This is a genomic window from Bacteroides sp. 3_1_23, assembly GCF_000162555.1.
Taxonomy (GTDB): Bacteria; Bacteroidota; Bacteroidia; order Bacteroidales; family Bacteroidaceae; genus Bacteroides; species Bacteroides ovatus.
This window is the reverse complement of record NZ_GG774950.1, coordinates 1-88,220: the sequence shown is the minus strand read 5'-3', so window position 1 is coordinate 88,220 and position 88,220 is coordinate 1. Positions and strand designations below refer to the sequence as shown.

58 protein-coding genes are annotated in these 88,220 nt (G+C 42.1%); 26 read left to right on the top strand and 32 right to left on the bottom strand.

Annotation, left to right across the window (positions count from 1 at the left end; translation table 11 throughout):
* Positions 1–52 precede the first annotated feature (52 nt).
* From HMPREF9010_RS12165 to HMPREF9010_RS12180, 4 genes are all read right to left on the bottom strand, one after another.
* Positions 53–433 (bottom strand): hypothetical protein, encoded by a 381-nt coding sequence (locus HMPREF9010_RS12165; protein ID WP_004304438.1) that lies wholly within the window; start codon positions 431–433, stop codon positions 53–55.
* A 69-nt stretch (positions 434–502) separates the two neighbouring features.
* Positions 503–3,574, bottom strand: a complete 3,072-nt coding sequence (locus HMPREF9010_RS12170; protein WP_008649010.1) for a chondroitinase family polysaccharide lyase — start codon at positions 3,572–3,574, stop codon at positions 503–505.
* A 35-nt stretch (positions 3,575–3,609) separates the two neighbouring features.
* Positions 3,610–4,302, bottom strand: a complete 693-nt coding sequence (locus HMPREF9010_RS12175; protein ID WP_004307492.1) for a DUF6250 domain-containing protein — start codon at positions 4,300–4,302, stop codon at positions 3,610–3,612.
* A 115-nt stretch (positions 4,303–4,417) separates the two neighbouring features.
* Positions 4,418–5,782, bottom strand: coding sequence for an LruC domain-containing protein (locus HMPREF9010_RS12180; RefSeq protein WP_008649009.1), 1,365 nt, complete (start codon positions 5,780–5,782; stop codon positions 4,418–4,420).
* A gap of 325 nt (positions 5,783–6,107) precedes the next feature.
* Here HMPREF9010_RS12180 and HMPREF9010_RS12185 point away from each other — a divergent pair, with 325 nt between their 5' ends.
* Genes HMPREF9010_RS12185 through HMPREF9010_RS12205 form a run of 5 tightly spaced genes read left to right on the top strand, consistent with a single transcriptional unit; the run spans position 6,108 to position 14,443 of the window.
* A complete protein-coding gene (locus tag HMPREF9010_RS12185) occupies positions 6,108–7,274 on the top strand; it encodes a HEAT repeat domain-containing protein (protein WP_008649008.1) in 1,167 nt (388 codons plus the stop codon).
* An 11-nt stretch (positions 7,275–7,285) separates the two neighbouring features.
* Positions 7,286–8,761: a glycosyltransferase family 2 protein gene (locus HMPREF9010_RS12190; RefSeq protein ID WP_008649005.1), complete on the top strand. Its 1,476-nt coding sequence runs from the start codon at positions 7,286–7,288 to the stop codon at positions 8,759–8,761.
* 30 nt (positions 8,762–8,791) lie between these two features.
* Complete coding sequence (locus HMPREF9010_RS12195) at positions 8,792–11,761, top strand: hypothetical protein (protein ID WP_008649004.1); 2,970 nt, start codon at positions 8,792–8,794, stop codon at positions 11,759–11,761.
* Entirely contained in the window at positions 11,736–13,889 is a 2,154-nt protein-coding gene (locus HMPREF9010_RS12200; RefSeq protein ID WP_032852683.1) for a DUF4838 domain-containing protein, read from the top strand. The genes HMPREF9010_RS12195 and HMPREF9010_RS12200 overlap by 26 nt, the downstream gene beginning before the upstream one ends.
* 38 nt (positions 13,890–13,927) lie before the next feature.
* Positions 13,928–14,443, top strand: a complete 516-nt coding sequence (locus HMPREF9010_RS12205) for a DUF1573 domain-containing protein (protein WP_004324271.1) — start codon at positions 13,928–13,930, stop codon at positions 14,441–14,443.
* 82 nt (positions 14,444–14,525) lie between these two features.
* Here HMPREF9010_RS12205 and HMPREF9010_RS12210 read toward each other — a convergent pair whose 3' ends face one another.
* Both HMPREF9010_RS12210 and HMPREF9010_RS12215 read right to left on the bottom strand, forming a co-directional pair.
* Positions 14,526–15,086 (bottom strand): hypothetical protein, encoded by a 561-nt coding sequence (locus tag HMPREF9010_RS12210; RefSeq protein ID WP_008649001.1) that lies wholly within the window; start codon positions 15,084–15,086, stop codon positions 14,526–14,528.
* Between the two features lie 75 nt (positions 15,087–15,161).
* Positions 15,162–16,451, bottom strand: coding sequence for a DUF2851 family protein (locus HMPREF9010_RS12215; RefSeq protein ID WP_008648999.1), 1,290 nt, complete (start codon positions 16,449–16,451; stop codon positions 15,162–15,164).
* Between the two features lie 83 nt (positions 16,452–16,534).
* Between HMPREF9010_RS12215 and dapB the strand changes: the two genes are divergently transcribed.
* From dapB to HMPREF9010_RS12235, 4 genes are all read left to right on the top strand, one after another.
* The gene (dapB, locus tag HMPREF9010_RS12220) at positions 16,535–17,299 is read left to right on the top strand and encodes a 4-hydroxy-tetrahydrodipicolinate reductase (protein ID WP_004307500.1); all 765 of its coding nucleotides are present in this window, start codon (positions 16,535–16,537) and stop codon (positions 17,297–17,299) included.
* Between the two features lie 35 nt (positions 17,300–17,334).
* On the top strand, positions 17,335–18,819 hold the full coding sequence (lepB, locus tag HMPREF9010_RS12225; protein WP_004307501.1) for a signal peptidase I: 1,485 nt from the start codon (positions 17,335–17,337) through the stop codon (positions 18,817–18,819).
* Positions 18,820–18,861: 42 nt separating this feature from the next.
* The gene (lepB, locus tag HMPREF9010_RS12230; RefSeq protein ID WP_004313835.1) at positions 18,862–19,803 is read left to right on the top strand and encodes a signal peptidase I; all 942 of its coding nucleotides are present in this window, start codon (positions 18,862–18,864) and stop codon (positions 19,801–19,803) included.
* 82 nt (positions 19,804–19,885) lie between these two features.
* The gene (locus tag HMPREF9010_RS12235) at positions 19,886–20,521 is read left to right on the top strand and encodes a WbqC family protein (RefSeq protein ID WP_008648993.1); all 636 of its coding nucleotides are present in this window, start codon (positions 19,886–19,888) and stop codon (positions 20,519–20,521) included.
* 54 nt (positions 20,522–20,575) lie between these two features.
* Here the strand turns inward: HMPREF9010_RS12235 and HMPREF9010_RS12240 are convergent, their stop codons facing one another.
* The 19 genes from HMPREF9010_RS12240 to HMPREF9010_RS12335 form a co-directional block, all read right to left on the bottom strand.
* The gene (locus tag HMPREF9010_RS12240; RefSeq protein WP_050428280.1) at positions 20,576–22,285 is read right to left on the bottom strand and encodes a DUF5597 domain-containing protein; all 1,710 of its coding nucleotides are present in this window, start codon (positions 22,283–22,285) and stop codon (positions 20,576–20,578) included.
* Between the two features lie 195 nt (positions 22,286–22,480).
* Positions 22,481–22,969, bottom strand: coding sequence for a hypothetical protein (locus HMPREF9010_RS12245; RefSeq protein ID WP_008648987.1), 489 nt, complete (start codon positions 22,967–22,969; stop codon positions 22,481–22,483).
* Positions 22,970–24,132: 1,163 nt separating this feature from the next.
* Positions 24,133–24,942, bottom strand: a complete 810-nt coding sequence (locus HMPREF9010_RS12255; protein ID WP_008648985.1) for a Fic family protein — start codon at positions 24,940–24,942, stop codon at positions 24,133–24,135.
* Between the two features lie 212 nt (positions 24,943–25,154).
* Entirely contained in the window at positions 25,155–27,407 is a 2,253-nt protein-coding gene (locus tag HMPREF9010_RS12260; RefSeq protein WP_008648984.1) for a glycoside hydrolase family 3 C-terminal domain-containing protein, read from the bottom strand.
* 130 nt (positions 27,408–27,537) lie between these two features.
* Positions 27,538–30,114, bottom strand: coding sequence for a GDSL-type esterase/lipase family protein (locus HMPREF9010_RS12265; RefSeq protein ID WP_008648983.1), 2,577 nt, complete (start codon positions 30,112–30,114; stop codon positions 27,538–27,540).
* Between the two features lie 36 nt (positions 30,115–30,150).
* Positions 30,151–32,184, bottom strand: a complete 2,034-nt coding sequence (locus HMPREF9010_RS12270; protein WP_032852681.1) for a DUF5016 domain-containing protein — start codon at positions 32,182–32,184, stop codon at positions 30,151–30,153.
* Between the two features lie 22 nt (positions 32,185–32,206).
* Positions 32,207–33,697: a glycoside hydrolase family 30 protein gene (locus HMPREF9010_RS12275; protein ID WP_008648979.1), complete on the bottom strand. Its 1,491-nt coding sequence runs from the start codon at positions 33,695–33,697 to the stop codon at positions 32,207–32,209.
* A gap of 30 nt (positions 33,698–33,727) precedes the next feature.
* Entirely contained in the window at positions 33,728–35,263 is a 1,536-nt protein-coding gene (locus HMPREF9010_RS12280; protein ID WP_008648977.1) for a RagB/SusD family nutrient uptake outer membrane protein, read from the bottom strand.
* Positions 35,263–38,268, bottom strand: coding sequence for a SusC/RagA family TonB-linked outer membrane protein (locus HMPREF9010_RS12285; protein WP_008648975.1), 3,006 nt, complete (start codon positions 38,266–38,268; stop codon positions 35,263–35,265). Before HMPREF9010_RS12285 ends, HMPREF9010_RS12280 begins: the two co-directional genes overlap by 1 nt.
* 208 nt (positions 38,269–38,476) lie before the next feature.
* Positions 38,477–40,123 (bottom strand): DUF6377 domain-containing protein, encoded by a 1,647-nt coding sequence (locus tag HMPREF9010_RS12290; protein ID WP_008648973.1) that lies wholly within the window; start codon positions 40,121–40,123, stop codon positions 38,477–38,479.
* A 123-nt stretch (positions 40,124–40,246) separates the two neighbouring features.
* Complete coding sequence (locus HMPREF9010_RS12295; RefSeq protein ID WP_008648972.1) at positions 40,247–42,754, bottom strand: family 20 glycosylhydrolase; 2,508 nt, start codon at positions 42,752–42,754, stop codon at positions 40,247–40,249.
* Positions 42,755–42,771: 17 nt separating this feature from the next.
* Complete coding sequence (locus HMPREF9010_RS12300) at positions 42,772–43,674, bottom strand: glycerophosphodiester phosphodiesterase family protein (protein WP_032852706.1); 903 nt, start codon at positions 43,672–43,674, stop codon at positions 42,772–42,774.
* A 61-nt stretch (positions 43,675–43,735) separates the two neighbouring features.
* Positions 43,736–45,886, bottom strand: a complete 2,151-nt coding sequence (locus tag HMPREF9010_RS12305) for a fimbrillin family protein (RefSeq protein WP_008648970.1) — start codon at positions 45,884–45,886, stop codon at positions 43,736–43,738.
* A gap of 18 nt (positions 45,887–45,904) precedes the next feature.
* Complete coding sequence (locus tag HMPREF9010_RS12310; protein WP_008648967.1) at positions 45,905–46,798, bottom strand: fimbrillin family protein; 894 nt, start codon at positions 46,796–46,798, stop codon at positions 45,905–45,907.
* A gap of 19 nt (positions 46,799–46,817) precedes the next feature.
* Positions 46,818–48,269, bottom strand: a complete 1,452-nt coding sequence (locus HMPREF9010_RS12315; protein WP_032852680.1) for a right-handed parallel beta-helix repeat-containing protein — start codon at positions 48,267–48,269, stop codon at positions 46,818–46,820.
* Positions 48,270–48,324: 55 nt separating this feature from the next.
* Complete coding sequence (locus tag HMPREF9010_RS12320) at positions 48,325–50,100, bottom strand: RagB/SusD family nutrient uptake outer membrane protein (RefSeq protein WP_008648963.1); 1,776 nt, start codon at positions 50,098–50,100, stop codon at positions 48,325–48,327.
* Positions 50,101–50,113: 13 nt separating this feature from the next.
* Positions 50,114–53,110, bottom strand: a complete 2,997-nt coding sequence (locus HMPREF9010_RS12325; protein WP_032852679.1) for a SusC/RagA family TonB-linked outer membrane protein — start codon at positions 53,108–53,110, stop codon at positions 50,114–50,116.
* Between the two features lie 31 nt (positions 53,111–53,141).
* Positions 53,142–54,314, bottom strand: a complete 1,173-nt coding sequence (locus HMPREF9010_RS12330) for a glycerophosphodiester phosphodiesterase family protein (RefSeq protein WP_032852678.1) — start codon at positions 54,312–54,314, stop codon at positions 53,142–53,144.
* A 223-nt stretch (positions 54,315–54,537) separates the two neighbouring features.
* The gene (locus HMPREF9010_RS12335; RefSeq protein WP_032852677.1) at positions 54,538–56,187 is read right to left on the bottom strand and encodes a DUF6377 domain-containing protein; all 1,650 of its coding nucleotides are present in this window, start codon (positions 56,185–56,187) and stop codon (positions 54,538–54,540) included.
* A gap of 278 nt (positions 56,188–56,465) precedes the next feature.
* Between HMPREF9010_RS12335 and HMPREF9010_RS12340 the strand changes: the two genes are divergently transcribed.
* On the top strand, positions 56,466–57,254 hold the full coding sequence (locus HMPREF9010_RS12340; RefSeq protein ID WP_008648960.1) for an aspartate dehydrogenase domain-containing protein: 789 nt from the start codon (positions 56,466–56,468) through the stop codon (positions 57,252–57,254).
* Here HMPREF9010_RS12340 and HMPREF9010_RS12345 read toward each other — a convergent pair.
* The 4 genes from HMPREF9010_RS12345 to HMPREF9010_RS12360 all read right to left on the bottom strand — a co-directional run bounded on the left by HMPREF9010_RS12345 (position 57,237) and on the right by HMPREF9010_RS12360 (position 62,501).
* A complete protein-coding gene (locus HMPREF9010_RS12345) occupies positions 57,237–58,121 on the bottom strand; it encodes an NAD(P)-dependent oxidoreductase (protein ID WP_008648958.1) in 885 nt (294 codons plus the stop codon). The genes HMPREF9010_RS12340 and HMPREF9010_RS12345 overlap by 18 nt on opposite strands.
* A 508-nt stretch (positions 58,122–58,629) precedes the next feature.
* Complete coding sequence (locus tag HMPREF9010_RS12350) at positions 58,630–60,309, bottom strand: leucine-rich repeat domain-containing protein (protein WP_008648956.1); 1,680 nt, start codon at positions 60,307–60,309, stop codon at positions 58,630–58,632.
* A gap of 210 nt (positions 60,310–60,519) precedes the next feature.
* Positions 60,520–61,620, bottom strand: a complete 1,101-nt coding sequence (locus tag HMPREF9010_RS12355; protein WP_008648954.1) for an AraC family transcriptional regulator — start codon at positions 61,618–61,620, stop codon at positions 60,520–60,522.
* Between the two features lie 257 nt (positions 61,621–61,877).
* Positions 61,878–62,501 carry an HU family DNA-binding protein gene (locus HMPREF9010_RS12360; RefSeq protein WP_008648950.1) on the bottom strand — a complete coding sequence of 208 codons (624 nt, stop codon included), beginning with the start codon at positions 62,499–62,501 and terminating at the stop codon, positions 61,878–61,880.
* Between the two features lie 394 nt (positions 62,502–62,895).
* On the opposite strand from HMPREF9010_RS12360, the gene HMPREF9010_RS12365 reads away from it, so the two are divergent.
* From HMPREF9010_RS12365 to HMPREF9010_RS12390, 7 genes are all read left to right on the top strand, one after another.
* Entirely contained in the window at positions 62,896–63,462 is a 567-nt protein-coding gene (locus HMPREF9010_RS12365) for an RNA polymerase sigma factor (RefSeq protein ID WP_004298079.1), read from the top strand.
* 149 nt (positions 63,463–63,611) lie between these two features.
* Entirely contained in the window at positions 63,612–64,553 is a 942-nt protein-coding gene (locus tag HMPREF9010_RS0124425; protein ID WP_004311897.1) for a FecR family protein, read from the top strand.
* 294 nt (positions 64,554–64,847) lie between these two features.
* Entirely contained in the window at positions 64,848–68,093 is a 3,246-nt protein-coding gene (locus tag HMPREF9010_RS12370) for a TonB-dependent receptor (protein WP_008648949.1), read from the top strand.
* Between the two features lie 10 nt (positions 68,094–68,103).
* On the top strand, positions 68,104–69,498 hold the full coding sequence (locus tag HMPREF9010_RS12375; protein WP_004322543.1) for a RagB/SusD family nutrient uptake outer membrane protein: 1,395 nt from the start codon (positions 68,104–68,106) through the stop codon (positions 69,496–69,498).
* 29 nt (positions 69,499–69,527) lie between these two features.
* Positions 69,528–71,198 carry a PQQ-binding-like beta-propeller repeat protein gene (locus HMPREF9010_RS12380; protein WP_232284343.1) on the top strand — a complete coding sequence of 557 codons (1,671 nt, stop codon included), beginning with the start codon at positions 69,528–69,530 and terminating at the stop codon, positions 71,196–71,198.
* Between the two features lie 70 nt (positions 71,199–71,268).
* Positions 71,269–72,234 (top strand): glycerophosphodiester phosphodiesterase family protein, encoded by a 966-nt coding sequence (locus HMPREF9010_RS12385; RefSeq protein WP_004311901.1) that lies wholly within the window; start codon positions 71,269–71,271, stop codon positions 72,232–72,234.
* Between the two features lie 66 nt (positions 72,235–72,300).
* A complete protein-coding gene (locus tag HMPREF9010_RS12390; protein ID WP_004298066.1) occupies positions 72,301–73,200 on the top strand; it encodes a glycerophosphodiester phosphodiesterase family protein in 900 nt (299 codons plus the stop codon).
* Positions 73,201–73,306: 106 nt separating this feature from the next.
* On the opposite strand, the gene HMPREF9010_RS12395 is transcribed toward HMPREF9010_RS12390, so the two are convergent.
* The 3 genes from HMPREF9010_RS12395 to HMPREF9010_RS12405 form a co-directional block, all read right to left on the bottom strand.
* Positions 73,307–74,404: an SGNH/GDSL hydrolase family protein gene (locus HMPREF9010_RS12395; protein WP_004298064.1), complete on the bottom strand. Its 1,098-nt coding sequence runs from the start codon at positions 74,402–74,404 to the stop codon at positions 73,307–73,309.
* A 13-nt stretch (positions 74,405–74,417) separates the two neighbouring features.
* Complete coding sequence (locus HMPREF9010_RS12400) at positions 74,418–75,986, bottom strand: ATP-binding protein (protein ID WP_008648946.1); 1,569 nt, start codon at positions 75,984–75,986, stop codon at positions 74,418–74,420.
* Positions 75,987–76,071: 85 nt separating this feature from the next.
* Positions 76,072–77,292, bottom strand: a complete 1,221-nt coding sequence (locus HMPREF9010_RS12405) for a M16 family metallopeptidase (RefSeq protein ID WP_004298062.1) — start codon at positions 77,290–77,292, stop codon at positions 76,072–76,074.
* A gap of 105 nt (positions 77,293–77,397) precedes the next feature.
* Here HMPREF9010_RS12405 and HMPREF9010_RS12410 point away from each other — a divergent pair, with 105 nt between their 5' ends.
* From HMPREF9010_RS12410 to HMPREF9010_RS12450, 9 genes are all read left to right on the top strand, one after another.
* Entirely contained in the window at positions 77,398–77,931 is a 534-nt protein-coding gene (locus HMPREF9010_RS12410; RefSeq protein ID WP_004298061.1) for a TIGR00730 family Rossman fold protein, read from the top strand.
* A 6-nt stretch (positions 77,932–77,937) separates the two neighbouring features.
* The gene (locus HMPREF9010_RS12415) at positions 77,938–78,543 is read left to right on the top strand and encodes an SIS domain-containing protein (protein WP_004298060.1); all 606 of its coding nucleotides are present in this window, start codon (positions 77,938–77,940) and stop codon (positions 78,541–78,543) included.
* Entirely contained in the window at positions 78,531–79,451 is a 921-nt protein-coding gene (locus HMPREF9010_RS12420; protein WP_004302990.1) for a carbohydrate kinase family protein, read from the top strand. The genes HMPREF9010_RS12415 and HMPREF9010_RS12420 overlap by 13 nt, the downstream gene beginning before the upstream one ends.
* A gap of 152 nt (positions 79,452–79,603) precedes the next feature.
* The gene (locus HMPREF9010_RS12425) at positions 79,604–81,220 is read left to right on the top strand and encodes a DUF6377 domain-containing protein (RefSeq protein ID WP_008648941.1); all 1,617 of its coding nucleotides are present in this window, start codon (positions 79,604–79,606) and stop codon (positions 81,218–81,220) included.
* Between the two features lie 214 nt (positions 81,221–81,434).
* The gene (locus tag HMPREF9010_RS12430) at positions 81,435–82,598 is read left to right on the top strand and encodes a glycoside hydrolase family 76 protein (protein WP_008648939.1); all 1,164 of its coding nucleotides are present in this window, start codon (positions 81,435–81,437) and stop codon (positions 82,596–82,598) included.
* A gap of 34 nt (positions 82,599–82,632) precedes the next feature.
* Complete coding sequence (locus HMPREF9010_RS12435) at positions 82,633–84,099, top strand: glycoside hydrolase family 125 protein (protein WP_008648938.1); 1,467 nt, start codon at positions 82,633–82,635, stop codon at positions 84,097–84,099.
* Between the two features lie 165 nt (positions 84,100–84,264).
* Entirely contained in the window at positions 84,265–85,332 is a 1,068-nt protein-coding gene (locus HMPREF9010_RS12440; protein WP_004322548.1) for a tyrosine-protein phosphatase, read from the top strand.
* 115 nt (positions 85,333–85,447) lie between these two features.
* Entirely contained in the window at positions 85,448–87,382 is a 1,935-nt protein-coding gene (locus HMPREF9010_RS12445; protein WP_008648935.1) for a DEAD/DEAH box helicase, read from the top strand.
* 405 nt (positions 87,383–87,787) lie between these two features.
* Positions 87,788–88,192: a hypothetical protein gene (locus HMPREF9010_RS12450; RefSeq protein ID WP_008648933.1), complete on the top strand. Its 405-nt coding sequence runs from the start codon at positions 87,788–87,790 to the stop codon at positions 88,190–88,192.
* The last annotated feature ends 28 nt before the right edge of the window (positions 88,193–88,220 follow it).

Below are 88,220 nucleotides of genomic sequence, written 5' to 3'. Positions count from 1 at the left end.
TGCAGACTGCCGCGCATATGACGGGCACAGTTCCCCTGTGACAAGGTGTCGATTACTTGGCATCGGAGTTTTTTCGAACCTTGATGTGATAGGTTGACTCCGCAAGATTAATCAATTCCTCACAAGCTTCATGACGAAGACTTTCCTCCTGAAGAGCACGTTGAAGCTTGCGATTTTCGGCACGCAATGCAGCGAGTTCTTTCTCCAGTTCATTGAGAGACTCATCAGAGTCTTTTCTTAAAGAGGGTTGTTCTGTACTCATAACTTTATCATTTATATGATACTTATCAAGCCAAAGAATCAGCAAACGACGGCAAATACCCGTACGCTTGGCAAACTGATATTTCGTTTCGGAAGTCGATAAATACTCACGAATATACGACATTCGTTCAGATTCTGTGTAAGGAGTGTACTTCTTTTTTAATTCTTCCATGTGAATTTCGAATTTAAGAAGTGTCAACTTATTCAGTACACTACAAAATGTACTCCTATTGTCTGACTTTTATCTCCTTAACTCCACTTCAAAGCTAGCACCATCTTTACAACTGAACTGCAAAACTGTTTGCTTCTTATCAGAAGAAATCACCTTGCAAAACGGAGTTTCTTCTACATTCCATTGCCCTTTTATCGTTACAGTCACAGGTATTTCACTACTGGCATTTTCAATCCATGGTCGTGAATAGATACTACGTTCGATGCGTTTCCCATCTTTATCAAACGCTTCATCGCTTGGACCGCGATACAAAGCTAAATCCGGTTGTGCCACCGTCAACTTAATCTTATCAGCAGATCCTTTATGAATCATAACCAGACAGGAAGTATCCACACGTTGTAATAAACCACCCGGCAATGTCGTTTCAGGAGTTTCAAACAACACATAAGAAATGATCTGTTCGGAAACGGACTCTACAATATGTGCATTCCGGTCTTGCTGTAATACCTTATAAGTGGGCTTCTTTGCAAATTTCTTCATCAGAGTTTCATTCGTCTGAGGCAGAACAGCGTATTCATAACTTCCGTTTTTCGGTGCCTTTCCATGATCTACAACCAAAGAAACCCAATCACCCTTTGTTTCCTTTCCTGTATTTTGCATTCGCGAGTATTGAGGAAAGTTCTTCTCAAACCGGATGGGAGTTGGAACATAATAACCCGTTCCCAAATGGTCCACCCATACTTTCTTATCTCCTTGATAATTTTTCCAATAATCATGCCCTGCTTTATCAGTAACTGCCAATTGGAAGATAGTCGTTTCTGTCGGGAACTCCGTATTTGTATTTTCAATATCCGAACCAAGACAGACAATCATTCCATCGATGAAATGGTAAGATTTACGTGCCCGATGTGATCCGTTGTACTTATCATGCTCATGTAACTTCATTCCGAAATTACCATTCATCTTCTGTTGAGACAAACCACCGGCAAAAGCCTCGTCGGAGTAAAGCATCTCTTCCATTCCAGAGTAACTATCCACATTGAGCACCTTAGCCTGCAATTGCTCCAATGGCAAATGAATAGATGTCACTCCCGGAATACGGTTCCAGTCAAAACCTTCCTGCTGCCAGCCGCTAGTGGCGGGAGTTACTGTCTGTCCCGGTGCAGCAGTCAATATTTGCAAACTGCCGTGTGCCAGGTAGCGACCGTATAGATTTGCTCCCAGATAATGTTCTGCCGCCCATAGATAACGGGAATGTCCACGTGCCACAGCCGACCAATTGCTACGACGTTGAACAGAGACGCAACCATATCCCATCGCTATATTTCCCTGCGGGTCCGGTTCCAGACGGAAACCTTTCTCTATAAGAAGTTTTGCCACCTTACGTTCTTCAGCATTTGAAACCTTAGGCATATATTCGGGAGAGTCATTTGCAATACTTGGGTCTGAAATCAGACGGAGGTAAGAAGAAGCCATTTCACTATCATATTCCTCCTTTCCATCGGGAGAACCGGCTAAAGCCATCATAGCAAAATGCATAGGAACCAGTTTACCTTTTCCATCCGGATGACGACCGGACATGGAAAGAGGGAAGTTCAGCTTATTGCAATAGAAACGCATGGTCAACAGTACATTTTTCACTGTTTCATGAGCTAACTCGGAAACAGCAAATTCCGTCCGGCTGAAAAGATAAATCATATTGGTTGCTCCATCGAGTCCGCCCACAGCATAAGCCGGATAGTTATTTCGATGATGGAAAGCACCTCCGTCTACTTTAAACGAACCGGATAATCCCAATGCAGGACGGCAACCAAAATCAATCCAACGGGAGAAAGACCGGAGATATTGTAGTTTTTCCGGTGTATCTTCCATCATTAAAATGCTGGCAATGCGTCCGGTGGTCTGTGTATTGAAAGAGTCCATATCAATTCCATTGACTTCCGGTTTAGGGTATACTTCGTTAGTAATCGCATACCAGCGTAATGTCCGTTCGGCTTCCTGAAGTTTCCCGGTTTCCCTAAGCACATCTTTCATCAGAAAATATGCCAGGTACAGACCGCGAACACTATAGCCATAATGATGGATATTTCCCCAACAACTACCATAAGCTACCCCCTGATCGGTTATGTGATCGTACATTGCTAAGAACTTCTTCTTCATTTCTTCCCGAATCACCGGATTTGCCGCATTATTATATGCAACGGCAATTCTTTTCATCAGGTCGAAATAAGCACGCATTTCCACTCCCATTTTAGTCAGCATATCTTTATCCCAGTTCGGTATGATCCGTTCATAAGCTTCTGAAGCACGTACCATGTAGATAGGTACTCCCGATACTTGGCCGTTCTTGTAAGTTATCTGATAGAAATCATATTTCTTGCGGATGGTTTCTACTTCTTTATCTGCCGTTTTCCCTTTCGTGTAGATCATATCACGAAAACGCTTTTCCAACAGTTGCATTTCTGCTCTTTGCTTATCGTCTACAGGAGTCAATTCAATATCAGGTTTCAAAAGCGAGTGTTGATAGACAACCAGCCAATGGTTGGTGGTCCCGGCATTGACAAAAGGAACTTGCAGATCGGCCGTCTGTTGACGTGCATCAACCTTAGTAGCCGTAATCAAATGATCGATGAAAAGGCTTCCTTTTGAATTTGGAGCAATAATCCGGAGTTCATTCATGCCTTCTTCCGGTGTGCCTTGCATATCACGTTCATAGCAAACCCATGCGGCACGCCAACCACTGAAATTAATACCAAAAGGGAAAGATGTGCATCGTTTGCCGTCTTTCAGAAACTGAAACTCAATGGTCGCATCTTGGGGAACTTCATTATAAACCCACACAATAAAAGCCGAAAGATATAAATCCTTGCCGGTCGGATCTTTCTTCTCAAACTTCAGGTCTTTCTTGAGTTCCAATATTCCACCCGGTTCAAATGTCCATTCCAACGAATGTTTTCCATCTTTATAATGCAGATCAGATACCGACAGGCGGGAATGAGTAGCGGTGATACAATCCGGTATTTGCGGTTCTTCAAAAGAAAACATCCGTTCATCTGTTACAACTTGCGCATGAAAGAATGCTGAACACAAAAGAGAAAACAGAGTTGTCACTCCAAATTTAGTAAAAGGTTGTTTCATCATGGAAATATAGTCTTATTAGGTTTTCAGTATATAAGTCAAAGTATAGTCGCTTTAAAATCTGTAAAGAGTACGTGATTCTGCAAAAGACGTAAACCGAAGTGTCCGTCACCTTCACTACCCGCAAGGGTATAGCGGAACAACTCTTCATCATTCACAGAATAAGTTGTGATTCCCTTTTCCACTCGAATCCGAATCTCATACCACTGATTGGGGACGAGTAAATGAGAGGCATCGGTATATTCTTTCAATAAAGGTTTCACCTTGTCATCTGCCACTCCATAATATTCTCCTTTGTATCGACGGAAACGGGTCGTTGAATTATCATTTCCTCCGTATCCAACGTAGAAAAGGTTTAATGTGTTATAGTTTTTAAAGATGCCGTCACGCCACTGACTACGAGCAAAAAGATCATCAGGGTATTTAGGATCATTGGCAGCCCAGAAGCAGTTCAGATCACTCAAGCGGTCATACTTTCCACCTTGCATCACCATACAAATACGATAACTTATTTCATAATCGCCCGTCAATCGTTGCCGATACCACATAGTCAGTCCGTCCGGAACTATCAATTCTAATGTATCTGCACGTTCTATTATCTGCAAAGCATGGGATGCATCTTCTATTTTCCATTGCTGCACAAAGGAAGCTTTGTGTTGTGCCAAAAGCACCACACTATTTAAGAGAAAAAAAGTAATCAAACTGTAGCCTATAAAAAATCGCTTCGTCATTACGGTATTAGTTTAAAGATTATTCTTCCGAATACAAAGAAACCCCTCTTTTCGAAAAAAGAGGGGTTCAAATTGTACAAAATATCTCAAATAACGTATTGACTGATAATTTGCATTACCAATATCTTATAGTTTTTTCATCAACAAAATTCTCATACCATTTCTGGTTTGAAGCACCCTTACTATCTACCCATTTAGTAAAATCAGGATATGCTTCTCTAAATGGTACACGTTCATAAGCATGACGTGTGCCAACCGGAAGTTTAACTCCCCAAGTGGAACCTTTGGTATTTGAATAATAAACATTTGCATCCAGTGTAGTGTCACCCGCAACCAATGCTTCATATTCTGCTTTGTAAGCAGAAGTCGGTGCATAACCCCTCATGTGTATTTCTTTACCACCGTTCACCTTAATAAAGAAATTCTGTCTATTAGTATCTAAAATCAACTCTCTAAATGCTGCAAGCTGAGCATCTCTTTCAGCTCCAGTTAATCCTTCTTTACCAATCAGTCTAACTTCAGCACGCAACATAGGTAGTCCTTCTCTTACTTTTCCTTGTGTTACCTGAAACATATCCTGATTATTATCCATCAAAGAAGTTAAACCATCCAGTGTAATAACAGTTCCTTGTGCTTTATCCACTGTCAATATTGCGAAACGCGGTTCTTTGCGAGTATCATTACTCCAATTCCAATTTTTATTTTCAACTTTCACTATATTTTTTGTAGAAAGTTCCTCTTTAGCTAAGTCTGTCATTGTTCCCTGACCACCTTTTAGTACAAGGCTTGCAGTAATCCGATCAACATACTCGCTTTTCAAACCATCCAGTACAACACCTAACACAGTCGGGTATATACCACCTACAGCACGAACATCCAAAGTCAACAACAATTCTTCTTTACCTCCTACAGTCTCCATCATCTGTTGACTATGACATTCAGTCACCTTCAAGTCATACTCGAATACAACATCGTTGAAATCTTCATCATACCATGAATCCAGTTGAATAGGCCAACCATCTTCGAACATCACCACACCTGTGTTATGATAGAAAAGATAGCCTTGGTCCGTTTCATTTGTCGGCTGCACTGCATCTTCAGGAAGCGCAAGAGTTACCGATGCCAGACGGTTTGTTTCAAAATTGAAACCAGTACTCTGATCTACACCACGACTAACAGGAGACAAAGCAAATTCTTTTGTAGCTTCTGTTCCCGAAACTGTATTGTATTTCATATACACTTTCTCGCAAGCAGCAGGAACATTCAACGTAAGAGTACGGGAATCTTTCACTAATACATCTCCCACAAGCAGACTCGCTTCAGAACCACTTTTATCGGAATATACATTCACAAGTGCAGAAGCATTTACCGGGTCAACAGTTCCCGAACCATCGTTACCTTTTTCCAACTCATTATCAGAGCAGGAAGTAGTAACCAACATTGTCCCCATAAGGACATACACCAAACTTTTAATTTTCATCTTAATTTAATTTTTAAATTTATTGTTTGTTTTTGTTTCGCATGAGAACCTGGCTTATCACACTTATTTCCAGGCTCCATTTGTTAACTTATCAAAAATATATTTAACTCCTAATAGCTTTTTGCTTGCTTTTATTTGTAATTTCAATCCTTTCCATCGAGAATAATCACAAGAGCTAAAATAGGGCTCAAAAAGCCTGTTCATGAACAATGGATAATATATACAAGTTATTTCGTATATTTGCATTAGACAGAACATTCAATACAACAAATATAGAGCTTTTATTCCGAATATACAAGTTCTATATATAAATATATCAAGGGAAATGGATCAAGTACTGTATGGTATAGATTACATAGAATATTATTTCTATTGGATATATTACAAGTTTATTGGCTATCCTTTAATCATAAGAATATGCTCAATTGCTGTAATGTTTTGTATTATTGCGTACTTATTTCTCCTATTCCATATTATATATGGTATATTTAAAAGGCGAAAAGAGAAACGGAAATACAATAAAGCATTTGATAAGTATTATGAAGAAATGAAATCTATCTCACTAGATTCCAACACATTGAGTGAAGAAGAGATAGCTGACAGATTAGAATATGATACGAAAAAGCGCCCGAAACCTAACGAGTTACGCATTATCACTCAACTATTAACAGAAATCAAGAGTGTGCATGAAGATGAGATCAATGAACTAAACTATCAAACGATTCAAACCGTATTCCAAATCACACGTTTCCTTGAACGCGAACTTCAATTCGGTTCCAAAAGATCAAAGATACAAGCTCTGAAACTTATTCAGTCCATCAATGGCTATGCCTCTGAAGCGGTATTGGTGCGTTTCCTCTATCATCGTGAACTAGAACTAAGAAACTCGGCACGCTATACTTATATGTGGTTAAGCCAGGGTGACCCGTTCCGCTTCTTCGACGAAGACATCGGCATGAAGTTAAGGCAATGGGACATGATGGAGTTACACGCTATCTTGGAGCACCGTAAGAAAGTGGGATATAACACACCCACCTTTATTAAATGGGTGAATACTTCAGCTGAAGAAAACGTTAAGATATTCTTTATCAACGAAATCCGGCTATATAATGAAACCGAAAGTGCCCCAATTCTCGCGAAGCAACTCAATGCTCGTTCTGTGGAAATACGAGGTGAAGCGATCAAGACTTTAGGTAAACTAAAATACAAAGAGGTTGAACCTAAGCTGATTGAAATGTATAATGTACAACCGGAAGAAGTCAAACGACAAATCATTTCGGCTATTGCGGATCTAAAGACCGATAAGGCTTTAGGATTTCTTTACAATGCTTATGATGAAGCAGATAACTGGGGAACCAAGAGAGTCATACTCAAAGCCCTCTATGAGTATAGTGCAATGGGAAGGAAAACATTCGATCAATTGGAAAGAAAAGCAGATTCCCACACAGCTATATTGTTTGCCCACACCAAGCATCCGTTAATCAACCAGTAAAACTAGAGAACATGAGAGATATAATATTTACATTCTTCAATTATTTCGTATTCTTTTATACGAGCATGCTGGCGATATTCTTCGTCACATTCGCCTTCCTCTCTTTCATTTCTCTAAAACGGAGAAAGGATTACTATGTGGAAAGCTATATACGGAAAACAATCAAGGAATCCCCCTATACACCGGGCATTTCGGTAATTGCTCCTGCCTTCAATGAAGAAAAGACAATCATTGATAATGTGAACTCCATGCTTGCATTGGAATATCCGCTTTTCGAGGTGGTTATTGTAAATGATGGAAGTACGGACAGTACATTGGAAAAGATGACCGAATATTATGAACTGGTAGAAGTGCCCTATGCTTATATCGAGCGAATCAAAACCAGACCGTTCCGAAGACTCCTCAAATCCTCCAACCCGAAATACAGCCGACTCATCGTTGTAGACAAAGAAAATGGAGGAACTAAAGCGGATGCATCCAATGCGGGTATCAACGTTGCTTCTCATCCTTATTTTATCTGCACGGATGTGGATTGCATTTTGGAAAAGTATGCTCTTTATCGTTGTATCTCGCCCATTATATCTTCAGAAAAACAAGTAATTGCAGTCAGCGGAACGATGTTGATGGCTAACGGATGCGTCGTGAAAGACGGACAAATCATAGACGTTAGAACTCCCCGTACACCGATTCCACTTTTCCAGAATCTGGAATATATGCGCTCTTATCTGATTGGTAAGATGGGATGGTCCGCTATCAATGGTATGCCGAATGTTTCCGGTGGATTCGGTCTTTTCGATCGTTCGGTAGCGATTGCAGCCGGAGGATACGATGCTCCCTCTTTTGCCGAAGACATGGACCTCATCACCCGCATGGTAGGATATATGTGCGACTTCTCCCGTCCTTATAAGATCGTACAGATTCCTGATACTTGTTGTTGGACGGAAGGACCTCCCAACCTGGCAATGCTTTACCGGCAACGTACCCGTTGGGCACGGGGATTGTTCCAGACACTTAATATCCATCGTAAGATGATTTTCAAAAAGACGTATAAACAGATGGGACTGTTAACTCTGCCTTATATGTTCGTTTTTGAGTTTCTGGCGCCGATCATCGAGCTCGTCGGTTTGATAGTATTTATCTATCTGGCCTTTACAGGAGCAGTCAACTGGAACACGGCATGGATGATTTACCTGACGATCTATACGTTCTGCCAGTTCCTTTCCATCGTTGTTATTACCTACGACTACTATGTCGGGATGCTATATAAAAGAGGATATGAATATCTGTGGATTATCATTGCGTCCATATTAGAGCCTATCTTCTATCATCCCATCATCACTTTCTGTTCATTGAGAGGATACCTCAGTTATCTGACCAATAGAGACTTCAAGTGGAAAAACATGGAACGTAAGGGATTCAAGCAGAAAGAAGAAAGTGCAGACGGTACTGATATAACGGCAATGAAGCCCGAACCTGCTACGATTTAAACAAGAAAGAAAGATTAAAGACAAGATAGAATGAACAGAGAATTTCTCCATAAGATCACCATATTAGGTTGTCTGTTTTTACTGATAACCTCTTCCTCCGGGACCGACAACGGATTCCAGACACCGGAGCAATATGCCCAGATTGTACAGGAGCATTTTGCGAACGAGGAATGGGAAGCAGGGAAAGAGCTGTTGGAGGAGGGCCTTCAGAAATACCCGAATGTTTCTGACCTTGAATGGCTCATGGGAAAATACTGGTTCCACGAAAAGAACTATGATCAGTCGCGTTATCATCTTGTCAAAGCGATAGATGACAATTACAACAACGTCAATGCCAAACATCTGCTGGTAGACGTAGAAGATATCACCGAAAATTACTCCAGTGCTATTTGTTACGTTAATGAGTTGCTGGAAGTGAATCCGTATTGGAGAGGTTTATGGCGAAGAAAGATTGAACTGTACCGCAAGCAGAACAACGATGTGGAAGCAGACCGTCTGTTGAAACGAATCAATCAGATTTACCCGAACGATACGATTCTAAGGAAGGATTATATCTACAGCATGGAGGTAGGCTACCAGCAAATGAAAAAAGGCGGTAACCGAAAAGAGGCTATCGAAAAGTTGACGGAGCTCATCAAAGTATCTCCTCAAAACGAAGAATATTATCTGGACATCATTAACCTGCATTTACAGGAAGGAAACCGGGAAGCTGCTCTAGGCTGGTCATCCAACGGTTTGGCTGCCATACCGGGAAGCGGTGCGCTTATCGTCAAAAGGGCGAGTATCCTTAGTGAATTGGCACGTTATCCGGAAGCTCTGGTGTTTATACGCGAGCAAATGCGAAGAAACAACAGCCCTGCCATACGGCGTATGTATAACGACCTGTTAATGGAGGCTGCCCGAGCAGAGAAGCAGCGGGATCCTTATGTATTATATGGCATGGCCTACGAAGGAGGTAATAAGAACAAGGAAGCATTAGACTACCTGCTGAACACTTCCGTCACCCGGGGATATACCGATGACGCACTCTTCTATATCAGAGAAGCTAAAAAACAATATGGCAACAATGATAAAGGAATTCTTTATAAAGAATATATGCTTTATCGCCAGATGAATGAGGATGATCTTGCCTATTCAACGCTGAAAAAGATGTATGAGATGTATCCTGATGATTATGATATTACGCTTGCCATGAGCGCACAACACATGAAGAAAGCTGAAAAACTGATGGAACTTGGTCTGTACGCAGAAGCATTGCCGCACGTATTGTTCGTTTCTCAAAAACATGTAGACGACAATGAAGTGAACGGTGCCGCATGGGAAAAAGCCTTGAGTTGCTATATCAATATGAAACGTTACAATGAAGCACTTGCAACATTGGACACCATCACTCTTCACTTCCCTGATTACGAAAACGGCACGTTGAAAAGGGCATTTATTCTCGATAAAATGGATAAAACCGAAGAGGCTTTGCAACTGTATCTATCTGCCATCGAGCAGAGTGATGAGGATATGCGCATTTTCTATGTTATCGGATACGAGGAACTAGCAGTGCCGTACATCAAGAAATGTATGGAAGCCGGAGCTACGAAGAAAGCATACGAGGAATCTGTTAAGCTAATTAGCCTGAATCCATCAAGCGATCTCGGATTACGGTATGCCATCAATTCGTCCGGTTTACTCGGAAAATACGATGAATTCGAGAAATATACAGTACAAGGAATCAATTATTATCCTGAAGAACCATTCTATCAGGCTAAAAGAGCTACCGTGCTTGAACGTGACAAGAGATACGAAGCTTCTTTGGAATTCCTGAAGCCGATACTCAACAAATACCCGAGCAACAAAGAGATTATAGGCGCATTCTCACAGAGCAGTGAATACCGTGCCCTGCAACTGACAAAGGCCAAAGAACCGGAAAAGGCTCTCGCTGTTCTTGATACAGCTTTGCTTTATGACAGTCAGAACAAATCATTGAAGTACACTAAGGGAGTGGTATATGAAGCCAACCGTCAAGCGGATTCAGCCTATTATTACCAAAAGTACTACGAGCCATCCATCATGGAATATCGCTCTTTCCAACGACATTTATCGGGCCTTAGAAGCATGATGCTCAAGAATGAGATTGCTTTGACCTATCTCCGTGCACGCTACGGAGAAGAAGATATCATTACCTCTGTTGCAACAGCCGAATATACCCGAAAAGGCCAGAAGAACAGCTACACAGGACGCCTCAACTATGCAGGGCGAAGTGGCTCGGCAAGCGACAGCATGGAGGCTGAAGAACAGACACCAGGAGGGGTTGGCATTCAGGTACAAGGTGAGTGGACGCATCACTTCTCACCGAAGTGGAGCCTCACGGCCAATGCAGCCTTTGCGACCAAATACTTCCCGGACATTACCGCCGATGTTGCCGTTCGGCATTATCTCAAGAATGATTGGGAAATAGGCGCACACGTAGGCTATAGACGCGTAGCCGCTTACACAAAGCGTTATGAATGGAACGATGAATTCTTTGCAGGGGGCACCGGAGATAACGGTTATCTATTTACCGGTTGGAATGAATCAAAGACCAATCTGCTCACTGTAGGCGGAGAATTAGCCAAAACCATCGAAGTCGTTCGCCTCAACACGAAGCTGGACATGCATTTCTTCAACTCCAACTTCTATTACAATGCTCAGATTGGCGCCAAATACTTCCCGGCTAATGACGGAAAGACGAATATCAACGCTATGGCAAGCATCGGATCGGCACCGGAAACGGCCGTACTGGACTATGCACTACCCGGCTCTTTCTCCCACACCAATACCATGGTGGGATTGGGAGGCCAGTATATGGTCAGTCCTAACATTACCATAGGCTTGATGGGTACCTGGAACACCTATTATAACCAAACCAATACGGTGCGAGGGACAAGTCCGTCCAACCAGATAGAATCCATATCGACACGCTATAAAAACTTATATAACATTTATGCACAAGTTTATATTTCATTCTGATACGCTTGACCCTGTATTGGCAGGAATGATATGTATTTGCTGCCTTTTATCCGGCTGCCGTATGCAGGCACGCACGGAGATGTTCCCATCTAAAGAAGGGTATCTCGTCACCATTGGTGAGGATCCGACCGACAGAGACACCCGGTGGGCGAAATACCTGTACGAACATCTCAAGAAGCGTGCAAACGACGATGAAATAGTAGCTTTTGGCGTTTCCGAAATGGACATGTGGCGCATCATCATACAGATAGACCCAACATTGCAGAGAGGATTCAAAGTAGCCTGCAAAGGCTCTGATATCAGACTGACCGCAAGTGACGACAAACAAATGTTATGGCTGCAATACCAACTGATAAAGAAGATCAGCAAAGAAGACCCGCGTATAGACGGTTCGGATCTTCCTCCCGCCCTTATCAATCTCAACGATACTTGCGGAGCTTTTGCATTTGACTATCAAAGTATTTATTCTCCATACGGCCTGAACGCCGATCATACAGGCGTTATCGGCCTGGACAACTTTGACGACAGCTGGGGAATATGGGGACACAACCTGCGAAAAGTCTTGGGAAAAGATGCAGAGAAAGTATATGCCACCATTCACGGGAAGACAGATGACTCACAACTGTGTTTTTCTTCCGAGGATATGTATCGCCAGATAGAAAGTTACATCGTAGATAACTTCGGTGAAAAGGGGAATTTCCGTTTTGTAATCGCACCGGATGATACTCCGTACGCCTGTACGTGTGCCACCTGTACCGCATTGGGAAATACAGAGAAGAACGCAACTCCCACCGTTACGGAACTGATCCTCCGCCTGTCGCAGCGTTTTCCCAAACACACGTTCTTTACGACTTCCTACCTGACTACGCAACAAGTCACAAACAAGCAGCTCCCGCCTAACGTCGGGGTAATTGTCAGCGCTATCGACTACCCGCTCCGCCGGACAGACGGCAAGGACGAGCAAGACAAGAAATTTGCGGAACAACTCGACAACTGGAAGAAAGTAACGAACAACATCTATATATGGGACTATATCAACAACTTCGACGACTACCTCACTCCTTTCCCCATATTAAAGATAGCCCAGCAAAGACTCCAACTTTTCAAACAACACGGAGCCAGCGGCATATTTTTCAACGGAAGCGGCTACAGCTATTCTTCTTTCGATGAAATGAGGACTTTTGTATTATCAGCCCTTCTTATCAACCCGGAACTTCCGGTTGATGAGTTAATTAAAAGCTATTTCAATCAGGAATACCCGGTATCCAAAAAATGGCTGTACGATTACTACACAGAGCTAGAAAACAACGCCCAATCTGGAAAGCGGCTCGGACTTTACGCCGGTATCAGAGAATCGGAAAAAGGATTCCTCTATCCGGAGAAGTTTATCAAATTCTATGATGAAATGGGAGATTTTGTATCCGAAGCAAAAGGGAAAGAGCGCAAAAAGCTGCACGAGCTCCAGACCGCCTTGTCTTTCACGCGCATGGAATTAGCACGTGACCACAGTTTCGACGCTTACGGATATGCCAAGCGGAATGGAAAGGATATTCAACCGCTTCCCCAAGCTCGTAAATGGGTCACCCAGCTCAAAGAGCATCAAGCATTTGCCGGAATGGAATATTATAATGAGTCAGCTTATGAGATTGACTATTATATAAAGGAATGGGAACAATATATACTTGCTTCCGACATAAAGAAAAGTTTGTTTCTGGGAATGCATCCTTCCGCAACCCCTAAACTAAATAAAAATGATTCAAAGAAACTGACCGATGGCACTCACGGTTTACCCGGAGACTATCATTGCGGTTGGGTTATCATTCCGGGAGAAGAATGTACCATCAACCTGCCGGTTAAAGGACTCAATGCATCAGGAACATTCTATATCAGTTTTCTGAATCTTCCCCGCCACCGCATCTATGCTCCACAGCAAGTTCAACTGTTGAAAGACGGAGTAGCCTATAAAACAATAGACTTAAAACCGGAAGACTCCCCAGAAAAAGGAGAAATGATGAAAGTCACCGTTCCGGCAGACTTGAACGGAACAGAACAATTAAGCATAAAAATCAGTTGTTTAAAGAAGCTGGGAACGCAAATGGGTATCGATGAAATTGCATTCATCCCTTAAATGCTGAAAAAGTGATATAACAAAAATAAATGGCAACAATGAATAAATCTATATTCTATATTTTACTACTGACGGCACTTCCGCTCTGCTTTACAGGGTGCAGGAAGGAAGTACGTCCCACCAGCATGACGATAAAAGATTCCGTCAGACACTATTACCCTATCAAGCAAGGTCAGCAACTCGATATCATGTTTACCATCACCAACACGGGAGATGCTCCGTTAATCATTTCAGAAATGCAACCTTCCTGTGGCTGTATCATTCTGGATAAAAGTTCGCATATCATCATTCCTGAGGATGGTATCAGGCAATTCAAGGCAACCTACAACAGTATCAAGAATGTAGGCGAAGTGGTTCACCGCATCCGGATTTTCGGTAATATGCTCCCAAATGGAAAAGCAGAACTAAAATTTGATGTTAACGTAGTCCCCGACGCAGATTATACACGTGATTATGAAGAACTCTATCAGGATTTCAACACTAAAAACGGCATTGTCAGGGAAATGGTAGACGGAAAAGAATCCGAACTAGGATATTATGTAGGAGAACCCTAATAATAAGTATTAAGTATCAAGTATTAAGTATTAAATGACTGGCTAATACTTGATACTTAATACTTGATATTGATACTTATCTCTACGGATGTATTTCTTTGAATGCGGCATTTTCTTCTTTCACATTCTGAATAGTCTGTTTTAACTCCCCAATCGGCAAGTCATATCCATACCAGCCTGTATAGCAATCCACCACATACCATTTCCCGTCAGCCTGCAATTCGAACTCAACACGCAAATCCACTTCGGACTCTTCATAGCCCGCTTCAAAGATTTTGTGTTTCGGTTCATTCAGCGTAAACTTGGAAACATAAATACCTCCCTCTTCCTGGGTGATACGCTCTTCCTTCATAGTTTCACTATCCAGCAACGGCCACTTTTCCCGAGTGAAAGGGAATGTTTTCTCGGTTTCTCCGTCATCTGCCAACAAAGTGATCGGAGTCTTTAATGGGAACTTGATACGAGTATACTGGAAGGCTGCACTGGAAGTAAATTTATCCAAAAAGGATTTGAAATCTTCACCGTCTTGTGTAGTCAGTTCACTATCGGCTTTTGCCTTGGAACTATTACCGCAGGAGATAAACGAAACACCTGCGAGCAGCATCATAGCCAGCAAGCAGCATACAAACTTTTTAGCTCTCATAATACTATATAAATTAAGAGTTTAATTAACGGCGCAAAGATAATGACAAGTTTGGCATCTTGGTTATTTTAAGAACTAAATCTTTGTATGTTTCAAATATTCATAACCGAAGCGACAGTACAGACACTTTCGCTTATCACAGTACTCTTTTTGCAACTGTATCAATGCCTGACTATCCGCCGCACTGACAACCGGAAGCCCGGCATCACTCCACGAACGGATAATATGATTGCTCTCCGCCTTCAATTCTTCCAGAAAACGTCCGGCACGTTCACACATTCGTTCATCTGCCTTATGCAATCCGTAAGTATAAAGAAAAGGAACCACTGTATTAATGATAATCAAATCCTTGGAACGCTCTCCCATCGTCTTTTCCTTTTGTGAAGAAAGTCGCCCGAATAAATAATGATTCTCCCAATAGGAAGACGTACGTGTATCCAGTAAAGCTCTCACATCCGTCAGAGTATCCGCTTCCAGTAAACGTGAAAACAGCCTATCTCCTTTCTGATAGAGATAGGCCAACTGCGCCAAGCGAATATGCGGAAAGTTTTCCGGACGAAGCCGTAGAAAACGCCATAAAGTAGCATCCATCCCCTGCCCGATTTCAAATTTTCGCTGCAAATAACGAAACTCTTTGCAAAGACGAATACTATACTCGTCTTCCTGTTCCTTTTTCAGAAACGTTTCTTCCAACAATCCCGCCAAGCCATAGAAAAAAGCCTCTATCTGAAACAAATCATTCCGGTGCTTATCCATCGCACGAAATGGCAACAATCCCGCCCACGTTTCAAAAGTATCTCCATTCAAGCCGAAACCGAAATTACGGGCAAGGGTGATAAAGAAAGCATCTTCCCAATTATTGTTGCAAAGTTCGAGACGCTGCATGATTAACTGTGCTTTCTGCTCCAAACGCTCTGTTTGCAAAGCGGTCAGCCAGGAATGGATGGTAAGTTTGGGAAGAGAAGCAAGGATAGGATAGCAAGCCGGATAATGATCGGCTACGCAAAGTTCATGATAATGGGATTGCACATTTTCCGGACAAGTCAGCAATAGTTGTGGTATCTGTTCACCGTTGGTACGGGTTATTTCCGTATCCGCCTCGCTCACCACATGGAGAATCACAGAATCATAGGCTTTGTCGCAATCATGCCCGTGGCGAAACCAATCGGAAGAATGTGTATGTATTTCTATATTCCCTACCCATAAGGCACCATCAATCTTTAGTTTCGCGTTAAAAAAGTCGGGACCGGCATTCGGGTTTTGCAGACCGGAGTCAATCACTTCTACCGGTAAGCCGTTGGTGGTTTGCAGTACTTTCAGGGGAAATAATTTATGTTTCCACACGTAGTGGAGAAGATGTTCCATGTTAACAAGACGTTAATGTGCGCTGCAAATGTAATAAAAATCTTATCTTTGCGACTATTATTTTGAATATAAGTCAGAAAACAATGAAAATAGCACTGATCGGTTACGGAAAGATGGGCAAAGAGATAGAAAAGGTTGCCCGTAGTCGCGGACATGAAATCGTCTGCATCATTGACATCAATAATCAGGATGACTTCGAATCGGAAGCATTCAAATCGGCCGATGTGGCCATTGAGTTTACCAATCCGATGGTAGCTTACAGCAATTATATGAAAGCGTTCAAAGCCGGTGTGAAACTGGTATCGGGCAGTACCGGATGGATGGCCGAGCATGGCGAAGAAATCAAGAAGCTCTGCACGGAAGGGGGTAAAACACTCTTCTGGTCGTCCAACTTCAGCCTGGGAGTCAGCATCTTCTCCGCTCTCAACAAGTATCTGGCTAAAATCATGAACCAGTTCCCTGCTTATGATGTCACCATGAGCGAGACACATCATATCCACAAACTGGATGCTCCCAGCGGAACAGCCATTACATTGGCGGAAGGTATTCTGGAAAAGCTGGACCGTAAGGACAAATGGGTGAAAGGCACTTTCCTTGCACCGGACGGAACCATTAGCGGAACCAACGATTGCGCCCCTAATGAACTTCCTATCGCCTCTATCCGCGAAGGAGAAGTGTTCGGCCTTCATACCATTCGCTATGAATCTGATGTAGACAGCATAACTATCACGCATGATGCCAAAAGTCGTGGTGGATTTGTATTGGGAGCCGTACTGGCAGCCGAATATACTGCCACACACGAAGGTTTTTTGGGCATGAGTGATTTATTCCCATTCTTGAACGACTAAGATTTCAGAAGCTAGTTCTAAACAAATATAACATTATGAGACAAGCCACACGCGCACAATGGATCAAATGTGCCATTGCTATTCTACTTTACCTCGTCTTCCTCCTCTGGGTACGGAGTTGGTGGGGATTGATTGTTGTTCCTTTCATTTTCGATATTTATATCACAAAGAAAATTCCCTGGTCTTTTTGGAAGAAGTCGAAGAATCCGGCTGTCCGCAGTGTGATGAGTTGGGTGGATGCCATCGTATTTGCGTTGGTTGCCGTCTACTTCGTCAATATCTACATCTTCCAGAATTACCAGATTCCTTCCTCTTCGCTGGAAAAATCATTGCTGGTAGGCGATTTCCTGTATGTAAGCAAGATGAGCTACGGTCCCCGCGTACCGAACACTCCCCTTTCTATGCCGTTGGCACAACATACGCTGCCTGTCTTCAATACTAAATCGTATATCGAGTGGCCACAATGGAAATACAAACGGGTACCGGGCTTCGGCAAAGTGAAGCTGAATGACATTGTGGTTTTCAACTTCCCGGCAGGAGACACGGTGGCAGTGAACTACCAACAGACAACGGACTTCTATACGCTGGCTTATGGTGAAGGACAACGCATCTACTCCAAACAGATTGAAATGGATAGCCTGACACGTTCACAGCAACGTGCAATCTATGACCTCTACTATGACGCCGGACGTAAACAGATTCTGAACAATCCGCGTACTTACGGTGAAGTACTGTGGCGTCCGGTAGACCGTCGCGAGAATTATGTGAAACGTTGTGTCGGCTTGCCCGGTGATACATTGCAAATTGTAGACGGACAGGTGATGATTGACGGTAAGGCGATTGAGAACCCCGAAAACCTGCAATTCAACTACTTCGTACAGACTACCGGCCCGTACATTCCGGAAGATATGCTCCGCGAATTAGGCATCAGCAAGGATGACACCATGCTGATAGAAGACTCTGGCTGGGAAGGCGGATTATTGGATATGGGACTGGACAACCGGAATGCGCAAGGCAAACTGAATCCGGTATATCATCTTCCATTGACTAAAAAGATGTATGACACTCTCCTTGGCAATAAAAAGCTAATCAGCAAAATAGTAATGGAACCGGAAGAATACGCCGGACAGATGTATCCGCTGAACCTTTATACCAAATGGAACCGCAACAATTACGGTCCGATCTGGATTCCTGCCAAAGGAGCTACCATTACCCTCACAGAAGACAACCTGCCTATCTATGAGCGTTGCATCGTAGCCTACGAAGGCAACAAGCTGGAAGTGAAACCGGACGGTATCTACATCAACGGTGAAAAGACCAATGAATATACCTTCAAAATGGATTATTACTGGATGATGGGTGACAACCGTCACAACTCTGCCGACTCCCGTTATTGGGGTTTTGTACCCGAAGATCACGTAGTGGGCAAGCCGATTGTCGTATGGCTGTCGCTTGACAAAGACCGTGGATGGTTTGACGGTAAGATTCGCTGGAACCGCCTCTTCAAGTGGGTAGACTGATAAGTGTACGGATAGAATAGAGTGATAAGGTGATAAATATTGATGAACATTCGTAAATTCAAATGGATACTAGCATTTGCCGGAGCAGTAGTCGTAGTGCTTCTGCTCCGGGGATTTGCTTTTACGTCCTGCCTTATCCCTTCCACCGGTATGGAAAACTCCATTTTCCAGGGTGAACGTATCTTAGTGAACAAATGGAGTTACGGATTGCGAGTTCCTTTCATGTCGCTCTTTTCTTATCATCGTTGGTGCGAAAGTCCTGTACGGCAACAAGATATTGTAGTGTTCAATAATCCGGCTGGAATCCGGGAACCTATCATCGACCGCCGGGAAATCTATATCAGCCGTTGCCTCGGAGTTCCGGGAGATACATTATTGGTCGATTCTCTTTTCTCCGTTATTTCTCCAGAGGCACAATTCAATCCGGATAAGAAAAGGCTTTATTCGTACCCCGCGTCAAAAGAAAATCTGATAACCTCACTGATGCATACTCTTTCCATCACCAACGACGGATTGATGGGAAGCAATGACAGTACTCATGTGCGTAGTTTCAGCCGTTACGAATATTATTTGTTGGAACAGGCAATGAATGGGAAAGAGAGTTTTGTCCAACCTTTGTCAAACAGGGAAGATGCCGAACCGAATCCGCTGATTGTTCCCGGAAAAGGGAAATTTATCCGGGTCTATCCCTGGAACATAACCTTACTGCGGAATACCCTCGTGATGCACGAAGGCAAACAGGCAGAAATAAAGAACGACACTCTCTACGTAGACGGCAAACCTACACAACACTGTTATTTCACTAAAGATTACTATTGGATGGGGTCTAACAATACCGTCAACTTTTCCGACTCACGGCTCTTCGGGTTTGTCCCGCAAGACCATATCATCGGGAAAGCCTCCATCATTTGGTTCTCCAAAGAAAAAGAGACAGGCTTGTTTGACGGATACCGATGGAACCGTTTCTTCAGAACGGTGAAATAATCTTCCGGAACATAAAAGAAATAACTCCTTAATAATATCCTTAATTAATATCCTTATTATAGAGCCCCCTAAACGTATTAAAATGAAAGAAATGAAAATAGCTTATTTATCTTCAGCTTATCTCGCTCCCGTCGAATATTACACTAAACTTCTGGCTTATGACAAAGTGCTTGTAGAACAACACGACCATTATATCAAACAAACCTATCGTAACCGGTGCACCATTGCCGGCCCGTCCGGCGAATTAGTCCTTTCTATCCCAACCGTAAAACCCGACACATTGAAGTGTCCGATGAAGGATATCCGCATTTCCGACCACGGCAACTGGAGACATCTGCACTGGAACGCCATCGAATCAGCCTACAACAGTACTCCTTTCTTTGAATATTACAAGGACGACTTCCGTCCCTTCTACGAAAAGAAATACGAGTTTTTAATCGATTTCAACGAAGAACTATGCCGGATGGTCTGTGAATTGATAGATATTCACCCCACTATGGAGCGTACTAGCGAATATAAGATGGAGTTTGCTCCCGGAGAATTCGATTTTCGGGAAGTTATTCATCCCAAAAAAGATTTCCGAGAAGTGGATACAGAGTTTATTCCGCAACCTTACTATCAGGTTTTCGAGCCCAAACTGGGTTTTCTACCTAATTTGAGTATCATAGACCTGTTGTTCAATATGGGACCGGAAAGTCTGTTGGTACTAGGCAAGTAATGACTCCACTCTTCTATATGTATGTAGCCAACAAAGGTGCACCATGTCGTCACATTATTTATACTCGTACAGTTTGACGTGTAAAATACTGAATTCTCCGACAGGAATACGTACATGCCTTCCCTGATGGTCCTGATCGCCATTCAGGCGCCGGATATATTTCAGTGAACCATCTTCGTTCACATTAACTTCATCTACAGAACCGATACCGGCTCTCATACCACCTTGCCAGCTATTTTCCGTTTTTGATGCCTTTCCGCCCACACTGGCAAAACCATCCTCGCCCAATGCCGGTGAACTTTTCATTTTATTTTCCCCCTGTTTCTTAAATTCAAGTACCAAGCCACTGCCGGCAACGATATACTCATCTGGAGCCAGACGCAGCAAAACACCTCCCCCTTCAGGCCATACAGTGCCATCCCGGGCACGTGGGTCCCATGGCAGAGTGAAGTAATGACGACAGGTAATCTCCAAATCATCGTATGAAAGTATTCGTTCTTTATTCTCTTCATCAAACAAAAGACCGTTCATCACTCCTTTGCCCTGATATTTTGTCAATAAAGGCATCAGTTCTTTCAATTTAATATAGCTCTGTACCAAAGGTGCATCTGCTCTATCCGAACCGCTTTCAACAGAGAAAGGACAAAAGCCAATCGCATCATGCTCACCAAACACATAGAAAGCACGTACTCCATCATTCTCTTCCAACCGAATTTCAGGTATAAAGAGAGGATTATTGTGCAGTTTATACTTTGCCACCCAATCAACGAAACCTTTATCATATAAATCCGGAGCCAGAAAATCAATGTTGGGTGCTGCATAATGCCATACATCTATCAAATGAGCCAATGGTCCTGCCGACGGATATTCTCCCGGTTTCCGCCCCCTACTGTTCATTGCTGCATTGACATACAACGGAATATTATAGATAGAACGTGCTAACTTTGCCATTCGTTCTACATACTGCGCATACGACCAGGCCATAAAAATTTCATCCGTATACACGTCTGCACCAAACACTTCCTGCCACGTACCTTTCTTCTTGAATCCCTGGCTCTCCCATTTTGCCAACATTTCGGGATGCAGAGATCTCTTGTTCTTTTGCAAATAGTCGATGAAAAGGGACGGAACTGATGCATAAAACAGTTTATCCGCTTCTTTGGAATAATCGCGGGCATCTTCCAACATTCCGATTTCGTTTTCTATCTGAATCATGATAACCGTTCCCTCTTCCTTATCCACAGAAGCAATGTGTTTCATCCATTGGGAAAAAGCACGGCTATCCGCCTGAAACACATTCTCCGAAAAGGAACTGGCTATTTCGAGGGGCTTCCCTGCTTTCGTATAGGCACGCGGGTATTTCTTATAATCTTCCTTAAACCAGATCGGAGCATAGCAACTCATTGAGTTTTTCCACGCACCGAACCAAAGGAAAACCACCTTCAAATCATTCGAGCGAGCCTGTTGAATCACTTTATCCGTCAGGGTAAAATCAAATTTACCTTCCTGTGGTTCTGTTAAATCCCAATATGCAGGAACCAGTACCGTATTCAGCCCCATACGTTGCAATTTCGGGAATATACGTTCAATATCTTCAATAGAGGAAGCTGAAGAATTTCCCAATTCACCGCCAATCACTAAGAATGGCTTTCCATCTACCATAAGTTGTGTGGTACTTCCCTGTTTCTGCAAATACGGAAGTTTCTGATGTGCCTGAAGAGGCAAAATAAAAAGGAATAGAATCCCAAAAAGTGTGTTTCTCATAACAATCAGCTTTATCATATTATCTGAAAGCAAAGTTACAACAATATAAAAAAGGAGCACAACGTCTTGTGTTCCTTTTCTATCGGGCAGGTTACAGATACTTTATGTTACGTTACATTTGCCTTTATCTATACATTATCTCCGATTCTTATACCCTCTATTTGCGTTTCCTAAGTAATTTTTAGAGAAAACTGTTTATATCGCTACTTCTTCACAGTTCTTCTCTTCATTAGATTCTGCCGCATCCAGCCGATTCAACAAATAGCGTACATTTTGAAGATGTATATCATTATTCCGATCCATTTTCTTAAACTGCCAACTGTTTTTAGTGGTATTCAGTATGCAATTCATTAACGTTCCCACGGCATCGGCACTTTGGAAACGATTGGTATTGGAGATTAGCGTATTCATCATGTGCGCCCCGAATCCTCTAATCACCTCTTTCACACTTATCGACTTATAATTACGGATGGCTTCAAAGGCTGCCACATTACTACAAAGCGTACTAGCTAAATCCTCCAGTCTCTTTCGATCTGTTCGTTCCACTAGATAGCTTTCAGGATTCATAAAACAATTGAGGGTCAGATAAAAAGACATCATTTCATCATCGGATGAAAAGATAGCGTGCATGAGTTGCGTCGCGTCCCCCGGACGGGCCTGCTGGTTGCTTAAAACTTCTTCCATAAGAATTTTAATTAAATGGTGAATAAATTAAGTTTAATGGGGCGATACAGAAAAGTAGTTTTAAGAAATAAAAGAAGCGGTTCCGCCTGTCCCATTGCATTCCACTATCCACGACAGCAGTAGGTGCACTAACATCCTACATGGGGGTGCGAAACCGCCATATAGGATTAATGGGACGGACATAAAAAAGCCCGCCACATTGATACGGCAGGTTCTCCGCCGTGGTTTAAAATGGAATGCATTGCAAAGATAGAATATAAAATCAGAAAAGAGAAAAGAAAATCAATATAAATTGAAGTTTACAGCGATCAGCAAAAGACAAAATCTTCTAAAGCTACTTGTAACTATAAAATTCATTTAGGAGGTTCACCGGTTTCACCTTTAGTTGAATGAGTATAAATCAGATGTTTATGGTGAAAGAGGTACATAAAATAATAAAGAATCATCCTTCACCTCCTTCACAAAATAAAAGTAAGCGTCTTTTAGTTTTGCACTCGAAAGAGAGACTTCTTATAAGCTTTAAGATTGTTAACGAAGAACTAGTAAGCCCCCAAGTTTAGATAGCTTTTTATCGATATAGCTCCTTAGCAGATATTAACAAGATTGTTTCTCTTTCTTTCAAATAACCAGACTAAAAGACGCTTATATCGTATAGATTAAGGGTCTATACACCCTATTTGTTGGGCATATAGATCCAATGTATTGGTCATATAGATCTAACACGTTGGATATATATATCGTGCGTCTTGGGTATATATAGCCAACAACTCAAGTATTAATAGCCTAAATACAAAGTATTAATAGTCGATAGCTCAAATGTTAATACTTGATGGAGCGTTTGCTATGAGCTTATTAATTTTAGCTGATAGCATATTCGTTTTTGCTTATAGCATATTTACTTTAGCTTATGGCATATAAAAAGAACAGTGAAGAGTGTGAAGGATGATTCTTTATTATTTTATGTACCTCTTCCACCATAAATATCTGGTCTATAACTATTCAGCTAACGGTGAAACTGATGAACCTTTATTTAAAACTATTAGAGAATTACATAAGTTCGATATTAATAAATGCAACCGCCGTTACTGTAATGGTGATTTCGTTAATGAAAAACAACACAATATACAATGGGTGGAAGTCTTATCAAAAGAAGCCCTACAAGATTAAAACATAAAACTAAATCCTTTATTGTGAGAAGCTTTATATTTTTGAATTTCCAAAGACAGTGATTTTTTCAATTGCACCGCCATGAAATCCAAAAAAGGCTGGTTGGTTTCATCATCTTGCGCCTGTTGTAAAGAAAGGATATAATCTGCCCTATCCTCCTTAAAAATCTTAGCGGGGAAAAGATGATAGCAGAATTGAATATAGTTCATCAATAAGCGAGCTGCTCTCCCGTTGCCATCCACCCAAGGATGAATAGTCACTAAATTGAGGTGAGCATTAAAACTTAATTCGTATTGTTCACGGAACGTTTCCACATTCTTTTGCCGTTCCTGCAACAAGAAACAAAGTTCTTCTACTTTAACAGGTACTTTTTGATAACCCATATAAGAACGCCCACCTACACCAGCCGTAACGCCACACAAACGGAACTCACCTCTGGAAGAATCGAAAGAGCCGCCTATTGTATTATGCCTTCCCCCTGTTGTCCGCATCAAAGTAGCGTTTAACTTCTGCAAAAAAGCAGGAGTTATAACAGTATTGCGTTGCGCTTCCTTTTTAGCAAGCTCGTATGCTTTCTTCAAGTCCTCATTCATCAGATGATATACCAACGGCTTTCCTTTAGCTGTTACACCTTCATCGAAAAGAAGCTGTGCATCCATTTCGGTTAGTGTAGAACCCTCAATGGCTGTAGAATGGGTAATAAGAGAATAGAGGTAGTACTTCTCATAGTCCACCGACTGACTGATACCGAGTTGCTGAAACTCCTTATACAGTTCCTCTATTTCCAGCCAAATACCTTTTTCCATAATTAGGTTACCTTAATTGTTATTTTTCCCAAAATTACTTCTGATACAACACTTTACCAAGCGAAACGACTACTTTCTTACTATTTTTTTGCAAACGCTGGGAAAATTAGGCAATAAAAAAACGCTAAGTCGATTTGTTGCAATCACTTAGCGTTTTCCGAGTACCCAGACTCTCTGTCATCTCCTTAAAAAATCTCTAACCAAACATCTACCTATTTCAACTCAAATGGTACAGTACCTTTAATATCTCTGGATGAACTACCGATGATTGCCTCAAACTTACCCGGTTCGGCCACCCATTCGTGTTTAGCATCATCGAAGAAGCTCAATGCTTTCTTATCAATCGTCAGCGTTACCGCTTTCTCTTCTCCCGGAGCCAGTTTCACTTTTTGGAAACCTTTCAACTCTTTTACCGGACGAGGGAGAGAGGATTTCTTATCACTGATATAAAGCTGAACAACTTCCTGACCTTCACGAGTGCCTGTATTCTTCACATTGACTGTGAAAGAAATGGTATCATCTGCAGTCATTGTTTTCTTGTCGGCCGAGGGTTTTCCATAGGCGAAAGTAGTGTAGCTCAATCCATGTCCGAACGGGAACAGCGGTTTGATTTTCTCTTTATCCGCCCAGCGATAACCTACGAAAATATCCTCCCGATAGATTTCATTAATGGTGTCCCCTCTATGTTTAGACTGTGCCAGTTCTTCTTTATTACCCGGATATTCTCCCAGTTTATGAGCCCCTACATCTTCCAGTTTTGCAGGGAAGGTGAAAGGAAGTTTTCCTGAAGGGTTAGTGTCTCCCACCAATATGGAAGCAAGAGCTGTTCCGGCTTCCGAACCTAAGAACCAACCCTGAACAATAGCAGGCACTTCATTCACCCAAGGCATGGCCACAGCATTGCCGGAGATATTGACCACAATCAGGTTTTTATTCACCTTTGCCAGTTCACTTATCACTCTATCCTGCGCATAGGGTAAACCTAAAGAAGCACGGTCCGAATCTTCACAATCCTGATGATTGCTCTTGTTCAAGCCACCGAAGAAGACTACATAGTCGGCATCTTTAGCCACTTGCAAAGCTTCTGCAAGCAATTCATCTTCCGAACGGTTATCTTTCAAGTCCTGACCGGTTTTCACACCGTTATACTCTCCTGTCGGGTCGCCTACATACCCACGGGCATATACTATTTCTGCTTTTGAGCCCACACGACTTTTCAGTCCATCCAACGGAGAAATTTCATATTTCACTTTCAAAGAAGAGCTACCACCGCCCACAGTCATCATCTTAATGGCATTTTCACCGATAACGGCTATTTTCTTAGCTTTATTCAAATCGATAGGCAATAAGTTACCGTTGTTCTGCAACAGTACAATCCCTTCTTCTCCAATCTGACGTCCGGCTTGCCCGTGTTCGGGAGAACCTAAAGAGCCAAATGGTTTGTGCGGGTCCATTGAAGTACGGAAAATCAGACGAAGAACATTACTAACCTTTTCATCCAATTCTTTTGTTCCTACTTTACCTTCCTTGATTAATTTCAGGTAAGGGAAAGCAAGGAAATAATTATCATAGGCATTCCTCGTTCCGGCAGACAGTCCGTTCGTCCATGAACCAAACTCGAGGTCCATGCCATTGTGAATCGCTTGCTCGGTATTGTGTACACCTCCCCAGTCGGACACTACGACACCGTCAAAGCCCCATTCATCGCGAAGTATATCTTTAAGCAGGCGTTTGTTGTGACAAGCATGCTGTCCCTGATAAAGATTATAAGAGCCCATAATCGACCATGTTCCACCTTCCTGAACAGCCGCTTTAAAAGCAGGCAGGTATATCTCATAAAGAGCACGATCACTTAATTGTACATTGGTGGTATGACGGTTGAATTCCTGATTGTTCAATGCATAATGCTTCACGCAAGCAGCCACTCCATTCTCTTGCACACCTTTGATGTAAGGAACCACCATTGTGGCAGAGAGGTACGGATCTTCTCCCATATATTCGAAGTTACGTCCGTTCAAGGGTGTACGGTAGATATTCACACCGGGGCCCAACAGAATATCTTTTTTGCGATAACGAGCCTCTTCACCGATACTTTTTCCGTAAAGATGAGACATTTCGGGATTCCATGTAGCAGCAAGACACGTCAGTGCCGGATAGGCAATACAAGAGTCGTTTGTCCATCCTGCCTGATCCCATTCGTCCCACAACACTTCCGGACGGATACCGTGAGGACCATCAGTAGCCCATACTTCCGGGATACCAAGACGGGGAACGCCTGCCGAACTAAATTTAGACTGTGCATGAATCATCTTTACCTTTTCTTCAAGGGTCATCCGGTTCAACGCATCTTTCACTCGCTCTTCGATAGGCTTACCTGTGTCCAGATACACCGGTTTCTGCGCAAAAGCAGACAGTGCAGTCATCACAGACAGGCCAAGTAACATTGCTTTGAATTTCATGTTCATTTATGATATAAGAAATAAGTTCATTCTTTATTTATATAGACTCTCAAATGGGGTATATTTCCTAGTTGCGGATGAGTTTATTAATATTTATTATACTTATATTCCTTCCGCAACCGGTAATCCTCTGTTTCTATTCTGTTTTTAATACTACACTGTTCATGCTTTGTGCCAGATTCTCAATCGTTGATTTCGAGCCATCCAACGGAGCATAGATTTCCAGACTGGACTTCAACATTCTTCCGTCACAGAGTTTATCAATTTCTTCCTGGTTCATAGCCGAACGGTAGAAGAATAATTCACTGTATTCTCTGCTGTTCGCAGAAGTATTGTCACCAATCGTAAACTTACCAACAGTCAGTTTTTCACCTAGTTCTCCTGCCAGTGCTTTATCTGTATATAGCAGTGTACGTCCCTGCGCATAATAATGGGTCAAAGAAACAACATGCCACTGGTTATCGGTGACACTCACCGCACCTTTTATTTCACCTGTCAATGGAGAATGATATACTACAACTCCGTCCTGAATCTTCAATGTTCCGGTTGCATTGCTGCCATTGGCGAAAGAAGCGATGACTCCATCTGTCGTACCCTTTATTTTGAAGGACAATGTAAACGGATGTACCATATCTTCGGGTGTGAATACCAGCACTTTCTTATCTGCCAGCACATAAGAAGTTCCTGAAACACGTGAAGGTTGCCCCTTGCCTGCATCTATCGCGTCAAACAATGATGGAACCATAGCATAAGTGAACTCACGATGTCCGTCAGTATTTGGATGATAGATATCCGTACCGTTCTGATAACCGGTTGCCCAGACACCCTTACCGTCATCTATTGCTCCCAACAGATTGACAGAAGGAAGATCCCACTCATGAATCAATAGATTCATTTGTTTCACGTATTCATAGTCGTTTGCATCAAAATCGCCACGGGTATAATTGTTCATCATCACAGGATATTTTCCATCTTCACGGGCTTTCTTAATCAAAGTCTGCATATTGTCTTTAAACTGATTATAGATAGCCTGTTGATCTGTAGCTCCATGAATTCCTTCATTTCCCAGAGAAAGGCCGAAAATCACGTATGCACCACAATCATGAATCAAATCGTTGTAGCGTGCCAATAAGTTAAGCGTATTATTACTGTTAACGGATATTCCCGAGGTGTACCACGGCAGTTTACTTTCCTGATTACGGAAACGTTCGTCGAGTAATTCACCGTACATATAAGCATAACCATGATTGTTGGTTGCTCCCTGTCCGTTGGCTACGGAAGACCCCATTACAGAAATCTTAAAAGGATCGATACCTTCTTCGCCGCAATCAATATAATAGACATATCTACGTAAGTCTAAAGTGATATGATAAGTTCCATGATTCAGGTTGATATCCTCTGTATCATAACCCTGAGTACTCATACCAACCTCATTGGCCGTACCTTTCACACGCTTCATCACATAATCCCAACTCTTGTTCATGGCAAAATTAAAGCGTTCACGGTCACTCACACCAGATATTCCGGTGAGTTTTACTCTTCCCGCCCAGACACCTTTTCCCTGATAAGTCAAAGGCACGCCTTTATCTACCGACCATCCATTTGGAGTGACGCTTCCTACGAGTGCCCACTCTTCTACCGGAAGAATATCATAAGTCTTTCTGGACAAATCGACTGTAATACGGACTGTTCCGGTTGTAGAAGCGGTGATTCCATAATTATTGTCGGCTACTACTCCCGCTTTATACCCCTTTCCTATATTCACAGTCTTGCCATCTTTGGTGGTTCCTCTGAATGAAAATTCACCGGATTTGAGAGAGGTGTATGCTTCGAAAACATTCGTCAGACTGCCATCAGCAGATACAATATGCATCGGAACTTCCCCCTCTTCCATAGCACTACCGGTCATGGTGAGTGATGTAAACTGATTGGGACGTTCTATATCTGTATATTCTTCTATTTTCAAGGCATTTAACGCAATATAATCGCCGTTCTTTCTTGAAACGGTGAACTTTATATTGCCATCATCATCCGGATAGATAAGTTCCGATTCGCAGATGTTTTTTATGTTTTGGTTGATACCCTCACCTCCACAGTTAGTTCCTGAAGTCTGCAACTCACCCTGATAAAGATTCAGTCCTGACATTATATAATAAGCCGTACGCGTCTGTGTATTACTCCGGCTACCAAATGCATAAAATTTATATGCTTTTTTCGGATCAAGTTTGCTGAACGTAAAACTGCTATTATTCTCACCAGATTCGATGTAGAAGTAGTCCTCTGTGGCAGATGGCACAGCAAAGTCTTTCAGGAGCTCTTCCTGGGGTTCCAGCAGACCACCTCCGGTGCTTTGTCCATTAGTAGAGAAACGATTATTCAAAGTCAACTCATAGTCAACCGAAGTATTCTCCGAGTTTACAAAAGAGGAATAGACTGAATTAACTTTAGCGTAAATCCCATCATTATTAATGATATTATTCCAATAATGCCCATTAACGTCGGGGCTTTGAGTCTGATCTCCCCTACTGGGATTAGTAGCAGTGCCGTTGGAACCAAAGTCAAAGTATAACGTCTGCACCAACACCGGTGTTACTGATTCGGGTATTTCTATTTCTTCTCCCGGAGACGGGGGTACTATCGGTTCGTCATCATTACAAGAACCGATTGACAGCATTCCGAACAATGCAAATGCCAAGAATATATATTTCTTCATATTTTATTGATCTTATGATTTATGATTCTCAATGATTTATTCCTCAACGTTGGTATATTCCTCTATTTTCAAGACATTCAGTGGAATATAATCACCCTCTTTTCTTGAAACAGTAAATTTGATTTCACCGTTTTCATCCGGGAAAATAACTTCCGAAGCATAAACATTCTGAATATTCTGATTAATTCCTGTTCCTCCACAATTTGTTCCGGCAGCCTGTAATTCGCCTTGGTCCGTATTTTCTCCTGATATGATATAAATAGCTGTACGGACTTGGGTGGCCAATCGACTACCAAATGCATAGAACTTATATCCCTTGTTCTTATCTAAATTAGAGAATGTAAAGCTACTATTGTCTTCACTTTTCTCCATAAAGAAATAATCTCCGGTAGCAGTAGCTACGGCCAAATCATCCAGCAAATCTTTATCAGGTTGTAGCAAACCGCCTCCACCACTTGCTCCATTAATGGTAAAACGAGAATTTAAGGTCAATGCATAAGCTGTTGGAGTGTTCTCCGAATTAAATAAAGAACCATAAACAGTTCCTGCATTTGCATAGTTCCCATTGTTATTGGTAATATTGTTCCAGTAATTTCCATTATCATCAGGATTTACAGTTGGGTCACCCTTACCAGGACTAGTGGCACTGCTAGAACCAAAATCAAAATAAAGTGTTTGCACTACTGTCGGCTCCGGTTTAACTTCTCCATCCGAAATCTTCTTGAAAGATACTACACCTTTATCATTTCCAGCACTCAAATCAACAGTAAGTGCATACGTTGCACCTTCTTCCAAAGGAATCGGCTTGTCATTTCCATCAAGGAGAAGCTCGATATTCTTACTATCCGTAAGGCGAATCAGCGATTTTGTTCCGTCGTCTGCCAGTGTCAATTGGCTGAACTCACCTCCATAACCATTCTGGAAGAAGAACTTGGCGCTTATGTAATCGTAGCGGAAACGTTGTCCAAAGACTGAGTTATGTTCAGGCCCCGTCGTTCCTATAAATTGGTATTTCTTCGAAGAGATTTCCGGCACACAGTAATTACTTCCGGCATCCCAACCAAATTGAAAGTCCATCGAAGGAGAACCGATTCCCCAGCCCATTAACCAAAGAGCACCATGTCCTGTATCAGAAAGAACAGCTTCCTTGTCTCCATCCATACGAGTGATACCAAAATATTTTTGTTTCATATTAGCAATGACACGATACTTGCCATCTACCGGTAAGAAAGTCAACGTTCCATTCGATTCCTTCTTGAAATAATCAGGATTGATCCACCAGCCATTCATATCTATACCTGTCACCACAATCGATTGTCCCTGTGTAAATGATTTCTGTATGAGATATGTATTTGCATCCTGTGCCGTCATCTTCTCTCCATCAAACAACACATTTACCAACGGAGTAACTTCGTAAGTCAGCGCGTTGAATGTTACTTCATAAGGTTCGGATGCCGTACCGGAAAAAGTAATAGGATTTACATTCTTTCCTTCTGAAAGGAGGTTATCGTTATCCCAGCCAAAAGTCAGTTCGTTTCCATTCTCACCAACTTTCGGTGTTTTAATATAGGCTTTCAAATCCTGTGGGAATTTACCGGTCACACCATAATTATACAAGGATTTCTTTTTCATCAGATACTCCTCTCCCATCTCGTCCACCAAAGTCACGTAAGGAAAGTCCGGCCGGGACAACACGACTTCCTGCTCCATCTCCGTGATAGTGAAATGGATATTTTGAAGTACAAACTTCAAAGTCGCTCTACCGTCGATAATATTGGGATAATACGGAATGAAGACCTTTCCGGTATAATCACTGCCGCTTGTCTTTGTACGGATAACCGTTTCGGACACTTGTTCTTCGCCATAAAAAAGCTTCGCTTTCAACGTGGAAAGAGGCACTTCCACATCAGAAGCCTTAATGGTAAACGGAAGACTGTCACCATAAAGAGCACTTACTTTACCTGCGATAAATTCCATATTCGGATTGCCCGCAAGATATTCGTCATCACTACAGGAATTCATTCCTAGAATTCCTATTAATACCAGTATGATATAGATACTTTTTTTCATTGTCTTTATCGTTTTAAGGTTCTTATTCCGACTTCGCCCAACGGTAGGAAGTCACTGATTTACCCGGAACATCATAAGCAAAATGACGTTTTCCATCGCTAAAGGTGATTCTCTTTGTCTTTTCGTTATTATTCATCAAGACAAATGCATACGTTCCATCCGGATTCTCGAAAGCAGAGTACATGATATTGCTGTCAGCGTAGCCGGATGCACCAATACGTACAGCTCCCGGTTTCACTACGCTTGAAAGATGAGCGATGATATAATAATGTGAGTTACGGATAATTGTCTTATAATCGCTATTGCTGATATCCACCGCTCCGTAGCATGTCTGGCAACCACCTTCACGATTAGGAGCACGGTCGTTATCAAGCATCAGATTCCAAACAATCACACCTTTACACCAGTTATTTACTGTGCCTAACGCAACTTCTTTCATATCTTCGAGAAGTCGTTTCGACAAATCACGCCCACTGTTCCAGGTTCCGATAGAGGTTTCTGTGAAAAGAAGTTCTTTTTCCGGATAGGCTTTGTGCATATTCAAAAGTTCTTCGCGGTCACCTCCGTAGTTGTGATAAGCAGCTCCGGCCAAATATTGAGAAGCATCTCCATCTTCATAGATTTTACCGGGATAGTTCTTTTCTGATTCAATGCTGCTATAATCATAGTTATGGTCATAAGCATAGATCTTTGTAGTCAATCCGGCATCCTTGAATTGGGGTCCGAGTGCTGTTTTCACGAAATCTCTCTGTTCCTCCCAGCTCATATAAAGCGAAGCGGAATTACCGCGGTTCAACGGTTCGTTCTGGGGAGTAACAGCATAGATGTCAAAACCTTCGGATTTGAATGCTTGTACCCATTTTACGAAATAAGTGGCATAATCCTGATAATAGGCAGGATTCAACTGGCCGTTTGTCCACGATTCCAGTGGAGTAAGATCTGTGAGGCTTTTCACTTTCATCCATAGCGGACATGTCCAAGGAGCGGCAATGATTTTAATGGAAGGATTGATGCCTAGAATCTCTTTCAGAATGGGCAAGATATAGTTTTTCTCTTCACTCTGCAAAGCGAAATTTTCAATGCCTTTGGTATCACAGCAGGTATATTCGCTCAATGAGAAGTCCGAGCAGCCAATGGAGATACGGATATAACTAAATCCGAATCCTTTATCGTCAGAGAATGTTTCTGTGAGGAATGCATGACGGTCTGCCGGTTTCATTTGTAGAAGATTAAAACAGGTAGCGCCTGTGATGGCTACTCCAAAGCCGTCCATGGTCTGAAACTGTTCAGTCGGGTCCAAGGTAATAGACGTAGGTGCCAGGTTATCTTTTGAGCTGAAATTAACAGCATCACGGGTCAGATCACGAGTCAAACTGTTGGTCGTTGCATAAATAGTCACATCTCCGGTTGGAACGGGTGTTACCGATTTTTCCGCATCGTCACTGTTGCTGCATGCAGCCAGTATGGTGAAACATCCTAAAAAGGTCAATGCTATATTTCTCATATTTATCATAATCGTAAGTTTCTATGTTTTTGAATTGAATTAATAACCCGGATTCTGGTGAATCTTATCGTTCGCATCGATTACCGATTGTGGAATAGGCAATCGATAGGAAGTTTTATCGAATGCGTAAACCTGTGCCTTGCGTCCCGAATCTTTCGAATACACAGCATTCATCACTTCTTCCACTTTATCCAAACGAACCAGATCGAACCAGCGCTGTCCCTCGAAAGCCAGTTCCAAACGGCGTTCTTTCAGCAATGCATTGAGCATGGCATTCTTATTTGAACGGGTAGAAGCAGAAAGTGCTCCTAATTTAGCACGTTCACGAACTTCATCTATAATATCGGCAGCTCCGTCCAAATCCGGTGTATCCTGCATAATCAGTGCTTCTGCTTTCAATAACAGTACATCAGCATAGCGGTATTTGATGATACTGCTGTTAGCCGAACGGCATTTGTACATAAACGGATAGTTATCAGATGGATAATAATTGCTCCAATTACAATCATAGTAAACCACCGATTCTTTGAAACGAACCTCATCTCCTTCCTTTTTGAAAGCGTTAATCAGGTCACGGGATGGTGTCACCCATTTTGCCCATGTAAAGTTGGTATTCCAATTCACCAAGTCACGACCGAACATCCATGAACACCAGTTACCTGCACCGGGAGTAAACTGTGCTTCGAGAATAGACTCTTTTGTATTGCGCATCTTCGCGTCTGTTCCGGCTGCATTCATTCCAAATAAATCATTGAAATCTTCTACAAGATCGAAACCATCTGCTTTCACTTCATCACAATAGTGGATTACTTTCGCATAGTCACGCAACGGTTTCTCTGCATAAATCTTAGCCAGTAACGTACGTGCTACAGATTTGGTAAACAATGTCTTGTTACCCGGTGTGTTGTCCGGAGCATACAGAACTGCATCCAGCAAGTCTCTTTCAATCTGCTGATAAGCCTCTAGTTCCATATTTTGCTCCGGAAAGTACTGTGGATAAACATCTTCAATATTTTCAGAAGTAATATCGTCCGCCACTGTTGTAATCACCGGGAAATCTCCCCAAAGGCGTACCATGTCGAACATAATCATAGCCCGGAATATTTTTGCTTCCGCTTTATATTGTGCCCGTTCGGCAGTGGTCAATGAGTTATCGGTCACTAAATCAATATTACAGATCAACTTATTGGCACGGGCAATGTCTTCCAAATAACGGTTCCAATCCCGTTCCATCACAGAGTTTGAGCCTTCAATGGAATTGTTTTCAAACGGAACAACTTCTGCTCCCGTTGTACCTGCATAAGCGTTATCCGCATGAGAGTCTGAAATCAGCAGCAAGTCTACATACCAGTGTTCCTGGCGGTCACGCATCTGATTATAAAGCGTTGTCAAATGGCTTTCGACAGCTGCCTTATCCTTGAATACAATCTTTGTACCATTATTTGTCACTCCTTCCGTCACATCCGAATAGGTGTCTAATGGCTCATAGTTCAGTGAGCAGGAAGAAAGTCCCAATAGTAAACCGGAGGTTAATCCGTAAAATATAGTTCTTAGTTTCATAATCTTTCCTTTCATTAGAATTCAACATTAATACCAAACACGTATGATCTGCAATGCGGGTAAGTACCCCAGTCAATTCCTTGTACTGTACCGCTGTTTCCCCATTGGTTTACTTCCGGGTCCATTCCCGAATAACTGGTCCATGTCAGCAGGTTAGTAGCCGTGAAGTAAGGCTGTAAGCGGGTAATTCCCCATTTTTTTAAGAGTTTGCCCTTAACGTTGTATGACAAGGAGACATCCTTTAATCTTAGATAGCTACCGTCTTCCACAAAGTAAGTAGAGTTCAACAGTTTGAAATTAGCTTTAGGCACATCTGTTATCTGTCCCGGAATTTTCCAACGGTTCAATACGCGTGTCGACTGATTTTTACCGTCATACATACCTTCCGTTTCAATCCGTGAGGCATTATAAATATCGTTTCCATAAGAACCCTGGATAAAGATACTCAAGTTGAAACCTTTCCAAGAGAATGTATTTGTCATACCATAAGTGAAATCCGGATTAGGGTCACCGATATAGGTACGGTCGGAAGAGGAAATCTTTCCATCATTATTCAAGTCACGATACATCAGTTCACCGGTTTCAGGATCTACACCATCACTGATAAAGCCATAAAAACCTCCCAAAGCACGTCCCGGCTCATTACGCACCACATAGTCATTGACTACACTCGCCGTCTTCGCATCATAATAGACCTTCTGCAAGTCGAGCTTTGTCAATTTATTCCGGTTGAAGGAAATATTAAAATCCGTATCCCAAGTAAATGCTCCACCACGAAAATTCTTCGAACTGATAGAAAACTCAAAACCTTTATTAATCATTTCACCTTCATTACGGGCAATGGAAGTGGCTGCTGCAGCACCGGCCGGTAATGATACATTCATCAGCATGTTTTTCGTTTTCTTGTAGTAATAATCGGCATTGAATGTCAACCGACCATTCAATATTGTCAGGTCCAAACCGATATTGGTCTGTGTGGTAGTTTCCCAAGTTAAATCAGAGGTACGTAAATTTGCTTGGCTGATAGTAGGAACAGCGTTTGCATAATCAGTCTTATCCCCTTCCTCACCTTTCTTAAACCATTCGATACGACCGATATTGTAACGTTGCAAATAAGCATAATCACCAATACCCGACTGATTACCAGTTTGTCCCCAACCACCACGTAGTTTCAGGTCATCAATCCATGTCAGGTCTTTCATAAACTTTTCCGAAGAAATACGCCAAGCAGCAGAGAAGGACGGGAATACTCCCCAACGATGATCGGGATGTAGCTTAGAAGAACCGTCAGCGCGGAGATTAGCCGTCAGCAGATATTTGCTGTCGAAATTATAGGCTATACGTCCGAAGAATGACATAATCCCCCATTGAGAGGCACCTGTACCTGTATTATCCCAGGATATTTTATTGGCAGCATTCAAAGTATGAATCTGGTCGCTACGATAATGCGACCCGTTAATCCAACTATTTGAATATTCTGAATCCGTCCATGAAGAGCCTGCCATTACTTCCAAACCATGTTTTTTGAAATTCTTATTATAAGTCAACACGTTATCAAATGTCAACACAGTATTTGTATTCCGGTTATCCGAAGCTTCCCCATACTGGTTACGTCCCCAAGTAGTAGAGATAGGATCCAGGAACGTTGTGTTAACAGCATTACGACGGTCAAGAGTAAGAGTAGACTTAAATTTCAAATCAGGGAAAGGGGTCAGTAAGACATTACCGGATGCCAACAAACGGTTTTCTTTATCTTTATTATTTTTTGCACGTGCCATATTCTCCAATGGATTGGTAATATTACCTACACCATAGAAATTATTGTAATACTGGTCAGGATTTAAAGCATCCCAAATAGGTGCATAGGTCGGTGTATTAATCACTGCCAGAATAACTCCTCCACGGTCTGCACCTGTTCCCATTGCACCTCCTCCATTACTTGCGTAATCCGAATAAGAGATATTGGCACTTACTGTCAGCCACTTGCGAACCTGATTCTCAAGATTTACACGAAAGTTATAACGTTTGTAATAAGAGATATCCAACACTCCCTGTTCTTTCAGATAACCTGCAGAAAGATAGTATTTCATCTTTTCATTGCCATTGGACACGGCTACCTGATAATTTTGGGTCTTTCCTGTTGTATACGTTTCATCAAACCAATCGGTACGGTCGGGCAATCCATCCGGCAAAGATACCAGTCCGATTTCATCCTGCAACTCTTTATACTGTGTCGCATTCAAGGATTCTACTTTATCAGACACTTTGTTCAATCCGAACTGAGCTGTCAGAGAAACCTTTGCATTTCCGGCAGCACCAGCTTTCGTAGTAATAAGAATCACTCCATTGGCAGCACGAGAGCCGTAAATAGATGCCGAAGAAGCATCTTTCAAAATCTGCATGCTTTCAATATCATTCGGAGAAAGGAATTTGATATTGTCTACAGGCACTCCATCTACTACATACAGCGGATCATTACTACCATTCATTGAAGTTGTACCACGTACACGGATAGACATTTCACCTCCCGGCGTACCATTAGGCTGAACCACCGACACACCGGCCGCTTTACCTTGAATAGCCTGTCCTGCAGAAACAATAGGGCGCATATCCAAGTCTTTGGTGGATACGGAAGAAATAGCAGTCGTCACATCTTTCCGTTTTACCGAACCATAACCGATGACCACCACCTCATCAAGCACTTCATTGTCTTCCTGAAGTGTGATTTTCATCTGTCGGGCTGCCTTTACCTCCTGCGATTTGTAGCCCACGTAAGAGAATATCAAAATGGCGTTTTGCTGAACGTTTAGTGTAAAGTTACCATCCAGATCGGTAATTGCTCCGTTAGACGTACCTTTTTCCTGTACACTAACCCCGATTAACGGTTCTTTTTGAGCATCCAGAACCTGACCGGATGCTGTTAATTGCTGTGCGGATGCACTCAAAGATAAAAACATTGCCAAGATAGCAAAGAAAATCTTGCGACTCCCCGAAAGGATTTTTCGCCTGTTCTTTTTCATGCGTACTAATTTAAAAGTTAATAATAAAGTTCGTCTGCAATGGAGCTATTCTCATTGCTTTCGAAGCACAGGTCAAAAGTATAAAGAAATTGAGGCGAGCTAACAAGGAGGGGTCAATAAGTGGATTACCCAAAATGATAATCCATTTATTACCAGCAATTTGCGCACAATAAGTATCTCTAAAAAAGTGGTTAGTTTACAGTCTTAGTTAGCGAATCTTCCGTACTAAATCTTCAAAATCCTCTCTCGACCCACGGGCTTTGTTCTTCACTTTCGCCCGGTAATTATAAATTGTATTCACTGAATAACGAAGAAACTCCGCAATTTGTGAACTATCCTCAATGCCTAAGCGTATCAAAGCAAAAATTCGTAGTTCGGTATTCAGCAACTCATCTTTTTTCAATACAATCTGCTCATTCTCCTGTAAGAGGTCATTGAACTTTTTCACAAAATCGGGGAAGAGATGCAAGAAAGCAGTATCAAAGTTCGCATATAACTCTTCCAGTTCTTCATCAAGAGCATCCTGCGAACGCGTTATCTTTAATAACTCTGCAATCTGTCCGGCAGATACTTTCTTATTCACCATACGCCGATAAGCATCCAGCCGATTGATATAGGTAGAACACAGCTTGATAAAACGAGCAATATACTCTTCCTTAATCTGATTAGACTCCGAAAGTTCGATATTGGTAGAAGACAGACAGCTATTCATTTGTCTCAATTCCTCATTCAATCCATTCAGCTGTCCGTTAGCCACCTGGAGATGATTTCTTGCATCCGCCAGCTTTTTCATCTGACGGTAGATATAGCCTAAAGCTACAATCAATAGTACCAATAATGCGGTGATAAGCAGTAGATTCTGTTGCAGACGGTCATTCTGTTTTTCAATCATAGCTTGGTAGGTCTTGTCAATCAACGAAAGCACATCCGCACTCTGCCAGCTACGCAGACGGGCATTATAGAATTTCGTCGCATTCCAGGAAAAACGCATATATTGATATGCCCGTTCCATATCACCATCTTCGTAAAGTAGTTGGGCAAGCATCCATAACGAGGCATGGTCCTTAATGGCAGAACGAATATCGGATATGGCAGAAAGACAAAGATTCTGTTTCTCTCCCAGATTATCATTACTATATTTATAAATCAAAGAGCGATGGTAAGTGGCCAATGCATACTGTGGAGTATTCACTTCTGTTTCTGCCAGCCGGAGGTCATTCACTTTCAGGGCTTCCTCATACTGATGCTGGTCACGAAGCAATGCTTCGCGCATCATCAGATATTCTTCCGATTCAGGGGGCAATATGGCATATAAAGAATCTTTATATGCCTGCGAAATGGTCCAGTAATGTCCTGAAAGAGTTTTATCCTGGGTATAAACGCTCAATTCGCCATACACATGATCAAAGCAAGTGTAATAATCAGCTATTAAACGGGATACGACCTTCTGCCGGTCTACCGATTCTAAAACATCAATAGACTCTGTATACATTCCCGTTGAAGATAATAATAATGAAAGCTGCAACTGACTTTCTATCTTCCGGTCTATATCATGCAAGCGCTCCGCAATCTGTATATTTTCATTCAAATAATAGATTGCAGAGTCGCAAATAAAGGCTTTATATTCTTTGTATATCTGACTATTCAGGTTATAATGTTCCACAGAATTAACTTCTATTCCGTGTGTCAGTTCTTTAAGATGTCTGATACGCGATTCACGTTGAACCACATAAGTCTCATGCTCCCGAATCGTCAAATCAAGCACATTCAACAATGAGTCCAGGGTCGTCTTATCAGCCCAGGTATATAGTGGGAAAGAGAGAAGTAGAAGAAACAACAGGTACTTTTTTTTCATCGGAGTATTAAACTTTAATAGAAGATTACAAGACTAATAAAGACAAATGTAGAGAAAATCTTCGTATTTTAAAGAATAAAACAGATAGAAATTAAAAGTACATCTATTATACTATTCCACTAATTACTGTAAATAACAGCTGGTTACACTTTGCTTATCCCTATAAAACAGTTTTGCTTTTACAACAGCAGGCTCACAGGTTATAGGGGCCTCCCATAGCATCGAATCAATCGTCGGTTCAGTCCCATCCGTCGTATAGCGTATCTGTGCTCCTTCGATAGGAGTATTCGCATACAGAAGTCCGTCTCTGACGAAGAGTCCGGGATGAGGTAAACGGAAGTTTACCCCTAACTGGCTCCAATAAGGCATTTCCTTTACACTGATTTTCTCATAAAATAGTGCCAGATCCCGGTCAAAAGCCTGTTGCTCTGCTGCTCCGGAGAGGACTTCCCAATCCGGATGCGCGTTCCAGCCACGTTCTACCAGTCCCATCACTTTAGGAAACATATAATATTCTACCCATTGAAATCCTCGAATTGTTTCGGCAAACAGTTGGGCCTGTACGCCTTTTATCTGTTTCCTGCCGGATGCAGTCAATGCCGTTTTTCCTTTTCCTGCGGAACTGATCTCAACCGGATTACCCGCCATATCCGTACGGGAAGAACGATAGACATCGAATGGAAGCATGGAAAATGCTTTGGATTCATCCACGTATCCACCCCAGAAATGTCCCGGTTCATCGGGATGAGCATCATAAGCCAAATCCAGATAGAAATTATTCACATTGCAGAGAATAACCGGATAACCGTTGTTGGCTATCTGATAAGGAATTTCATCCTCTTTCCATTCGGGAACAGTCTTCCACGAATTGATACCGGCTGCGTGTTGAGACAAATAAGTATGAGTATCTTTCTTATGCCCCAAAGCTACTTCCTGCCAGCCATTAAAGGATAAATTATACTGTTGTAAACAATCAACCACCCGGGTAATGAAATATTCGGCCAAATCATGTGCCTTTTCCATTCCCTGTTCTTCCATGAGCGTTCTGCATAAGGGTGATCCCATCCATGCCCCTTTAGCCACTTCATCACCGCCTAAATGAATGGTGGTCAGTGGTGCATCCGCTTCCTTGTACATGCTCACTATTTCCTGAATCACCTTCTCCATAAAACGGTAAGTGGAAGGTAAGGCTACATTCATAACATTATCCGTATAGGCCTGTGCGGAAACATATCGGGAAGTATCCTGCAAGTCACTCAAAAGATATTCCTTTGCTTTCTCCGGGTCTGTATCGATGTATTTCTGATAACGTGCATTCATTGCTACAATCGCCGCACGCGCATGGCCGGGAGATTCTATTTCCGGAATTACCTGTACATGTCTTTCGGTTGCATATCGCAATAAATCAATGAATTCCTCCCGGGTATAGTAACCATTTCCCGATGTAGCGGCACACGGATCATATCCACCATCATAAGCCGGATACAACCTATCTTTTTCATCGGTAGTATGTCCTCGCCGTGACCCAATGGCAGTCAGTTCTTCTAACCCCGGAATTTCCAGTCGCCAACCTTCATCATCCGAGAAATGGAACTGGAGCACATTCAGTTTGTAAGAAGAGAGAATATCAATCAGTTTCTTCAAGTGATCCACCGTTGTATAATTCCGGGCAATATCCAACATCTGTCCCCGATATAATAAATCCGGATAATCCACTATAGACATTGCTTCCAACCGGAATGGGCTTTCCTGCCCTTTCAGTAACCCCAACAGGGTCTGTGCTCCGTTAAAAATACCATGTGGAGTAGTAGCGCTAATCCTGATCTGCTGACCGTCAATACTCAACTCATAATATTCCTCATTAACTGCTTTCTTCTTGTCAGAAAGGTAATCCAGAGTAATGGTTACCGAAGCTTCCGGCACTACTTCCAAGCCATACCATCCGGAAAGTTTTTCTTTTAGCAGTTTTCCCTCATTGGCAAAATCCTCATGAAAAGTCAAAGCTAGTTGTTTTTCTAACAAGATATTACCTCCGGTAGTAATCACCTTTTTTATGGAAGGTATTATATCCGTCGAACGAAACTCCGAAGTATTCGCATTGTTTAAACGAAGGTTTGTTTCGTACGTTTTCCGAGCAATCGTTCTTTGCCATTCCGTCATAGGTAATGGTATGTTATTCAATGTTACAGGAAGTGGCTTACCTTTCGATGCTCCCGACTGGCTCACCCAGTAGCTTCCTTCGGGCGCATGCGAATTCTTTGGCACTTCCCCATCACACTGGAAAATCACTTTCAATGAATCTCCCGGAGCTAATGAGATAAATCCCTCTCCCGGATACATTTTAAAAAGAGTTGCATTCACTTGCTCCACTCTAACCGGTGACGAAGCATCCTGCCGGATAGTACGGGGAAACTGCGAATAATAAATCTCCCATTCTTTTCCAACAGGAGTATCTGATATATTCTTCAGTACAAATGAATTTTCATAATATTTACCATTCTCATCGTAGTTTCCCATCTCCCAAGTTAAAGAAATCGGAGCTCCCGAATCATTCGTCGATTTACAACCGCCTGCAAAGAATAGGATGCACAGCCACCCTACTGTCCATAAAGAAAATTTTATATCATTCATAAATTTAGCCTTAGTGATTAGTCATGCCATCCTTTACTTCTCAAATAATTGAGCATAAAAGCCGGACTGTCTGTTTGAAGAATTCGTGCTCCCAACTTGTTTATCAGATACCCATAACTAGCATCCGGATCTTTCTTTGCAGCCTTATCATCATGCCCGCCTGCCAGAGAAGCCCACAAAGTATTATACCAGATCAGACTTTTTCCTGCCAGCCTGCGTTCCATTTCGGCAGGTACCGGGCTAGAAGCATTTCTGTAACAAAGCTCAAAAGCAACCGGATGCAACTGTTCCATATAATCCTCGACAACCTTCATCGATTTTTCCTCATCAATCGTTACGACAGGCATATAAATCACCTTATCCAGATAAGAGCCGAACTCCCGCTTCACCGTCTCCACCGGTTGAGCACCTTTCATTATAACCAAATCAGCAGTATCGGTTTTCCTCAATATAATATATACATCATCAAAAATAGGGTAGGCCTTATCCAGATTAACCATAATCTGATCTTTGGCTGCCAACAATGCTTCTTCCAAAGTAGGAACAGTATGTTCCGTTAACTGACCATCCTTATCTTTCAACCGGAGTTGCTTTATTTCAGCCAACGTTTTATCTTTTACTTTTCCTGTACCATTAGTAGTGCGATCTACCGTATCGTCATGCATGAGAACCAACTCACCGTCTTTCGTCTTACGGATATCTATCTCTACAATATCCACTTTCATCTGAATAGCACTATCGATAGCCGCCAAAGAGTTTTCGGGGGCAATACTCCAATTTCCGCGATGCGCCACCACTAAAACCTTATCTAAGTGCGGATTTAACACATCCTTGCGAATGAGCTCCGCCCGTTGTGCAGCCAGGAAACCTGGCTGCAGACAGAACAGTAACAAAAGCACTATAAACTTGCTTTTCTTCATATCTTTCATTTGTTATTTAATCTTCTTACTTAATTCAAAACCTATTATATCTTGGTCACAGTTACAGTCCTGCATCATAAGCACCAGCCTGCATCTTGTTGACATTACGGGTTGCTCCACGCTGGTCTACTCCAAAGCCGGCTTCACCAACCCAGTCCACAAATTGCTGTCCCACAGTCGCATCAAAGGATTTCACTGCATTTATCACAGCCTGTCTGGTTGCAAATTCGTCAATAACCCCGGTCACAGTCCATTGATAAACGCCATCCGTTAAAGTAGCAGCTGGAAGAGTTTGAGATGAATAATCCGTATCCGTAGCAACTGCTCCCCAACCGGCATCTGCCGCCTGATATACATTGTATCCACCGGAAGTGATATTACCTGCATAAATAGTTCTGTTTCCAGCTCCTTTGGCAAATAAAGAGTTGACCACAAGAGAAGCATTTTTCCCTGCACGGAAGACACCATTCGGATTGCCCGAATTTCCAACAATCGTAGTATTGGCAAGCATAAAGTAGGCATCTCCGTTGACAGTGATGCTATTTCCTCCTGTAGCTGCCGTGCCAAGTACGGTTACATTATTCATGCAGACATATCCATTTCCGGCATGAATACTAGTTCCCCAAGCGGTTGGTGCATAATTCTCATGCAACAAACAATTATTCATAAACAGGAAGCTATTTGCTGCGGTAGTAGTGATGGCTCCTCCCCGCCCTGTCGCTTTATTGCTCACCACTTCCACCTGATTTAACAAGACTCTTCCCTTTGATACTTTAACAGCTGCTCCGCCATCTGTTCCACCATCGCTTCCGCGATTAAAATTCTTTATGACACAATTATTCAATTGCAGGGTTGCGTCACCTCCACCTGCCGCAACAAATACGGCACGAACACTTCCTGCATCGCTCAATTCATATTGTCCATTGAAAGTACAGCCATCGAAAATAATATTTATCTGATTACCCAATACTAATAAAGAGTTAGACGTCGCAGATGCTCCACTACTGGTATTTCTGACAAAAGCAGTCGTATATTTAGCAACGTCACGTTTCGTTAAATCTGTTCCCGTGCTTGAAGGATCATATCCGCCTTCAATCGTTATTTCCACTTGCTTACTATAACCGCTATATTCTATCTTCACTCCAGAGTTTTCTTTCACAATCTCATAAGAGCCTGCAGCTACATAAATCTTCTTACCATCCAGTTTGGCTGCATTAGCATTGGAAATTTCACTATTGCTATTCGTTTGCAATAAGTTGCGTAACGCATCTACTCCCATTGCATTATCCCAATCCATACCGGTCGCATTTCCAGCAGGTTGCTCTTTCACATAGTAAGCGGCCAGTTGAAGTTCTTCCGCATCTCCGCCCGGCAAAGTACCGCTATCCCACGGAGAAACAATCGGTTCACTGATAGTTATGATCGAACCTTCCACTTTTAATGTGAATTCATAACACTTTCCAGATTTCAGTTCCGGTATACCGGGCAGCACCAGATCTTCGCCCAAATAGTTCAAAGAAACAAAGGTAGCAGTTGTCCCGGCTTTTCCGGGAGCCACAATGGCAGTGTACGTACAACCATCCTGTCCTGCCTTACCACCTTCGGGAACTGTAATGAAAGGGGATATTAAAGAAGTACCCGATACCACTTCCCCGTTTGTATATCCCTGATAGGAACCAATCTTTACTCCCTGAACCTTAGCTTGTCCGCCTACATCTGCAAGCGTCATAATCACTTTTGCCATTTTCCGGTTCATACCCAGACGAAGAATACGGGATCCGTCGTCTGTTGCATTCTCTACGGTACACGTCATATAATCGGCCTTAGCCAGGTTTTCCAAACGTTGCTGGTTTGTGGGAAGTGTAAAATTAGCCGTACTGGCTCCGTTCACTACCGGATAAAAAGCCGAATAAGTTACCGGTTCCGCACCCCATCTTAAATAATAATTATCGGTCGGCACCCATTTTCCTTCCGAAAGTACATAATTCAAATACCCATCCTCACAACTTAATTGAATCTCATCACCCTCATTAAATTGTTTCTGCTGATCTCCTGCCGCACTGGGATTACTGCGGGTAAAGGCAGTATTAATAGCAGCTTCAATCTGAATAGCACCGGAATCTTCGCCGTACATAGCTATATTCTTATCCGTATCACAGGCCGCCATACTCGTCAGTAAATACGCAGCCAATATCAGTTTTGTAATCTTCATTGTTTATCTCCTCCTTCTTTAATTCCGGTCGATAAGTTGTCCGGTTGCCCAATTTCTTGCCATCTTAGCAGCCAATCGGACAGTTGTGTTTACATTGAGCGTCAAGGTATGTTCCACTCCTTTTTCCAATTCAATGGCTTCCTTTGCAGTCCAGATATACAGCTTTCCATCATAGCTGAAGTTCACAGAGAAGCCCTCTGCTATTTTTTGCGGAGGCAGAATACATTCGCAAGATTCCGTCCCTTTATAGGGAGCCACAGTAGCCACTACCGCATCTGGCGCAGGAACAACTATCGGAACCGTTGCCGACAAATCACAAATGCCATTAACAACAGCCCCATTGATAGACATATCCCCTAACTTATTCATCGCAGCATCTGTCGTTCCATTGACTGTGATTTTTATAAGCAGCTTGCTCATGGCATGACTCAAAGAGATTTTCAGCTTTCCATCCGCAGTTAAATCCTGCTCCGGGTCGACTGTTGCTTTCATCAACAAAAAATCGGAGGACTTCACATTCTCTTCAGTAGTCTGATTGGTAAGAGCATTGACTGCCAAAGAGGCATCCGGAGCAGCTTCACTCATATAAGGCGCATACGCTATCATCGTCACCGGCGTTCTTTCCGCATCCCAAAGCATCTGCTGACCGTCGGACGTACTCCAGGCATTTCCGGAACTAACCATTTGCTTATGATAGTTATAAGCAGCATTCTCGCTATTCCGGATCATCAATCCGAAACGTTCCAGATTCGTTACGTCATACCCTGCACGCGACAAAGGTTCATTTACTTCTGTAATGATACGGATTACATGGTCTTCGGGAAAACTACCCGTTGACAGTAATTCATCCTCATTATTTGAGCATCCGGCTAGTCCGACACCCAAGGCTATTATATAAAATATTTTCTTCATGTTACAGTCGTTTTAGGGTTTAATTGGCCAGAACAGCATCATAAGCACCGGCCTGCATCTTATTGGCATTACGAGTCACTCCCCGCTGGTCTATTCCGAAAGCATCTTCACCGATCCATTCCACAAACACTTCTCCCAAATTAGTAATAGGCGAAGCCACCGGGTTAAAGCTTTTCGCAACTTCTATTACTGCCTGCCTGGTAGCATATCCTTTTACCGAACCAATCTGATTGAGATCCCACACATACACTCCCTCCTCATTCAGCGCACCGTTCACCTGATTAGGATAAGCCGTATCGGATGCACTCATCGTTATCCCCGTCACACGCTGATACACATTATATCCTTTCGAGAAAGCTTCAAAGTTACTACCATTCAGATTAAAACTCGGAGCCGAAGGATTTTCTGAAATCAACAAATTATTAATAAACTTCGTATCACCGCCAACTCCCGTCTCACAGCGCACAGCCCCATGACTATCATTCGCATTTCCAATGATTGTATTATTAGTCAGCAGTATACTACCTCCTCCATTCAAAGCGGCACCTGTCCCCATATTCTCTATCAGCGTGGTATTGTTTATACAAATATGTCCTTCCGACATCTGAATACCATTTCCCCACGAACCGTTATGAGAATTACCTTTCAGCAGACAGCCATTCATAAATACCACCGCCGTCTTGCTACTACAACGAACAGCTCCTCCACGACCTGCAGCCGTATTGTCCAACAAGCTTACCTTATTCAAACGTACCTGTCCCGACAAGACAAAAACAGCCGGACCACCCTGCTTGGCAGAAGTCGTTACTCCCGACTTACAATCTCTAATCACGCAATCGGTCAACTCAATAGAAGTATCACTGGCACTGCCACTCACATAAATTCCACTACCACATTCGGTAGCACTGGCATCTGCTTCAGATACATATCCATACTGAAAAGTAACCCCTTCAATAGCTATATACCCTTTCTTGACAAGCAACAAACCACAATCACCGGCATCCGCCTGCTTATTTCCGTTCACATCACCACTGATGACTGTCACATACGCATCTATATCACGTGCCGAAACATCCGTCCCTTCACTAAACTGACTATATCCGCCCTTAATCGCTTTGACATCCTTGCGAACGATTACACCAAGCCCACTCTCTTCGGACATTATATATTTCCCCTGACTCATATAAATCGTACTCTTGGAGAGATCGATTGAACCGCTCAACAACTTACGGAAGCCAGCCGCATCCAGTGCCTGTTCCCAAGAACTGCCATCCATCTCACCTTCACCGAATTGAGTCACAAAGTAACTCTCCAATCCTTTCTGCATAATCACTTCTTCGTCCAGATCGTCATCGTAATCCGTCATCATAGGTGGGTCTATCATCTCATAATCTTCCTGGCATCCCTGTGCCAACAGAATCATGAAAGCCAGCATACATATCTTCGATATTATGAATAATCTATTTTTCATTTTCTTTCTTTTTTAACTTGTACATTATATAAGAATAATCGCAAATTCACCGATTTCACCGGGAAATATCCGGATAACCGGGATTCTGTTTCAGATATTCATTCTGTTCCAGCTGTGTCTGCGACAAGGGGAACAGCTCATAATGATTGTCTGCATCCCTTGGTTTGTCCCACCATGCCTCCTGATACCTGCCGAAACGAATCAAATCTGTACGACGACGGCTTTCCGCCAGAAACTCCCGTCCCCACTCATCTAGCATTTCTTTCAGATCGAGCACCACGTTCCCTTCCGGCTGGTAAGCGATATTCGCTGTAAAGTTTTCATAGTTGCGCTTACGCACGCTGTTCAGCAATTTACCAGCCTCACCCGCCTGTCCGAGGCGAAGAAGAGCTTCAGCTTGAGAATAAATAATCTCTGCCAAACGAATCTCTGTATAGTCAGACTCAATATAATAACCTCCGGTAAACGGATAGAAAGGATATTTCACGCAGTAAAGTCCAGAGTTGAAGTCCCCATTACCCAATTTAGATTCCTTATAAGCCGGATTGGAGATATAACCAGACTCTGCATTCCCTTCGAATCGTCCGACCTGATCACGTAAATAAATCACATATTGATTATCCGGATTCTTGGCATATCCTCCGCTGACAGCGGAGTTGGCAATCTTACCTTCGAGGAAGAACATACCTTCGCGAGTATTGTTACCAGTGTTCACATATTGCTTATAACGTATGTCCCCCTGATATTTAGCAAACTTTTGGGTAACCATTCCTAATCCATAGTCGAACAGTTCTCGTGGCTGTTGATTGTCATAGCTCGGTGAAAGCGCGTATTTCGGATTCCGTTCACCGTTTCCTTCTATTTTCAGGTAATACGCACTACCATAAGGTAAACCACGTCCGTAAACTGTCCTTCTGTCATTTTGCAGATGCCAGCTGGTCAGCCCATAAGAACCAGGAAAACCGAAGATCACCTCATTACACATTTCATTGTTCCAGTCGAAAGGTTCATACCAGTTATCCGCAATCGCATAATATCCGAACTCTCCTCCTATGATACGTTTACACATATCAATGCACTCCTGCCATTTAGCCTGGCCGATCCATACCTCTGCATTCAGATAGAGACGCACCAATAAGGATGCCGCAGCAGCTTTCGTGAACTGTCCCTGCTGGCTACCATTTCCAGATTGTCCACTCTTGGAAGGTAAAGCTGTCAGACAGTAGTCTTTCAATTCACTCTCGATGAAATCGAACATCACCTGCGGAGAAACTTGTTTCCGGTTTTCCGGCAGTTCGTTCACTGCCTGATCCGACGTGGTCGTTAGAATGCAGTTGCGATGTGTATTCAACAGACGAAGATAGCCCCAGGCACGCATACAACGTAGCTGCGCTTTAAAACTTTCAAATTCACTGTCGCTTAAACCAAAATTAGACGGGTTCAACTGTGCCAAGTCATCCAATACCATATTGCATTGACCAATGCCTACATAAAAGTTGTCCCATTCACTCAACCAGTCCCCTTGATTAATATCGTCATATTGATGACGATGATACATTTCCCACAGTCCTCCATCGTACCACCAAGTACCACGAGTAGGAGTAATCAGCTGGTCCGCCGGTAGTTCTTCATTCTCATGACGTATCCAGATACAGCAGTACATGTGTTCAAAAGGACGGAAGACAGCATTGATAACATCCTGTTTCGTGTTATAATAGTTCTTGGACATCACCTGGTCATACACCGTTTCCGACAGATCAGTACAAGACGGTAGGCCTAACACTGTACCTGCCATCATACCCAATCCTATAATATATTTTGTTATTCTCATAATTGTTTTTCTTTTAAAAACTTACTTGTAAACCTAAAATAAACTGGAAAGCAGATGGATAATAGTTGTATCCTCCTCCGAAAGTACCCGGTGTCAGTCCATTCACTTCGTATGTAGAAGGATCTACACCTGTAAATTTCGTAAACGTATAAAGATTGTTAGCTGTACCGAACAAGCGTATCTTTTCGATGTACTTCTTATTCAGGTTCATTGTATATCCTAAAGTAATGTTGTCTATCTTCAGGTAATCACCCGGCTCGATGAAATAGTCGGTAATCACATTCTTACCTGTTGTGATATGTGCATTCTTCGAATAAGCGGTGGTCAACTGATTGGTACTCATACTCTGTAATCCGAAATAGAAATCGTGCACGTTAAAAATGTCAAATCCGGCAGCACCGCGAAGAGCAACAGTCAAATCGAAGTTCTTATAAGTGAAATTATGCGTCATAGAACCGGTGAATTTCGGCAAACCGTTTCCGGTCACTGCTTTGTCTTCTTCCGTACCCTGGGATACAGGGATTACATTTCCCTTCTTGTCATAAATCAACCAGTCACCCTTTTTATCCACTCCCGCATAACGGTATGTGAAGTAGTTACCGATACGCTCTCCCTCTTCAATCCGCTGCAAATATCCCGGATTATTGGGGTTTGCCATGTTACAGGTGGAGTAATATTTCTGTCCCTTGTACACATCATTGGAGAAACTGACAAACTTGTTATTATTGGTAGCACCTACTAATGTGAAACTATAAGTAAAGTCTTTTGTCCGAACAGCATTGACAGTTATATCAAGCTCGAAACCGGTATTGCGCAATGTACCTACATTGGCATAGATGGTAGAGAACAAATTGGGCGGAACCGATACGGAATAGCTACCGAGCAAATCGCTTTGTTTACGGTGGAAATAGTTAAATGAACCGGTCACTTTGTGTTTGAAAAGCGAGAAGTCCAAACCGATGTTCTGGTTGTGTCCCTTCTCCCAACGAAGTTCCGAATTGACATTCTTACTCGGTCCCCAAACATGGAAGTTGTTACCCCCATACTGATACCAGCCATAAGCCTTATAAGTAGCCAAAGACTGGTAGTTACCTATTTCCTGATTACCGGTTACACCATAGTCATAACGCACTTTCAAATCGTCAATCCATGAAAGTCCTTTCATAAATTTTTCATCCGAGATACGCCAGCCGACAGACACAGCCGGGAAATTACCCCATTTATGATTCTCACCGAAACGGGAAGAGCCCTCGTGACGTAAAGAGAAAGTAAACAGGTAGCGCTCTTTCCAGTCATAATTGACACGTCCGAAGAAACTGATTAGTTTATGGTCATTCTTATAAGAACTCATCATGGTTTTCCCTTCTTTGGCTGCTTCCAGACCGGAGCCCAGATTATTATACGTCAATCCATCGGAAGAGAAATCCCAGTTCTCGGCTCCCATTCCCGAACTTACACCGTAATTATAACTATAACCCACCATTGTACGGATTTGGTGATCCTTAATACGTGTAGAGAAGTTAGTCACCCATTCCAGATTGTTATTAGTACTTTTATCAAAATCACGGCTTGCTTTTCCTGTAACGCCCGAATTCACATTAGGACCGTAAGTAGATGGTGTGAACCATCCGTTGAACTTATCCACCTGATACTGGGAAATGGTAACCTGTGATTTCAAGACCATGTTCGGATTTGTAGGATTAAACAACGGCAGCAAATTAACGGCAGCAGTAGCATTCCATTCCAGCAATTTAATCTCCGTACCATTTTCTTCCTCGTTCAATTGTTCAACAATATTCGAGCTATCTCCTCCGGACGGAAAACGATAGTACCCATTAGCTGATTCGGGATCATAAACCGGCATCGTCGGATTATTCTTAATAACGCTACCATACACACTGGCTGATTTGTTCCGGTCGATGACACGGGGAGTCATGTTGGCAGCAAACGTAAACAGGCCATCTTTCGTTGTGTGACTGATAGTGGCACGTGCACCATATTCCCGACGGTCGGAACGCAAGTCGATTCCCTGCGCTTTACGATAATCAGCTGTCACACGATAATTGGTCCTCGCATTACCTCCGGAGAAGGTTAACGTGTGCATGTGTGTCACTCCCAAACGGGTAACGGCATCAAACCAGTCTGTACTAGCTCCCATATCGGAAAGTGGATTAGACACCGTACGATAAGCACGATATTCCTCCGCATTCATGATGTCCAGCTCTTTCTTTGCTTTATTGAAAGTGACAGCAGCACTGTAAGTAGTATGCACTTCCCCGTCACGGGTTCCTTTTTTCAGATTCACAAGGATTACACCATTGCTACCGCGTGTACCATAAATAGCGGAAGCGGCACCGTCTTTCAACACATCGATCGATTCAATATCGGCAGGATTGATATTTGTCATATCCCCTCCCGGCACTCCGTCTACAACAATCAACGGACCCAGCCCGGCATTACGCGAAGATATACCACGAATCTGGATACTTCCCGTACTGTTCGGATCGGCCAAAGCCGTATTGGAAACAGACACACTGGATACTTTTCCCTGCAACAGCATGGAAGCATCAAGACTGGAGATTTGATTCAGGTCTTTCGCACCGACATGCGAAATAGCCGAGGTCATTTCTTTCCGTTTCATCGTACCATAACCCACCACTACCACTTCATTCAAAGCAGTGGATTCTTCTTTCAACACGATTTTCAGTAATTGCCGGTCTTTGACAGCCACTTCTTGTGTTTCATAACCGATATAAGAGACTTTTAAATGTCCGTTCTGCGGGGTATTCACCTGGAATTTACCGTCGATATTGGTAATGGTGCCTTGTTTTGTCTCTATAACTACCACCGAAGCTCCGATGACAGGTTCCCCCTTTTCATCGATCACCGTACCGGATATTTTACGTTCCTGCTGCACTTCCCAGGAAGCTCCTCTTGCCTGGATGCCGGAAAACAGCATCAGCAATATACCTAACAGACAGGTACACGTTCTACAATAAATATTTCTCATAAATAGATGATTTTTATATTAGATGATAAAGTTAACGAAGCCCTCTTGCCTGTAATGCCGGAATCAACAAGTCCGGTAAATCCGTTTGTATCATACATACCATCGGATAGATTTGCAAGAGTTCGTCCAGATAAGTCTCGTTCAACGTCCATTCGGACACACTACTGCCACTGGCAGGAAGCATATTCACCGTAGCAAGCATTCCATCATTGATTGAACTTCCCAAAGGAGTGCTTTTCCCATTCGTCAGGTAGCTGTATTGCACGAAGTAGTTACCCGGTAATCCTATCATCGGTTTATGACTTCCTGTCCATGTATACACATGTGCCTTGGGAGTAATACCCAATACTTCTTCCGCTTTCTGCGCACTGTTACAGTAGAAGAATACAGATTCCATCATATCCAGTTTCATCACGATATCCACCACTTGTTGCGAAGTAGCTGTACGCGGAGAGTAGTCAAGATTGTAATAGATTCTACCGCGTCCTGCTTTCAGAAACTCTTCCAGAGTAGGCATCTTTTCATCGGTCACCCGGCCATTCCGGTCTTTCAGGTTGTACTTCTGTATTTCCGCATAGGTCATTTTCGTAATGTCACCCGTACCATTTGTTGTAGCATTGATCGTCTGGTCATGGCAAACCACTACCACTCCGTCACTTGTCACATGAGTATCGCACTCGATCACTTCAGCTCCTGAATCAATGGCATCCTCTACGGAAGAAACAGAATTCTCGGGAACAGTCCTGTCGGACGTATGTGCCCGGTGTGTCATAACCCATACTTTTTTATTGTCCGGCTCTCTGAATTGCTTCATCGCCTCCGTCAACGACAACAGATTATAGATACGGATTCTCTTCTGCACCTCATACTGACCTGCCGTAACGTGTAACGTGTAGTCACCACTTTGGGTATAGGCATAAGTGATAGGGGTGGCAGCTTTCCCCTCCTTGACCGTCCCGTCACCAAAATCGACAGTAATATCGGTATTTCCATCAATGTTGTTGAATTTGACCTCTACCACCTCTTTCAGCATGGCACGAGTACTTACTTGCAGGTAAGGATTCTTTTTCACAGGATCGTCGTCAGAGCAAGCGTTGCAAACCATTCCCAGTAGAATAGCCCAACAGCATAACCAGCTTATAGGCTGGCGTTTTGTTCTTCTTCCTTTTTCCGGAACAAAAAAATGCAATAATTCATTTTTCATTTGTATTTCTATAAAGGTTAGTTAATAAAAAAAGGAACTCCCGAAGACGGAATCAGTTCGTTCCGTTCGGTTATGACAAAAATAGAGGGAAATGCCCCGATAAAAAATAGCAAAGGGAATATAAGTGGAAATATACAATCCACTCAAAGAAATAACTACCTGATAATAAACACATTAAGACTTAACAAGCTCACATTAAAAGGTAGATTCGGCACAGATTTTATTAACGGATTTTTGCCACCAAATCTTCAAAATCATCTCGTGAAACACGTGCTTTGGTCTTCACTCTTGAACGATAATTATAGATCGTATTCACCGAGTAATGCAGAAGTTCTGCAATCTGAGAACTGTCTTTTATTCCTAAACGTATCAAAGCAAAAATACGCAGTTCGGTGTTCAGTAATTCATCCGGTTTCAATACGATTTGTTCTTCCGGTAATAATAAGGCATTAAGAGATTCCACGAAATTAGGAAAGAGATGCAGGAAAGCGGAATCAAAGTTCGCATATAATTCTTGTACTTCAACGGTTACAATGTCATTACTAAGATGTGTCATTTTGAGTAATTCTGCCACTTGTCCGCGTTGCAGTTTCTTATTTACCAACTTTCTGTACGCTTGCAAACGGTCTACATATACAGAGCACAATTTGAAGAAACGGGCAATATAGGCTTCTTTAATAAGATTGGACTCGGAAAGTTCCAGATTGGTAGAACGAAGATGACAGTTCACTTCCTCGAGTTCTTCATTTAACGAGAAGAGCCGTTCGTTTACTTCCTGCAGTCCTTTTTTGGCGATGGAAAGGGCCTTCATCTGTCGGTAGATATAGATTAATGCAATCACCAATAACAACGCCAACAAGGCTACGCACGTAATATAGATCAGTAATTCCCGATTCTGTTGCTTGATAATATCCTGATAATTCCCGTTAATCATGGAAAGCGGAGTGATATTCATCCAGCTCCGCAACCGCGTTTTATAGAATTGTGATATTTCCCATGAGAAATTGATATAGTCATAGGCACGTTTCAAATCTCCTTTGCTATTCAGTTCCTGTGCCAGTACCATTAAAGAAGATTGCTCCTTAATGGCGGAACGTACATCTGATATAGCTGAAAGTACCAAATAATACAAATGCTCGTCTTTCTTGCCCATGCTCTCAAAAAGGCGGAAACGCTGATAGGCCACTAATGCATATTGAGGGGTACCAAAAGAAGCCTCCGCAAGCCGACGGTCACTGAACTCAAGAGCCTCATCATATTTTCCGGCTTCTCTTAGTTGCGTCTCACGCAACCACAGATATGTAGCCGAAGATGGATCTAAAGTAACCTGCATGGAATCACGGTATGCATGGCTCAATTTAGCATAACGGGAAGCAAACATCTTATAACGGGGTTGTGCCGCTCCTGCTTCGAAATATACATGCTCGTAGCAAGTATAGTAATATCCCAAAAGAGACGATGGCAGTGTCTGACGATCAATCAAGTTAAGTATATCTGCTGCTTCCATATACATTCCAATGGAGGATAACAGATAGGATAGCTCCAATTGAATTTTAAGTTCCCTCTCTTTGTCATTCAACTGGCGGGCCAACAGCATATTTTCATTCAGATAATGGAGTGCGGAATCGGAACTATATGCTTTATATTCAAGATAAATATCATTATTCAAATTATAGCGTTCTACAGAAAAGGGAGATGTCTTTCGTGCTTTTTTTTTCAGCTCATGGAGTTTGTTCTCTTTAATTTGCACATAAGTATCGGCTTCCTTAATCGTTTTATCAAGCACATTCAACAATGAATCCAAGCTTTCACCAGCAAAAGCTGAATGGCAGGAAAAGAAGAGCAAAAAGCAGAGTAGACAGTTCTTTTTCATTAGGCGGATAGACTTTAGTGAGTATGAGATGATAGAGATTAACCGGACAAATGTATAGAAAATCTTTGTAACCTAACTATAAATAGTTCATAAATTAAAGGAACAAACAGTCTATTATAAGGAAAAAACAGGAGCCAGACAGGGTATGTGTTACATTATCATTAATAAAAATGAGTCTTACTCTATCAGACAAATCCATTCCCGGATACATACCTGATGAAAATAAATACCATATTACCAACCGAAGCTCTTACCAATAAAAGTATTATCTTTGTTGCATGAAAAAGTTAGTCATTGTAGGATGTGGACGACTTGCAGAAATCGTTGCGGATGCAGTTGTCAAAGGCTTATTACCAGATTATGACTTGGTAGGTGTCTATTCGCGTACAGCTTCAAAAGCAGCGCACATCGTTCATAAAATGCAGCAACATGGCAAGCCTTGCATTGCTTGCGCCACATTGGAAGAGTTATTGGCATTAAAACCAGATTATCTGGTGGAATCGGCCTCTCCTGCCGCTATGCGGGAATTGGCTTTGCCGGCATTGAGAAACGGAACCTCTGTCATTACCTTGTCTATCGGTGCTTTGGCAGACGAGACATTCTATCAGGAAGTGACAGAAACCGCCAGAGCAAATGGTACACGGGTCTATATTGCATCCGGAGCTACCGGTGGATTCGATGTTTTAAGAACTGCCTCTCTGATGGGAAATACGACGGCCCGCTTCTTCAATGAAAAAGGTCCTAATGGACTCAAAGGAACTCCCGTTTATGATGATTCCTTGCAAACGGAGCAACGTACTGTTTTCTCCGGTAGTGCTGCGGAAGCTATTCGCCTCTTTCCAACCAAAGTGAATGTTACAGTTGCCGCCTCACGAGCTTCTGTCGGTCCGGAGAACATGCAGGTATCCATACAGTCTACTCCCGGATTTGTGGGAGATACGCAAAGAGTAGAAATCAAAAACGACCAGGTGCATGCCGTAGTAGACATTTATAGTGCCACATCGGATATTGCAGGGTGGTCAGTAGTGAGCACCCTGATTAATATCGCTTCACCCATTGTATTCTGACAGATTGGCCAACACTTTTGTGCTCAGGCGGTCAAACGCCTGACGCGTGCGGCCAGTAGACACCTGCATACAACGTACATGCGGATGATCGAGAAGTTGCTCACCCCCCAATGCACCTATCGTGTCACAAAAGCAAAGGTTATCACCTTCCAGCCATTCAGTAAAAGCAGCCTCATCCCATGCCGGCGACAAACCGGTATTGAATAAGATCTTCCGGTTACCCATCTGCTTAAATTCCTCTTCGTGCAACAGAATCGTATTTTTATTAAGGCAACAACAAATGACTTCACTCTCTGCAAGGAGTTTCCCCAATGACAAAAAGCGATATCCTTTGGCAGTAGCTGCTTCTTTCTCACTGCGGGCATAATATGAAATATCAGCACCAAAGAACTTCAAAGCGTCCGCTATCATGCCGCCCGACTTACCCAGTCCGACTATTCCGACTTTCAATCCGGTGATCTCACGAGGCAACTCCTCCCACGATTCCTGCCCAAAGCCGTGCAAACAGCGCACCAACTCACTGACTACATATTCCACTACTCCCTCGTCACCATAATCCCGAATACCTGTCACCGTGATACCCCGTTCATTAGCATAGCGAATATCGACATTGGCACTTTCGGGAGAATAGAGTGAACAACACATTCCAATGTATTTCACATTCGGACAACACTCGAGTACATACCGGTTGATACGGGAGGTATAACTCAAAAGCACCGCATCAGCATCTCCGATACGGGCAATGATTTCATCATCATTCGCGGGTATGTCAGGATACATCACCACCTGACCGGCAAATGAATACAACGCTTTTTCGGCCGACGGAACCAGACTGACCGGCTCTATAGCTACAAGTTTCTGAAACATCGTTTTTTTATTTTAGATTATTCGCGGTTAAGATAACCAATTGAAGAATAAACACTTTGCATAATTTGAGGAATTGAGAGATAACAATTTGGTAACTGTGCGCATTTTAGCGATTTGCAGAGTTGTATCTTCAAGTAACTCTTTCGAATACAAAAGTAACAAAATTCTCTCAGGAAACAAACTCACGACCAGTTTTTATACAATTCGACAGTAAAAAAAACTCCGTTATTCGATAATCTTCCTTTTGACAGAGGACAGCTTTCCTAAGTCATGCGGAGTAAATTGTATAAAGCAAAAGGATCCCTGCAATTTGACAGTAGGGACCCTTTTTGCAAGTTGGGCGGAGATATATTTTGTAATCTGCCAATGGCAGAGCGTTTTTAATCGACTACTAATTAAGATATAATCTTTTTACGACAACATATGTCGTCTACCGCATCAGGCATAAAATTGGATTTCCCAAAATAAATCAGACCGCCTCGAAGTTCAACTTCGGGAAAGGCGCGGATTACTGCTGCGCAAAGGTGATGCTATTCCATCTCATGAGTTGGCCGTTGGGCATCATAAGCCATTCGTTGTCGCTGAAGACTTTGGGGGTGGCATTGCCACCCTGCTTCTTGTCGGCGTTCAGCACGAGGTCGCACTTGGCGGGATTGAATGCGCTATCTCCGTAATGACTGTCTCTGTTGTGAAAAACGGCGGTGCGCTCTATACTGCTGCGACCATCACTTATGTCAACGAAATCTCCGGCTGCGGTAGCTTCTATCCGGGTGAGAGCTTTGCAGCCCGATACGATATAATTGCCGAACTGGGTACACTTCGGTATTTTGAGCGTTTCGAGGCCCGTGCATCCGTAGAAAGCCTCCTGGCCTATCGCAGTCACATTATCCAAAGCGAGCGTCTCCAATGAAGTGCATCCCCAGAATGCGTTTAGATTAATCCAGGTAACCTGCGAAAGATTCACCGTAGTCAGCGCAGCGCAACCTGAAAAAGCACTACCTCCGATTACCTTCATATCACCGGGCAGCGTCACCTCCTGCAAGGCGGTGCAATTCGCAAAGGCGACATCGGGCAGAGTTGGCGTTCTACCCCAGTCCGTCACTCCGGTGAGGTCGCATTTCGTGATTTTTTTATTATTGATAAATGTACCCCAGTTACCGCCAATTCCTGTTTTGGAAAGTTCGCCCGTCAGCTTGATTTCGATGAAGCCTGCGGCGACGGCGGCACGGATGGTTAGCTGCGCTTCGTCGGCAGTCATGAAGGTCATGTCGATGTTGCCGGAAGTGGGGGGTGTGAAATTCTTCCGGCGCAGCTTGATTTGATGTTCCGCCGCCGGGTCGAGGTAAAGCTCGAAGTTGTCGTCGTACTTCTGATGCGGCTCTCCATAGAGGCTGACCATTGACTCCGGATTCACTTTCAGACGGTCGCAGTCCGCCTGCGTCAGTTGGTAACCACCGGCACCTTGGGCGATGGAGGTTACACCGGTCATGGTGAGAAGGAGTTGCACATCACCCGTGAGGGCTTTCGGAACGGAGATAAGGGGATGGGAGGCGGCCGGGTCAAAATTGCGGCCTAGGTCTATGTAAGCCCCGGCAGCGGTCTTTCCCCCGTTCAGCACGAGGGTGGCGCCATTCCAGACGCTTACACAGTACGAACGGTCTGTCGTGTAAGACAATTCGCAGCCGTCGCCCAGCTCCAATGCCGCTTTCTCGCCGGAAGCCAGAATCATGTTTTCATATTGCCCGTTCAATGCCACGTCTTTGCCCAGCGTAATCCTGCCGTTGAGAACAGCTACCGCGGAGTTCATACCTTGTCGGACCAGATTGATATTGGTGAGTTCGATATAAACGGCATCGTCGTCGGGGCTGGAATTGCCGAGGCGGTAGTAGCTGTTGGCGGTGCTTTCCCAGGTGATGGTGTGGCCGCCGCCGTCTATCTTGAAGTGGCCGCTGCCGTTTATGGGAGGGGTGTCGTAGTCACCTCCCGCAGGTATCGTGATGTTGCCGCCCAGCGTAATGAGTGTCGGGGCATCGGCCGAGGTGCCGCCCGTCTGCAGGGCGTCGAGCAGGGCGTCGTAGGTGGTGACGACGATACCTTCCGGCACGGGATCCGTTACCGGATCGTCCTTGCTGCACGAAGCAAAGACTACTGTTGCACATAGCACTAACAAAGAAAAAATCTTTTTCATGTTGTTTTATATTTGATTAATATTCATGGGAAAACAAAAAAAGCGCAGAGCGGTTTATGCCCTACGCAGCAAAAATATAATGAAAATTTTGGATGATGGGTGCACGTTTACGCATATCTGCCGTCGAAACGTGCAACACAAGTGTTTTTTTGTGGATTTATTGTATGTTGGAACAAGCTGTATCGCCAAATATACAACAGCTTGGAGGTGTTATCTATTTTTGTACTCGGTAAAAGATCCCCCTGTTATCTCCCGGAAGATTTTACAGAAATGGCTTTTGTGGGCAAAACCCGAAAGCTCGGCAATTCTCTCCATTGTATAATCCGGATGTTTCGCCATTTGCTCTGTGGCGTATTCTACCCGTTTATTGTTCACCCAACGTTTGAAACTCACCCCGTAAGTCGAATTGATGAATACAGATAGTTTCCGTTCCGGGATATGCAGAGCCTCGGCATAGTCGCCCAGCACAACACCCTGCTGGAGATACAATAATAGTTTTGCCATTTCATCTTCCAGTTCCCTGTCTCCTTCACTCTCCTTTGCCGGCTGCGACTCTTCCTTCTCCTCTATCGCGGGCAAAGCCTCATAGTAAAGTTTGTATTGGTAGTTGATATACCTCACTCCAAAGTCAAAGTAGTACACTGTAATCACCACCGTGATTATTCCGTCGAATAACGGGGCAGGAAATATACTGAACACCAGAACGGCAATACCGATGCAGGCAGCCTCGTAGAACAGTCTCGAAGCCCACCGGAATTCATATTTGTCGGTGTCGGAGAAATAGTTCTCAATCTTGGCCATATAATTCCGTTGCTCACGCCGGAATAAACGGACGTAAATCACGATCTGTGTCAGATAAGTAGCCGCAAATACAGTTCTTAACAAAAGAACCGGATTCGTGATATTCGCTATATACTCATCCACCGAATAGATCCTCACATCAGGAAATAGAAGTATCGTTAATAGATAGAGTCCCACAAAAAACAATGTCGGGCAGAGGTGTCGCAAAATATTTCGCCGGCAAACGTATGGTGAATGAAAAAGTATCAGTACGATAAAAGTAAAAAGCGCCGCCTGCAACTGTGCCGCAACGAGCACAGGCATTGCAAATATCTCGGCAACACTCTCCTGCACCCTGTTGTAAAGGATAAGCGCATTGCACAGAGCCACGATAATCGATGCAATACCCAGGAATCGTTTGGCATTGCGGTAGTGCGGGTTTATCAGCTGTGGGGCTGTTTGAATCAACAGCAGAGCCATCCCCATCGTCAGACAACCGAAGATATTGAAGTAGTATATGATATCCAACATATTATAGTCTGTGTTATCGGTCAAACAACATTCGGACGAGAAATCCACTGTAAGTCTGTTTCATAGACACCTCATCACCGTTTTACCTGTATTCACAGCCAAAGGTACTGTATTTTTTTAGCCATACATCATACTTATACCACATTTTGCACTGATTCAATCCATTCGGGTAGATACTACCTCTTCATTTCTCTGTTCTGTTCCCAATCTCCAATCTTGTACGACAAAGATTTCCATCGATATTCCGTTAGATTTCACTACTCGCCATCCGGTTCCTTTCGTGGCGGTGCAATGAAATGCATCTGATTACCCCGTCCCTCTCGCTTGATAATGCCTTCGGCTGCAAAAGATTTAAGATCGTCCAATGCAGTATTCTTCAGGCGTCCTGTAAGTTGCGTATAAGTGGCTCTTGTGATGAAGCCATGCTCTCCGATATATTGCAGGACGAGTTTCTTCAGATTGTCTCTGTCCCACTTACGCGAAGTGTTGAAATCGACACACTTTCTACGCTCCAAATCTCCGCGAATACCTACACGCATACTCTTGGAAGCACGGAAATTCACCCCGTTGAAAGCTACGGATTCAGAACGAATATCATTCTTATTTGCTACCAATCGGGAAGCTTTCACTTTGGCTGAAAAGAAACCGAACTCTCCCAATTCGACGCGGTATCCTTCACCCAGATATTGCAATACATCGTCTTTCAGTTCCATCAGGATACCTTCTATCACTCCTTCCTTAAATCCGGTTCTCTTAGCAACACCACGGATCAATCGTTCTGCCGGAATCGTTCCACTGTAGACAATGTCGGCATACATTGTTTCCGTTTCTCCTTCCTTAGTAGTCAAGGCAGGCTTCTTCTTTAAATTGTAAAAGGCCATAATCTTATTGTTATATTTAAGACTTTTCAGTGCAGAGAATAAAGATTTTCAGTGCAGAGATTTATCATTGTTTATGCACTCGGGTAGTTGTCCGATTGTAACGGGACAATAGTCACTTTGTAAACAGCCTAATGTCACCTTATAAGGTGATATTTATCACTGCATAAGGTGACCACCTGTCTTTACAAGGGTAAAAAACAGTAAAGATACAAAATTAATTAGCGGAAAGCAAGAGACGGCACAATAAAGCTCAATATATGATTGTAATATGATTGCAAAATAAAATTCATCTGCCAACTACCGGACATCGGTTTCTCTTTATTTATTCACATAGATTTGTTGATTTCTAAATTATTTCAGTACATTTGCCCGACCTACTTCTATTGCAGAAAGGATGAAAATAGACGAAATACAGTGCATAAAAGAACTACGCAACGGCTCCTACCAGGCTTTTACACAGATTTATGAAGCCTATGCCGACCGACTTTACAGCTTTGTTCTTAAACAACTAAAAAATCGTTCCCTGACACAGGATATTGTTCAGGATACCTTTTTACGCCTATGGGACAACCGTAACCAGTTGAATAGCTTCGGCAATCTGCAAGCCTTTATTTTCACTATTGCCAAACATCAGGTAATCGATTATTTCCGCAAACAAGTCAACGAACTGCAATTCGAAGACTTTATGGAGTATTGCGAGAACCAGGCAACTGACGTATCGCCGGAAGATATCTTATTGTACGACGAATTCCTGCAACAACTTCAACAATCGAAGAAAGTTCTGTCACAACGGGAACACGAGATTTATGAATTAAGCAGGGAGAAACATATCCCCATCAAGCAAATAGCCGAACAACTGGATCTCTCCGAACAAACGGTGAAAAACTATCTGACTTCCGCCCTGAAGATTCTTCGCAGCGAAATGATGAAATATAATATTCTCTTTATTTTCTTCCTGTAACAAGAATAACACTTTCAGTAGGAATAATTAAAACTCCACAAAACTCTACAAACACCTACTATTCCTAACTTTTTCTATGCTCTACAACATAAAAAAAGTCTAGTACTCCCTTTATGTATTTACGTATAACCTATAGAAACACCAATAATATGAGTCCACAATTTAAAAAGTTATATTGCCAGTACATCGAAAAAGGAATCACCTCTTCCGATATTGGAAAGTTCAGAAATGAACTCAACAACATACCTGACGAAGAGTTATGGAATACCATGATAGATATGGAAAACGACACAGTAGAGATAAAGATGCCTCCTATGATGAAAAAGCAAATTCGAAAGGAACTACAACAAATCATTTGGAGACGCCGTTGGCTGCAATATATGAAATATGCTGCCATTATCGCTATCATCCTATCATCCTCTTTTGGACTTTATACATGGATGAATAACCCGGAAAGTCAAATGGTTGCTGTAACAGTTAGAGCTGGCAGTAAAGCAGAAATGGCTCTCCCTGATGGTACATTTGTACATCTAAATGCGGCTACAAACCTGGAATATGATGTAAACAACTCCAAGCAACGCCTCGTCAAACTATCAGGAGAAGCCTTTTTCGATGTTGCCAAGAATCCCGATTGCCCATTCAAGGTAATAATCAACGATCTGCAAATTGAAGTAGTAGGAACTTCATTCAATGTAAAGACCTATAAAAAAGACATTGTAGAAACGTCTTTACTTAGCGGACGAATCAGAATATCAGGTGGTTCACTTCCCCATGAATATACGCTTTCACCTGGACAAAAGGCAACCTATTCCGCTATGGACAGAACACTACGAATAAGCAAAGCGGATGCCCATGTTGAAGCCGGATGGAGAGATAATTACCTCATCTTTGAATCCACACCATTAATTGATGTAATAGCCCAGATAGAACGATGGTATGGGGTGGAAATCAGATTGCATCATAAGCAAATCGCACAAGATTTACTATCGGGATCTTTCCGAAACGAAAGTATACAGAATGTCATAAGATCCTTAAGCATACAATACGGATTTAAGTACGAGATACATAAAGATATAATAACTATTTACTAATTTAAAAGAAAGGAGCTTATGGAAAACACATAGTAGTTAAAATCAAAAAAGAACAACCAAAGAATCGCCCAATCCTTTGGTTGTATGGAAGTCGATAAAATTTTATACATCAAAACATTATCAACTATGAATATCACAAAGTTAACATTTTTATTGAGAAGGAAACTGCGGAACAGCCTTATTTTTAGAAACTTTACCATTTTATCCGCTGCTATAATTTTATTCCCTTCGGGAGTGTTTGCCCAAGAAGGAAATGTGTCCATTCATATCAAAAATGGCACGGTAAAAACTTTCATGAAACAAGTAGAACAGCAAACGAGATATACTTTTGTATACCGAAATCATGTTCTTAACGATCAGACTAAAGCGACAATTAGCTGCACAAAGAAACCTATCAGCGAAGCGCTCTCACAGGTATTTACTCCTTTGAATATATCTTATTCATTTACCAACAACACCATCGTATTGGTAAAGCAGGAGACAGAACAAAGAAGTAATGAAAAGAGAGCGATTAAAGGAACCGTACTAGATGAAAGTGGAATTCCTATTATTGGCGCCAATGTCATGCAAGGAAAAGGAACCGGAGTCATTACAGATATTAACGGAAACTTTACCATTGTAGCAGATCCTAACCAACCACTAACAGTATCTTATATTGGATTTGACTCACAACAAGTGAAAGCCGGCAATAAAAACAATCTGAAAATATATTTGAAAGAAAGTAGCATTGCATTAAATGAGATAGTTGTAGTCGGCTATGGCTCCCAGTCCGAAAAACTAGTAACTACTTCTATCAGTAGCCTGAAAGTGGATGATCTGGACCAAGGCAGTGACTACAATGTAGCTAAAATGCTGCAAGGTCGTACTCCTGGTGTAAATGTAGCCTCTGCCAGCGGTACCCCCGGTGAACAACCGAGTGTACGGGTACGCGGTATTGCATCCATCACAGGTAACAGCACCCCATTGTATGTGGTCGATGGAGTTCCCAGTGAATCAATGCCTATGCTAAACCCCAACGACATCGAACGCATGGACGTATTGAAAGATGCTTCAGCTGCTGCCATCTATGGTTCGCGAGCTAACAACGGTGTTGTCATCATCACCACAAAATCGGGGAACACCAACAGTAAAACACGCGTAAATGCCAGTGTACGCCACAGCCTTGGATGGATTGCCAACGATATACCAATGGCAAATGTAGCAGAATATACTCGTACTATGCAAGCAGCCGTAGATAATTGGAATGTGCAGAAGAAGGACACAAAATCATTCTTTATCCCCGACCGGATTACCGAAACAGACTGGCTCGGACTCATTCAACGTGATATAGCACACTCTACTACGGCATCTATCAATCTCTCGGGAGGTAATGAGAAAACTACCTTTTTCACCTCTGTGGGATTTAACGACCAACAAGGTATCATCCGTACCAGCGGATTCCAGCAAACCAACCTACGGGCAAAATTTACTCATCAGCTGAACAAATGGTTTAAACTGAATCTGAATCTCACAGGATCTTACAGCCGTTTCGATAAAGTGGAAGAGTCATCTACCAGTTTGAAAGTGATTCGTACTGCCCGTGAAGAACAACCATGGATTGGAGCTTATCGGGAAGATGGAGGCTATACAGTGATGTCAACAGAATTATGTCGTCATAATCCCGTTATGCTGATTAATGAAGAAGACTGGACTGTACATAAGAAACAAGGAGTAGCTGCCCTTAGTTTTGATATTACTCCTATCAAAGGACTCAAATACACCCCCTCATTCAGCATATACGGTATTCTTGATGAAGAAAAGAAAACAATTTCAGAGAAACATGACGCACGTTCCAAAAATGCAGGATGGGGCGCACTTAGCGAACAGAAAAATGTAAGTTACCGATATGTTATAGACAACGTAATTTCGTATGAAAATAGTTGGGATAAACTAACTTATTCAGCAATGCTTGGTCACTCATACGAAGAGTATAATTATGAAACTTTTGGGGCTTATAGTGATAATTACGCAAACGGTGCTTATCCTTCTTCCAGCTTCGGTCTGATAAATTCCGGTTCTAACATCTACGCAGGTAGTATCGGATATAATGCATATGCACTCGAATCTTATTTCGGACGTGCCGCCCTGAATTGGGATAATCGCTATATCTTAAATGTAACGATGCGTCGTGACGGTTCTTCACGTTTCTCAAAAGATAAACGTTATGGAACATTTCCTTCTGCTTCTTTCGCGTGGCGGATTATCAACGAACCTTTTTTCCCTAAAGGCACGCCACTGAATGACTTAAAGCTACGAGCCAGTTGGGGTAAGACTGGCAGTATGGATGGTATCAGTAACTGGGCAGCTATGTCATTAGTAACTTCGGGAGGAAATTCCTATAATGGTTCATCCGGTTTTAAAATCGGAGCAGATGCTGCGGATCTTATCTGGGAGAAAGCTAATCAGGTGAATGTCGGAATCAACGCAGAGCTATTCAACGGACGACTGGCGCTATCTGTAGACGGATACTATCAAAAGACAAGCGGATTACTTTATAATATCAGTACACTTGCTACAACAGGATATACTACCCGGACAGCCAATATCGGCTCGCTGGAGAACAAAGGATTGGAAGTGATGGTGAGCGGTAAAATATTCGATGGTCCTTTTAAATGGGAGCTTGCTACTAACCTCTCCTATACAAAAAACAAACTATTGTCATTGGATGGAGTACTTGATATGAAAATCAACGGTGGTGGTGCCAATACCGGTAAAGTAATGCATGCTTTAATGGTAGGTAAACCGGTTAGTGCTTTCTATATGTTGCGTCAGGATGGTATTTATCAAACCGACCAGGAAGTACCAAGCAAACTCTACGCAAAAGGAGTACGTGCCGGTGATTGTAAGTACTTTGACTACAACAATGACGGAGACATCACAGACGATGACCGCATGTATGTAGGAAAGGTTACACCTGACATTTATGGTGGTATCACTTCGACTATGAACTGGAAAAACTTCGACTTATCCATTTTCTGCCAATTTGCAGCCGGAGGTAAAATCCTGTCAGCATGGAAAGGCTGCGGGGGAACAGAAGGTACGGAACATCTCGGCTTGGCGTCCAGCAGTATCAAAGGTTACAAAAATGGCACACTGGTCGATTCGGAACAATTCTATAACATATCAAAATATGCCGCCAACCATTACTGGAGGGGAGAAGGAACTAGCAACACTGTTCCACGCCCTACTTTGGCAGGCACGTTCACCGGCGGTTTCGGAAACAATCTTGTTTCTACCCGCTATCTGGAAGATGCTTCTTATTTCAAATTCAAAACCATCACATTGGGATATAGCCTTCCTCATTCTCTGTTGTCAAAAATACATGTAACGGGAGCTCGCATCTTTGTTTCTCTCGACAACTTTTTTACACTGACCAAATATTCCGGATATGATCCGGAATTCTCATACGAAAGTAATCCGACAGGCAACAGCTACGGAGCAGATTTCGGAGAACAAGCCACATTAAAGAGTTTTATCATAGGTGCAAGCATTAACTTCTAAAACTAACGATATGAAAAATATAAAACTATTATTCACTCTGGTTTTAATGACCATAACTGTACTCGGCACGAGCTGTTCTGACTGGCTGGACGACATCAGCCCCCGACATGCAATTCCTCAATCAGCCTTGACGGATGATGATCTCGAAAAGCTATTAAATGGAGTATACGCCACTATGGAAAATTATACATTCACTTTCTGGTGGTTGGATGATATACAAGGGGAAAATTTCAAAGCAGGTCCTGGAGGAGGTCAAATTACAGACCCATGCGAAATGTCTCCCTCGTATACCAATCAGGCAATTAACATTCTCTCCTTTTGGAGAAACTCATTTACAACATTGCATCAGGTCAATTTTCTCGTAGAAACTTATGAAGCTTCCGAAAATAAAGAAAGTGCTCTTATGAAAAAAGTAGGTGGTGTCTCTTACTATTTCCGTGCATTTATTTATTATCGTCTGGCCTCTCATTATGGAAATGTCCCCATCCTGCGTAAACGTTCAAAAGAGGTGGTTCCTATCTCTCCGGAAGCTGAAGTATGGACATTCATCGAAGAAGATTTGGGTAAAGCTATCCGCTTACTGTCAAAAGCAGATTCCAAATGGTACGTATCTTCTGACGCAGCAAATGCACTTGCTGCACGTGTAGCTCTTTTCCAGAACAAGATGACGGATGCTGCAAACTATGCAGAAGCAGTATTAGCTAATTCCAGTTTCTCGCTCGCATCCACCGCTATGGATTTCTCTAAAAATTGGGTTGCAGGAAGTTCAAGTCCGGAAATTATATTTGCCTATGTTAATAATTCAAGAGCATCCAGTCCTCTAAACTTCACATTATACGTTAATGACACGGACGGTTCATGGAATTATGCTCCATCTGATTGGTGTTATAATAGTCTTTTTGCTGATGATAATACTCTTTCACGCAAAGGAGACGTACGGTTAAAAGCCACATTCACCAGCCAAGATGCCAACCGCGTAATCAAATATCCGAATGGAACTTATCAATTGGCGGAAACGTCAGATTATACCTGCACACCGGTAGTAATCTCCCGTATTTCAGAAATGTATCTGATAAAAGCCGAAGCTCTCGGAAAAACGAACGGAGCCGCCGCATTAGTGGAATATATGAAAAAAAGATATACTACCGCTCCAAGTGAAGCAGCAATCAAAGCTCTATCGGACAAAGAATATCAGACATTGATCTTGGACGAACGCCGTCGTGAATTTTATGCTGAAGGCATGCGCTGGCAGGACATCAAACGTACAAATCGCTTAGAATTGCTAGAAACACTTGATGGTCGTACTTATCTGATGTATTATCCGATTCCTCAAGATGAGATTGACATGGCCGGTACGGTAGCCTACCCACAAAATCCCGGATATGCGGGATATACAGGAAATTAATAACAAAACCTTAAATGATTATTATGTGTATGACAACTATTAAAAATAAAGTACGGATATGTCCGTTCATATATATTGTTTGTCTTTTATTATTTGCCGCATGCAGCAACGAAGACAATGCCGGGAAAGACATTCCTTCCGCAACTTTCTCAATCGCTCCCGAAAGAGGGCAAATAGAAGGTGAAATACAATTCACTAACGCATCTTATGGAGGTAGTGGCAACTTTACTTATGTATGGGATTTCGGGGACGGAACGACTTCTACCGAAGAAAGCCCGAAGCACATGTACAATGAGAAAGGTATATTTGTTGTTAGTTTGACCATAACCGACAGCAGTGGAAGATCGAACCTCTACCGGAAAACAATTGAAATTACCGATAAAGTAGTAGAAAAAGGAGACCTCACATTACTATGGACCTCCTCCACTCATTTAGCCAAGTTAGTTTCCAATTCCGCCGCTCTTTCTCCTGATGAAAAAACGGTTTACATCAATAGTAATGACCACATATTACATAGTTATGATGTAACTTCAGGTATTGAAAAATGGTCATTCGACATGACTAATCCATCTTGGGGAGCGCAGGCAACAGGAGGCTCAAACATGACACCGTCTGTAGATACGGATGGTACAATCTACATTGGCACAGGTGACGGAAGCAATGGTAAACTATTTGCTATCAATCCTGATGGAAATAAGAAATGGATTACTTTCAATGATCCGACTACCGGTTTCTGGAATAAAGGTAACGCCGCCAATGCCAAAATGCGTAGTGTGTCACCAGCATTTGATGATAAATATGTATACTGTGGTAATGGGGGAAGCACCGGTTCAATGATTGCGGTAGACAAAACAACAGGAAACCGTGTTAGCTATTTAACTAACGCAGATGGTACCAGCGGTCCTGCCGGAGGTGTTTATGCAGGTCCTGTTATCTCCAAACAAGGAATGATGTATATCATGTGTACCAACTACGGAATGTTTGGTGTAGCAAAAGCTACTATGGCTAAAGATGACAATACTTTCAGCCCATGGGCATGGAGAGCATTTGACAGTGGTTTGAACAGCGGCTGTCATGCATCAATGGCCATAGACAATGAAGGAAATGTATATGGCATGATTTATACATCTGATCTGACTACTACCATCTATTCCGTTGCCAGTGACGGTAGTGTACGTTGGACTACCCCTATTGAGAATACCGGCAAACAAGATCAGGGAGGAGTCGTTATCGGCACAGATGGCACTGTATATGCCTCATTGAAAAGTCAGGGAGATATGCCTGGCGGAATTGTTGCATTGTCAGCAGGTGGAACTATCAAATGGCAATATGAGATATCAGAAAGTGTCAGCAGTACTCCTGTTATTGATAAGGATGGACATATCTTGTTCGGTACGGAACGTGGTAATTTCTATATCCTTGACGCAAATGGTACTGACGCTATTGCCGTACTTGATGTGGCCGGAGCAATTGCTAACAGCGAAAGTGCTTATGCATCCGAATGGGCTGCAACACAAGGCAAATTCTGGAGTTCACCGGTAGTGGATGCAGACGGGACTATCTATGTGGCCATTACTAACACTCAAGATGAATCGAAAAGTTTATTAGTGGCCCTGTCATCCAAATATGTGAAAGGATTACCAACAACAGGCTGGCCGATGCGTGCAAAAGACGCTCAACACACTGCTACAGTAAAATAATTCAAATCAAACAGGATAGGTTATTTCGATAACCTATCCTACATTATCTAATAAATAAAATAAAAAGACTATGAAGAAAGTATTTTTTCTTTTGGCAATCATCTTACTTGTATCCGGGCAAGTGATGTGTACCAGTTGCGGCTCTTCCAATGATGAATATGAAAACAAAAATCAGCCGACTCCTCCGGATGATAATGAAGACCCGGAGGACCCAGGTGAAGAACCTGACACTAAAAGTTTAACAACCGACTTAAAGAATCTTTCCGGCAACACAAGTCTGAAAATGTGGACTTGCGCTCATCGTAGCAACACCTATAAGGGAATACGTGACGGAATTCCTGAAAATTCTATTCCCGCTATCCAATATGCAATAGAAGTCGGTGCCGATATGATTGAAATAGACCCTAGAGCTACTTCTGACGGAGTAATCGTAAATATGCACAATACAACCATTAATGCTACAACAAACGGAACTGGTGCTGTAGCCAATATGACTTATCAAACTCTTTATCAATATTTTTTAAAAGGTTCTAAAGGTATCACTGAATACAAAGTGCCTACACTTGAGGAAGTATTGGATGCTGCGAAAGGCAAAATCTATGTTTGTGTCGATGTAAAAGAGAAGGGTCTTTTAGGTAAAATCATTAAAACGGTTGCAGAAAAAGGGATGATCGACCAGGTTTGCTATTATACTGGTTCCAGTACATCATATATTGAAGAAATGAATACTATTAACCCTGGAGCCATTCCTTTTCCATGGGTATCCACTGCGGCAGAAGTAAAAGTCCTCGCCAAATATTACAGTAAAGTACAAATGGTACAATTCGGAATAGACAATGCATCTCTCACTGAACTAATGGGAGCTATTAAAGATGCCAAGTTAGTAGGTTATGCCAATCATTTAGATTGGGATAGCGACCTACTGAATAGTAAATATTCGCACCTTCAAACTTTTATAGATAACAAAATAGAAGTTGTGCAAACTGATTACTCTGATCTTGTCAACTCTTATTTAAAAGAAAAAGGATTAAGATAACTTTATAGGATAGTTTTTCATAGGTACCAAATATAGATCAAAACATTTTATTTAAGAAAAGCACGTATGACAAGGAAAATTATATTTCTATTATCAGTTCTTCTGGTTTCATTATCTGCTGAAGCAGAATCCAGAATTGATAAACTATTGAGGAATCTTCACGACAAGAATTCTCAATATGTATTTGTTATAGCTCACCGCGGCGACTGGAGGAATGCTCCGGAGAACTCCATACAATGTATAGAGAATGCCATCGCTATGGGAGCAGACATGGTTGAACTTGACATTCAGCAAACCAAAGACAACAACTTTATTTGTATGCATGACGCAACGCTAGACCGCACTTCAACAGGAAAAGGCGCCATTAAAAACTATACGACAACAGAACTAAAACAATTTGTGCTGAAAAGTGGAAACGGTATAAAGACCCGCCGATCCATACCCACTTTAGAAGAAGCGTTAATGACATGTAAAGATCGTATTCTGGTCAATATAGATAAAGGCGGAACATATATAAAGGAGATTCTTCCCATCATTCGAAAATGTGGAATGGAAAAACAAGTGATTATAAAAGGAAGGTATCCTGTCGAGAAAGTTCAAGAGGAATATGGAACCAATACCAGTATGCTCTATATGCCTATCATTCATTTATGGAAAGAAGAAGATATAAAAGCGACCGAAAGTTTTATTAAAGACTTTACGCCAATAGCCTATGAACTCTGCTTCAAAGACGAACAGACTTCAAATTTAAAGGTTATTGATAAAATTGTACAATCTGGTAGCCGGGTATGGATGAATACTCTATGGGATAGTCTATGCGGTGGACATGATGACGAAAACGCCCTATTAGAAGGTAAAGATAAGCATTGGGGATGGATACTGGAACATAAGGCAACTATGATACAAACTGATCGTCCCCAAGAATTAATCAAATACTTAGAAGATAAAGGTTTAAGGAAACTATAAAATACCAACAGCAACTTAACACATTTGCAAAAGAAAAAGGCCAATTCACCCCCATGAATTGACCTTTATTTTTTCTATCTGTCTCTGTTATAATCTTTCATTCCTGTTATTCAGCCTTGAATTTGATCTTCAGAATCTTACTGATAGCCGGTTTATATTTCTTCAACATTCGGTCGAATCCCAAGTCATTCGGATGGGTCCCATCTACAGTCCCCTCATGGTCTGTTCCCAAGAATTGATCTTCTTTTATGAAATACAGGTTCTTGACATTCTTCTTTCGCAATACTTCTACCTGTTCAGCGATGGCCTCGTTCTGTCGTTTTACATTCTCACGAGCTTTCTGGTTGAAATTACCTGTTTCACGTATCAATGTCTGTATCACAATAATAGGCGTATCCGGATGCTTCTGGCGCAACGTCATTACAAAATCAACAGTCCGGTCGGTTATCTCTTTGGGAGAAGGATTAGGAATACAATCGAGAATGAAAGCATCCGCATCAATATCCGCCAACATCTCGGCAACTTCTTTCTCCATCTTGCCGTTTCCGCTCAATCCTAAATTGATAAAATTATATCCGCTGCTACGGGACAAACGAGCCGGATAAGCCATCCCGGGACGACTGGCAGATGCTCCCTGCAAAATACTGGACCCGTATACCACTATCTTTTCTTTGAACGGATTTTCTCCTTTACGTATGTGTGCATCAGAAGAAACACCTATTTCCAGACTTTTCAGTTCATCATATAAAGGCAGATATAACAAACATTCTTTCTCTTCCGTACCCATATTATCAACAAGCACTTTTTCCGTAGTCACACCACCCGGTATCCCTACTCCGGCAAATTGCCATTTTCCATCCCGTTTGATATATAAATCCAGACCTTTCTGAGCAACTCTGGTCAGATTGGGTAACTGGTAATTATCAGGAACCATCCATTTGGCTTTTATGACGGGGCTATTCGTTGTAAAAGAGATAGCCAGACCGGCAGAGTTTGTGAATAGTTTCTTCACTGTGGGAGGCATTGTACGATACTTGGCTGTATCTACCCGATGGAAGTATTCGCCTTCGGTAGTTGCTTTGCCTACCAGTAAAAGCTCTTGAGCCGGCACATAGGTAATGTTATCCTTTTGTTGTCCGGAGGCTGTGAAGGGAAGCACCATCAGCCCCAAGCAAACCCAGACATTTCGTATTAAGTTTTTCATAATCAATTTTATATTAAATTTCTTTCGCTACCATCCAGCGCTCTACATTTCGTTTCTCTGCGCTAAACTCTACACCAACTTTTATCACTTGTTGATCCTCTGCCGTATAAGGAAAAGCATAACCTTTTTCTTCAATCTGCTCCATGGCCTGCTCAACAGTCCCATTCAGCTTGAATTCGAAAATATAGATGAACTTCGGGGTTCGTACAACCGCATCTGCACGTCCCCGTGAGCTATGTACTTCTGCCTGCGTGAATTGTCCCATCAGTTTGAATATTAAATATATGATGACTTGATAATGACGTTCAGTCTGGTCATTCAACTCGTAAGGAAAATCTGTAAAGAAAGCTTCAAAGCGGTGCATGAAAGCGTCAACATTGCCTGTACGTAGTTCTTGAACAAACTTACCTATATAAAAGCTTCGTTCTTCATCCGTGACTGCCGTATAAAATGGGAGTAAAAAGTTAAGAAAGCCATAACGTACTTCGTCGTTAGGAAAGCCTAAACGATAAAGTCTAAACTCTCTGTCATAATCTTTAATAGTCAGATAACCACTCTGATAAATCAATGGAATAGGATTTTTCCTATCAGCACGATATTCAGTGAAAGCGGAAGCAGCTGTCTCTATACCATCCATCAGCAAGCGAAGATCATAATCGCTCTCTTTCAATAACTCCACAAGGAAAGTAGGAGTTCCGGTCTGAAACCAGTAATTGCCGAACTCTTTACTAAAAAACGCATTCAGCACACTGAACGGATTGAACACTCCTTCTCCATTAGGATGAAAATGATAGCCGTCATACTGTCGGGTCATTGTTTCTACAACTTCTTCCGTACTCATATCATTCGCTTGTGATAAAGCCGCAATCTCCGGTTCAAAATTAGCAAGAAGTTCTTCGCGGGTGATTCCACAAAGAGTAGAGAAGTCATAATTCAGACTGATGTCATTCAATTGGTTCAGATCACTAAATACACTTACTTGCGAGAATTTGGTGACACCTGTCAGAAAAGCAAAACGAAGATAGCGGTCTGCACTCTTCAACACACCGTAGAAAGCTTTCAAAGTAGAACGGTAAGAATCGAGAAGCGGTTCATTCTGAATAGCCTGTAGTAAGGGCTTATCATACTCATCCACCAGGACTACAACACCCCTGCCTGCTTGTTCGGAGGCACGACGAATGACACCCAAGAAGCGGGAAGACAAAGTGGTTTCATCTTCTCCCCTGCCATATATAGCTTCCCATTGAGTTAACTGGTTACTTAAAATAGCATCCAATCTGTCTGGTGAATCATATTTCTCGGCATTCAAATCCAGATGCAGTACGGGATATTCTTCCCACTTCTTTTCTAATTGTTCCACGGCAAGTCCCGTGAAAAGGTCACGCCGTCCCTTGAAATAGGCTTCAAACGTAGAAATTAACAAACTCTTTCCGAATCGGCGCGGACGGCTTAAAAAAAAAGGTTTACCGATGTTTGCTATAGTCCACATCAATGCGGTCTTATCCACATACAAGTATCCGTCATTGCGGATATCTTCGAAAGTCTGAATCCCGATAGGGAGTTTTCTGCCCGTCACCAACATACAATTTCTACTATTAGATTGTTATCACATACGTATCTGCTACAAAAATACGAATTCTGGCAATGAAAGCAAATCTGTCAATCAATTATTTGTAAATCAACGTAGATAAGTATTCCTCTGCAAACATCTCATTGGCAACTTCCAACAACATCTCTGCTGTTAGCTCTTCTATACGCTTAAAAACAAGCTCGGATGATTCATACTTATGATAATGAAGGAATGTTTTCGCCATCCCTAACGCATTATTCTCAAAGTTATCGGACGCTACTCCGATTTGCCCGATCAACTGCTTTTTCGCTGCCGCCAACTGGGAAGAAGTCATCTTTGTATCGCGCATCCGCTTCAATTCCTTATAGGTCAATTTCAGGCAAGTATCCATGTCATCCACATCCGTCCCGAAATAAATACAGAAAGCTCCCGTATCCGTATAGGAAGTCAGATTGGATTCGACATTATAGACCAGTCCTCTGCGTTCGCGAAGGGACACATTCAGTTTACTATTCATTCCGGGACCTCCAAGGACATTATTCAGCAGATAGAGTGCAGTACGCTTGTCATCATACGCATTATAGCCACGGCTACCGATCATAACATGCGCCTGATGTGTATCTCTGGCCACTGTCAAATGTTCCGGCACATACAGAGGCGGAGGTGTACGGCGATTCTCTACCTTCACATCAGGAATATCCAACAGGTATTTTTCTACCAGACGGATGATTCTCTTGAACTCGTATTGCCCCTGAACAAAAAACACCATATTTCCCGGTTGGTAAAAACGGCGGGTAAACGATAGAACATCTTCCGTGCGAAAACTCCGCAGAAGTTCCGGTTTACCAAGAATGTTTCTTCCCAATGGATGATTGCGGAAGATCATGTCTTCAAAATCGTCAAATATCAGTTCCGACGGAGTATCTTCATACGACTGGATTTCATCGATAATGACCTCTGTTTCTTTTTCTATCTCATGCTGCGGAAAGGTTGAATGAAATACAATATCCCCCAACAATTCAAGCGCACGTTCCAGATGTTCTTTCAGGAAAGCGGCATAGACGACAGTTTCTTCCTTATTTGTATAAGCATTCAGGTCACCACCTACATTCTCCATCCGGTTGAGGATATGCCAGGCTTTCCGCTTCTCCGTTCCCTTAAAAATCAGATGTTCTACAAAATGGGCCATTCCCTGCTCATTCTCTGCCTCATCACGGGTTCCGGCATCAATCGCAAAACCACAATAAGCTACTTTTGAGAGGGTTGGTTCATGGATAATACGCAGGCCATTTGGCAATGTATATTCGTTACCTTGCATCGTTTTATACTTCCTTATTGAATTAATGCCACAAAAATACAATAAAACTTATTGCTGTTTATAGAAAATTGCAGATATTTGTGGACTATAACAGCAACAACGTATATGGAAAAGATAGGAATATTCTGTTCCGCCTCCGATAACATTGACAAAATGTACTTCGAAAGCGCCAGCCAAATAGGCAAATGGATGGGGCAGACAGGCAAAACCTTGATATATGGAGGAGCCAGCCTCGGATTAATGGAATGCATAGCTCGTGCCGTGAAAGAAAATGGCGGTAAGGTCATTGGAGTAGTTCCTGCCAAACTGGAAGAGAATGGCAAGGTAAGCAGTCTGTTAGATGAAGAAATTCATACCCGTAACTTGAGTGACCGCAAAGATATCATAACGGAGAAGTCGGAGGTATTGGTTGCACTCCCCGGAGGCGTCGGTACTCTTGATGAGATTTTCCACGTAATAGCCGCTGCCTCTATCGGATATCACCGGAAGAAGGTCATTTTCTACAATGAATATGGTTTTTACGACGAGCTATTAAAAGCACTCCACACCCTGGAGAACAAAGGTTTTGCACGACAGCCTTTCTCAACCTATTACGAAGTAGCAAACACATTAAATGAATTAAAAGAAAAAATAAACTGATCCTATATGATAGACTCCATCAAACAACTTTTGCAACAGGAAGCACAAGCTGTGCTCAACATCCCCGTAACAGACGCTTATGAAAAAGCGGTGAAACTGATTGTAGAACAAATACATCAGAAAAAGGGAAAACTGGTAACTTCCGGTATGGGAAAAGCCGGGCAGATTGCTATGAACATTGCTACGACTTTCTGTTCCACCGGTATTCCATCCGTCTTTCTGCATCCCAGCGAGGCGCAACACGGGGATTTGGGTATCTTACAAAAAAACGATCTACTCCTGCTGATCTCTAACTCTGGCAAGACACGTGAGATTGTGGAATTAACCCGCTTAGCCCATAATCTGGACCCGGATCTGAAGTTTATCGTTATCACCGGAAATCCGGATAGTCCGCTGGCAAAAGAATCGGATGTCTGTCTAAGTACCGGCAAGCCTGCAGAAGTCTGTGTGTTAGGGATGACTCCTACTACATCCACTACTGCCATGACAGTGATCGGAGATATATTGGTAGTACAAACCATGAAGGAAACAGGATTTACTATCGCTGAATATTCAAAACGTCACCACGGCGGTTATCTGGGAGAAAAATCAAGATCACTATGCGAAAAGTAATCGGTATCGGAGAGACCATCCTCGATATCATCTTTCGAGGTGACCAGCCTTCTGCCGCCGTACCGGGAGGTTCTGTATTCAACGGTATTGTCTCATTGGGACGAATGGGAATAAACGTCGGCTTCATCAGTGAAACCGGGAATGACCGTGTAGGCAATATTATCCTGCAGTTTATGCGTGAGAATCATATCCCAACCGATCATGTAAATGTATTCCCGGATGGAAAATCGCCCGTATCCTTAGCTTTCCTGAACGAGCAGAGTGATGCTGAATATATCTTCTACAAAGACTACCCGAAGCAACGTCTGGATGTTCTGTTTCCGAAACTAGAGGAAGACGACATTGTCATGGTGGGTTCTTATTACGCACTGAATCCGGTTCTGAGGGAGAAGATTCTCGAATTACTAGATCAGGCACGTGAAAAGAAAGCCATCATCTATTATGACCCGAATTTCCGTTCTTCACACAAGAATGAAGCCATGAAACTGGCTCCGACCATTATTGAAAATCTGGAATATGCGGATATTGTACGCGGTTCTTTAGAGGATTTTCTATATATGTATAACATGCAGGATATAGACAAGATTTACAAGGATAAAATCAAATTCTACTGTCCCCGGTTCATCTGTACTGCAGGTGCGGAAAAGGTAGCGTTACGCACTAATCTGGTCAATAAAGATTATCCGATAGAACCATTACAAGCAGTCAGTACTATTGGAGCTGGTGATAACTTCAATGCAGGGCTGATCTACGGATTACTCAAATACGATGTCCGATACCGCGATCTAAATAACTTGAATGAAGAGATCTGGGATAAAATAATCCAATGCGGGAAAGACTTCGCAGCTGAAGTTTGCCGAAGTTTCAGCAATTCGGTTTCGGTGGAGTTTGCACAAAAATACAAGTGATATTACAAATAAGGATTTGGATATAAGTAATTCATCCAGCGAAATCCCTATTTTCATAAAATCCATATTAAGTTAATCTGTCAACCTTAACTTAATATGGATTTCCTTATCTTTGCAAACAACCATATTCAATAAGCAATCTTACTTAATATATGAAAAGATTTATTTTACCTCTATTGATAATCTTTATCTTCATCAGTTTACCAGCAAAAGCAAACGATAAAGTAAAAACATTGTTAAAAGTATTAGATAAATCTCTACAAAACAAAGCTAGTTATACCCAACAAAAGCAAAGACAGATAGACAGCCTGAAAATAATATTAAGACAATCCAGGGATATTCGAAAGAAAGTTGGGACAGCACAGTCTCTTTGTTTTGAGTATTCATCTTTCCAAAAAGATTCCGCTTTAGCCTATGCCATCCACATGAACAGGTTCGCTCAAGAAAGTAATGACAAAGAACTTTTAATTGAAGCTAAACTGGATTATTCAAGAATATTATCTTCGATGGGCTTTTTCAAAGAAGCTTTGGCAATTACCAATTCGATGCAACAAAAGCAACTATCTCCTAAACTCAAAGCTGAATATTTTCTCGGACAAGTCACGATCTACAATCACCAGAAAGCTTTTGCTTCCAACGAGGACGATTCACAAGAAAATGATCTGATAGCACAAATATATCGCGATTCGCTGCTCCAATGCAAAGAAGTCCCATCAAACGTACGAGCTTTTATAACCGCACCAACTCTTCTTTTCCATAAAAAGTATGATGATGCTATTCATATACTGGACAGCACTTATCAAAGTTATACACCCTATTCAAGAAATGCCGGAATCATAGCATATTCTCTGGCATCTGCCTATCAAGGTAAAAATGACCGTGAAAATACGATTAAATATTTCGCAATATCCGCCATTTCTGATGTATTAAATGGAGCTAGAGAAAATCTCTCTTTAAAAATATTAGCCAAGCTGATCTTTGAGAGTGGGGATATAGACCGGGCATCTAAATATATGAAAAATGCAATGGAGGACGCTATCCTATGCAATGCGAGAATTAACACCATCGAAGCCTCAGATATGTATCTTTTCATAGATAAGGCATTTCAAGAAAAGGAGAAACATAAATTTATCATCATAACGGCATTGCTCATTGCATTATGCATTGTCTGCATTCTGCTATTCATCCTGTCCGTACAACTGAAAAAACAAAAAGGTAAAGTGGAACAAGCTAATGAGAGTTTGTCTTATCATCTTTACGAAATACAACAAATGAACTCAATATTGGCAGATAACAATAAAATCAAAGAAGAATATGTAGGGCTGTATATGGAACAATATACCAGTTATATCAGTAAAATTGCCAATTTTAAGAAAAGAGCACTCAAAATAGCCAAAAGTGAAGATATAAAGAAAGTAACCTCTTTCCTCCACTCCTCTCTCAATACAGAAAAAGATCTGGCTGAATTTTATAATAACTTCGACAAAGCAATCCTGAATCTCTTTCCGAATTTCGTCGAAGATTTTAACGCATTGCTTTTACCGGAAAATGCAATCATTCCAGGACCCGACAAACTCTTAACACCCGAGTTACGGATCTTCGCACTTATCCGACTTGGAATTACAGACAGTGTGAAAATAGCTCATTTCTTACAGTATTCATTATCGACCATCTATAATTACCGCTCAAAAATGCGGATCAAAGCAAATGGAGACCGGAATGAATTTGAAGAAAAAGTAGCTCGAATCGGACAACAAATCCGGGAATAACAGTGTATTAATCATACAGCATCATTTACATTTATCAGAGACTCTCCGATCAAAGATTCTCTGATTATCAACAACATACCCCAAACAATCATTTACAATCTGCTCACTCCCCATTTAAAAAGTAACCGAAATAAGGTATTTTTGTAGAGTCACAATAAAACCTGCGAACTCATTCAAATTACTATTTATATAAATACCACTTAAATAAAAAATTATGAACGGCCTATTACTTAATGTTATTTGTGCTTTCACCATTGCAAACGCAAATCCTAACATAGAAAAAGCACAGCAAACTTTGGATGCTCTTTACCAAAACTATGCAGCACCCAACACTTGTCTGTTACGTGAGAACTATCCTTTTAACCAAGACAATAAGACAACTTATCTGGCATCAGAAGAACAAGCAAAAAGACGCAATGAATATTCCTACCTTTGGCCGTATTCGGGCACATTCTCTGCAGTAAATGCATTACTGGAGAGCACTGGAAATAAGAAGTATAAAAAGCTTCTGGAAAACAAAGTACTACCAGGATTGGAAGAATACTTCGACACACGAAGAGAACCATTCGCTTACTCATCTTATATCAGCAGTCAACCTCTCTCCGATCGTTTTTATGATGACAACGTCTGGTTAGGTATCGATTTTACCGATTCTTATCGTATGACAGGAAAACAAGCTTATCTGGAGAAAGCTAAACTAATATGGAAGTTTATCCTTAGTGGTAAAGATGACGTACTTGGCGGAGGAATCTACTGGTGCGAACAAAAGAAGGAATCTAAAAATACTTGTTCTAATGCGCCGGGAGCCGTATTCGCTCTCAAGCTATTTCAGGCTACTCAAGATGACGCCTATTTAAAACAAGGAAAAGACTTATACGAGTGGACTAAAAAGAACCTGGAAGATCCAAAGGATCATCTATACTTTGACAACATCGCACTCAATAAGAAAATCGGTCGTGCCAAATTTGCCTACAACAGCGGGCAAATGATGCAAGCAGCTGCCCTACTCTACCAAATTACAAAACAGAGAAATTATCTGGAAGATGCTCAAAATATAGCAGAAGCATGTCATAAACACTTTTTCACTAATTTTACCTCTCCAAACGGGCAAACATTTCAATTACTGAAAAAAGGAAATATCTGGTTCACAGCAGTTATGCTTAGAGGCTTTATTGAACTTTATCAAATAGACCATAACAAGACCTATCTAACCGATTTCCAGAAAAGTCTTGATTACGCATGGCATCATGCCAGAGATGAACGGGGACTGTTCCATACAGATTGGAGTGGCACGGATAAAAACGAGAAAAAATGGCTCTTGACACAAGCTGCTTTCATAGAAATGTATGGAAGACTAGGCGGAATCGATTTGCAATAATCACTTTTAATAACCCTCTTAAAACAATAGAGATATGAAGAAAAGAAACATCGGAATATGCATTATCACAACTACCCTATTAATGGGAGGCCATGCTAAAGCTACAGAACTTATCCTAGCTAAGGATCATACCAATGTGGTTAATCAAGCAGCTGAAATTGCCGCTTATAAAAGTAATCGTCCACCCGTAAACAAGCGTCTTTTTACATCAAAAGCCGTGGAAGCAGAAATCATCAGGGTGAAAAAGTTACTTATTAATCAAAAATTGGCATGGATGTTCGAGAATTGTTTTCCAAATACCCTCGAAACGACAGTTCATTATCGCACAACAAATGGCAAACCTGATACTTTTGTTTATACAGGTGATATTCATGCCATGTGGCTACGTGACTCCGGAGCACAGGTTTGGCCTTATATACAACTGGCCAGTAAAGATCCGGAATTGAAGAAAATGCTCGAAGGAGTGATCCGCAGACAATTTAAATGTATTAATATTGATCCGTACGCCAATGCTTTCAATGACGGAGCTGTGGGAGGAGAATGGATGTCCGACCTGACCGACATGAAACCTGAATTACATGAAAGAAAATGGGAAATAGATTCTCTATGTTACCCACTACGTCTGGCCTACCAATATTGGAAAGAGACCGGTGATGCCAGTATTTTTGATAGTGAATGGATACAAGCCATCACCAACATCCTGTCTACTTTTAAGGAGCAACAACGTAAGGAGGGAGTAGGACCTTATAAATTTCAACGCAAAACGGAACGTGCACTCGATACATTAAACAACAACGGTTTAGGTGCTCCTGTGAATCCTGTCGGACTAATTGTTTCAGCCTTCCGTCCATCTGACGATGCTACAACCTTGCAATTTCTCGTGCCGTCTAATTTCTTTGCTGTTTCTTCGTTAAAGAAAGCTGCTGAAATTCTGAATACTGTAAATCAAAATGCAGAAATGGCAAAACAATGTACAGATCTGGCAAAAGAAGTAGAGACTGCACTAAAAAAATATGCAACTTACAATCACCCTAAATATGGTACAATTTATGCTTTTGAGGTAGATGGTTTCGGAAATCATTTTTTAATGGATGATGCTAATGTACCAAGTTTATTGGCAATGCCTTATCTTGGCGATGTAGATATTAACGATCCTATCTATCAGAATACACGCCGTTTTGTATGGAGCAAGGATAATCCTTATTTCTTCAAAGGAAAAGCAGGAGAAGGAATTGGTGGTCCTCACATCGGCTATGACATGGTATGGCCTATGAGTATCATGATGAAAGCATTTACCAGTCAGGACGACCAGGAGATCAAGGAGTGTGTAAAAATGCTAATCAACACAGACGCAGGGACAGGCTTTATGCATGAATCTTTTCACAAAGATGATCCCAATAACTTCACCCGTGCTTGGTTTGCATGGCAAAATACCTTGTTCGGCGAACTAATTTTAAAGTTAATAAATGAAGGAAAAACTGATTTATTGAACAGCATCTAATAAAGCTGATTTATACAATTTTTCATTCAGGGCACTCTTCCATCAGAAGATGTGCCCTTTTTTAACACGTAAATTACTATTAACTTTGGCTAATTATCGCAAAGGAATTACCACATCTTCGGGTAATTCTTATCTTTGCAGTATACGATTCAAGGCAAAGAAACTATGTATAAAAACCTGTTAAGCTGGCTTACTGTTTTATTAGTGCTCCCATCATGTTCCGGCACATCACCTGCTATATCTGTGGTATGTGAAGAAAACAACGTAGGAAACTGTATTATCAAATGGGAAACAGCACCAATATTAAAAGGGCAGGTAAAAGTATACACTTCCACTTCTCCTGAAACTATTCCGGAAAATTCTCCCATTGCAATAACCAACATTTCCAGTGGTAAAATGACCATCGTAACCAATGATCCGTCCCAACGCTATTACTACTTGATGGTATTTAATAACAAATACCGAATCAAAGTGGCTACCCGCAACATTAATATCCCCGGCATACAGAATTTCCGTGATTTAGGAGGATATGAATCTGCCGGTACTGGCAAATCTCTTCGCTGGGGAATGATATACCGTTCCGCACAAATAGACAGCATTCCTCCCTGCTCACGCCAGGAACTTAAGAATATGGGGATACGGACAATCATAGATTTACGTTCTGAAAATGAACGCCACAACTACCCGCAATTGCATGATGATGAATTTAATATCATACATATCCCTATTCTCACAGGGAACATGGAAGAAATTCTGCAAGGAATTCAGGAAGAGAAGATAAAAAGTGACACTATTTATCGTTTGGTAGAACAAATGAATCGGGAATTAGTTATAAACTACCAAAAGGAATTCAAAAAGCTGTTCACCGTCCTTCTCGACCGTACTCATTATCCGGTTGTGATTCATTGTACATCCGGGAAAGGGCGTACAGGGGTCGTTTCCGCCTTATTGCTTGCCGCTCTTGGAGTCAACGAAGACGTCATTATGGAAGACTATCGTTTGAGTAATGACTATTTTAATATTCCCAAAGCTTCTCAATATGCATATAAGTTATCGGTCAATTCGCAAGAAGCCATTACAACCATCTACTCTGCAAAAGAAGATTTCCTGAACGCTGCCAAAGAACAGATTGAGGCTGAATACGGGAGCGTACAGACCTATCTGAAAAAGGGAATCGGACTTTCTGCAGAAGAAATTGAACAGTTACGCAGCATCTTACTAACTGATAATTAATAGTTGATAAGTGATAAAATAGGGTGGCGTCTATAATAATTATCTACTATCAATCATTCATTATCAACTAAATTAACTATCTTTGCAGCCGAAATAAAAGATATACAGAGATTTAATGAAGACATTTGAAGAGCTTGGCGTTTCTCCGGAGATACGTAGAGCAATTGAAGAAATGGGATACGAGAATCCCATGCCGGTACAAGAAGAAGTGATTCCGTACCTTTTAGGAGAAAATAATGATGTAGTAGCTCTTGCACAGACAGGAACAGGTAAAACAGCCGCATTCGGTTTGCCCTTGCTCCAACAAGTTGACGTAAAAAACAGAATTCCACAATCGCTTATCCTCTGCCCTACCCGCGAGCTCTGTCTCCAGATAGCAGGAGATTTGAACGACTATTCCAAATACATTGATGGACTAAAAGTATTACCTGTATATGGTGGTTCTTCTATTGACAGCCAGATACGCAGCCTCAAACGAGGAGTACACATCATTGTAGCTACACCCGGACGCCTGTTGGACCTGATGGAACGCAAAACCGTTTCCTTGTCTACCATCCACAATGTAGTAATGGATGAAGCGGACGAAATGCTTAATATGGGGTTCACAGAAAGCATCAACGCCATTCTGGCTGATGTACCGCAGGAACGCAACACTCTATTGTTTTCCGCAACAATGAGTCCGGAAATCGCACGCATTTCCAAAAATTACCTGCGCAATGCGAAAGAAATCACTATTGGCCGTAAGAATGAAAGTACCAACAACGTTAAACACGTTGTTTATACCGTACAGGCTAAAGACAAATACGAAGCTTTAAAGCGTATCGTCGATTACTACCCACAAATATACGGTATCATTTTCTGCCGTACCCGTAAAGAGACTCAGGAAATTGCAGACAAATTAATGCAAGAAGGCTACAATGCCGATTCTTTGCATGGTGAGCTTTCTCAAGCACAACGGGATGCTGTTATGCAGAAATTCCGCATCCGCAACTTGCAACTGCTCGTGGCAACTGACGTGGCTGCCCGCGGACTTGATGTAGACGATCTGACGCATGTTATCAATTACGGATTACCAGACGATACAGAGAGTTATACACATCGCAGCGGACGTACAGGACGTGCCGGAAAAACAGGAACTTCCATTGCCATCATCAACCTCCGTGAAAAAGGAAAGATGAGAGAAATTGAACGGATTATCAGCAAAAAATTCATTGTCGGAGAAATGCCAACAGCAGCAGGAATCTGTCAGAAGCAACTGATTAAGGTTATTGATGATCTCGAAAAAGTAAAAGTAAACGAGGAAGAGATTGCTGACTTTATGCCGGAAATCTATCGTAAACTGGAATGGTTGAGCAAAGAGGACCTGATTAAACGAATGGTTTCTCACGAATTCAACCGTTTCGCCGAGTATTATCGCAACCGTGCAGAAATAGAAGTACCGACTGACATCAGAGGAGAACGTACCGGACGGGGTGACCGCAAAGAAGGTGGTTTCGAAAAAAGAAGCCGCCAAGCTGCACCGGGCTTTAACCGCCTGTTTATCAATTTGGGTAAAACAGACAGTTTCTTCCCTAGCGATCTTATCGGACTACTAAATAGTAACACAAGAGGACGTATCGAGTTGGGACGTATTGACCTAATGCAGAACTATTCTTTCTTTGAAGTGCCGGAAAAGGAAGCGACAAATGTAATCAAGGCGCTGAATAGGGCTAAATGGAATGGACGCAAGGTAGTTGTTGAGATTGCCGGTGCCGGTGAAGAAAACGGAAAAGGACGTGAAAACGGTTCAAATGAGCGCAAGGGAGGTAAACGATTCGGCGGCAAAAGCGACGAACGTGCACCGCGCTATGAAAATAAGGATAGAAAACCGAAAGATGCTTCTGCAAAAGACTCAAAGTCAACAAAAAAAGATAAGCCTAGTCGTGCTGAGCGAGGATACTCTGATGCTCGCGGTCCGAAAAAGAAAGATGACTGGCAAGAGTTTTTTAAAGATAAAGAACCTGACTTCAGCGAAGAAGGATGGGCACGTAGAAAACCTAAGAAGAAATAAATATGAAGCAAGCATAATCCGTAGATTTGTACATTATTAGTCAGAGGTCTTTATGTTACAACTAATTACCATCTTGACATTCTAATGAGAAGGAACAACATTATCCCTATTCTATCTTATTGAAAAAAGACAACTATTCATACAGAATCTACTTTTGTGTTTCTAATAAACTTTCTTATCGTTTTTAATAAACGGTATTCCTATTTATTAAAAACGATAAGAAGTATATCTACTGCAAACAGTTCAATTTTATACAACAAAAAAGGTTGCAAACTCATCAAAAGTCTGCAACCTTTAATATATAATAAATTTCCTCTTCTTCTAAAGAGGTAAGCGTCTCCGCGATTCTATCTTGTCGCCCTTTTTTCATTCTTATATTTTTGCTATGTATAAAAATGAAGCATTATGGATTTAGCAGAAAATCGATTTGGAAAAACTTGGAAACATTTCCTTGAAGTATTGAAAGTAGACTACAATTGTCCTTTAGCCGATGTTTGCCGCGATCAGCATACCACTTTTGGTGGTATGAGTTCCTGGATGTTCAGACGGGGCTATAGCGTTAAACAAGCCAAGGCAGATGTGGTCCGTGATTATTATGGCGGCGTTGAACCCTCCCAACCGACAACTTCCTCTCCTTCATTCACTCAAATAGCACCCGCCATGTTGTCGGAAGAAGAGTTTAGTCTTGCCGGGATCACAATCACCTTTAACAGTGGAACCACCATTTCGGTCAAACGGGCCACACCCGGTGGTGTTATTAAAATGTTGCGCGATTACGAAAGAAAGGAGGGAGATCCATGTATTCTCTAACATCAGCCAATCGCTACTATCTGTACCA

Coding starts and splice junctions, on each gene's coding strand:
- HMPREF9010_RS12165 (WP_004304438.1), bottom strand. CDS start 433: ATGGAAGAATTAAAAAAGAAGTACACTCCTTACACAGAATCTGAACGA.
- HMPREF9010_RS12170 (WP_008649010.1), bottom strand. CDS start 3,574: ATGATGAAACAACCTTTTACTAAATTTGGAGTGACAACTCTGTTTTCT.
- HMPREF9010_RS12175 (WP_004307492.1), bottom strand. CDS start 4,302: ATGACGAAGCGATTTTTTATAGGCTACAGTTTGATTACTTTTTTTCTC.
- HMPREF9010_RS12180 (WP_008649009.1), bottom strand. CDS start 5,782: ATGAAAATTAAAAGTTTGGTGTATGTCCTTATGGGGACAATGTTGGTT.
- HMPREF9010_RS12185 (WP_008649008.1), top strand. CDS start 6,108: ATGGATCAAGTACTGTATGGTATAGATTACATAGAATATTATTTCTAT.
- HMPREF9010_RS12190 (WP_008649005.1), top strand. CDS start 7,286: ATGAGAGATATAATATTTACATTCTTCAATTATTTCGTATTCTTTTAT.
- HMPREF9010_RS12195 (WP_008649004.1), top strand. CDS start 8,792: ATGAACAGAGAATTTCTCCATAAGATCACCATATTAGGTTGTCTGTTT.
- HMPREF9010_RS12200 (WP_032852683.1), top strand. CDS start 11,736: ATGCACAAGTTTATATTTCATTCTGATACGCTTGACCCTGTATTGGCA.
- HMPREF9010_RS12205 (WP_004324271.1), top strand. CDS start 13,928: ATGAATAAATCTATATTCTATATTTTACTACTGACGGCACTTCCGCTC.
- HMPREF9010_RS12210 (WP_008649001.1), bottom strand. CDS start 15,086: ATGAGAGCTAAAAAGTTTGTATGCTGCTTGCTGGCTATGATGCTGCTC.
- HMPREF9010_RS12215 (WP_008648999.1), bottom strand. CDS start 16,451: ATGGAACATCTTCTCCACTACGTGTGGAAACATAAATTATTTCCCCTG.
- dapB (WP_004307500.1), top strand. CDS start 16,535: ATGAAAATAGCACTGATCGGTTACGGAAAGATGGGCAAAGAGATAGAA.
- lepB (WP_004307501.1), top strand. CDS start 17,335: ATGAGACAAGCCACACGCGCACAATGGATCAAATGTGCCATTGCTATT.
- lepB (WP_004313835.1), top strand. CDS start 18,862: ATGAACATTCGTAAATTCAAATGGATACTAGCATTTGCCGGAGCAGTA.
- HMPREF9010_RS12235 (WP_008648993.1), top strand. CDS start 19,886: ATGAAAGAAATGAAAATAGCTTATTTATCTTCAGCTTATCTCGCTCCC.
- HMPREF9010_RS12240 (WP_050428280.1), bottom strand. CDS start 22,285: ATGAGAAACACACTTTTTGGGATTCTATTCCTTTTTATTTTGCCTCTT.
- HMPREF9010_RS12245 (WP_008648987.1), bottom strand. CDS start 22,969: ATGGAAGAAGTTTTAAGCAACCAGCAGGCCCGTCCGGGGGACGCGACG.
- HMPREF9010_RS12255 (WP_008648985.1), bottom strand. CDS start 24,942: ATGGAAAAAGGTATTTGGCTGGAAATAGAGGAACTGTATAAGGAGTTT.
- HMPREF9010_RS12260 (WP_008648984.1), bottom strand. CDS start 27,407: ATGAACATGAAATTCAAAGCAATGTTACTTGGCCTGTCTGTGATGACT.
- HMPREF9010_RS12265 (WP_008648983.1), bottom strand. CDS start 30,114: ATGAAGAAATATATATTCTTGGCATTTGCATTGTTCGGAATGCTGTCA.
- HMPREF9010_RS12270 (WP_032852681.1), bottom strand. CDS start 32,184: ATGAAAAAAAGTATCTATATCATACTGGTATTAATAGGAATTCTAGGA.
- HMPREF9010_RS12275 (WP_008648979.1), bottom strand. CDS start 33,697: ATGATAAATATGAGAAATATAGCATTGACCTTTTTAGGATGTTTCACC.
- HMPREF9010_RS12280 (WP_008648977.1), bottom strand. CDS start 35,263: ATGAAAGGAAAGATTATGAAACTAAGAACTATATTTTACGGATTAACC.
- HMPREF9010_RS12285 (WP_008648975.1), bottom strand. CDS start 38,268: ATGAAAAAGAACAGGCGAAAAATCCTTTCGGGGAGTCGCAAGATTTTC.
- HMPREF9010_RS12290 (WP_008648973.1), bottom strand. CDS start 40,123: ATGAAAAAAAAGTACCTGTTGTTTCTTCTACTTCTCTCTTTCCCACTA.
- HMPREF9010_RS12295 (WP_008648972.1), bottom strand. CDS start 42,754: ATGAATGATATAAAATTTTCTTTATGGACAGTAGGGTGGCTGTGCATC.
- HMPREF9010_RS12300 (WP_032852706.1), bottom strand. CDS start 43,674: ATGAAGAAAAGCAAGTTTATAGTGCTTTTGTTACTGTTCTGTCTGCAG.
- HMPREF9010_RS12305 (WP_008648970.1), bottom strand. CDS start 45,886: ATGAAGATTACAAAACTGATATTGGCTGCGTATTTACTGACGAGTATG.
- HMPREF9010_RS12310 (WP_008648967.1), bottom strand. CDS start 46,798: ATGAAGAAAATATTTTATATAATAGCCTTGGGTGTCGGACTAGCCGGA.
- HMPREF9010_RS12315 (WP_032852680.1), bottom strand. CDS start 48,269: ATGAAAAATAGATTATTCATAATATCGAAGATATGTATGCTGGCTTTC.
- HMPREF9010_RS12320 (WP_008648963.1), bottom strand. CDS start 50,100: ATGAGAATAACAAAATATATTATAGGATTGGGTATGATGGCAGGTACA.
- HMPREF9010_RS12325 (WP_032852679.1), bottom strand. CDS start 53,110: ATGAGAAATATTTATTGTAGAACGTGTACCTGTCTGTTAGGTATATTG.
- HMPREF9010_RS12330 (WP_032852678.1), bottom strand. CDS start 54,314: ATGAAAAATGAATTATTGCATTTTTTTGTTCCGGAAAAAGGAAGAAGA.
- HMPREF9010_RS12335 (WP_032852677.1), bottom strand. CDS start 56,187: ATGAAAAAGAACTGTCTACTCTGCTTTTTGCTCTTCTTTTCCTGCCAT.
- HMPREF9010_RS12340 (WP_008648960.1), top strand. CDS start 56,466: ATGAAAAAGTTAGTCATTGTAGGATGTGGACGACTTGCAGAAATCGTT.
- HMPREF9010_RS12345 (WP_008648958.1), bottom strand. CDS start 58,121: ATGTTTCAGAAACTTGTAGCTATAGAGCCGGTCAGTCTGGTTCCGTCG.
- HMPREF9010_RS12350 (WP_008648956.1), bottom strand. CDS start 60,309: ATGAAAAAGATTTTTTCTTTGTTAGTGCTATGTGCAACAGTAGTCTTT.
- HMPREF9010_RS12355 (WP_008648954.1), bottom strand. CDS start 61,620: ATGTTGGATATCATATACTACTTCAATATCTTCGGTTGTCTGACGATG.
- HMPREF9010_RS12360 (WP_008648950.1), bottom strand. CDS start 62,501: ATGGCCTTTTACAATTTAAAGAAGAAGCCTGCCTTGACTACTAAGGAA.
- HMPREF9010_RS12365 (WP_004298079.1), top strand. CDS start 62,896: ATGAAAATAGACGAAATACAGTGCATAAAAGAACTACGCAACGGCTCC.
- HMPREF9010_RS0124425 (WP_004311897.1), top strand. CDS start 63,612: ATGAGTCCACAATTTAAAAAGTTATATTGCCAGTACATCGAAAAAGGA.
- HMPREF9010_RS12370 (WP_008648949.1), top strand. CDS start 64,848: ATGAAACAAGTAGAACAGCAAACGAGATATACTTTTGTATACCGAAAT.
- HMPREF9010_RS12375 (WP_004322543.1), top strand. CDS start 68,104: ATGAAAAATATAAAACTATTATTCACTCTGGTTTTAATGACCATAACT.
- HMPREF9010_RS12380 (WP_232284343.1), top strand. CDS start 69,528: ATGACAACTATTAAAAATAAAGTACGGATATGTCCGTTCATATATATT.
- HMPREF9010_RS12385 (WP_004311901.1), top strand. CDS start 71,269: ATGAAGAAAGTATTTTTTCTTTTGGCAATCATCTTACTTGTATCCGGG.
- HMPREF9010_RS12390 (WP_004298066.1), top strand. CDS start 72,301: ATGACAAGGAAAATTATATTTCTATTATCAGTTCTTCTGGTTTCATTA.
- HMPREF9010_RS12395 (WP_004298064.1), bottom strand. CDS start 74,404: ATGAAAAACTTAATACGAAATGTCTGGGTTTGCTTGGGGCTGATGGTG.
- HMPREF9010_RS12400 (WP_008648946.1), bottom strand. CDS start 75,986: ATGTTGGTGACGGGCAGAAAACTCCCTATCGGGATTCAGACTTTCGAA.
- HMPREF9010_RS12405 (WP_004298062.1), bottom strand. CDS start 77,292: ATGCAAGGTAACGAATATACATTGCCAAATGGCCTGCGTATTATCCAT.
- HMPREF9010_RS12410 (WP_004298061.1), top strand. CDS start 77,398: ATGGAAAAGATAGGAATATTCTGTTCCGCCTCCGATAACATTGACAAA.
- HMPREF9010_RS12415 (WP_004298060.1), top strand. CDS start 77,938: ATGATAGACTCCATCAAACAACTTTTGCAACAGGAAGCACAAGCTGTG.
- HMPREF9010_RS12420 (WP_004302990.1), top strand. CDS start 78,531: ATGCGAAAAGTAATCGGTATCGGAGAGACCATCCTCGATATCATCTTT.
- HMPREF9010_RS12425 (WP_008648941.1), top strand. CDS start 79,604: ATGAAAAGATTTATTTTACCTCTATTGATAATCTTTATCTTCATCAGT.
- HMPREF9010_RS12430 (WP_008648939.1), top strand. CDS start 81,435: ATGAACGGCCTATTACTTAATGTTATTTGTGCTTTCACCATTGCAAAC.
- HMPREF9010_RS12435 (WP_008648938.1), top strand. CDS start 82,633: ATGAAGAAAAGAAACATCGGAATATGCATTATCACAACTACCCTATTA.
- HMPREF9010_RS12440 (WP_004322548.1), top strand. CDS start 84,265: ATGTATAAAAACCTGTTAAGCTGGCTTACTGTTTTATTAGTGCTCCCA.
- HMPREF9010_RS12445 (WP_008648935.1), top strand. CDS start 85,448: ATGAAGACATTTGAAGAGCTTGGCGTTTCTCCGGAGATACGTAGAGCA.
- HMPREF9010_RS12450 (WP_008648933.1), top strand. CDS start 87,788: ATGGATTTAGCAGAAAATCGATTTGGAAAAACTTGGAAACATTTCCTT.